Here is a 115,343-nt window from a genome sequence, read left to right on the forward strand (position 1 = left end):
CCACAGGCTTATAGCCGCAGAGGAAACCACCAGCTGAGCTGGTGGTCATGATTCGAGCCCCGCCGGGGCTCGAAGTTCGAGGTCTCGGCTGCCGCCTCGGTTGACTATACTGTTAGAAGTATTTCGACACCATTTTCTTCAATTGCTTTTAAGTCTTCTTCTAATGCATCGTCATCAGTAATAAGAACATCTAAAGCGTTAATAGGACAAATGCTTATAATAGAATCTGTGCCAATTTTGCTGGTAGGGTAAAGTCCATAAACTTTTTTTGCAGACGCAAGAAGAGTGTTATACAGACATAAATTTCTGGTTCGCTGGATGGATAATCCGAAGTCAGCACTGACTCTTGCTGAGGTGATAAAAATTTTATCGAAGCGCAGCCGTTTTAACATCTCAATGGCGAAACCATCATATACGCAGCCGTTTTTGTGTAATTGGCCTCCTAAAAGAAGGATGGTGATGTTTGGATATTGGCGCAGATTATCTGCGATAGAGATGGAATTTGTTACAATGGTACAATTCAAATCATGCGGCAGATTCTGTGTCATAAGATACCCAATGCTTGCGCTAGTGATAAATATTACATCATTATCATTTATACAGGTGACTGCTTTCTTTGCAATGGCAAGATAATTTGGGTCAACTTTGGCAATGCGCTCCTTAGCTGTTAAATCACCAATGTTATATTGAGCCCCGATTGTTTCTCTTAAAATGGCGCCGCCGTGAGTTCTTTTTAGCATACCTTGTTCTTCAAGCAGACGCAGGTCACGTTTGGCAGAATCATAACTTATGCCAAACATATCTTGTATCTCCTGATTTGTGATACTTTTGTTTTTTTGCAGCATTTCCAGTATTTTTTTGTGTCTTTCTTCAATAAACATAATGGTTACCTCCTTTAATGGTTGTTGTATTGTAACTCAGATATTAGCACAATCGTTAACAAATGTCAACATAAAACGTGAATAAAGGTTAAATAACGTGAATAAACGTGGAAAACAAGATGCTTTATTGCTAGATTATGTTGTTGATAGTAGATTCTATCTACGAATTAAAAAAGTTTAGATATTTGAATGTACTCGTTTAACACTTCTTTTTATACTAAAGAAAAAAGAAAGAAGGATGCGGAATAAAGACAAAAGACCATAAGATACTTAGCCATTATTTGATGGCACAATTTAATTATCCGGTAAAAAAGAGCTTAAAGCATGCATTGATATTAGGCAGTGTTGAGCCTGACTATAACCCTTTTACCTATCTGCATGGAAGTTTAAAAACAGAAAAATTCCGCGGACATAATTTTGATAATGCACGAAAATGTATTGTGTGTTTGATTCATAAAATCGAAACAGAAGATATGAGTGAGTTAAAACGATGCTATTTGTTGAGCAAATTGATAAAATGAAAAAACGAAAGAGAAATAAAAATGAATCCGAAAAGAGTATACTGTGAACTGCTTATATGTGTTGTGGTTTTTTGCGTGATAGCAGGGATAGGGGCAGCGGTAAAGTTTGGCGGCAGACTGCCGGAATTAAAGCAACAAATGGAAACCGCTAATCTATCTGCTTTCACGGCAAGTGATTTGGCATTCCTTGGCTGTGTAATAGGAGTGTTTTGGATTCCAGTAATTCCGTAGAAAAGCTTTGTGACTCGTGGGTTTTGAGTACGTCGGTATGAGGCACTGGTATTTTCGGTGCCCATACCGCTACGTACTCAATGAGCGAAAGCACCCACGAGACGCAAAGCTTTTCTGCTGAACTACGGAAACTAAAAAATCCGCCATCCGTTTATTTAATACAAACACAAGCGGTAGCCCTTGCATTTTTTTTCATATTTTGATAAACTGTAAAATTGAGAATAGAACTAACTATATTATTGTGTTTTAGACGCAGAAATGAGGCAGATATGGAATTAATTAGTATACGCGATTTGTATCGCAACCAGGAAAAGTATGTAGAACAGACGGTTACGGTCGGAGGATGGTTAAGAAGCGTCAGAGATTCCAAAACATTTGGATTCTTAGTGGTTCATGATGGAACATTTTTTGAGCCGCTTCAGGTGGTATATTCAGATAAACTTGATAATTTTTCAACAATTTCCAAATTGAATGTAGGAGCAGCCGTGATTGTTACGGGAAAAGTAGTAGCAACACCGGGAACGAAACAGCCATTTGAGATTCAGGCAGATGAGGTTGTTGTAGAAGGTGAGTCTGCACCGGATTATCCATTGCAGAAAAAGAGACACTCCTTTGAGTATCTTCGTACGATTTCCCATCTTCGTCCGAGAACAAATACATTTCAGGCAGTGTTCCGTGTGCGTTCTTTGATTGCGTATGCGATTCATAAATTCTTCCAGGAGAGAGAATTTGTTTATGTACACACGCCATTGATTACCGGGAGTGACTGTGAAGGTGCCGGTGAAATGTTCCGTGTGACGACATTGGATATGGAAAACCTTCCGATGACAGAAGAAGGAAAAGTAGATTACACAAAGGATTTCTTCCGCAAAGAAACTAACCTTACCGTAAGTGGTCAGTTAAATGGTGAAACGTATGCGATGGCGTTTAAAAACATTTATACATTTGGACCGACATTCCGTGCAGAAAATTCAAATACGACACGCCATGCGGCAGAATTTTGGATGATTGAGCCGGAAATTGCATTTGCGGATTTGAAAGATGACATGATGTTAGCTGAGAGCATGTTGAAATATGTTATCCGCTATGTGCTTGAGAATGCACCGGAAGAGATGAAATTCTTCAATCAGTTTGTGGACAAGGGACTGATTGAGCGTCTGCGGGGAGTTGTGGATGCGGACTTTGCACATGTTACTTATACCGAAGCTATCAAACTCTTAGAAGAGCACAATGATAAATTTGAATACAAAGTAAGCTGGGGATGCGATTTGCAGACCGAGCATGAGAGATATCTTACGGAAGAAATTTTCAAACGCCCTGTTTTCGTAACGGATTATCCAAAAGAAATCAAGGCATTTTATATGAAGATGAACGACGATAATAAAACAGTTGCCGCTATGGACTGTCTGGTTCCGGGAATCGGGGAGATTATCGGAGGAAGCCAGCGTGAAGATGATTATGATAAGCTGGTTGAGAGAATGAACGAATGTGGACTGGATAAAAAAGATTATGAATTTTATCTGGATTTGCGTAAATATGGTACGGCACGCCATGCCGGATTTGGTCTCGGATTTGAGAGATGTGTTATGTACTTGACCGGTATGCAAAACATCCGTGACGTCATTCCGTTCCCACGTACTGTAAATAATTGTGACTTATAAAGATTACACTAGGAGGTTAGTAACATGAATTTAATAATTCCACAAGGCTATCAGTCAGCGTTAGATATCCGCGAGACTGAGGTAGCAATTAAAAAAGTAAAGGATTTCTTTGAAAAGGCTTTGGCTGCCAATTTAAATCTGACACGAGTTTCGGCACCGCTTTTTGTTGACCCGGATTCCGGATTGAATGACAACTTAAATGGTGTAGAGCGCCCGGTTTCTTTTGATATTTTGGAGCAGAACGGAAGGGTGGCAGAAATTGTACATTCATTAGCTAAGTGGAAACGTCATGCGTTGGGCCGTTATGGTTTTGCTCATGGAGAGGGACTTTATACAGATATGAATGCGATTCGCCGTGATGAAGAAACCGATAATGTACATTCTTTGTTTGTCGACCAGTGGGACTGGGAGCGCATTATCGACAAAGAAGAACGTAATGTAGATACTTTGAAAACTATTGTAAATAAAGTATATCAGGCATTGATGGAAACAGAAGATTATATGGCAATGCAGTATGACTACATTAAGAAATCCCTGCCTGAGCAGATTACCTTTGTGACAACACAGGAACTTGAGGACCGATATCCGGACAAGACGCCAAAAGAGCGTGAGTACGAGGCAGTAAAAGAATATGGTGCCATTTTCCTGATGCAGATTGGAGATAAGTTAGCTTCCGGAGAGCCGCATGATGGACGTGCACCGGATTATGATGACTGGTCATTAAATGGTGATATTATCGTTTATTACCCGGTTCTTGATATGGCATTTGAAATTTCTTCCATGGGAATCCGTGTGGATGAAAAGGCATTGAAGGAGCAGCTTGAAAAAGCAGGATGCCCGGAGCGCGAAAACCTTCCGTTCCAGAAAGAAATTTTGGAAAAGAAACTTCCGTATACCATCGGTGGTGGAATCGGACAGTCAAGAATTTGTATGTTTTTCCTGAAAAAAGCACATATTGGAGAAGTACAAGCATCGATTTGGCCGGATGATGTGTGGGAAGAAGCATCGAAGAAAGGACTTAATATTTTATAATGGATAATTTTACCTTTTATGCGCCGACTTATTTTGATTTTGGTAAAGGCGCCGAAAAGCATGTTGCTGATTTAATAAAAAAATTTGGTGGACATAAAGTGCTGTTTCACTATGGTGGCGGATCTATTAAAAAAAGCGGACTTTATGATACCGTGATTTCCGTATTAAAGGAAAGTGGTTTGGAATTTTGTGAACTTGGTGGTGTAAAACCAAATCCAAGAAGCGGACTTGTATACGAGGGAATTGAGTTGTGCAAGAAAGAAAAGGTTGACTTTATTCTTGCCGTCGGTGGTGGAAGTACGATTGATTCGTCTAAGGCAATTGCCGCCGGTACTTTGTATGATGGAGATTTCATGGATTTTTACCAGGGCAAGGCATCTGTTGAAAAAGCACTTCCAATCGGAACGGTATTGACGATTGCGGCAGCCGGAAGTGAGGGTTCACCAAATACTGTAATTACCGATGAAAAAACAATGGTGAAAAAGGGAACAAAAAGTGATTTGCTTCGTCCGAAGTTCTCTATTTTGAACCCGGAACTTACCTGCACCCTGCCTCCGTATCAGTCGGCAGCGGGAGCAACGGATATCATGATTCATGTTTGTGAGCGTTATTTTTCCAACACAGAGGAAGTTGAGATTACAGACCGCTTGTGTGAAGCAATTTTAAAAACAATTGTATATGAGGCACCGCGTGTCATTGAAAATCCAAATCATTATGAAGCGCGTGCAAACATTATGTGGGCAGGTATGTTAGCACATAATAATGTTTGCGGTGTCGGTCGTGTGCAGGATTGGGCAAGCCACCATATTGAGCATGAACTGTCAGCTCTTTATGACGTCACTCATGGCGCAGGACTTGCAGTAATTGCACCGCTTTGGATGCGTTATGTCTGTAAGAAAAATCCGGGTAAACTTGCTTTATTTGCAAACCGTATATTTGATGTGCCGATGAATGAGAAACATCCGGAGAAAACCGCACTCAAAGGAATTGAGGCGTTTGAAGCATTTTTGAAAAAAATCGGCATGCCGTCTTCTTTCGCAGAGATTGGTGCAAAAGAAGAGGATATCGAGCTTATGACCGATAAGCTTTTGAAGGGGCGTAAGACCGAAGGAAATTATGTGAAATTGAATCGTGATGATGTGATTGCGATTTATCGGAGTGCATTGTAAAAATTAAGGAGGCAGATATGGACCAGAGAGAATTTCTACGTCAGATGGAAGAGTTGGTAGATTTTGGACGAACGAAAGAAAATTTGCTCACCAAACAAGAAATTGCCGATTATTGCAGTGACTGGAATTTGACAGAGGAACAGATGCCATTTGTCTATGCATACCTTAAAGAACATCGGATTGAGGTAGAAGGATATCGTGCGCCGGTAGAGAAAACGGAAGAAGAGGCTGTCGAAAAAAGCGAAAAGGATTCCAAATATCTGCGCTTATATAAAGAAGAACTGTGTCAGTTAAAGCGGTACGAAGAAGAGGAACTTGTGCGTTTACTCGAACAGTTGCGAAGAGGCGAGGAAGAAGTAATTTCTTCTGTTATCGAAGCGCATCTGCACCGGGTCATGCAGTTGGCGGATAAATACCGCGGCCGTGGTGTGCCGGTGGAAGATTTGATTCAGGAAGGTAATTTGGAATTAACCGCCTGTGTTGCGATGCTCTGTGGAAATGAAGAAGTTGTGGATTATCAAAAAGCCATTGAACATGCAGTGAGAAGCCGGTTGATTGAATTAGTAGATGAAGAACTGGCAGGAACGGACAGCGTGCATGCACTGCTTGGGCGTGTGAACCTTTTGCTGGAGGCAACGAGGACATTAGCGCAGGAATACGGACGTATTGCGACAATTGAAGAACTTTCCGAATTTACCCATATGGATATCGAGGAAATTAATCAGTACGTCGATTTGTCCCACAATGAAATAGAACTGGGAAAAGGTGAAAATGAACGAAAATAAAGAATTTAAACTAGAGGCTCTCGTTGAGCCTCTTTGCTTATGGTATGAAAAGGAAAAACGCAGTATGCCGTGGCGGGATGATGCTACGCCGTATCATGTATGGCTGTCGGAGATTATGCTCCAGCAGACAAGAATAGAAGCGGCAAAAGCATATTATGACCGGTTTACAAAGTGTCTGCCGGATATTCCTTCTCTGGCAGCAGTTTCGGAGGAAGAACTTCTGAAATTGTGGGAAGGACTTGGGTATTATAACCGCGCACGCAATTTAAAGAGGGCAGCTTCTCTTTTGGTGGAGCGGTATGATGGCAGGCTGCCGGCCGATTATGATTTGCTGCTTTCACTGCCGGGAATCGGCAGATATACAGCGGGAGCGATTGCATCCATTGCTTACGGCTTAGCAGAGCCGGCGGTGGATGGCAATGTGCTTCGTGTTACGATGCGGTATTTAAATTGCGATGAAGATATTATGAAGATGTCGGTTCGGACTAAGATGGAAAAACAACTTCGTGCCATTATGCCAAAGGACTGTCCGGGCGAATTTAATCAGGCACTGATGGAACTCGGGGAAGTAATCTGCATTCCAAATGGGAAACCACTCTGTGAAGAATGTCCGCTTTCTCATTTGTGTCTTGCTCACAAAGAAGGGCGTGAGATGGAACTGCCGAAAAAGGCGGAGAAGAAAAAGCGCCGTATCGAGAAAAAGACAGTCCTTGTATTCCGGCAGGGTGACCGGATTGGAATTGTAAGACGACCAAATCAAGGGCTATTAGCCGGTATGTGGGAATTTCCATCAAAAGAAGGACATTTGACGATGCAGCAGGTGAAAGAGTATTTGTCAGAAACCGTATCCTGTGAGGTGACGGTAAAACGATTAAAGAGCGGCAAGCATATTTTCTCCCATGTGGAGTGGCATATGCGCGGTTATGAGATTATTCTTCCGGAAGGAAAACCACAAGATGTAGTGCATGGGCTTTTGCTTTGTGACTTGTCAGAGGTCCAGGAAAAATATCCGATACCGGTTGCTTTTCATATTTTCTTACACCAGATTTGAGTGTGGAATAACGTAAAATAAGGGCTTTGGATGAATTTCCGGCTCTTATTTTTATATTCCGTAAAAACACATGATATAGTGCATACTGCAAAAAAAATACAAAAGAATTACAATATATAGTAGACAATGCATACCTCATTTGGTATAATGATTCCTGTAGGAAAAATTATGAACGTTAGTATTGGTACGGATTGAAAGGAGTTGTACAAAAAGTGAGGGTAATCAAAAGGGATGGCCGAACCGTAGAATATGACCGAAACAAAATATTGATTGCAATACGGAAGGCAAATGCAGAAGTGGATACGTTTGAAAGGGTTAATGATGACATGATTGATGGCATCGTTGCCGGTATCGAGAATATGAAACGTGATACGATGCAGGTGGAAGATATTCAGGATATCATTGAGCAGAAATTAATGGCGGCAGGAAAGTTTGACCTTGCGAAAAAGTATATTATTTATCGTTATACGAGAGAACTGGTTCGTAAAGCCAATACCACAGACGATTCGATTATGAGTCTTCTCCAAAACAGCAACAAAGATGTTATGGAGGAAAATTCAAATAAAAATGCATATGTGGCAAGTACCCAGCGCGATTTGATTGCCGGAGAGGTGTCAAAAGATTTGACAAAGCGTATTCTTCTTCCGGAGAAAATCACAAAAGCGCATGAAGACGGTGTGCTTCATTTCCACGATATGGATTATTTTATTCAGCCGATTTTTAACTGCTGTCTGATTAATATTGGGGATATGCTTGATAATGGTACAGTGATGAACGGAAAACTGATTGAGAGTCCAAAGAGTTTTCAGGTTGCCTGCACGGTTATGACACAGATTATTTCAGCTGTAGCAAGCAGTCAGTACGGCGGTCAGTCGGTAGACACCAGACACCTTGGCAAATATTTGAGAAAGAGTGCGGACAAGTACCGCAAGCATTATACCGAGCGTTATGCAGGGAAAATTGCGCCGGATGTAATTGAAGAATTTGTTAAAGAACGTGTAAATGACGAACTCCGCTCCGGTGTGCAGACAATTCAGTACCAGATTAATACTTTGATGACAACGAATGGACAGTCTCCATTTGTAACACTGTTTTTAAATTTGGATCCAAAGGATGAATACATCAAAGAAAATGCGATGATTATTGAAGAGATTCTTCGTCAGCGCTTAGAGGGAATTAAAAACGAAAAAGGTGTTTATGTGACACCTGCGTTCCCGAAACTGATTTATGTATTAGATGAGCACAATGCATTAAAAGGCGGTGAGTACGATTACATTACAAAACTTGCTGTCCGCTGTTCGGCAAAGAGAATGTATCCGGATTACATATCCGCAAAGAAAATGCGTGAAAATTATGAAGGAAATGTATTTAGCTGCATGGGATGCCGCAGTTTCCTTACACCGTGGAAAGATGAAAACGGTAATTATAAATTTGAGGGACGTTTTAACCAGGGTGTTGTCAGTTTAAACCTTCCGCAGATTGGTATTTTAGCAAAAGGCGATATGGAATATTTTTGGCAGCTTTTGGAAGAAAGATTGTCGCTCTGCTTTGAAGCTTTGATGTGCCGCCACCGTGCGCTTGAGGGTGTAACCAGTGATGTCAGTCCGATTCACTGGCAGTATGGTGCGATTGCACGTCTGCAAAAAGGAGAGAAAATCGATAAATTGTTACATGGCGGTTATTCCACGATTTCTCTTGGATACATCGGTTTGTATGAAGTTACGAAACTGATGACCGGCGAGAGTCAGACAACGGAAAAGGGAAGTCAGTTTGCAAAAGCGCTGATGAACCGTCTGCGCCGTGCAACGGATACATGGAAAGAGGAAACCGGAATCCATTTTGGACTTTATGGAACACCGGCAGAAAGCCTCTGCTACCGTTTCGCTGAAATTGATAAAAAACGCTTTGGTGAGATTGAAGATGTAACGGATAAAGGATATTATACCAATTCTTACCACGTGGATGTGCGCGAGAAAATTGATGCTTTCAGTAAATTTGAATTTGAGGCACAGTTCCAAGTTATTTCTTCCGGCGGTGCGATTTCATATGTAGAGGTGCCAAATATGCAGAACAACCTGCCTGCACTGGAAGAAGTTGTTAAATATATTTATGAGCATATTCAGTATGCTGAATTTAATACAAAATCGGATTATTGTCATGTGTGCGGATATGACGGCGAGATTATTATTAATGATAATCTTGAGTGGGAATGTCCAAACTGCGGAAATAAAGACCATGACAAAATGAACGTAACAAGAAGAACCTGTGGGTATCTGGGTGAGAATTTCTGGAATGTGGGCAAAACCAAGGAGATTAATGCCCGCGTACTCCATCTGTAAAGAGGAGATGAAAGAAAATGAATTACGCAGATATTAAATACTGCGATGTAGCAAATGGTGAAGGTGTGCGTGTATCTTTGTTTGTCAGCGGATGTACGCATCACTGCAAAGAATGTTTTAATAAAGAAGCATGGGATTTCCATTATGGAAAACCTTTTACACAAAAAGAAATCGACCGGATTTTAGAGTATTTAAAACCAAATTATATTGCCGGTTTGTCCCTGCTTGGCGGTGAGCCGATGGAGCCTGTCAATCAGGAGGGGATTCTCCCATTGCTTCGCGCGGTAAAACAGACATATCCGGAGAAAAATATCTGGTGCTATACCGGTTATTTGTTTGACAAAGATGTCTTAGATAAAATGTGTAAAGAGTCGGAAGTGACAAAAGAAATTGTATCCTATCTTGATATTGTGGTTGATGGAGAGTTTATGATTGACAGAAAAAATCTGAAAATCAATTTCCGTGGTTCCGATAATCAGCGTATTATTGATGTAAAAAAGACATTAGATGCCGGAGAAATTGTTCACTGGGAACGTGAGATACAATAAATAGTGAGGAAGAAAATGAATAAAACAACAGTAAAATTTAAAAAATTAGACGAAAGAGCACAGATGCCGCATTACGGAACGGAATTTGCGGCGGGTGCGGATTTGTATGCGTGTCTGGATGCACCGCTTACCATTGCAAAAGGAGCAACGGAATTTGTCCATACCGGGATTGCGATGGAAATTCCTACAGGACTTGTCGGACTTGTGTATGCAAGAAGCGGGCTGGCGTGTAAAAAAGGACTGGCACCGGCCAATAAAGTTGGTGTGGTGGATTCCGATTACCGCGGCGAGATTATGGTAGCGCTTCACAATCATTCAAACGAAGATATAACGATTGAAAGCGGCGAGCGCGTGGCACAGATGGTGATTGCTCCTTATATTTTTGCGGAGTACGAAGAAGTATCCGAGTTAGAGGATACAGTGCGCGGTGAGGGCGGCTTTGGTTCAACCGGTACAAAATAATTAAAAAACGGTGGTTTTGTAAATTTTTAGACGGAACATAATTTACAGAACGCCGTTTTTCTGTTATGATAGTGAATGTTAAGAACTTATACACAAAGAATGGAGGAATGAACGATGGGTATGACGATGACGCAGAAAATTCTTGCGGCCCATGCAGGACTGGAGTCGGTAGTACCGGGTCAGTTGATTGAGGCAGACTTGGATTTGGTACTGGCAAATGATATTACCGGACCGGTAGCGATTCATGAAGTAGAGAAATTGAATAAAAAGACGGTGTTTGATAAGGACAAAATTGCACTTGTACCGGATCATTTTGCACCGAATAAAGATATTAAATCAGCAGAACACTGCAAATGTGTACGCGAATATGCAAAAGCACAGGGAATTACAAATTATTTTGAAGTTGGCGAGATGGGAATTGAGCATGCCCTTTTGCCGGAAAAAGGTTTGATTGTTGCCGGTGAGACATGTATTGGAGCAGATTCCCATACTTGTACATACGGTGCACTGGGTGCTTTTTCCACCGGTGTCGGAAGTACCGACATGGGTGCCGGCATGATTACCGGACAGGCATGGTTTAAAGTACCATCTGCCATTAAGGTAGAATTAAAAGGTGAGTTAAAGCCATGGGTCAGCGGTAAAGATGTAATCCTTCATCTGATTGGATTGATTGGCGTAGATGGTGCGTTGTACCGCTCTCTTGAATTTATGGGCGAGGGTGTAAAGAGCTTGTCTATGGATGATCGTTTCTCCATTGCCAATATGGCAATCGAAGCAGGTGCCAAAAATGGTATTTTCCCGGTTGATGAAAAGACGATTGCATATATGGAAGAACATTCGACAAAGAAATATACAATTTATGAGCCGGATGAAGATGCCGAGTATGATGAGACGATTACGATTGATTTGAATACGTTAGAGCCTACGGTTGCGTTCCCGCATCTGCCGGAAAACACAAAGACTGTAAAAGAAGCCGGCGAAGTAGTCATCGATCAGGTTGTCATTGGTTCCTGTACAAATGGACGAATCGAGGATATGCGTGTTGCCGCAAGCATCTTGAAGGGACGTAAAGTAAAAAAAGGAATCCGCTGCATCGTGATTCCTGCCACACAGGCGATTTACTTACAGGCAATCGAAGAAGGACTTGTGCAGACCTTTATCGAGGCAGGTGCTGTTGTCAGCACACCAACGTGTGGTCCGTGCCTTGGCGGATACATGGGTATCTTAGCAGCAGGTGAGCGTGCGGTATCCACAACAAACCGTAACTTTGTTGGACGTATGGGACATGTGGATTCAGAAGTATATTTGGCAAGTCCGGCAGTTGCCGCAGCAAGTGCCATTACCGGTAGAATCTCAGAGCCATCCGAACTTGGCTTGTAAGAAATGGAGGAAATTGATTGTGAAAGCATTAGGAAAAGTATTTAAATATGGTGACAATGTGGACACGGATGTAATTATCCCTGCCCGTTATCTGAATTCTTCGGATCCGGCAGAACTTGCTACACACTGTATGGAAGATATTGATAAAGATTTTGTAAATCAGGTAAAAAAAGGTGATATCATTGTAGCGGAGAAAAACTTTGGCTGTGGTTCTTCCCGTGAGCATGCGCCAATTGCCATTAAGGCATCGGGGGTAAGTTGTGTAATTGCAGAGACATTTGCTCGTATTTTCTACCGCAACTCCATTAACATCGGACTTCCGATTATTGAGTGTAAAGAGGCATCTGAGCGCATTGAAGCCGGTGATGAAGTGGAAATTGATTTCGACAGTGGTATCATTACAAATAAAACAAAGGGTGAGTCTTACAAAGGCCAGGCATTCCCTGAGTTTATGCAGAAAATCATCAAGGCAGAAGGTTTGATGAATTATATCAATGCCAAAGAGGCATAAAAGAAACTAGATTTTGGCAGGAGACCTTATGCGTATGTGTAAGGTCTCTTGTTGCATAGAAACGAGGGAAAATGATGAAAGTAGCAACCAGACATTTTGTCAGACCTGAATTTATGAACCATCACCAGACTTTATACGCCGGCTATATATCGGAGTGGGTGACGGAAGCTGCGATGATTGGTGTGACTGAAAAGTTAGGAACGAATGAGCACGTTGTACTTGCCGCACTGAAAGAAGTGGTGATAAAAAAAGAAGTCGTAAGTGGTATGATACTGCAATTGGATTATGAGGTATCAAAAATCGGGGTGACAAGTATTGAGATTTTGGTAGAAGGAAAGAATTTTCTGACCGGTGAGAGTCATTTGACCGGGCGTGCTGTTTTTGTGACAGTGGATGAAAATGGAAAGAAACGGCCACATGGGCTGTCATAAGAAATGAGGGGAATGGATGAAGGATTTTAGAAATGAATATAGGCAAAAACTGAGAAGTCCGGAGGAAGCGGTTGCTGTTGTGAAAGACGGTGACTGGATTGATTATACGAGTTGTCTTGGAAAGCCGATTCTTTTAGACCGGGCACTTGCCAAAAGAAGAGACGAACTTCATGATGTGAAAATCCGTGGGAATTTGATGGCGGGACCAATTGCGGTGGCAGAATGCGATGAGACGCAGGAGCATTTTGTGTATCACAGCTGGCACTGCTCGGCGTATGAGAGAAGGCTCTGCGATAAAGGGCTCTGCTATTATATTCCGATGGTTTTTCATAACAATGCTGCTTATTATGAATACTTTTTAGACGTTAATGTTGTTATGGTCAGTGTGGCTCCGATGGATAAACACGGGTATTTTAATTTTTCGGTAAATACCGGTGTTGCCGCACCGATTGCCCGCATGGCAGACATTGTGATTGTGGAAGTAAATGAAAATCTTCCGCAGGTGCGTGGCGGTTATGACGAATGTATTCATATTTCGGATGTGGATTATATTGTGGAAGGGGAGCATGAGCCTTTTGTTAATATGGAAGCACTGGAACCGACGGAAATTGACAGGCAGATTGCCAAATACCTGATTCCGCATATTGTGGATGGAGCGACGTTGCAGCTTGGGATTGGAAGTATGCCAAATGCGTTAGGAGAAATTATTGCAAAATCGGATTTGAAAGATTTGGGGATGCATACGGAACTTTGCTCGGATGCGTATTTGCAAATGTATTTGGCGGGAAAATTGACAAATCGAAAGAAAAAACTGGAGCCGGGCAAAGGTGTATTTGGCTGTGCGATTGGTTCGAATGCACTGTATGAGTGGTTGGATGATAATCCGGGAGTAGCGGCATATCCGCTTGAGTATGTGAACCGCCCAAGTGTGATCGCGCAGATTGATCATATGGTGTCGATTAACAGTTGTGTTGCCGTTGATTTATATGGGCAGGTGGCAGCAGAGAGTTCCGGAGTCAGACAGATTAGCGGAACCGGCGGACAGTTAGATTTTTTGATTGGGGCATCGGCTTCACGTGGTGGCAAGGCATTTATTTGTATGAGCAGTGTGTATGTGGACAAGGATGGACAGACTCATTCACGTGTTCGTCCGCAGTTTAATGGCGATATTATCACTTCGCCGCGCAGCCAGGTTTATTTTCTGGCAACGGAATACGGAGTTGTGAACCTTGAGGGGCGTTCGACCTGGGAACGTGCGGAAGCATTGGTGAGTATTGCACATCCGGCATTCCGCGATTATTTAATAAAAGAAGCGGAGAAAAGGAAAATTTGGAGGCGGAGCAACCGTATCCGCTAAGGGGTTACGCAAATATTCTTTCTTTCGTCACACTTTTGTGCTAGAATGACAATAGAAAAATGTACTGGAGGATATTATGAAGGCGAAGAAAAAAGCATGGATTGTAATTATTGTATTGGCAGTGATTGGGTTTTGCGTCGGTTTTTATTTTGGATATAAGGGAGAAAAAGATAAGCAGGAGCAAACGAACACACAGACAAGAACGCAGGAAAAAGAAATACGGGCACAGGGTGAAATGAAGGACGGAGAGCTAGTCGACTATACAAAAAATAATATGTTGGAACTTGGTAAATATAAGGGGAGAACGGTTACCGTTACGCCGACCGAGACGGAAGTTTATCAGGCGATTTTATTGGAGGCAGAGGACTGGAAGAAAAAGGTGGCCGATGGAGAGCGGGTAGAGAAAGGTGACTGGATTTCTCTGGATTACGAAGGCTATGTCGATGACCAGCCATCCGATGATTTGAGTGAGAGCGGTGCCGTGATTCAAGTTGGTGCAAGAAATTTGTTTAATGCGGCGTTTGAACGCGGATTGATGGGCTTGAAATTAGGAGAGACATATAATCTGAATGTGACATTTGCAGAGGATGATGCAGATCCGGACGTGGCGGGGAAAACGATTACTTTTTCCGTTGAGGTGAATGCGAAGTTTAACGATGCATATGCGAAAAAGATGTCGAAAAACAAATATCCGAACGTAAAAGCGTATTATGAATACGCAAAAGCGAAGGAAGAAAAAGAAAACAGAGAGGGAATCGGTGATACGGTATGGGAGGACTTATTAAAAGAATGTAACGTGAAAAAATATCCGGAAGGTTCCAGAAAACAGGCATATAAAGACCAAAAACGTTCGTATCAGGTGTTTGCCAAAGTAAGTGGGCAATCGTATGAAGAATTTATCGGTGCATTAGGTCAGACTGATGAAGATATTCAGTCGTCAGCTGACGATCAGGTGAAAGCGCGTATGACAGCAAAGACAATTGCCATAAAAGAGGGGCTTGCATTATCGGATGCAGATTATGAGCGCTTTCTTTTGGCGTTTTTAGAGCCGGAAGAAGAAGAGGACAAGACTTTGAAAGCAATGGAGAAAAGATATCTCGAAGAACAGAGCTGTTATCCGAGAGATGATATGCTTATTGAATTAGTAAAAGAGTATCTTGGCAAAAATTCAAAGATGAAATAAAGGCGGGGATTTCTATGGCTGAAAATTATGTAACGAACCAGTATTCTTTTGAGAGCCGTGAATCGTATGAACAGACGAAAAAAGAAGCAGAGCAGATAAAAAAACTGATTCACTCAGCGGATTTGAAAAATCCGAAAATTGCTTTGAAAATTTATAATAAATGCGTGTCGGACAAGATGTTTCATACGATGGCCGGTTATAATTTTTTGATGGAACTGCGGCATTTTATTGGGAAAAGCGGACTCGTGAGTGAGCAGTCTTTAGCGCCAATTCCAATTAAGGAAGAAAATGAGAAAAAGCCGGATGTTATTGCTCAGACATCACGAAAAGAAGCAAAGTGGAAGCGATTGTACGAAGGGCAGCAGTTACTGAATAAGAAACTGAAAATTGCCCTTTTTGCGGCAGTTGTTCTTTTGATTGGTTTTGTTGTAATAAATTTTCGATTTGAATACTCGATTTTCACATATTTTACAAATTATAAGGCTAATATGGAAGAAGAGTTGATTGACAAATATGAAAAATGGGAAGAACGTCTTCAGCAAAAAGAGGACAGTCTGAATCAGTGAAAGGAGTTTATATATGGCAGGAAATACAATTTTAGTCGTAGATGATGAACAGCGTATGAGAAAGCTGGTGCGCGATTTTTTGACAAAGCAGAATTTTCGTGTGTTAGAGGCGGCAGACGGCGAAGAAGCCGTAGATGTTTTTATGGAGAATAAGGACATTGTTCTTGTGATTTTGGACGTTATGATGCCAAAGATGGATGGCTGGGAAACCTGCAGGGAAATCCGCCAGTACTCCAAAGTGCCTATTATTATGCTGACGGCACGTGGCGGGGAAAATGACGAACTGCGTGGCTTTGAACTTGGGGTGGACGAGTATATTGCAAAGCCGTTTAGTCCAAAGATTTTAGTGGCGCGTGTAGAGGCACTGCTTCGCAGAACCAATTCGGCAAATGAGAAAAATCTCGAATATGGCGGAATTGTGTTAAACCGCTCCGCACATGAAGTTATAATTGATGGTGAGAAAGTGGATTTGAGTTACAAGGAATTTGAGCTGCTTTCCTATTTTATGGAAAACAAAGATATTGCCCTTTCACGTGAACGGATTTTGAATCACGTGTGGGACTATGATTATTTTGGTGATGCCAGAACGATTGATACCCATGTGAAGAAACTCCGCAGTAAAATGGGTGAAAAAGGAAAGTACATTAAGACAATCTGGGGTATGGGATATAAATTTGAAGTATAGGAAATGGAGTGATTATCTTGAAGCGTTCCATGAAAACAAGACTGGTAGCGATTTTTGTCGTTACCATTGTCATTATTATCGGTGTTATCAGTCTTGCAAACGTTGTGCTTTTGCCATATTTTTATCAGTCCAATAAGGTAAGCCAGATGCAGGGCGTTTATTCGCGTGTTATCAATATTTGTGAAAATGTGGATTGGGATAAGATGGACAGCGAGCAAAAAGATACAATTTATGATAAGTTAGACCAGCTTTCGAGCAATACCAACATGAGCATTTATCTTGTGCAGATTCGGGTTTACCAAGGGTCTGGTGATATCGCGGAATTAGCGTATGTATATCCGAGCGACAGTGAGCGTTTGCAGCAGGTAACAAAAAACCAACTTGATAAGTACGTAAAATCAATTTATTTTGGGCAAAAGCTAGACGATAACTGTAAAATGATTACACAGACAGCAAATTATTCGATGTATAATGTGTATGACACGAGAGTAGATTCTAATTTTTTGGAACTCACAGGAAAGATGCCCGATAATTACTGGATTTATCTGCGTAGTAATTATCAGAGTATACAGGAAAGTGCCAGTGTATCGAATCAGTTTATGCTGTATGTCGGAATGATTGTGATGATTGCCGGCGTATTTATTATGTATTTTGTCAGCAATCAATATACGAAGCCGATTCTGCGCCTGGCAGCTCATGCAAAAAATATGCAGAAACTTGACTTTTCAACTCGTTATAAAGATAACCGTGATGATGAAATCGGAGTGCTTGGCAACAGTATGAATGCTTTGTCAGACCGCTTGGAGAAAACCATTTCCGAATTAAAGACAGCGAATAATGAATTGCAGCTGGATTTACAGAGGCGTTCGGAGCAGGAGCAGATGCGGCAGGAATTTTTGGCGAATGTTTCGCATGAACTGAAGACGCCGATTGCTTTGATTCAGGGATATGCAGAAGGATTGCAGGAAAATATTAATGATGATGCAGAAAGCCGTGAATTTTACTGTGAAGTCATTGTGGACGAGGCTGACAAGATGAACAAGATGGTAAAAAAACTACTGAGTTTAAATCAGTTAGAGTTTGGAAATGACCAGGTTCATTTTGAACATTTTGACTTGCGAAGTGTAATTCAGTCGATAGTAAATTCCTCTGATATTTTGTTCCGTCAGAAAGAAGTTACGTTGTCATATCATCCGGATGAGGAACCAATTATGGTTTGGGCAGATGAGTATATGATTGAGGAGGTTGTCAGCAATTATGTGAGCAATGCACTTAATCATGTGAAATACGAGAATAAAATTGAAATTAAGACGATTCGGAAAGGTGACCATGTATGCACCAGCGTATTCAATACCGGAGATCCGATTCCGGAGGAAGATATGGATAAAATCTGGTCGAAATTTTACAAAGTGGACAAGGCAAGGACAAGAGAATATGGTGGCAATGGAATTGGTTTATCTATCGTAAAAGCCGTTATGGATGCCCATAATCAGAAGTTTGGTGTGAAAAATTATGACAATGGTGTCGAATTTTGGTTTGAACTTGACGTGAAAAGTGTTGATTGATGGACGGGATATGTGCTATAATAAATAAACTGGATTTAATTGTAAAAGGAGGGGTTTTTTGAGACAGATACGTTTTTTATGTGCCGTTTTGGCTGTGTCCGTTCTATCCCTTACCGGATGTGCGGATATAAAAAATTTGTCTGAGGAGCAGGAAAATGAAATTGCGGAGTACGCAGCAGGTGTTTTGCTCCAAAATTCTGACAAATATCCGTACCGGCTTATCGCAAAAGAAGAAAAAGAGGTTACAGAAACGCCGACACCGATGCCGGCGACACCGACACCAACATCGGCAGCTGCACAGGCATCAGACGCACCACAGGAATCGCAGCCGGAACAGACAGCAGCTACACCGGAAGATTCCAAAAAGGAAGTATCGTTAGATGATTTATATCATCTGAAAGGTGTTTCGATTTTGTATACTTCTTATCGTCTGGCAGATAAATACGGAAGTTCACAGATTCGTGCCGAACAGGGGAAAAAACTACTTGTTGCAGAGTTTTCACTAAAAAATAATTCCGGTGCGAAAAAAAAGGTTAAACTGATTGACAGACGAAAAATCACCTATCAGCTGAATGTGGACGGAACAACTTATTCTCCACAGATTAGTTTATTGGAGAATCAACTGGATTATTTGGAAACTGTGATTGCGAAAGGAAAGTCACAGAAGGCAGTGTTAGTATTTCAGGTAGATAAAAATGCGACAAACGCTTCTACAATTGATTTGTCGATTGAAGAAGGGAATAGTAAAGCATCAGTGAAAATGAAGTAGGAGGCGTTTATGTATCAGGAAAAAAAAGAAGTCATTTTAGTTACCGCAGAACAAGAACGGCGCAAAGTCAGAACCCTTCATACAATGGGGTTGGATGCAGATGCCGGTCAGTTTGATGATATTGATGACATGGAGTAAGGAGGAGAGAGACAATGGCAGTAGAAACAGGAATTTTATTAGAGAGTGGTACCAATGAGCTTGAATTATTGGAGTTTGTGGTTGGTAATCAGCATTATGGAATCAATGTGGCAAAGATTAATGAACTCTGTCCGTATCAAGAGCCAACGATGGTGCCGAATGCACATGAGTACATAGAGGGAATCTTCATGCCGAGAGAACGGCTGATTACCGTAATTGATTTGGCGAAAGCGTTAGGTGTTCAGCCAAGCGCTGACACATCTCATGATATGTATATTATTACGAATTTTAACCGTCTACACACAGCGTTTCATGTTCAGCAGGTGCTTGGTATTCACCGTGTATCATGGAAAGACATCGCAAAACCGGACTCTACCATTAGTGGAAATGGTAAAGGGGTAGCCACCGGCATTACAAAGATTAACGGAAGAATAATTATTGTTCTTGACTTTGAGAAAATTGTTACGGAAGTTAATCCGGAAACGGGACTTAAGCTGTCTGAGATTGAGGCAATGGGTGAGCGCTCCCGTATTGATTACACAATCCTTCTTGCGGAGGATTCACCGCTGCTTCTTGAGATGTTGAAGAAATGCTTAACAAAGGCTGGCTATTCACATTTGATTCCAACAAGCAACGGACTGGAAGCATGGAACACTTTGGACCGCATGATGAAAGATGGTGCGGTGATTGGAAAAGATATTTCACTTGTTATTACGGATATTGAAATGCCACAGATGGATGGACATCATCTGACCAAGAAAATTAAAGAAGACCCTAGATTTGAAGGACTTCCGGTTGTTATTTTTTCATCTTTGGTAAATGATGAGATGAAACGTAAAGGAGAGGCACTTGGTGTAGATGCCCAGCTTTCTAAACCGGAGATTGGCAGATTGGTTCATCAGCTGGACCTTTTGCTTAAATAAGAAGTTTGTGCTTTGGCAAGAGGAGGTGTGACATTTGACCTTATGTAGAAAATGTGGAAAAGAAATTCCGGATGGCGAAGAATTGTGTGAAGACTGTAAAAATGAAGAATCACAGATGGATGAGGCTTATTTGGAAGAATTGATGCAGAGCATGAGTGATGAAGAGAAAGAACCGGAAAATGCAGGTGAACCGGCACCCGTTATGGACGAACAGGTGGAGGAGAAACCGGCAGAAGAAGCTTCTGATGGAGAAGCGGATGTAAATGAACTTTTGACACTGCTTTCGCAGGATTATGAAGATTATGATGAGCCGGATTCCGCAGTGCAGCCGGAGGAGGAGGTTCAAACAGCAGAGCCTATGGATGAAAGTCCGGCTGAGACTTCTCTTTTTCGGGAAGATGATGAGGAAAGCGTATTTGCCGATGATGCAGATGCTTTATCTGTAGATGATATTTATGATGATGCACTTTCTGCTGTGGATTACAGTGAGGCAGATGAGGCACCGGAATTTCCTGAAATTGAGGAAGAATTTGTTCCGCAGATGGATGAAGATGCCGGTGATGATTTTGGTGATTTGGCGCTGGATCCTTTGGTATTGGATGATAGTGAAGCGGCTGGTGTGTCCGGAGAGCCGTTGGCGGTTTCAGATGACACAGAGGAAGATGTACAAGATATAAAGCAGGAGAAAGAGAAAAAAGAGAAAAAAGACGGTTTCTTTAAACGTATTTTTGGTAATATCATTACGGAGCAGTCCGCAGAGGAAGAAGCCAAAGAGCGTGAGAAAGAGCAGGCTGACGCTGAAGAGAAGAAAGCGGCGAAAGAGGAAAAGAAACAGCAGACAGCAGAGGAAAAGGCAGCAAAAGCAGAGCAGGCAAAAGAAGAAAAAGAAAAAAAAGCAGCAGCAAAGGCAGAACAAGCAGCAGCAAAAGCGGCAGAAAAAGAAGAAAAGAAACGATTAAAAGCCGAGCAGGAAGCTAATGAAGTGGTTGGCAGAATTAATCCGGTTGGTGCTGCGATTGTTATGGTATTTTTCGGACTTCTCTGTGTAGCGGTTGTGTTTGGCAGTCAGGCACTTTCTTATACGACATCCGTAAAAAGTGCGGAGAGTTCTTTTGAACAGCGGGATTATAAGAACGCCTATGATTCTTTGGCAGGAGTTTCTGTTTCGGATTCGTCGAAAGAACTCAAACAGAAGGTGCGTATGTGTATGCAGCTCCAGCGTGAGTATGATGCTTATCAGAATTATTATAAGATGAAGATGTATTTGGAATCCTTGGATTCTTTGATTGGCGGAATTCGTCTTTATGATGCAAACAAATCAAAAGCGGAGCAGTATGATATGCTCAGCCAGTACAATGAATTGGAGAGTAAACTCGCAAATCAATTATACAATGAGTTTGGTGTCAGTGAATCACAGGCACGAAATATTATTGCTTCCGAGACACAAAAGGAATACACAGACCGCTTGCAGGCGATTCTTTTGCAGTGGCAGAAGAGAAATGAAGCGGATGAGAGATAATGAAAAGATAGCTGACCGGTTTTTCGGTCGGCTATTCTAATACAATGACAGAGGTGATACAAAACGATGGTAGCAATTGTAGACTACGATGCAGGAAATATTAAAAGCGTTGAGAAGGCGTTACAATATATTGGGGAACATCCGGTGATTACAAGAGATGTGAAAGAAATTAAGAAAGCAGACCATGTAATTGTGCCGGGAGTTGGTGCGTTTGAGGATGCGATGGAAAAGATGAACCGCTATGAACTGGCAAAAGTGCTGCAGGATGTGGCGGCATCCGGTACGCCGATTATGGGCATTTGTCTCGGACTACAGTTGTTTTTTGAGCGAAGCGATGAGTCAGAACATGATGTAAAAGGACTTTCACTTCTCCCCGGTGAAATTGTAAGATTTCCGGAAAAAGAAGGATATAAAATTCCGCATATGGGATGGAACTCTTTGAAAATAAATCCGAATTCAAAACTGTTAAAAGGAATTCCGGAGGATGTGTATGTGTATTTTGTTCATTCGTATTATTTAAAAGCCAAACATATCGAAGATGTAGCCGCTACAACGGATTATATTGTTCCGGTACATGCGGCAGTGGAACATGACAATATTTTTGCAACTCAGTTTCATCCGGAGAAGAGCGGAGATGTTGGGCTGGAAATTTTGAAGAATTTTGTTTCCATATAGAATAAGACGAAGATAGGAGGAATTTCGGTGTTTACGAAAAGAGTAATTCCATGTTTGGATGTAAATGAGGGAAGAGTGGTAAAGGGAGTTAATTTTGTTAATTTGATTGATGCGGGAGACCCGGTTTCAGTTGGTGCTGCTTATGGAAAAGCAGGAGCAGATGAATTGGTTTTTTTAGATATTACAGCATCCAGTGATGCAAGAGAGATAAAGGCGAACATGGTTCGTAAAGTGGCGGAAACCGTGTTTATTCCATTTACGGTAGGCGGCGGAATTCGCACGATTGAGGATTTTCGTATGATTTTGCGCGAGGGTGCGGACAAGGTTGCAGTGAATTCAGCGGCAATTTTAAATCCGACACTTGTATCGGATGCTGCGGATAAATTTGGAAGCCAATGTGTCGTTGTTGCGATTGATGCCAAAAGACGGGCAGACGGCAGTGGATGGACAATCTACAAAAATGGCGGTCGTGTAGATATGGGAAAAGATGCCGTGGAATGGGCAATGGAAGCAGAGCGCTTAGGTGCCGGCGAAATTCTTTTGACCAGCATGGACTGTGATGGAACAAAAGACGGCTATGATGTTGAACTGACACGGACGGTTTCTGAAAATGTTTCAATTCCGGTTATTGCATCCGGCGGCGCAGGAACAAAAGAACATTTTTATGATGCCCTTACGGAAGGAAAAGCGGATGCAGTTTTGGCAGCTTCGCTATTTCACTTTAAAGAACTTGAAATCGTTGAATTGAAAAAATACCTGCAAGAGCGGGGAATCAGTGTACGGTTATAAAAGAGGGAGGTTGTTATGAGTGCTTTGACAGGTGAGTGGGAGCGTGCATTGCACGAAGAATTTTCCAAAGAATATTATAAAAACTTATTCTTTTTTATTCGGAAACAATATAGTGAGACAATTGTATATCCAAAGGCAGATGAAATTTTTACAGCCTTTCATCTTACGCCACTTGAGAAGGTTAAGGTTGTGATTTTGGGACAGGACCCTTACCATAATGAAGGACAGGCGCATGGGCTTTGTTTTTCGGTGAAACCACAGGTGGCAATTCCACCGTCTCTTGAAAATATTTACAAAGAACTGCATGATGATTTAGGCTGCAAAATTCCAAGCCACGGTTGTCTGACTTCGTGGGCAAAACAAGGTGTTCTACTTTTGAATACGGTGCTTACGGTTCAGGCACACAAGCCGATGTCACACCGTGGTGTCGGCTGGGAAGAGTTTACGGATGCGGCAATTGCTAAATTAAATACGCAGGATAGACCAATTGTATTCATTTTATGGGGAAAGCCGGCACAGGAAAAGGCGAAAATGTTGACAAATCCGAAGCACCTTGTGCTGAAAGCACCTCATCCAAGCCCTTTGTCGGCATACCGAGGATTCTTTGGCAGTAAACCTTTTAGCCAGACAAATGATTTTTTGATAAAGAATGGAGAAGCTCCAATTCAGTGGGAGATTCCTGAAAAAATAGAAAATGAATTTTGAATAAGACTCAACTGGATGAGTCTTATTTCATATAGTGAAATATGACTTATTTTATATGGATATCAGTAAATGTTTTCATAGCAAAACGGCCTTTCTAGTGTTTCCTGATTTGAAATTTTCATATCATTAAAAAAATGTAAAAAAATGAAAAAAACTTCTTGATATATGTGATAGGTTTATGTTACACTAATGATAAGTATAGAATTATACTAATCTTGTAACAAATTAAACTAAAAGGATTAAAAGACTGGAGGAATATGATGAGGAGATTAAAGCGAAGTTTTTGGGCAAAAGCAGCAGTTGCTGTGGCGTCAATCGCAATTGCAATCGGGGTAATTGGCGGAATTTCATTTGCGTCAAATAATCAGCCTTTTTTGGGAGATTGCATTGAGTACGGAATTGTTTGTAATTATCTGAATCAGACAGCAGATATGGAGACAAACTTTGCCGTAGGTAAGTACCAGGGGAATGGTCATTGGAACGGAAACACGATTTCTGAGAGCAAAGCAAATGCTTCCGGAGAGGTTCGGATTGGAGAAGTTGTAGGAGAGACGAAATTCCGTGGGACGCCTTATGTAGTAGTAAAGGAAAGTGTGAAAGATGAAGTTAAAGCAATGCTTGCATCTGTTTCAAACTATGCAGAATCTGTTGTGAAAAAGGCAGATTACACAACACCAAAAGATGTTAAGGACATGAACAATTATCATGTAGACATTACAGGAATTGATGAAGAAGTTGTATATGTGGATGCGGATGCTATGGTTGAAAATATCACTGCAGGGAAAATTCAGAATGGTGGTGTTAAGGTCACATTGCGAGCAAATCAGTCCTTAGTATTTAATGTATCATTGAAAGATGATGTTCGCATTCCGGAATATAAGATTACTGTAAAAAATGGAAGTAAAACACACGAGGAAATGGCAGAGTCTGTTGTGTGGAATATGCCTTATGTGACGAATTTGAATTTGAACTCAGATGGTATGAGAGCTACGATAATTGCGCCAAAAGCTTTTGTGAATTTGAGTACTACATCCGAAGGATGGCTGGTATGTGATACTGTTGTCAGCAATTCTGGCGAATGGCATATGATTTCAAAGAAAATCCCGAAAGTGACACCAACGCCAAAAGTGACACCAACACCAACGCCGAAAGTGACAGCGACACCGACACCAAAAGTGACAGCAACACCAACACCAAAGGTAACGGCAACACCAACACCAAAGGTAACGGCAACACCAACACCGAAGGTAACGGCGACACCAACACCAAAGGTAACGGCAACACCAACACCAAAGGTAACGGCGACACCAACACCAAAAGTGACAGCAACACCGACACCGAATGTGACGGCGACACCAACACCAAAGGTAACGGCGACACCGACACCAAAAGTAACGGCGACACCAACACCAAAAGTGACAGCAACACCGACACCGAAGGTGACGGCGACACCAACACCAAAAGTAACGGCGACACCAACACCGAAGGTGACAGCGACACCAACACCAAAAGTGACAGCAACACCGACACCAACACCAACGGCAACGCCGACAGCTACACCGGAAGTAACACCGACAACTACACCGGAAGTAACACCAACGGCTACTCCGGAGGTAACACCAACGGCTACTCCGGATGATGATGCAACACCGACACCGGAAGTGACAGCAACAGCTACTCCAAACTTGTTCGATTTTGATGAAGACACACCGAGAGCAAGTAAAGAGCTGACAGACCCGGATACACCAAAAGCATCAGCAACCAGTAAGAAAACAACTACTTTGTTGGATGAAGATGTACCATTATCTGATTCCGCACCGGAAACAGGAGATACAACAAATCTTTTGTTCCCAATGATTGTTATGGGATTGTCTGTATTAGCAATTTTCGGAGTAATTGTATTTAGAAAGAAAATGAACTAAGTTAAGAAGTAAATGAAAAAGAATCTACAAAATGATTCAAAATATAATAAGGAGTTTGCTAAGGCAGACTCCTTATTTCTTACAAATAAAAAGGAGCCGGCCTTTTGGCAGACTCCTAAATTGTGATTCTTTTTATTTGTTTAAATTCTCATTTGCTGTTGCTAACATCAGTTTGATACGATTTAACTGGTTTACTTCGCTGGCGCCGGGATCATAGTCAACGGCTACAATGTTGGCATCTGGGAATGCCTTTCGAATCTGTTTGATAACACCTTTACCAACGACATGGTTTGGCAGACAGCCAAATGGCTGAGTACAAACGATGTTTGGCACATTGCTGTGAATCAATTCAATCATTTCACCTGTGAGAAACCATCCTTCACCGGTCTGGTTACCGTTAGATACGAAAGGCTCTGCATATTTAGCCAGTACGTGAATCTCAGGTGGTGCCTCAAAACGTTTGCTTTCAGCAAGTGCTTTGCAGTATGGCTTGCGGAACTGATTTAACAGCCAGATAGCAGCATTTCCAAGCCACTTACTGGTTTTCTTAAAGCCAAGATGGTCAGCCTTAAATTCACTATCGTAAGCACTGTACATAAAGAAGTCAAGCATATCCGGACAGACTGCTTCAGCACCTTCAGCCTCCAAGAGTTCAACAACATGATTGTTGGCTGCAGGGAGATATTTAACTAAAATCTCACCAACGATTCCAACACGTGGTTTTTTCTTTGTTTCATCTAATTCTATTTCATCAAATTCCTTCACGATTTGTTTGATATTTTTCTTAAGTTCCGACTGCTTTGGTTTTTTCACAGCCTCAATACAGACTTTTTTCCATTTATCGTGAAGAGCGTTTACGGAACCCGGTACCTTCTCGTAAGGGCGGGTACGGTATACGACGCGCATAAACAAATCACCGTAGATTAAGCTGTGAATAGCGGCTTTTAACAATCGGTAATTGATGTCAAAGCCGGAGTTTGTTTCCACGCCGGCACTTAATGAGATAACCGGAATCTGTTCCATGCCTGCTTTTTTTAGTGCACGGCGGATAAAGCCGATATAGTTTGTTGCACGGCATCCACCACCGGTCTGAGTAATGATTAAAGCAGTTTTATTTAAATCGTACTCGCCGGATAACAATGCTTTCATGAACTGTCCGACTACAAGAAGAGACGGATAGCACGCATCATTATTTACATATTTTAAGCCGTAATCCAATTCGCCTACGCCAGTAGGAAGCTGAACAAGATTGTAACCACAGGCGGCAAGAGCCGGCATTAAAATGTCAAAATGAATTGGTGACATCTGTGGTGCTAAAATCGTGTAATTCTTACGCATTTCCTTTGTAAATTCAACTCGTTTATAGGCTGAATTTTGAGGAGAGGACTTAATTCCCTTGCGTTCGCGGTCTTTCACGGCGGAAATAAGCGAACGGATACGAATTCTTGCGGCACCTAAGTTGTTGACCTCGTCAATTTTAAGAACCGTACAAATTTTATTGGAACTTGTCAAAATATCATTGACCTGGTCGGTTGTTACTGCGTCAAGTCCACATCCAAAAGAGTTAAGCTGAATCATATCCAGATTGTTCTGGGTGCGTACAAAACTGGCAGCGGCATAAAGTCTGGAATGATACATCCACTGATCCATCGCAATCGTTGGCCGGTCAACTTTTCCTAAATGGGAAATGCTGTCCTCAGATAATACCGCAATATCGTAAGATGTAATCAATTCCGGAATACCGTGGTTGATTTCCGGGTCAATATGGTAAGGACGACCGGCTAACACAATACCACGCTTGTTGTTATCTGCCATCCATTTTAATACGCGTTCGCCCTCTAAGCGGATATCATTTCTTGTTTTTTGCAATTCTTCGTATGCCTTGTGGGCAGCTTTTCGAATCTTGCCGGCATCAATATTATTTTCTTTGCTGAGATAGCGTACTAACTCATCGGCAAGAATTTTATCGCTTTCAAAGGAGACGAATGGATTCTGGTAGGTAATCGATTCATCTGCCAATTCTTCTACATTATTTTTGATATTTTCTCCATAAGAAGTGACAATTGGGCAGTTGTAGTGGTTGCCCGCTTCATCAAATTCTTTGCGCTCGTAAGGAACACAAGGGTAAAAAATGTACGAAACGCCCTGGTTTAACAGCCATGAGATATGTCCGTGAGCTAACTTTGCCGGATAACATTCCGATTCGCTTGGAATCGATTCGATACCAAGTGAATAAATGTTTCGGTTGGAAGCCGGTGAAAGAACGACTTCGTAGCCAAGTTCCGTAAAGAAAGTAAACCAGTATGGATAATTCTCATACATATTTAATACGCGTGGAATTCCGACCTTGCCGCGATATGCTTTGTCCGCAGATAATGGTTTATAGTGGTCAAAAAGACGCTTATTTTTATAGGCGTAAAGGTTTGGAATGTCACGGTTTGTCTTTTCTTTGCCAAGACCACGTTCACATCGGTTACCGGACACAAACTGACGGCCACCGGTAAAGCGGTTTATTGTAAGGAGACAATGATTGGTACATCCCTTACATCTTGTCATGGAACTTTCAAATTTTAACTCGATAATGTCCTGTAAAGAGAGCATGGAAGAAGTTTCTCCCTCTTCGTAATGCTCACGGGCAATCAGTGCGGCACCAAAAGCACCCATGATACCGGCAATGTCAGGGCGAATTGCCTGACATCCGGAAACACGCTCAAAACTTCGTAATACCGCATCGTTATAGAAAGTACCACCTTGAACAACTACGTTTTTACCGAGATCTTTCGGGTCTGTTAATTTAATTACCTTTAACAGGGCATTTTTAATAACGGAAATAGCAAGTCCGGCAGAAATATCTGCGACCGTAGCTCCTTCTTTTTGTGCCTGTTTTACTTTAGAATTCATAAATACGGTGCAGCGGGAACCCAAATCAATTGGATTTTCGGCAAACAGAGCCAGTTTTGCAAAATCTTTTACTTCATAATTCAACGAGCGTGCAAACGTCTCGATAAAAGAACCACAGCCGGAAGAGCAGGCTTCATTTAACTGTACCTGGTCTACGGAGTGATTTTTGATTTTAATACATTTCATATCCTGACCGCCGATGTCCAGAATACAATCAACATCCGGGTCAAAGAAAGAAGCAGCGTAATAATGGGAAACGGTTTCAACTTCACCTTCATCTAACATCAAAGCGGATTTAATCAGTGCTTCGCCGTATCCGGTTGAACAGGAACGCACAATTGTGGCACTTTCCGGGAGCAGTTCATAAATTTCCTTAATTGCTTTAATTGTCGTTTTTAGCGGGCTTCCGTTATTGTTATCATAGAATGAGTACAGAAGAGAACCATCCTCACCGACAAGAGCTACTTTAGTTGTTGTTGAACCGGCATCTACGCCAAGAAATACATTTCCTTCGTAAGTGGAGATATCTCCCTTCTTTACGCTGTGTACGTTATGTTTTTCGATAAATTCATTGTAATCAGTTTCATCTTTGAAAAGAGGCTCCATACGAGTCACTTCAAATTCAATTTTAATTTCGCCGGAAAGCTTCTTTAACAAAGCACCGATTGTTGTGGCGCCTTTTCCCTCCGAGTTCATGGCTGCTCCGCTTGCAGCAAAAAGATGGGAATTTTCCGGTGCAATAATGGCATCCCCGGTTAAATTAAGAGTGCGGATGAATGCCTGTTTTAATTCTGTTAAAAAGTGCAGCGGACCGCCGAGAAAAGCAACGTTACCGCGAATCGGTTTTCCGCAGGCAAGACCACTGATTGTCTGGTTTACGACAGCCTGGAAAATGGAAGCGGCAAGATCCGGTTTCGATGCGCCCTCATTTATTAAAGGCTGAATATCAGTCTTTGCAAATACACCACATCGTGCGGCAATCGGATATAAAGCCTGGTAATCTTTTGCATAGGTATTTAATCCGGCAGCGTCTGTTTTTAATAAGGTAGCCATTTGATCGATAAAAGAACCGGTACCGCCGGCACAGATACCGTTCATTCGCTGCTCAATACCATCGGTAAAGTAAATAATTTTTGCATCCTCACCACCAAGTTCAATGGCGACATCGGTCTGAGGAGCATAACTTTTTAAGGAAGTAGCAACGCTCACAACTTCCTGCACAAATGGAATGTCAAGGTGCTTTGAAATGGAAAGACCACCGGAACCGGTAATCATCGGTGCGATGTCACAGTCACCAAGTTCGTTGTAAGCACGTTCCATAATTGCACGTAAGGTTTCCTGGATATTTGCGTAGTGACGCTCATAGGCAGAAAACAGTATGTTATTGTTATCATCCAGCACAGCAATTTTTACTGTGGTTGAACCAATATCGATACCTACTCGTTTCATAAGTACCTCCTAAAGTTTCCTATTAAAATCATTTTTTGTTATCTAATTATCGAAACCTTATTATACGACAAAAAGAATGGTTTTGCAACAAAATTAGAAAGAACAAATGGCATTCTTTTGAATAGGATAATAAAAAAAGGCAGGAATCTGAAAATGAATCAACGCTTTTGTAATGGAATGATACATGTCATTCGCTCCGGCGATAATCTTTACCAGTTGAGCAGACGCTACCGTGTTCCGCTCGCACTTATTCTGCGGGCAAACCCTTATGTGGATGTGTATAATTTAAGACCGGGACAGGAAATCTGTATTCCGATGCCCTGTGGAAGCGGACCGATGGCAGGACGGGGAATTCAGCAGGAAAATGTGGAGACAACCGAACAGGAGACAGACGATGAGGAATACGAAGAGGAACAAACGGCACAGTCAGAGGAAGAAAAAGAGGTGTCTTGTGTCTATCGTGCAGATGGAACAAAAAGCCTTGGAGCGATATTGAATGAGTGCGGTATGACGATGGCAGAGTTTTTTGAAAAGAATAATCCGGAGCAGATTATTATCGCGGCAGATGTCCTTTTTGAAGTGCCAAAGAAGGTTTGACAAAGGTTATTAGAACCTTTATAATGAAAATGGATTAGTCAGACTCGGCGATGCCTTGTTTTCGGGGAATCGCCGTTGTCTTTGAAAGGAAGGTGAACAAGCATGATTTCCATTTATAAAACCATAGAAGATGATATGGTGGTGCTTGATAAAATAGAAGAGGGCTGTTGGATATCAGCCATTCACCCAAATGAGGAAGAATTGTCTTTTTTGCAGGAAGAGACTGGGATTGACTTGGATGATTTACGGGCACCTCTGGATGATGAGGAACGTTCCCGTATCGAATTGGAAGATGGATACAATATGATTTTGGTGGACATTCCTTCGCTTGATGAGAAAGACCGGTATGTCACGATTCCTCTTGGTATTTACATGACAAAGGAGCATATCATTACGATTTGTCTGGAAGAATCACCGGTTTTGAAAGCATTTGTAAACCGTAGAGTACGCGAGTTTTACACATTCAAAAAGACTCGCTTTGTATTCCAGATTTTGTATCGCAATGCTGCTTCCTACCTGCGTTATCTGCGTATTATTGACAGAAAAAGTGACCAGATTGAGGAAAAACTGCATATTTCCCAGAAAAACAGTGAGTTGATTGAACTTTTGGAGCTGGAAAAAAGTCTGGTTTATTTTACCACTTCCCTGCGCTCAAATGAGGTCGTTTTAGAGAAACTTCTGCGGACGGAGCGCGTTAAAAAATATCCGGAAGATGAGGACTTATTGGAAGATGTCATTATCGAGAATAAACAGGCGATTGAAATGGCAAATATATACAGTGGAATTTTAAGTGGAATGATGGATGCGTTTGCGTCTGTTATATCCAATAACTTAAATATTGTAATGAAGTTCTTGGCAACGGTTACGATTGTTTTATCAATCCCGACGATGATTGCCAGTTTCTTTGGAATGAACTTTGATAATATTCCACTTGGACATTCGCCGTTTGGATTTTTTACCATTATTGTTTTAACGCTTATTATTTCCGGCGTTGTGGCGTTGTTGTTCCGCAAAAAAGATTTGTTTTAATAGGGAAAAGACGATTGTTGAATGGAGGTTAAAAAAGAACTATGAGTTTATTAGACCGATTGGAGAGAACACGGTTTGGAAAATTTGGCATTCCGAATCTGATGCGGTATGTCATTGGAGTTAATATTGTCGGAATTCTGATTAGTCTTGTGAATCCGATGTTTTATTATTCGTATCTGAGTTTGGATATTGCAAGTATTCTGCATGGACAGGTTTGGCGTATTTTCACCTTTGTGTTAAGCCCATCCGGACAGTTTGGCGGTACCGGCATGGTTAGTTTATTGTGGTTTGCAATCTGGATTTTTGTGTATTATTCGATTGGAACAAATCTGGAGCGCATGTGGGGAACTTTCCGCTTTAATTTGTTTTATTTTGGCGGACTTTTACTGGTTGTAATTATGACATTTGTTTTTTATCTGTTTTTACAACTTGGGTTAGTGCCAAATGCTGCAACTGCTTATACGGATTATATGCTTTCCGCCAATATTATGGATGATTTGAACCAGACGATGTTTTTAGCGTTTGCCTTTGCTTTCCCGGATGCACAGTTCCTTGTGTATTTTATTATCCCGGTTAAGGCAAAGTGGCTGAGTATTGTATATCTTTTGATGGATGGCTATATGTTTGTCCGCTATCTGATGAGTGGATATTATTATTCGGCAGCGGTGATTTTGGTTCTTTTATTAAACTTTTTTATCTTCTATTTTATGGGGCGTGGTTCTCTTACGCCAAAGCAGGCGTACCATCAGAAGAAGAGAAAGATGGAATATAAGAAAAAAACAGCACCCACACAGGGAAGTGTACCAAGGCATCATTGTGTGATTTGTGGCAGAACGGATGTGGACTCTCCGCAGTTAGAGTTCCGTTACTGCTCCAAATGTGAGGGAAACTATGAGTATTGTTCAGAGCATTTATTTACCCATGAGCATGTGCATCATTAAAAGGAGGAAGGAGTCGGAAAATGGGATTGTTTGGTATTGCGACAAATAGTGTACAAATGTTAGTGTTAGTAGCGGTTTTAACCGTGGCAGTTTTTGCTGTTTTGTATTTTGAAAAATTCCGCTATGAAGTAGAAGGAATTCGGATTTACCGCAAAGACAGTAAAAAGTCATGGACTAATCTACTGCTTGTATTAGCGGCAGCGCTGCTTGTAAAACTGATTTTTGCGGCAGCGTATGAAGGACATGGAACGGATATGACCTGCTTTAGTGCGTGGTCGGATATGATTTTTAAAGATGGATTCTGGAATTTCTATCATTCGGATTCTTTTACGGATTATCCGCCCGGATATATGGCAATGCTGTGGGGCATTGGGGCTCTGCGCAGCATCTTTAATCTGGATGTTGCAACGGGAGCCGGAAGATGTGTTATTAAACTGATTCCGATTTTGTTTGATCTTGGTGCAGGGGCACTGCTTTATAAGATAGCAAAGAGAAAATTTTCTGAAGGTTCTTCTCTTATTTTGTCAGCGACATACGTGCTCAGTCCGGTCGTTGTTCTGGATTCTTCGGCATGGGGACAGGTGGATGGTGTATTTACCTTTTTCCTGTTGCTTGTCTGCTATCTGTGCATGGAAGAAAAGCGTATTTTTGCGTATTTTGCTTTTGTTGCCGGAGTTCTTATCAAACCGCAGATGATTATGTTTGCTCCGCTTTTGATTTGGACAATTATTGAACAGGTTTTCTTAAAAGATTTTTCAAAAGAAAAAATGTTTCGGGATTTAGTAGGCGGCGTTTTATCTCTTGTGGCAATGGTTGTATTTACCCTTCCGTTTGGTGTGGACAAAGTGTTCAGCCAGTATGTGAATACGTTGGGCTCGTATCCGTATGCGACGATTAATGCATACAATTTCTGGGCGCTGTTAGGACAGAACTGGCAGCCGCAGGCAAATTCATTTTTAGGTGTGTCAGCAAGCTCGTGGGGAACACTCGCAATTTTAGTATCCGTTGCACTGAGTGCCGTGATTTTCTTCCGCTTAAAAGATGATAATTCCCGCTATTTTACAAGCATGGCGGTACTTCTTGCCAATATGTTTTTATTCTCAGTGCGTATGCATGAGAGATATTTATTCCCGGCACTTGTACTTATGTTGGCTGCCTTTTTGGTGAAGCCGACCAAACAGTTATTCTTTACTTATGTGGGATTTTCGGCAATTCACTTTTTGAATGTAGGTCATGTTTTGTGGGCGTATGTCGAGGAAAACGAAAATACGGCACCAAACGGACCGTTAATTGGAATTACGGCAGTCCTTACAATTTTAATGTTTGCTTATTTGATTTATGCTTCTTTTTCTGTTTCGGTTATGGAGGATTTAAAAGAGGTATCCGGAGGAAAGAAGAAAAGGAACACCCTTCCATATCTTGTGAAAAATCCGAAGGTGAAAGAGAAAGAACCGGAAGAAGTCTATAAACAACATATTCATGCGACAAGAAGAATGCCTAAATTTACAAAGTGGGATTATATTGTATTGTTTGGAATTCTTGTATTATACAGTGTATTCGCTTTTCGTGATTTGGGTGATACCAAGGCTCCGGAGACTTACTGGCAGCCGGAAAATGGTAATTCCGAGATTGTGTTAGATCTTGGTAAAGCAAAAGATATCGGAATGATTTATACGTTCCTTGGAGCGAAGGAAGACCGTATGATGACGCTTGAAATGTCAGAGGATGGGAAAAACTATGATATGGTCGGCACGGTCAGAGCAACAAGTGTGTTCTGCTGGGATGCATTAAAGACTTGGGACAAAGAATCTCAGGAAGAGGGCGCGGATGATTATAATCTGGCAAAAGATTACCGTTATATCCGCTTAAGTGTTGATGAAGAACAGCTTTCTGATACCTTTATGCTGAATGAATTGGTGATTCTTGACAAAGACGGAAACTGGATGAAACCGGTCAATGCTTCTGAATATAAGAATTTGTTTGATGAGCAGGATTGTTTTGAGCCGCAGAGTGATTTGCCGGAGACTGTCTGGAAAGCTGAAAAAGCTGGAGAAACCGTGACTTTAGATTTGGGTGCAGATAGTTACTTTAGTATGCTGCGCGGCTACTCTACAGAGAAAGCAAATCAGCGGTTTGAAGTGGAAGTGGCAAAATCGGCAAATGATGGTGAGGAGCCACAGTATCAGAAAGTGGGAACGGTAGTCAGTGGTGAGGCTGATGGCTTTAGCAGACTTTCAGAGGAAAATCAGCAAAATGCCGATACTTATTCTTTTGCCAATGATTCGTACCGCTATATCCGCTTGACAACACTTTCGGATAATACAAGTTTGAATGAACTGGTACTGACGGATACGAATGGAAATACGGTGAAAATCCGTGACCATATTGGCGGAGATTCCTTGTTTGATGAACAGGATGGATACCGAAAGGCAATTACCTTTAGGAGCGGCACTTATTTTGATGAAATTTATCATGCGAGAACGGCTTATGAAATTGCGCATGGAATGAGCAATTATGAGTGGACACATCCGCCTCTTGGTAAAGTATTTATCAGTCTTGGTGTGCGCATGTTTGGCATGAATCCGTTTGGCTGGCGAATTATCGGTGTGCTGTTTGGAATCGGGATGATTCCGTTTATGTACTTCTTTGGCAGGCGTTTGTTCAAGAACCGCACGTGGGCGGCCGGTGCGTTGACATTTTTATTTACTTTTGATTTTATGCATTTTACGCAGACAAGAATTGCTACCATTGATGTGTACGGAACATTCTTTATTATAGCAATGTTCTACTTTATGTATCAGTACAGCCAGACAAGTTTTTATGATACAAAATTGTGGAAGACCTTTATCCCGCTTGGCTTAAGTGCAGTGATGATGGGACTTGGCTGTGCATCGAAATGGACGGCAGTATATGCGTCTGCCGGTCTTGCTGTGTTCTTCTTTGCCATTATGGGCTGGCGTATTTTTGAGTACCATCTGGCGAAGAAAAATCCGACGGGCGAAACAGAAGGAATTGCGCATAAGCATATTATTGAAGTATTTAAGAAGAAACTTCTTTTAACCCTTGGTTTCTGTGTGATTTTCTTTGTGTTTGTAGCAGGAACGATTTATGTTGCTTCCTATGTTCCGTTTGAGGACAGTGCAAAGGATAACACCGAGCGCTTCTACGAAGTGACAGATGAGAATTATGAAGGATTTAAATGGGAAAATACATTTGTTTCCGGTCTTGTGGATACACTTCGCGACCACAGTGGAAATCCTGTGGCTGAGACGGTCGGAAAAATGTTGAATAATCAGCATGCTATGTATGAATACCACAGCAAACTGGAAGCTACCCATCCATGGCAGTCAAGCTGGTATGAGTGGCCGACGATGATACGACCGATGTATTATTACTGCCAGACTTTGCGGGATGGTATGAAAGAGGGTATCAGTGCCTTTGGTAACCCGCTTGTATGGTGGGCAGGAATCCCGGCATTGATATTGATTCTTCTGCCATTTGGAAGAAGGCGTTCGAACAGACTTGGAAGCAAAACGTCGCAATGGCTTCAGAGTATCGGCTGTGAATTCTTTGTGTTCCTTGCTTTGTGGAGTGTGTTTGTGAAACAGTCTTCAAGTAATGGAGGCGGTGATTCATGGAAGTTATATGGACCGTTCCTTATTGTGCTTGGCGTGGCGTCGGCTTTGTATATTGCTTACCAGCTTGTGACAAGGGGAGACAAAAAAGCCTTGTTTATGGTATTTGCCTATGCGGTTCAATTATTACCGTGGATTTTAGTGCCGCGCTGTACGTTTTCCTATCACTATTTTCCAAGTGTGCCATTTGTCGCCATGATGATTGTGTACGGTATGGTAAAACTTGTGGATGCGGACAAAAAATGGTTCAAATGGTGTATGGTTTATCTGGCAGTTGCCTTTTTCCTGTTCTTAGTTTTTTATCCGGTACTTTCCGGACAGCCGATCTATGAGCAGATGGCAAGAGATGGACTGCGCTGGCTGGAAGGCTGGCAGCTTGTCAGCTAAACAAACGATAGAAAGAAGGATAAAAACGTGAGAAAACTGATTCAAGAGATTCATAACGGGAAAAATATAAAGGAAAATTTAAAACATTATGCGGACATTGCCGTAAAAACATATGTGGATTATGGAACGCTTGAAATGACTTTTTCTGCGTATTCGCTTTTGGAAGATGAAATACAGGTGTTAGATGCGGATGAGAAGGAGAAAATGCTCTCGCAGGTAAAACAGGCGATTGGCTGTTTGGCGGATGAGTCCTGCGATTTCGCGGTACTTGGTGAAAAAATGAATCATCTGCGGGATGAAATTACGGATAAAATGGATGTTTTAACTGCGTACACGGACCGCATGATTTGTTATGAATATGTGTTAAACCGTATGGAATTAAAATATCTTTCCAAGAAAGAATTGTCAGAGAAACTGGCAGCTTTTGAGGAAGAAGAGTACATGAAAATGTTAGAAGGGTATTTGTTTGGCAGTAAAGATCAAAAGGTGGCGCTTGATAAAATTCGTTTGATTATGGGACAGATTCCGGTTCATATGACAAAGAATAAATTGTTTGAGCGGATTGGTGAAGCACTTACGTTATATCAGGATGGCGATAAATCGGCACTGGATGGCTTTTTGTATATGGTGCGTACGAGCGCGATGCTGTATGAGCCAAAGCAGGAAGAAAATCAGTTTCCAGAGATTTTAGAGGCCCTGCAAACGTTTGAACAGACCGATTTTGAGTCATTAGAGGGCGAGAAATACAATCAATTGGTATCACTTTTGGAAAAGACAGCCAAAGAAATTCATGAAATTACGGACTTTTATTATGAAGTGCAAAATGTTGTGAATGGTGTGTATGCCATGGCACTGATTCTTCCTTACCGCGAGAAAATGAGTCGGATTGAAAAAGCGGGAAGAAACGTTTGGCAGGCATTGGCACAAGGAGAGTTAAAAGAAGAACTGTTAGTGCCGTTAGAGGGCAGCATCGAGGAGTGCGTCGAAAAATCCAGTCATTTGGAATCGATTTTATATGAAATCCGCAGTTCTTATAAGATAGAATTGATGGAAACCGGTCTTGCCGGACAATTCCACGATTTTGTATTAGTGGCAAATCTTTTGTCAGACAGTTTGTTTATTGACTTGTCGGTATCCGGTGAGGAAGAGGAAAAAGCAGACCTTTCCTATGTGAGAAAATGCACAGATGAATTAGTAAATGAACTTTCGGAGAAGTTAAGTCAGGTGTCAAAACCGGTGAAAAAAGCGATTATGGGACTTGTCCTTGAAAAACTGCCATTGACGTTCCAAAATTCGGATGAGGTACTTGATTATATCCGTGTTAATCTGATGGGATGTCAGGACAAGGCTGAAAAATGTGTGGTACTTACGATGTTAGCAGACTTGATTCGCGAGGAGCAGGAGTGGACATGATATGATTTACTGGTATCAGAATTTATATATGGATGAAACCGTAGAAAAAAATCCGAAACGGTGCAAAAAACGGGTGGAAAAGCGGCGCCCATGGAAAAAGAGTTACGTCGTGCTTACCTTGGCGCAGAATGATAAGAATTTGTTTGAGATTATGCAGACGCGCCAGTTGTTTTTCCGCCGCTACCGTCATGTGGATATGTATGTAGTGGCACTGACTTCGGATTATGATGCCGCTGTCGAAATCCTGCAGCAGATTTTAGAAAAAGGATATCGTGAGAATCCGGAATATAACCCAAGGAATGTATTTGCTAAGAAGGAGTTTTATCCGGGCAGAAAGTAACAGAGAAAAGAGGTGTGCCTATGTGGATTTTTTTATTAATACTCAAATGGATTTTCATTATACTTGGCATACTTTTAGGACTTGCTTTACTATTTACGGCTCTTATTTTATGTGTGCCGGTGCGCTACCGGGCAGCAGGGGATAACCATGAAAAAATCCAGTATTCATTTAAGGTGAGCTGGCTTTTGTCTATTGTTGCCGTGAAAAAGAAAAAAGATTCGGAGCAGATTGTTTTCTCTGTGTTTGGTATTCCGATAAAGAGAATGGGAAATGAAAAACCGGTAAAAAAAAACGTGGTGAAATCAGAGAAAGAAAAAGAGCCGGAACCATTACAGGATAACAAAGAAGAAACAGGCGAGCCGGTTTTGGCAGCGCAGGAAGAAAAAAAGGAACAAAGAAAGGACAAGAAGAAGAGAACTTTTTTCAGGACCAAAAAAGCGAAGAAAATGAAAAGCAAAAAACACTTTTCATTTCAAGGGCTATCCAGTATAATGAAGTGTGTGAAACAAAACAAGAAACTTTTGAAACGGTTGTATCGGGAAATAAAAGAGTTAGTTAAGTATCTCGCACCGAAAAAGGTGAGAGGGACATTTGCATTTGGAACCGGCGACCCTTCATCGACGGGGCTTGTTACGGGGCTTATCAGTTTGTTCCCGATTGCTTATCAGGAGGGGGTGCTTGTTACACCGGACTTTGAGGAAAAAAGACTGGATGCTGATTTTTTTGTAAAGGGCAGAATGAGGGTGATTTATTTTTTACGGCTCTTTTTGAGACTGTATCAGGATAAAGAATTGAAACGAATGTGGAAACAGATTCATAGATTAAAAAAGGAGGCTTTTTAAAATGTCAGAAAATAATTTTACCAACACAGTAGAATCCCTGTTTAAGGGGATGGATGCTTTTATCACAACAAAGACCGTAGTGGGAGACGCTGTGCGTTTTGACGATGGAACCATTGTACTTCCGCTTGTGGACGTGAGCTTTGGCGTTGCTGCCGGTGCATTTGCAAACGACACCGAAAAGAAAAACAACGGTGGCGGCGGTATGGGCGGTAAAATCCAGCCAAGTGCCGTGTTAGTAATTAAAGACGGAACGTCCAAACTTGTCAATGTGAAGAACCAGGACGGTATCACAAAGATTCTCGATATGGTACCGGATTTTGTTGACAAATTTGCCGGAAAGAAAAATAAAGAGCAGCCACACGATGCGGGAAAAGATGCGGAATAATCCGTAAGAATTGTGGAAATTTTAAAATTTGTAAAAAAATAAAAATTTTGCTTGCATTATAGTTGGAATTTTGCTAAAATATTCGTGTTGTCGTGTGTGAGAGATATTTTGTTTCATATAGAAGAGACATGCGAAGTTTAAGCAGAAGGAGGTGCTTTTCATGGCTAAATGTGCAGTATGTGGAAAAGGCGTACACTTTGGTAACGCTGTCAGCCACTCTCATAGAAGAAGCAATAAGATTTGGAAATCGAATTTGAAATCTGTTAGAGTAAAGGTGAACGGTGGTACAAAGAAAATGTATGTTTGTACTTCATGCCTTCGTTCTGGTAAAGTGGAAAGAGCGTAGTTGCGGTTTACCCGTACATCATAAAAAAAGAACACATTCTTATACTAGAGTAGGAGAATGTGTTCTTTTTTTAGTCACAGCTTGTGAAGAGATTATAGCCAAGGACAAGACAGGCAATAATAATCAGGATGGCAAGCAGACTGTGCCGCATGAAAAGCATGATGCACATACCGATGCCAATCCAAAACAGAATAAATCCGATTAAGCGTTTCATAAAAGATACCCGCATAGATGTCTTTGTTACTATTCTATGCAGAAAATGGGAAAAGTTTCGCGGTATGTGGATTTGCTTTTTTTTATAGAATAGTGTAAAATAAAAATAATTATGCAGTTATCCGTTAGGGGATACCAGATTGGAGGTTACTATGAAAGGTCAGATGGATACCGAAATGGGCAAAATCTTTGTAGATGAGGATGTATTGGCTAAGTATGCCGGTTCCGCAGCGGTAGAGTGTTTTGGCGTTGTTGGTATGGCATCCGTAAACGTACGCGATGGCTTTGTAAAGTTGTTGAAAAAGGACAACTTGCGTCATGGCGTGAATGTTAGTGTGGCGGATGGCAAGCTGATGATTGAACTTCATATTATTGTGGCATACGAAGTAAGTATTCTTGCGGTTGCACAAAACCTTGTTGATAATGTGAAGTATAAGGTAGAAGAGTATACCGGCATGGAAGTTGGAAAAATTACCGTATGCGTTGAAGGCGTACGCGTGATTAACTAATTTGCCTGTTAAATTGGAGGAGAAAACTGTGATTATAAAAACGATGGATGCCTCTTTTGTAAGAAAGTGTTTTCTTGCCGGGGCAAATGCAATCGATGCAAAGAAGGAAGTAATAAACGATTTGAATGTGTTCCCTGTACCGGATGGTGATACAGGAACCAATATGACGATGACTATTATGTCTGCGGCAAAAGAAGTAGCAGCGTTAGAAAATCCGGATATGAAATCGCTTGGTAAAGCAATTTCCGGTGGCTCTTTACGTGGTGCAAGAGGAAACTCAGGTGTTATTTTGTCGCAATTACTCCGTGGATTCACGAAAGAAGTGTCAAAGGTTGATGAAGTGGATGTCGATGTTTTGACAAAAGCCTTTGAACGTGCTGTAGAATCTGCGTATAAAGCAGTGATGAAACCAAAAGAAGGAACGATTCTTACAGTTGCCCGCGGTGGTGCAGATAAAGCAATTGAGTTAAATGGGCGCACGGATAACATTGCAGAGTTTATGAACAGCGTAATTATGCATATGCGTGATGTGTTAGAACAGACGCCGGAACTTTTGCCGGTGTTAAAAGAGGCCGGTGTTGTGGATTCCGGTGGAGAGGGTCTTGTTACCGTGTTGGAAGGTGCATATACCGCGTTGATTGGCAAGGAAGTGAAAATCGATGTGGAACCGGCTGCCACTCCTGTTAAGAAACCAAGCATGGGAGCAGATGCCGGCGTTGTTGCTGAGGCGGATATTAAATTTGGCTACTGCACCGAGTTTATCATTATGCTTGAAAAGCCATTTGGAAGGAAAGAAGAAATGGAATTTAAGGCATTTTTGGAATCCATTGGTGATTCGATTGTCTGTGTTGCCGATGAGGAAATTGTTAAAATTCATGTGCACACAAACGACCCGGGTCTTGCGATTCAGAAGGCGCTTACCTATGGTTCTCTGACACGCATGAAGATTGATAATATGCGCGAAGAACATCACGAGCGTGTCATCAAAAATGCCAGCGAGATGGCAAAACAGCAGAAACAAGAAGAAAAGAAAGTGGAATTTAAAGAAAATGGTTTTATCAGTGTTTCGGTCGGAGATGGACTTACGGATTTGTTCCATGAACTTGGTGTGGATGAAGTGATTGAAGGCGGTCAGACGATGAATCCGAGTACTGAGGATATTCTTGGTGCGATTGAGAAAATTCCTGCGAAAAACATCTATATTCTGCCAAATAACGGTAATATTATTTTGGCGGCACAGCAGGCAAAGGATTTGACAAAGGATAAGGCGGTTCACGTAATTCCAACGAAAAATATTCCGCAGGGAATTGCAGCAATGATTAACTTTGTGGAAGGATTTACACCGGAGCAGAATGAAGAGGCGATGACAGAAGCACTATCCGAGGTGAAATCCGGACAGGTCACTTATGCGGTAAGAGATACTGTAATTGACGGGAAGGAAATTAAAGCCGGCAATATCATGGGATTGAGCGATAAGACGATTGAGATAGTTGGCACCGATGTAGTGGATACGACAATTGATTTATTAAAAAAGATGATGGATGAAGAATCGGAACTCATTACCATTTATTATGGTGAAGAGGGAACCAAAGAAGATGCAGAAAAAATCGCAAAAGCCATTGAGGGGATTGATGACGAGATGGAAGTCGAGATTCAGTATGGCGGACAGCCGATTTATTACTACTTTGTATCCGTAGAGTAGTGAAATTATAAATACAGATGGAGGATGAATAATGAATATTGTATGTTTGGACTTAGAGGGCGTACTGGTACCTGAAATTTGGATTGCTTTTGCAAAAGCAAGTGGAATCCCGGAGTTAAAAAGAACGACGAGAGACGAACCGGATTATGATAAACTGATGAATTGGCGTCTCGGTATTTTGAAAGAGCATGGACTTGGACTGAAAGAAATTCAGGAAACGATTGCTACGATTGACCCGATTCCGGGAGCAAAAGAATTTCTGGATGAACTGCGCAAAACGACACAGGTTATTATCATCAGTGATACATTTACTCAGTTTGCGGCTCCGCTTATGGAAAAACTGGGATGGCCTACCATTTTCTGCAATTCTCTGGAAGTAGCAGAAAACGGTGAGATTACCGGATTTAAGATGCGAATTGAAAATTCCAAATATACAACAGTGAAAGCACTGCAGTCGATTGGTTATGAAACGATTGCCAGCGGTGACAGCTATAATGATTTGGGAATGATTCAGGCAAGTAAGGCAGGTTTCTTATTTAAGAGTACTGAGCAGATTAAGAAGGATCATCCGGAACTTCCTGCTTTTGAAGAGTATGATGAGTTACTTGCTGCCATAAAAAAAGCATTATAATCAATAGAAAGTGTGACAAAAATGTCAAAACAAATTGGACGTAATGAGCCATGCTGGTGTGGCAGCGGACGCAAATATAAGGTCTGTCACGCCGGTTTTGATGCAAAGATTGAATCTTATCGTGAGAAAGGACACATTGTGCCGCCTCACCACATCATCAAAACACCGGCTCAGATTGAACAAATAAAGGAAAGTTGTAAAATTAACATTGCTATTTTGGATTATCTGGAAGAGCATATTTATGAGGGGATGAATACCAAAGAAATTGATCAAATTGTGTATGATATGACAACTAAAAGAGGCGGAATCCCGGCACCTTTAAATTATGAAGGATTTCCGTATAGTGTCTGTACTTCGGTAAATGACCAGGTATGTCATGGTTTTCCGTCAGAAGATGTCATATTAAAATCGGGCGATATTGTGAATGTCGATTGTTCGACAATCTTAAATGGATATTTTTCAGATTCTTCCCGTATGTTTTGCATCGGTGAGGTGTCACCGGAGAAAAAACGTCTTGTACAGGTAACAAGAGAGTGTGTGAAGAAAGGATTAGAACAGGTCAAGCCATGGGGATTCCTTGGTGATATGGGTCAGGCGGTGCATGATCATGCAGCGGCAAACGGCTACACGGTGGTCCGTGAAATTGGCGGCCACGGTGTCGGACTTGAGTTCCATGAGGAGCCATGGGTTGGTTATCATTCCAAACGAGGCGAAGAGATGCTGTTAGTGCCTGGTATGATATTTACGATTGAGCCTATGGTAAATATGGGAAAAGAAGATATTATAACCGATTCACAAAATGGCTGGGAAGTTTATACAAAAGATCATATGCCATCGGCACAGTGGGAAATTATGGTGCTTGTGACAGAGGAAGGAAATGAGGTATTGTGTTGGTAGTTTACTGATTTCTTAGGAAATCAAGGAAAAGGGAGGTTTTACTATGTTAAATGGGGAAATAGAACAAAAACGAAGTGTTCATTTTTTTGCTATAATGTTAGCACTGAGTTTGTGTATGCATACGGCATTGTGTATTTTCTTTTATTGTATTGGTGTAACAATTTTATACGTGTTTAATATTGCAAGTGTTGTGATCTATTTATTGTTGCTTTATTTGGTTTCTCGTGTGAAGCATATGGAGAGATGGATGCTGGTACCATTTGCCGAAGTGCTTGTACATGTACTTTTGTGTAACCTGTGCTTAGGCTGGGGATATGGCTTTTCTTTATACAGCTTTATGCTTATTCCGGTTATTTACTACATTGCGTGTATTCATATGAAGAGCCGAATCGGTGTGGTCACGTCAAGTGTGCTTGGTATTTTTGATTTGCTTGTGATTGTTCTCTCGGCATCGTCAGCCGGAGAAATTAATAAATTACCGGGTATGTCAAACCATGAGATGCTTGTTATTTTTGCAATTAATGTAGCTATCTGTACCATTTTTCTAATGGCTTATTCTGCGTACTTTGTTGTTGCAATACGCAGTGCGACAAATGTGTTGGAGGAGCGGAATGATGAACTTGATTTTATGGTTCATTACGATGCACTCACAAATATGAGAAATCGCCAGAATATGGATGAAATATTTGAGGAATACGAGTGTTATGAAAAAGATTATTGTGTGGTGCAGATGGATTTGGATAATTTCAAACAGACAAACCGTACGTACGGTCATTCCTGCGGAGATGAGCTTTTGATTAATCTTTCTTATCTAATCCGCCAGGCAGTGAGAAACCGTGGTGAAGTGTGCCGCTGGGGCGGTGATGAAGTGTTACTGCTTCTGAAGATGGATAAAAAAAGCGGGTACCGATTAACGGAAAAAATTCGCAAAGAAATTGCGGACTATGTACTTACTTACCAGCGTCAGCGTGTGTCAGTTACGGCAACGTTTGGATTTGTATACTGCGATGAAAAACAGACAATGAAAGAGCGGATTGCACTTGCAGATTCGCGTTTGAATCAGGGGAAGGAAAAGGGGAAAAATCAGGTCGTGAACTAAAAATGAATTAGTTTTACGAAAAGAAAGGAATTAATACGATGAATGAGTTTCTTGATATTTTCATGGAAGCAGGAGTGGATACATTAAAACTTATCCCGTTTCTTTTTCTTACCTATATTTTAATGGAGTGGCTTGAACACCGCACCGGAAGTCATACACAGGCGGCGATTTTGCGCGCCGGAAAAGCAGGACCGGTATTTGGTGGAATTTTAGGTATTGTGCCACAGTGTGGCTTTTCGGCAGCAGCATCAAATCTGTATTCCGGTGGTTTGATTACGGCGGGCGCTTTGGTGGCTGTCTTTTTGTCTACTTCTGACGAAATGCTTCCGATTTTTATTTCTGAGGCAGTACCTGCATGGACAATCATTAAGATTTTGGCGGTTAAAATGGTAATGGGAATCCTTTTTGGCTTCCTTTTGGACTTTTTGTATCACAGTATCTGGGGCAGAAAAATGAGATACCGGAACATCCATACAATGTGTGAGAGTGAACACTGTAAATGTGATGATGAGGGGATTTTTTTCTCGGCGCTGCGTCACACAATTCACATTACCATTTTTTTGTTTTTGGTAACACTTGTTCTGGAAGCTGTTATTGATGGTGTGGGTGAAGATGCTTTAGCCGGATTTCTTATGGACCGTCCGGTTCTCGGCGAGATTTTGGCGGGGGCAATTGGCATGGTTCCAAACTGTGCGTCGTCCGTAGTCATTACTCAGCTCTATTTACAGAAAGTCATTGGCGCCGGCCCGATGATGGCAGGATTATTTACCAATGCCGGTGTCGGCGCACTTGTTTTGTGCCGCATGAACCGCAAACACGTAAAACAAAACGTCGGTATTTTGTGTTATTTATATGTGGCGGGGGTTGTTGGAGGAATTTTGATTGATTTGCTTGGAATCAATTTTTAATACTTGTTATTAGAGTTTTTAACTGTGGATAAGATAGTGGTAATGTTATTGAAGTTCGTTGTTAGAAAAATCAGACCGGGTTTCAACCTGAGGGACGTTGAAATCCGGTCTGATTTTTCTAATAAAGCAACAATTAAAACATTTCCATATCGTGTTTACTTGACATAAAGCCCCATCTTGCTTTATACTAGGAGATTATGAGGGGAAGTTTACCCTTTTATGAAACGAAATGGAGATGAGAGAGAGAATGAACTACCATATTGCAGTGATTCCCGGAGACGGAATCGGACCTGAAATTGTGGCAGAAGCTAAAAAGGTATTGAATAAAGTGGCAGATACATATGGGCACACATTTGAATACGAAGAATTGTTGATGGGCGGCTGTTCCATTGACGCATACGGCGAGCCTTTGACAGATGAAACCTTAGAGCGTGCAAGAAAAAGTGATTCGATTTTGCTTGGTGCGGTCGGTGGACGAGTCGGAGTGGACAGCTGGTATGAATTGCCACCGGAAAAAAGACCGGAAGCAGGTCTTTTGAAAATTCGTAAGGGACTTGGCTTATTCTGTAATCTTCGTCCGGCAATTCTGTTTGAAGAATTGAGCGGCGCTTGTCCGTTGAAGGAAGAAATTGTAGAAGGTGGTTTTGATTTTATCTTTGCCCGTGAGTTGACGGGTGGTCTTTACTTCGGTGAACGCTATACCAAAGAAATTGATGGCGTGCGCACCGCAGTGGACACTTTAAAATATGATGAAAATGAGATTCGCAGAATTGCCATTCAGGCGTTTGAGATTGCGATGAAGAGAAATAAAAAAGTCTGCAGTGTTGATAAAGCAAACGTATTGGATTCTTCCAGACTTTGGAGCAAAGTTGTCGAGGAAGTCAGTAAAGGTTATCCGGAAGTGACATTGACAAATATGCTAGTTGACAACTGTGCAATGCAGATTGTAAGAGATCCAAAACAGTTTGATGTCATTTTGACAGAGAATATGTTTGGCGATATTTTGTCGGATGAGGCAAGTATGGTAACCGGTTCTTTAGGAATGCTTTCTTCGGCAAGTTTAGGTGAGGGAACCTTTGGCATGTACGAGCCAAGCCACGGCTCTGCGCCGGATATCGCAGGACAAAATAAGGCAAATCCGATTGCGACGATTTTATCGGCAGCTATGTTACTGCGTTATTCCTTTGGACTTTCCAAAGAAGCAGATGCGGTTGAAAATGCCGTCAAGACTGTACTCAAAAAAGGAATGCGTACGATTGATATTATGGATGAAGGTAAGACTCTGCTTGGTACAAAAGAAATGGGCGATGCCATTGCCGCAGAGATTGAATAGGAGGACGACAAGATGAAAAGTGATTCAGTAAAAAAAGGAATGCAGACAGCACCACAGCGTTCTTTGTTTAATGCGCTTGGTTTGACAAAAGAAGAGCTGGAAAAGCCGCTTGTAGCTATTGTCAGCTCTTATAATGAAATTGTTCCGGGTCATATGAATCTGGACAAAATTGTAGAGGCAGCAAAACTTGGTGTCGCTATGGCAGGTGGTACACCAATTGTATTCCCGGCAATTGCCGTTTGTGATGGTATTGCGATGGGACATGTGGGAATGAAATATTCTTTGGTAACCCGTGACTTGATTGCGGATTCAACCGAGTGTATGGCACTTGCACATGCTTTTGATGCGATGGTAATGGTGCCAAACTGTGATAAAAACGTACCGGGTCTTTTGATGGCTGCGGCACGTGTGAATATTCCAACCGTATTTGTCAGCGGTGGTCCAATGTTAGCCGGCCATGTGCAGGGACAGAGAACTTCTCTTTCAAGTATGTTTGAGGCAGTTGGTGCTCATGCGGCAGGCAAAATGACCGAAGAGCAGGTGGATGATTATGTCAGCCATGCCTGCCCGACCTGTGGTTCCTGCTCCGGTATGTATACAGCAAACTCCATGAACTGTCTGACCGAGGCAATTGGTATGGGACTTCAGGGCAATGGTACAATTCCGGCTGTATATTCCGACCGAATCAAACTGGCAAAACATGCCGGTATGCAGGTTATGGAAATGTATAAGAAAAATATCCGTCCACGTGACATTATGTGTGAGAAAGCATTTTTAAATGCGATGACAGTTGATATGGCGCTTGGATGTTCGACCAATACGATGCTTCATCTGCCGGCAATTGCTCATGAAGCAGGCGTAAAACTGAATCTTGATATTGCCAATGAAATCAGTGCAAAGACACCTAACCTTTGTCATCTGGCACCGGCAGGTCACACCTATATGGAACAGTTGAATGAGGCAGGCGGTGTTTATGCGGTAATGAATGAGCTGAATAAGAAGGGACTTCTTTATACAGACCTTATGACTGTGACCGGAAAGACGGTAGGTGAGAACATTGAACATGTAGTAAACCGCAATCCGGAAGTGATTCGTCCAATTGATAATCCATACAGTGAAACTGGTGGCATCGCCGTTTTGAAGGGTAACTTGGCACCGGATTCCGGCGTTGTAAAACGTTCTGCCGTAGTACCGGAAATGATGGTTCATGAAGGTCCGGCGCGTGTCTTTGACTGCGAGGAAGATGCAATTGCTGCTATCAAGGGCGGTAAAATTGTTGCAGGAGATGTTGTTGTTATCCGCTATGAGGGACCAAAGGGTGGTCCAGGTATGAGAGAGATGCTCAATCCAACTTCTGCAATTGCCGGTATGGGACTTGGCTCTTCCGTTGCTTTGATTACGGATGGACGTTTCTCGGGAGCTTCCCGTGGTGCTTCGATTGGACATGTTTCACCGGAAGCAGCGGTTGGTGGTCCGATTGCTCTTGTAGAAGAAGGAGACATCATTAAGATTAACATTCCGGAAAATACTTTGATGGTAGATATTTCGGATGAAGAGATGGAAAAGAGACGCAAAAACTGGCAGCCAAGGGAGCCGAAAGTGACAAGCGGCTACTTACGCCGTTATGCCAATATGGTAACAAGTGGCAGCACAGGAGCGATTTTGAAATAATACGATGCGTGTGAGAATAGGGAAACAGACGAAAAGAAAGAGGTGCAAGGTATGCAAATAAATGGGTCACAGATTATGATTGAATGTCTGCTTGAGCAGGGTGTAGATACCATCTTTGGTTATCCGGGAGGTTCTATTTTAAACGTGTACGATGAATTATATCGTTATCAGGATAGAATCCGTCACGTGCTTACCTCTCATGAGCAGGGAGCTTCCCATGCGGCAGACGGTTATGCCAGAGCAACAGGAAAAGTTGGCGTGTGTATGGCAACGAGCGGACCGGGAGCAACGAACTTAGTTACCGGTATTGCAACGGCATATATGGATTCTGTACCGATGGTTGCGATTACCTGTAATGTTACACTTCCGATGCTTGGAAAAGATTCCTTCCAGGAGGTTGATATTGCCGGTGTCACAATGCCGATTACGAAACATAGTTTTATTGTAAAAGATGTAAAGGATTTGGCTGCGGTTATGCGCCGTGCCTTTAAGATTGCACAGACCGGTCGTCCGGGTCCTGTTTTGGTGGATGTAACAAAGGATGTAACGGCTGCAGTGACCGATTTTACACCGCAGACACCGGAATTGATTCAGAGACAGGTTGACACGATTGATGAAAAAGATATCGAAAGCGTAGTCAATGCAATTAAAAAATCGCAGAGACCAATGATTTTTGTCGGTGGTGGTGCCGTAATTTCCGGCGCAGAGAAAGAATTAAAAGAATTTGTCTATAAGGTAGACGCTCCGGTAACGGATACTTTGATGGGAAAAGGTGCATTTGACGGCACAGACCCATATTATACAGGAATGCTTGGTATGCATGGTACAAAGACAGCAAACTTAAGTGTAACCGAATGTGACTTATTGATTGTATTAGGTGCCAGATTTTCAGACCGTGTTACGGGAAATGCAAAGAAATTTGCAAACCGTGCAGAAATTGTTCATATTGATATTGATCCGGCTGAAATTAATAAAAATATTCCGGTGGATTATTCCATTATCGGTGATTTAAAGGCAGTTTTGGAAATCTTAAACCGCAAATTGGAGCAGCACTATCATAAGGCTTGGGTTGATAAGGTTATGGCGAGAAAAGAAGCTTTGCCGCTTTCTTATCACACGGATGCTCTTACAGGACCTTATGTGATTGAGCGAATCAGTGAACTTACCGATAACGAAGCGATTATTACGACTGATGTCGGCCAGCACCAGATGTGGGCGGCACAGTATTATAAATACCGCTCTCCGAGACATTTTATTACGTCCGGTGGAATGGGTACGATGGGATATGGTCTTGGTGCCTGTATCGGTGCGAAAGTCGGAGTGCCTGACACACCGGTTATTAACATCGCAGGAGACGGATGTTTCCGCATGAACATGAATGAGATTGCGACAGCAACAAGATATAATATTCCGATTATTGAAATAGTATTTAATAACCATGCACTTGGCATGGTAAGACAGTGGCAGACCTTGTTTTATGGTAAGAGATATTCTCAGACCATTTTGGAAGATAAAGTAGACTATTGCAAAGTATCAGAAGCAATGGGCGCAAAAGCAATCCGTGTAACGAAAAAAGAGGAGATTGACGATGCGATTAAGACTGCATTGTCAGCAGAGGTACCGGTTGTGATTGAAGTCGTAATCAACCAGGATGACAAGGTATGGCCAATGGTTGCTCCGGGAGCAGCGATTGAAGATTCTTTTGATGAGAAAGACCAGGAGAATCGCATTCAGAATTAATTAACAGTTATGTAAGGAGGATATAACAGTGGCTAGAGTGTATAACTTTTCAGCAGGACCGGCCGTATTGCCGGAAGAGGTATTAAAAGAGGCAGCAGATGAGATGCTTGATTATCAGGGAACAGGAATGTCCGTTATGGAGATGAGCCATCGTTCCGCAGCATATGATAAAATTATCAAAGATGCTGAGCAGGATTTGAGAGATTTGATGGAAATTCCGGACAATTACAAAGTATTGTTCCTTCAGGGCGGCGCTTCCCAGCAGTTTGCCATGATTCCTATGAATCTTATGAAAAACGGCGTGGCTGATTACATCGTAACCGGCCAGTGGGCAAAGAAAGCTTATAATGAGGCTTGCAAATATGGAAAAGCAGTTAAAATTGCTTCTTCTGAGGATGAGACATTTTCCTATATTCCGGATTGTTCCGACCTTCCGATTGATGAGGATGCAGATTATGTTTATATTTGTGAGAACAATACCATTTATGGTACAAAATATAAAACACTGCCAAATACCAAAGGAAAGACATTGGTAGCAGATGTGTCTTCCTGCTTTTTGTCAGAACCTGTAGATGTCAGCAAATACGGCGTTATCTACGGTGGTGTTCAGAAGAACATCGGACCTGCCGGTGTTGTTATTGTAATTATCCGTGAGGATTTGATTCCGGATGAAGTGGATGAGAAAGTTCCTACGATGCTTCAGTACAAGATTCATGCCGATGCACAGTCTCTTTACAATACACCGCCTGCTTACGGTATTTACATTTGCGGCAAAGTATTTAAATGGATTAAGAAAATGGGCGGCTTGAAAGAGATGCAGAAGAGAAACATCGAAAAAGCAAAAGTTTTGTATGATTTCTTAGATTCTTCCAAACTGTTCAAAGGAACCGTACGCAAAGAAGACCGTTCTTTGATGAATGTACCATTTGTAACAGGAGATAAAGATTTGGATGCAAAATTTGTTGCAGAAGCAAAAGCAGCTGGATTTGAAAACTTGAAAGGACACCGTACCGTTGGTGGTATGCGTGCCAGCATTTACAATGCAATGCCAAAAGAGGGTGTTGAGAAATTGGTTGAGTTTATGAAGAAGTTTGAGGAGGAGAATGCATAATGAGTATCAAAGTAAACTGCTTAAATCCGATTGCAGCCTGCGGTCTGGATATGTTGGGAGATAACTACGAGATTACGGAAAATACAAATGAAGCAGAAGCCATTTTGGTTCGCAGTGCCGGTATGCACGACATGGATTTGCCGGAATCTCTGTTGGCTGTAGCCCGTGCAGGTGCCGGTGTAAATAACATTCCGCTTGATGCATGCGCAGAGAAAGGTATTGTTGTCTTTAATACACCGGGTGCAAATGCAAATGGTGTAAAAGAGTTAGTCATTGCTTCTCTTTTGTTGGCTGCCCGTGATATCACAGGTGGTATCAAATGGTGTCAGGATAACAAAGACGATGAGAATATTGCAAAATCCGGAGAAAAAGCAAAGAAAGCATTCGCCGGAACAGAAATTAAAGGAAAGAAACTGGGTATTATCGGTCTTGGTGCAATTGGTGTATTAGTTGCCAATGCGGCAAATCGTCTCGGTATGGATGTTTACGGATGTGACCCTTATTTGTCTGTTGAGCATGCCCTTAACATGTCCCGTGATGTAACGATGGTAAAAACAAATGAGGAATTGTATGAGATGTGTGATTACCTTACCGTACATGTTCCGCTTTTGGATTCCACCAAAGGAATGTTTAACAAAGAGGCATTTGACAAGATGAAAGACGGTGTTGTTCTTCTTAACTTCTCCCGTGATACACTGGTGAACGAAGACGACATCAAGGTGGCACTGGAGTCCGGAAAAGTAGCAAAATACGTTGTTGATTTCCCAAATCCGACAACAGTAAAGCTGCCAAATACAACCGTAACACCTCATCTTGGTGCTTCCACACAGGAGTCTGAGGACAACTGTGCGAAAATGGCAGTCAGTGAGATTCGTGACTTCATGGAAAATGGTAACATCAAAAATTCTGTGAACTATCCAAACTGCGATGCCGGTGTATGCCAGACAGCTGGACGTATCACGATTGCGCATAAGAACGTACCGAATATGTTGAGCCAGTTTACGACATTGTTCTCCAAAGATGGTGTCAATATCGAAAACATGGTAAATAAGAGCCGTGGAAACTTTGCGTATACAATCCTTGATATCTGCTCTGATTCAACCGATGAAGTAGTAAAGGAATTAGAGGCACTTGACGGTGTTATCCGCGTTCGTGTGATTAAATAAAAAGTGCCGGAAATATCAAAAATAGTGCATGACATATCATGGGAATATCTCCTTCTTTTTGCTACAATTTAAGTAGATAAAAAAGAAGGAGGTATTTTTATATGTTTCAGAAAAAAACAAAAAGAGTTCTTTCGCTTGCAACAGCATTTGCACTTATTTGTACCGGAATATCACTTCCTGACAGCAATGTGGCAAAGGCAGCAAAAAAGGCAAAACTCAAAACAAAGAAAATATCATTAAAGGTAGGAAAGAAAAAGAAAATTGCAATTTCCGGAAAAGTAAAGAAAGCAAAGTACACGTTTAAGAGTAGTAAAAAAGCAGTTGCTTCGGTTAGTAAATCCGGTGTTGTAACAGCAAAGAAAAAGGGTAATGCGGTAATTACGGTAAAAGAGAAAAAGAAGAAAAAGACAAAAGTAATTGGAAAGGTGAAAGTGACGGTTAAGGCAGTGAAAGCAGTTGCGCCTTCAAAGCCACAGACAAAACCAAATACGGCAGCACCGTCGACACCGCAGGCGACAAATGCTGCGCCAACGGCTACACCTTTAAAACCGACGGCTACACCAACAAGTGTACCAACGCCAACGCCGGACCCGAATATTTTTAAAATGGAAGGTGACCAAGTGAAACCAACGGATGCAGATACAAGAGCTACTTATACACTAAACAGTGATGGCAGTGTAACAGTAGAGGCAGGATGGAAATATTATGCAATAGCTTTTGAGAGTCCATTAAATCTTAATAAGGTTAAGAGTGTGGAAATTGAAGGAAGTGCATCCAAAGGATTCCGTCTGAGTTTTGGTAATAAAGAGGGAGAATACTTTATTGACCATAACAATCTGGACAGCTGGGTATATCCAAATGCATTCAGCGATAAGATTACCATTGATTTAACGGAGCAAAATCCGTCCGGAAAAGCAGATTGGTTATTCCTTGGAACAAAAGATAAAGACGAAGTTACTTTTAATATTAAATCTATTTCATTTAAATTAGGAGCAGAAAACTTGGAAAATGTAAACACAGACGGCTTGACTGAAGCGATAAAAGAAGTAGGAAATAATAACCCGATTGCGGCGCAGCGATTTATGGCGGATCCGTATGCAATTGAATATAATGGACGCGTTTATGTATATGGTACAAATGACAGCCAGTCCATGAGAATTGGTGAAGATGGCAAGATTCCAAATAACAATTATTCCAATATCAATACGTTAAACTGTTATTCTTCTGCTGATATGGTAAACTGGCGTGATGAAGGAATTATTCAGGTCGCCGGCAAAAAAGGTCCGGCAACTTGGTCAAAGAATAGCTGGGCACCTGCGGTATGCTATAAAAACATTGACGGCAAAGACAAATTCTTTATTTACTTTGCTGACAACGGAAGCGGAATTGGTGTGTTGGAGGGAGATAGCCCGACTGGTCCATGGCGTGACCCAATTGGCAAGCAGTTAATCAGTAGAAATACTCCAAACTGCGGCGGAAGTGAAGTGCCATGGTTATTTGACCCGGCTGTATTTGTCGATGATGATGGACAGGGATATTTGTATTTTGGTGGAATTGGTGAAGCAACTGACCGTGAACATCCAAAATGTATTCGTGTCGTAAAACTTGGAGATGACATGATAAGTCTTAAAGAGGATCCGGTTGTTATCGATGCACCGGCACCATTTGAGGATTCCGGAATTAATAAATTTAACGGTAAATATTATTATAGCTATTGTACAAACTGGGATGGTGCCAAGAAACGGCCGACGACAAATGAACTTGGTATAGCGAATATTGCTTACATGGTTTCGGATTCACCGATGGGACCATGGTCCGAGGCAAAGGTTGTTTTGAAAAACCCAACATCTTATTTTACCGGTTTGCCAAGTAATGATAAAAATAATAATCACCACTGCATGCTTCAAGTAGGAGATAAAATTTATATGTTCTATCATTCACAGAAGCTGGCAGCCGATTTGGGAATTACACAGGGGTATCGTACCACTGGTGTGGATTTGGTAACCATGGATGAAAATGGTGATTTGACTTCTTCTATGACAAATGAGGGAGTGTCTCAGGTTGGAAGTTTTAACCCATATGATGTAGTGGAAGCAGAGACTTTTGCATGGTCAGATGGAACATCAACGATTGCTGGACCTGAGAAAAATGATGGAAGAAATAATCGTGTTCTTTCTTCCATTGACAAAGGTGATTATGTTGGATTAGAAGGTGTTGATTTTGGCAGTGATGGTGCAAAATCAGTAATGATGAGCATTGCCAGTGCAACAAATGATGCAGCAGAGGGAACAATCTCTGTTTATATTGACAAAATTGCAAGTAACAAAAAAGTTGGTGAAATCACAGTAAATGCGAATAAGGATTATCAGTATTTTAAGACCAAACTTACTAAAACCGTAATAGGAAAGCATAAAGTTTTCTTTAAGTTTAGTGTAAAGGGTATTTTAGTGGATACTTGGATGTTCTCGAAAGAGGAAGAGCCACAGGAACCGTAAAATAGAAGCATAGATATTTTTATAAACTGCGAGTTGGAAAAAGAGAACGTTTTCAATTCGCAGTTTTTCTTTGCCGAAAAGGGTTAGTTGTGATATAGTATTAGTAATCAAATACAAAAGGGAAATATAGCGTTAGGAGAGGATGATTGGTATGAAAGAGAGAAAAAATGTTTTTGCGAAAGAAACAGTCACCGTTTGCGATAAATGTTCCGGACATATGATGTATAAGGGCGGTGGCTGTTATGTCTGCGAGTCCTGTGGGGAAGAGTACCTCACAGATTTTGGAAAGGTGAAGCGTTTTATTAACACATATGGTCCGAGCAATGCAATTACGATTTCGAGAGAGACCGGTGTGAGCCGGCATAAAATACAGGAATTTCTGCGGGACGGGCGAGTGGAAGTCGTGGAGGATCCAACGAATAAGGTTGCTTTCTGCTTATCCTGTGGTGTGCCAATCCGAAGTGGCAAATACTGTAATCTCTGCCAGAGCCGCATGGCAGGAAAAGCATCCGGTGAAAAAGGTGTTTATAATGCGGTGGCAGACGGTGCTATTGACAAGCAGAAAGGCCAGATGAGATTTAAATAAGACAAAGGATGAGAATACGATGAAGATGACTTATGATGAGGCGAGACAGTATATCAAAGAGGCGTCAAAAGCCGGTATACGTCCGGGACTTTCCTGCATGCGGGAATTATGCAGGCGTTTGGGGAATCCGCAGGATGACTTGAAGATTATCCACATTGCAGGAACCAATGGAAAAGGTTCTACGGCGGCGTATTTAAGCAGTATTTTTGGAGTAAACGGCTATCTGACCGGACGTTATGTATCGCCAACGGTATTTTGTTATGAGGAATGTATTCAGTATGAAGATATGGATGGTGTCCATTACATTGATAAGGATTTGCTTACGGAGCTGATTGGCGAAGTGGCTGAGGCAGCAGAGGCGATGGTGAAAGATGGGTGGCAGCATCCGACCACATTTGAATTGGAGACGGCAGTCTCCTTTTTGGCGTTTTGCAGATGGCAGTGCCGGGTGGTTATTTTAGAGGCCGGTATGGGGGGGCGTGAGGATGCCACAAATGTGGTTTCTCATGTGCTTGCCTCGGTTATTACGCCGGTTGGTCTTGACCATATGGCGTGGTTAGGTGATACGATTGCAGAAATTGCCGGAGAGAAAGCCGGTATCATCAAAGCAAAAGGAAAGGTCATCAGTTTTCAGACAGAACCTGCAGCAAGGGCTGTGATTACTTCTGTGTGCCGGAAAAAGCAGGCAGAATTAACGGAAGTGTCAGAAGAGGATATGAGCCTTCTTTCGATGGATGAAAATGGATGTGTCTTTTCCTACTGTGGAGAAAATTACCGCACCGGAATGACCGGTATTTATCAGATGAAAAATGCCAGTTTGGCAATTGGCGTCTGCAGGAGTCTCAAAGAAGAATTTCCACTCGAGCCGGAGCGGATTATGGTAGGTGTAAAAGAGGCGTACTGGCGCGGACGGCTGGAGCGGGTATGTACAGACCCGTTGATTTATGTGGATGGTGCTCACAACGAAAGCGGAGCAAGAGCATTAGCTGATTCATTAAAAGAGTTATTAAAGGGCAGAAAGATACATGGCGTGATGGGTGTCTTTCGTGATAAGGAATATGAAAAAATTGTTTCGATTATGAGTCCGCTCTTAACCGATATCGTGGCGGTGCCTGCACCGGGGACAAGGGGTCTGCCTGCAGCCGATTTAAAGGCGGTATGGGAGAGAGAAAAGGATGTGCCGGCAGAATCCGCAGACTCTGTGGAAAAGGGCTTAAAAAAGGCAATTATAAAGTGTGAGAGCGGGGATGCTATTGTGATGTTTGGCTCATTATCCCTATTAGGAGAGCTTCGCTGGAAGAACTAGCAGTAAATTAGAAAAGAGATGGAAATTATGGCAAAAAAAGAAAAAGAAGTAAAAACGAATGCGATGCGTATTTTGGAAAAACTTAAAATACCGTTTGAGGTAAAGACATATGAGTGCGATGAGTTTGTGGATGGCATGCACATTGCGGACCGATTAGGACAGCCGTATGCACAGTCGTTTAAGACGCTTGTTATGCAGGGAAAAAGCAAAGAATATTATGTCTTTGTTCTGCCGGTAGACAAAGAGGTCGATTTAAAAAAGGCGGCACATGTTGTCGGGGAAAAATCGCTTGCGATGGTTCACGTTAAAGACATTCAGGCAGTTACCGGTTATATCAGGGGCGGCTGTACATCCATTGGCATGAAAAAGAAATATCGTACCGTTATTCATGAATCTGCGAAAGAATGGGATACAGTAATTGTCAGTGGGGGAAGACTTGGTTCCCAGATTCTTCTTTCACCGGATGATTTGGTGAAGGCAGTGGACGGTGAAATGGCAGATATTGTTTTTCATGAGAACAAGTAAAAATATTGGCTGCTGCCCTTGTTAAAAGACGGTTTCGTGTGGTACAATGGGAAAGGTTATGGAGTGAATGGCAAGGAGATTGAGAGGTGCCGGTTATGGATCATAAGAAAATAGAAAAGGCAGTACAGTTATTTTTGGAAGGCATTGGCGAAGATTGTACGAGAGAGGGGTTAGCAGAGACACCAAAGCGGATTGCAAACATGTGTGAGCAGTTATTTGGCGGCTATGAACAGGATGCAGAAAAACATTTGTCACGTACATTTCATGCGGATACCGGAAACATGGTAGTGGAAAAAGATATTACATTTTATTCGGTGTGTGAACATCATTTTCTTCCTTTTTATGGCAAAGTCCATATTGGGTATATACCGGATGGTAAAGTAGTCGGACTTAGTAAGTTAGCAAGAACGGTAGAAGTATTTGCCAGACGTGCCCAAATACAGGAACAGCTGACGGAGCAGATTGCAGATGCCGTTATGCAGTCGCTGCAGCCAAAAGGCGTTATGGTTATGATTGAGGCAGAGCATATGTGTATGACGATGCGCGGGGTGCAAAAGCCCGGTACACAGACAATGACGTATGCGTTAAAAGGAGAATTTGAAAAAGATAAAAACCTGGCACAGATGTTTATGCAGATGATTGCCGGATAGAGAGAGGATGAAAGAAGATGAAAATAGGAAACCGTGAGTTCCCTTTGGGGGAGAAATCATATGTGATGGGCATTTTAAATGTGACACCGGACTCTTTTTCAGATGGTGGAAAATATAACGATATAGAGCGTGCACTTAAGCAGGCGGACAAAATGGTAGAAGAAGGAGCGGATATCTTAGATGTCGGCGGTGAATCGACAAGACCCGGTCATGTTCAGATTGGCGATGAAGAAGAAATCCGCCGTGTTGTGCCGGTTATTGAAGCATTGAAAAAAAGGTTTGATGTGCCGGTTTCAATTGACACCTATAAAAGTGCAGTTGCAAAGGCGGCACTTTCTGCCGGGGCAGATTTGTTAAATGATATCTGGGGATTTCGTTATGATGAGCGCTGTGCCAAACTGGCAGCTGAGTATGATGTCTGTGTCTGCTTAATGCACAACCGTGAGACGATGGAATATAACGACTTTATGGATGACGTAAAAAAAGATTTGGAAATCTCTCTTTCTCTTGCTGAGAAGTATGGAGTAAAGAAAGAGAAAATCATGCTTGACCCAGGGGTTGGTTTCGCAAAGACAAGAGAGCAGAATTTGACCATTATCAACCGCTTGGAAGAAATTAGAGCGATGGGATATCCGGTATTGCTTGGTACATCGAGAAAAAGTGTGATTGGACTTACATTGGATTTGCCGGTTGATGAGCGCGAAGAGGGAACGATTGCCACAAGTGTAATCGGAGCGATGAAAGGCTGTGAGTTCTTCCGTGTGCATGATGTGCAGAAAAATGTACGTGCTCTTCGCATGACAGATGCCATCAGAAGGGAGAACTAGTCATGGATGTAATTAAAATCCGCGATTTAGAAATCTATGGACACCATGGTGTCATGAAAGAGGAAAATGTACTTGGACAGAAGTTTTTGGTTTCTCTTGCTCTTTATACGGATACGAGGGCAGCAGGGGAAAGTGATAATTTGGCGGATTCGGTAAATTATGCAGAAGTTTCTTATCTTGTTAAAGAGCAGATGGAAAAGGAAACGTACCGTCTGATTGAGGCAGCAGCGGAGCAGCTGGCAAAAAAGATTTTGCTAAAGTTTCCCCTTGTAAAAAAAGTGGAAGTAGAGATTAAGAAACCATGGGCACCGATTTTACTTCCTCTGGATACGGTGAGTGTAAACATTACGCGCGGATGGGAAACGGCATATTTGTCGATTGGATCCAATATGGGAGATCGAAAAGCTTATTTAGAGGCGGCGATTGAAGAATTAAAAAAAGTAGAGACAATCCGTGAGATAAAGGTTTCAGAAATCATTGAAACGGAGCCATATGGTTATACGGCTCAGGATAAATTTTTAAATGCGGCAATTGGGTTTGAGACACTTTTGACGCCGGATGCATTACTTTCTGTCTGTCATGAAATTGAGAAGAAGGGAAAACGTGAGAGAAAGATTCACTGGGGACCAAGAACGATTGATTTGGATATTCTTTTGTATGGAGACTGTGTCATGCACACAGAGACGCTTACGATACCACATTCGGAAATGCATAAAAGACAGTTTGTTTTAGAGCCGCTTTCTGAGATTGCTCCGTATGTAAAACATCCGGTGCTTGGTAAGAGTGTCAGTATGCTGTTAGAGGATTTGGAGGAACATAAATGATTGATTTACAAGTTTCAAGAAAGCAGATTGATGAGATTGACAGCCAGATTGTCAAACTGTTTGAAGAACGCATGAAAGTTGCCAATGAGGTCGCCAAATATAAGATGGAGACCGGAAAAGCGGTATTTGACAAAGAACGCGAGGAACAGAAGTTAGACAGTCTTTCGAAAATATGTCATGGTAAATTCAATGAGCGTGCGGTTCGTGAGCTGTTCAGTCAGATTATGTCCATCAGCCGCAAATACCAGTATGGTGTTCTGTCGCATACGGATGATATCACGGATTTTGAAAAAACAGAAAAAGCGTTTGATAAAGAACAGGCAAAAGTATATTATTTTGGCGTGCCGGGCACCCATACACAGCAGGCGATGGAAGACGTGTTTGGTGAGGCAGTACAGGGGATCAGCTGTCAGAGTTTTCAGGGCGTAATGGAAGCTGTTGAAAACGGGCAGGCAGATTACGGTGTCCTGCCAATTGAAAATTCTTCGACGGGCGGTATCAGCACGAATTATGATTTATTGTTGAATTATAAAAACGCCATTGTCGGCGAATACGTGATGAAAATTGACCAGTGCCTTTTAGCACTTCCCGGTACAAAGTTAGAAGATATTCGGACGGTATTTTCCCATCCGCAGGGATTGTTGCAGAGCCGTAAATTTATGAAGGAACATCCTCTCTTTGAAGGTGTGGAATATGGTTCAACGGCAGCAGCAGCCAAGAAGGTGGCGCAGGATAAAGATAAGACGCAGGCGGCGATTGCAAGCCGGCGTGCAGCCAAAGAATATGGACTTGAAATTGTTGCCGATTCCATTCAGCAGGAGAAGAACAACTGTACGAGATTTATTATTATCGGACCAAAAGAAGTTTACACAAAAGAGAGCAATAAACTCGCACTGTGCATTGAACTACCGCATCAGAGTGGTACACTGTACCGAATTTTGTCCCATTTTCTTTATAACGATTTGAACATGACACAAATTGAGTCGCGTCCGATTCCGGGACGAAACTGGGAATACCGCTTCTTTGTTGATGTGGAGGGAAACTTAGACGATGCGGCTGTGCAGAATGCACTTCGCGGTGTGAAAGAGGAATCTGCCTTTATGCGTGTGCTTGGCAACTTTGAGGCATAAAAGACACACTTTCGTCAAAAAGAACACACAATTCATACAAAAAGCGAACAAAAACCGCACACATTTTCATATTATGATAAGAGCAACAAAGACGAAAGGATGTGTGCGAATATGAAAAAATTTGCTAAAATATTAGCAGCTGCTGTGTTATTTGGAACAGCCGCTGGAACCGCTTTTCAGGGAGCGGAAATGATTGGAAAGAATGTGTTAGTTAGCCAGAATGAGACGGTGAAAGATAGTGCCTCTGCGAAACTGGCAACGACTACGGTGACGACAAACCAGAGTACATCGACATCCGATGTTTCATCGATTTCGGAGCAGGTGCTTCCGTCGATTGTGGCAATTGATGTTACGGCACAGACTACAACCAATACGCCGTTTGGCGCACAGACGAGTGAAGGAACCGGAAGTGCATCCGGTATTATCATTGCTCAAAAAGATAACAAAATGTACATTGCGACAAACAATCATGTTGTCGAAGGAGCCACTTCAGTTACCATTATTTTTAACGATGGGAGCAAAGTGAGTGCTACTGTAAAAGGAACGGATTCATCAACGGATTTAGCTGTTGTAGAAGTGGATATGAGTAAATTGTCGGATTCGACAAAGAAGAATATAAAAATTGCTACGATTGGCGACAGTAAAAAGACGAAAGTCGGCGAACAGGCAATTGCAATTGGCAATGCCCTTGGCTATGGAACGAGTGTTACGGTCGGTTATATTAGTGCAAAGGACCGTGAGATTGACGCCGAAGACAGCGCAAGTGTAAAATTGATTCAGACAGACGCAGCAATTAATCCGGGAAACAGCGGCGGTGCATTAGTAAATAGCAAAGGCGAAGTGATTGCTATCAATTCCTCAAAATTTGCTTCTGAGGAAGTAGAGGGAATGGGATTTGCGATTCCGATGGCAACTGCAGAGCCAATCTTAGAAGAGTTAATGAATCAAAAAGAAGTGGCAGCAAACAATCAGGCTTATCTGGGTATTACCGGCCGTGATGTGACAAGCGAATACGAGCAGGCATATGGAATTCCGCAGGGAATTTACATTTCAGAAGTTTCAGCTGGTTCACCGGCAGAGAAAGCAGGATTGCAGAAAGGATATATTATTACCAAATTAAATGGAACGACCGTGAAAACACTTTCCCAGTTGCAGGAAAAACTTTCAAAGTGTGAGGCAGGAACACAGGGTAAAGTCACTGTAAAAATTGCTTCCGGTTCATCCTATCAGGAAAAGACATTTTCTGTTACGTTTGGTAAAAAACAGAACTAATGGAGGAACAATATGTTTGATTATGAACGTCTGGAGGCACTTTCCATCGAAGGAGAGGCTCCACAGTCAGAACCGGAGAGACAGTATTATTTTATGAAAAAGTGCAGGCAGTGGGCAGAGGAAGAGAAAGAGCGAATCGGACATCCTCTTACCATGTCAATTCAGACGCTAGGCTGTCAGATGAATGCAAAGGACTCGGAGAAGATGACAGCAATTCTTGAATATATTGGATACAAAGAAGTAGAGGAACCGGTTGCGGATTTTGTTTTATACAATACGTGTACTGTTCGTGAAAATGCCAACTTAAAAATCTATGGACGGCTTGGTTATCTCAAAAACCATAAAAAGAAAAATCCGTCAATGAGGATTGCTCTCTGCGGATGTATGATGCAGGAAGCGGATGAGGTAGAGCGGATTCGCAAGAGTTATTCGTTTGTTGATTTAGTGTTTGGTACACATAACATTTATAAACTGGCAGAGTTATTGTATACACAGGTGCAGTCAGCACGTCCGGTGATGGATGTGTGGAAGGAGGCCAAAGAGATTGTGGAAGATTTGCCGGGAAAACGTAAATATCCATTTAAGACCGGTGTCAATATTATGTATGGCTGTAATAACTTTTGCAGTTACTGCATCGTACCATATGTGCGCGGGCGGGAGAGAAGCAGAGAGCCGGAGGATATTATTTCCGAAATCAAAGGTCTTGTAGCCGACGGCGTGGTAGAGGTAATGTTACTTGGACAAAATGTAAATTCTTATGGAAAGACTTTGGAAAATCCGGTCACGTTTGCTAATCTATTGCGTCAAGTAAATGAAATTGAAGGACTTAAGAGAATCCGGTTTATGACATCGCATCCGAAGGATTTGTCGGATGAGCTGATTGAGGCGATGGCGGAATGTGATAAAGTATGTACCCATCTGCATTTGCCATTGCAGTCGGGAAGTACGGAAATCTTAAAGAAAATGAACCGTAAGTACACGAAAGAATCCTATCTTTCTTTGGTGGAGAGGATTCGGGAAAAGAATCCAAAACTATCGCTTACGACGGATATTATTGTTGGATTTCCGGGAGAGACAGAAGAAGATTTTGAAGACACATTAGATGTAGTAAGAAAAGTTCGCTATGACAGTGCCTACACCTTTATTTATTCAAAGCGCACCGGTACGCCGGCAGCTGCAATGGAAAATCAAGTGCCGGAAGAAGTAGTGAAAGAACGGTTTGACAGATTGCTGCATGAAGTGCAGGGGATTTCCACAGAGATTACAAAGAGTATCGAGGGAGAGACGGTTCCGGTTCTGGTAGAAGAGATAAATACACAGAACGAAGAACTTTTAACCGGACGCTTATCCAATAATGCGGTCGTTCATTTTCCGGGCGATGTTTCCTTGATTGGAGAAATCTTACCGGTAAAATTAGTAGAAAGCAAAGGCTTTTATTATATGGGAGAAATCGTGAAATAAAAAAAGAAACTGCAATTCATTTCCTAAAAGGGGGGATGAGTCTGCAGTTTCTTTTTTTGTTAAACTGTTTTTGGCTCCGGATAATCTTCTCCAAAAGTTTCTACTGTTACTTTTTCCATAATAACCGGTGTGAGAGGCATATCGCTCCAGTCAGTAGCAACTTCGGCTAATTTATCTACAACATCCATGCCCTCAATAATTTTACCAAAAGCGGCATAAGAGCCATCAAGATGAGAGGCTTTCTTATGCATAATAAAAAACTGGCTTCCGGCGGAGTCCGGATGCTGGGAGCGTGCCATGGAGATGACACCCGGGTCATGGCTTAATGAGTTGTCATAGCCATTTAAAGAGAATTCTCCGGGGATGCTGTAACCGGGACCGCCGGTTCCGTTTCCATCCGGGTCACCGCCCTGAATCATAAAACCACTAATGATGCGGTGAAAGGTGAGTCCGTCATAAAATCCTTTGTTTACCAAAGAAATAAAATTGTTTACTGTGTTCTCTGCAACTTCCGGATAAAGTTCAAGCTTCATAACATCGCCGTCATTCATCACGATTGTTACAATGGGATTCTTTTCTGCCATAATGATAGTTCCTTTCCTATTCAAATTCCAGCGGTTAAAACCGCTTTTTTTATTGTAAAAGATTTTTGCGGCAGATGCAAGTCTTTCGACAAACAATGATAGTGAGAAATGTAGAAACTCTACTGTCTTGATTGGATTGTGTCTAACGATGTCAGATGAAAGAATGATTTGGCTGACAATAATGGGAAAAGGGAGCGGCCGTTTGACAAGCTTTGCAGAGTCTATCGTCTATAATGAGCCTACACAAACGGAAAGGGGATGAAGATGCCAATGAGAGTGAAGTTATACTTAGATGTATTCTTTCTGATTAACACAGGGATGAATCTGGTGGTTTTTCTGACACAGAGTTTATTGATGCAAAAAACCATTCGGTTGTGGCGCCTTATCCTTGCGTCAATATTAGGAGCTGTGATGGCGTGTCTTTTGGTATTGTTTCATGTGCACAGAAATCTCCTGTTGCTTGTTTTGTCCTATTTTTTTGTTAGTGTTTTTCTTGTCCGGTTTGCTTTTGGTAAAATGACGACTGCAAGAACGGTGATGCACCTTTTACTTTATTATGCATGTGCTTTTATTCTGGCGGGGCTTTTGCTTCAGGTACAAAAAAGTTTTCATTACCCGCTTACCGGGGCATCGATGTTAGGATTTATGCTTTTTGTTCTCTTTCTTTTTCGGTATTTTATGCCAAAACTAAAAAAAGAAAAAGAACGGGTGTCATATCTTTACCGGCTGCGGATATATGACCGGGGAAATAAAATCGAAGGAATGGCACTTTTGGATACCGGAAATGGACTTTACGATGCAATCAGCAAAAAGCCGGTTATGCTCGGCAGTAAGAAATTTTTGGAAAAATTGTGGAAGGGAAAAGACCCTCCGTTGATGCGGATGATTCCCTACCATTCTGTAGGAAAAAAGATGGGAATGCTTTGTGCTTTTCGGGCACAACGACTGGAAATTGAATGTGGGGGAGACTGGCAGTTTGTGGAAGATGCGTGGGTGGCGGTCTGCGAAGAATGTGTTTCTGTGGATGGAGAATATGAAATGATACTGCATCCCGATATGTTGAATAATGAAAAAGGAAAGGAGAAATCATAGTATGCTGCTTAAGATTTCGATGCCGGGACAGTTTCAGTTCCGGATGATTCAGGATTGGAAAAGTGTATTTTTTCACCGTGGAGGTGATATTCATTATATTGGAGGGGCAGAGATTCTGCCACCGCCGTTAGAGCCGGGAGAGGAGGCAGCCTGCATTGAGAAATTGGGGGGAGAGCAGAACGACAAAGCGAGAAATACACTGGTAGAACATAACCTTCGCCTTGTTGTGTACATAGCGAAAAAATTTGATAATACAGGTGTCGGCGTGGAGGATTTAATCTCGATTGGAACAATTGGTCTGATGAAGGCAATTAATACCTTTAACCCGACGAAAAACATCAAACTTGCAACCTATGCGTCACGCTGTATTGAGAATGAAATTCTTATGTATCTGCGTAGAAATAATAAAACGAAATTAGAGGTATCCATTGATGAACCTTTAAATGTTGACTGGGATGGAAACGAACTGCTGCTCTCGGACATTTTGGGAACAAGTGAAGATATTATTTACAAAGACATTGAAAAAGAAGTTGATAGAAGTTTACTGCGTAAAGCATTGGAAACATTATCTGAACGAGAACAAACGATTATCCGTCTTAGATTTGGAATCGACGATAAACTCGGACAGGAACTCACACAGAAAGAAGTCGCAGACCTCTTAGGCATCTCCCAAAGCTATATCTCACGATTAGAGAAAAAAATAATGAAGCGGTTAAAGAAAGAAATCTTGCGCTTAGAGGGACGTTAAAAATAAGGTGCTTTCAATAAAAAAGAAGTTACAAATCAGCGAGAAACTTTATTCGCGAAAGCGAATCTTTTGTTTCGAGTCGATTTGTAACTTTTTTTATAGTAACTATCTTATTTGTTATCATCCTCATACAAGAAGTGATCGAATGCTGCGACGGTGCTGCTTTCCTCACCGTTTGAGGTTGCATACAGTCCGATGGTGTTTCCGACAAAGCCACCGGCTACATCAGTAGACAGAATTCTTGCATCTACTTTATCCGCAAGTATTTTCTCAGATTTGCCATCGACAGAATAAGCAAAGGTTAAATCCTGTTCATTTTCCGTGATGCGAAGTGTGAGGTCAGGATAAAGGGCATCCAGTATTTCTTCTTTTAAGACAGTGACCTTATCACGTTCTGTCTTAACAAGAGAGAGAACAGTGGCGTCTCCTTTTTTGCCGGCCAAGAGCTGGTAGTTAAATGACTGGCTCTGGTAAATGGCAATTCCTGCCTGCTCGTTTTCTACAGCAGGAGAAAACGAAAGTTTTGTTTCTGCTGTAAAATCAAAACTAAGCTGGCGCTGACACACATAGGAAGGAGTTCCTTTTGAGGATAACGTATCAGCATCCGGTTTCATTTCTAAATATCCCGGACGATTCGTAAGAGAATAGTTTTCCTCTTTCGGATTGCGTAAGTACATAAAATGAAGTGGAAGCGTATCGGTGTCAAAATCTTCTTTTGCAGGAATTTCTTTCGCTTCATAAGCAGGAAGATTAGGCATTGGGAAAGTATCTTCCAAAATACCTTTTCCCGGATTGATTACAGGCCATCCATCTTCCCAGATAAATGGTACTAAGTAAGTTTCACGTCCTAAATTCCTATAGTAGCCGCCTCGTGGACGGGAGGCCAAGCATACCATCCACCACTCACCATTCTGGGTCTCAACGATATCCGGATGTCCGACATTTACAATCGGATAGTGGTAGCCAAGATGACGGTGTGTGAAAATTGGATTTGCCTTATGACCGGTAAAAGGCTCTGTCAGGCTTTTACTGCGGGCAATCGAAACTGCATGGTTGTGTCCGGTTCCGGCCTCGGATATCAAAAGATAGTAATAGCCGTCTTTCTTGTAGATATGTGGTCCCTCCGGCCATTCCACACCGCGGAGAGCACCATGCCATGCCGGGTAACTTTCGCCGACAAGTTTCATCGTATTTAAATCTAATTCCTGAATATAAATTTCATTATCACCGAAATAGCGGGAGCCTTCTCTGCGGTTCTGTGTACCACAGTAGTAGCATTTGCCATCATCATCAAAGAAGAGAGATGGGTCAATGCCGGCAGAATCCAAAGGATATGGATCCGACCAAGGACCGGCAGGGTCCGTTGCAGTGACAATAAAATTATTGATATCATTCGTTGGTGTTACGTTTGTTGTAATCATGTAAAAGGTTCCATCGTGGTAGCGCAGTGTCGGTGCAAAGATACCCTCACTTGTTTCTGCATTTACCAAAGGAAGCTGTTCTTTTCTTTCTAATATGTTACCAATCTGATTCCAGTGTACTAAATCACGGCTGTGAAAGATTGGAACACCGGGGAAATAAGCAAAAGTTGAAGTTACCAAATAATAATCATCGTTTACACGGCAAATCGATGGATCCGGGTAGAAGCCCGGAAGTATCGGATTCATGCCTGTTTTTTTGTTGTCCATAAAAACCTCCAAGTTATGAAATATGTATACCTGCATTCTACTATATGGATTCTCTCTTGTAAATACAAAACATTTTTCAAGGGAAAACCAATCATTTTTTAGCAAAAATACATAAAAAAATCTATCAAAAACTATGGACATGTTACAAAAATGGTGATATACTTTATAACAAACTGTATACATATTATACAAAAAAACATTATGTGTTTTGCTCCCATGGCTTATTTCACTGGCAGAATGCATAAAAAGAGAAACAACGAAAGGAGATTGCGACAGCTATGTCAAAGTTGATGAAGAAAAAAGGCTTACGGACATTCTTGATTGTAGTACTGGTGATTATCGCTTTTGTACTATTTTTCAAGTTAAAAGGTTCTTCCGTAAGTGACAACTCCGACAAGTACGCAGGTGTGGATTTTGACACTATGAGCAGCGAATATCAGCGTGAAGGCCAGTACAGTGATTATGTGGCTAAGCGCACGGACGCCAATACACCAAGTGGTTCCTATGATATTCCGGTTGCCGGTTTCGTGAAGAAAGAGACAACCAAAAACGTCACTGTACATAATGATCTTGGTCCGGAGAATGAAAAATCAGAATCGGTGTTGATTCCGGAAGGAGAAAGCGCAGTGTATTCTGTTAATGTGGAAGAGGAGGGTTATTACAACTTGAACCTTGAGTACTATCCTTCCACAGGAGACAAGGACGACCGAGGAATTGCAATTGAGACCAAGGTAGAACTTTACAATGAAAAAACGGGTAAATACGAAACTCCATTTAATGGTGCCGAGGGTGTTGACTTCGAACGTGTCTACACGGATGATGGCAAACCAAGCAAGGATAACCAGGGAAATGAGATTCGTCCTTCCCAGATTGAGGATCCGACACGCGGATGGATTTCTTCCTATTTTGAAGACCCAACCGGATATGAGATGGATCCGTATTACTTCTATTTAAAGAAGGGTGTCAATAAGATTCGCTTAACTGGTGTCAACGAACGTTTGATTATGCGTAAGTTCACAGTAGGTAATATGAAGAAGATTCCTACCTATGCAGAGTACGCAGCAGAGAACAAAGGAAAGACAAATAACGTTGACAAATCTTACGTTCAGAAGATTCAGGGTGAAAAGTCGGACAGACGTTCATCACCATCTTTATATGCTACTTATGACCGTACATCGGGAGATACCGAATACGAGGATGAAAAAGGAAATGTTACCAAGCATAATACAGACAAACAGGTTTTGAATGTAATTGGTGGTACACAGTGGAAAGTTGCCGGTGACTGGCTGGAATGGACTACGAAAGTAGAAAAAGAAGGCGATTATGTAATCGGTATTAAAGGACGTCAGGGATATAACCGTGGTTATATCGCAAACCGTTCTTTGTACATTGACGGAGAGGTTCCTTTTAAAGAGGTAGCTAGTCTGCAATTTACTTACAGCAATGTTTGGGAAATGCTTTGCTTACAGAATGATAAAGGCGAGGCATACAAATTCCACCTCACTGCTGGAGAACATAAAATTCGTTTGAAAATTACACTTGGTGAGCTTGGTGAGTATCTCTCCCAGTTGTCTGAAAGTGTATACCGTATGAATCAGTATTATCGTCAGATTCTTGTATTGACAGGTACAGAGCCGGATGAGTTCCGTGATTACCAGATTGAAAAGGTATATCCGGATATCATTAAGGCAATGGGCGATGAGTCCAAAATCTTATATCGCTTAGTTGATGAAGTTACTGCATATACCGGTGAACGTGGTGGTGAAATCGCCGTAGCACAGACACTGGCTGCACAGATGGAAGAGTTTGTTGACCGTCCGGATAAAATTCCTCAGACGTTGTCGAACTTCAAAGAGAATGTATCTTCTCTTGGTACATCAATTAACAACTTAAGTGCAACGGCGATGGATATTGACTATATTGTTCTTGCCGGCGACAAATCTTCAATTGAAGAAGTAAACGAAGGAAGTTTTGACCGAATTGTACATGAGTGTACATTGTTTATTAACTCCTTCCGTTCCGATTCCTCTGCACTTGGTAATGTGTATGATTCGGATGATCCGGATGTTATCGATGTATGGATTACTGCCGGACGTGACCAGAGTAATATTTTGAAGAACATGGTAGACCAGCAGTTTACTCCGACTTCAAAAGAAAAATATGGAAAAGAAATTAAAGTAAATGTTAAATTGATTGATGCTGCAGCGTCAGCAAATACAGTTACAAACTCTGCCGGTGCGGTAAATGCGATGCTTCCTGCCGTTATGTCAGGTAATGGTCCGGATGTAGCGCTTTGTATTTCGCAGACAGAGCCTGTCAACTACGCACTTCGTGGTGCGACTGTGGATTTGACCCAGTTCTCGGACTATAAAGATGTACTTTCTGAGTACCAGGCAAGTTCTTATGAGTCTTACTGGTTGAAAGATAAGTCCGGACATAAAGGTTTGTATGGTCTGCCGGAGACAGAAAACTACAACGTATTGTTCTATCGTACCGATATTATGGAAGAACTTGGTATTGATGCGACACAGATTAATACATGGGATGATGTAATCAAAGTACTTCCGAAACTGCAGAAGAACAGCATGTCGTTTGCAATTCCTTCGGTAGAGCGTAAGATTAACAACGCATCCAACCCTGACCTTGCAAACTACTATGCCCAGCTTGTTCAGCGCGGTGGTTCCTTGTACCGTGATGACGGTATTGAGACAACAATTGGTAGTACAGAAGGTATTCAGGCATTTGAATTCTATACCAAATTATTTACCAACTACAAACTGGTTAAACAGTACGATTTCGCAAACCGTTTCCGAAGCGGTGAGATGCCAATCGGTGTAGCAGATTACAGTACATTTAATACATTGTCTGTATTTGCTCCTGAGATTAAAGGTCTTTGGAACTTCGGTATGGTTCCTGGTGTGAAACAGGAAGATGGCTCAATCAACCGTTCCGTTCAGTCATGGGGTACTGCTTCTATGATGCTTAAAGGTGCGGAACAACGTGGCAAGAAAGAAATCGCATGGGATTTCTTGAAATGGTGGGCAAGTGCTGATACACAGGCTACCTACGCAAGAGAGCTTGAGGCTGTTATGGGTGCTGCGGCACGTTATGCAACAGCAAACAAAGAAACCTTTAAGACATTGTCTTGGAGTAGCAAAGAGTCCACTGTACTGGATGAACAGCACAAATGGGCATTTGGTATTCCGCAGGTTGCCGGCGGATATTACACAGAGCGTCATATCACGAACGCAATCCGTAAAGTCATGAATAACAACGAGGACCCTCGAGAGACGATTCTTGATTATGTTATTACGATAAATAAGGAGTTATCAAACAAACGTGAAGAGTTTGGGTTGAAGACTCTGGAACAAGAAGAAAAAGAAACAAAACAAAAATAAGAGAGGAGTGAAAAAATGAATTTTCTGGGAAAATACATGCAGATTAAAAAGCGCAATGCTAAAATCGCATGGAAGAAAGCTAAGATGTCAAAGACATGTTACCTTTTCCTTCTGCCGTATTTGATTGTGTTTACTGCATTCTACATTTTGCCCGTGCTGATGTCAGTATTTTACAGTTTCACGTACTATAACGTACTGGAACCGGCAAGATTCGTTGGTGTAGATAACTACATTAACCTGCTTCTTGCAGATGATGTATTCTTGATTGCGGTTAAAAATACATTCTTGCTGGCAGCAATTACCGGACCGCTTGGTTATATCATGGCATTTTTGTTCGCTTGGTTTATCAACGAGCTGCCACGTTATATCCGTGCTTTTGCCGTAGTTGTATTCTATGCACCGACAATTTCAGGTCAGGCATACTTGGTATGGTCTATCTTATTTAGTGGTGATGCATATGGATATGTAAATTCATTTTTGATTAAATTTGGTTTTATCAGTGAGCCGATTCTGTGGCTCACGGATACTGCCTACATGATGAATGTTATTATTATCGTCGTATTGTGGATGAGTCTTGGTCAGGGATTCCTTTCCTTCGTAGCCGGACTTCAAGGTATTGATAATTCGCAGTTTGAAGCGGGTTATGTGGACGGTGTTAAAAACCGCTGGCAGGAACTTTGGTACATCACACTGCCTGGTATGAAACCTATGCTTCTGTTTGGTGCCGTAATGGCAATCACACAGACATTCGGTGTCGCCGACCAGACGATGGCGCTTTGTGGTTTCCCTAGTACGGACTACGCGGCGCGTACCGTAGTTACCCATCTGATTGACTATGGTACTACACGATTTGAGATGGGTTATGCTTCCGCAATTGCAACAATTTTGTTCGCCGTGATGCTGTTGTTGAATAAGGCAATTCAGTCACTGCTTAGCAAAGTTGGAACTTGATAGGAGGTATAGCAAAGATGAAATTAATTAAATTAAAACGAAGAAAACCAAACCGCTCAGTCGGTGGTGATATCGGTATTTACATTTTGCTGATTTTGTTTGGTATCTTCTTTGTACTTCCGTTGGTATATTCCATCAGTAGTGCATTTAAACCGCTGGATGAGATTTATCTGTATCCACCGAGATTTTTCGTGAAGAACCCAACATTTAATAACTTCCAGGATTTGCTTGTTGTTATGTCAAGCTCCTATGTACCATTTACCCGTTATGTCTTTAACACGGTATTTATTACATTGCTTGGTACGGTAGGTCATTTGATTATTGGTTCAATGGCTGCTTATGTTTTGGCAAAGTATGAGTTCCCGGGAAGCAAAAAGATTTTCAAGATTATTCAGGCTGCAATCATGTTCAATGCTTATGTATTGCAGATTCCTACTTATATCATTATGAGTAAGCTTGGATGGATTGATACGTACTTAGCACTGATGGTGCCGGCGTTCGCACTGCCGATGGGATTGTTCCTTATGAAACAGTTTATGGAGCAGATTCCGGATGCATTGATTGAAGCGGCTAAGATTGATGGTGCGAAAGAGGGAAGAATCTTCCTTCAGATTGTCATGCCTAACGTAAAACCGGCATGGTTGACAGTAACAATTTTCTCTGTACAAAACCTTTGGAACATGAAAGGTCAGGTATATATCTACTCGGAAGAATATAAGATGCTGCCATATGCATTGCAGCAGATTATGGCCGGTGGTGTTGCCCGTGCCGGTGTAGGTTCCGCTGCGACAATGGTCGTTATGATGGTGCCGATTTTAATCTTTATTTTGGCAGAGAGTAACATTCTGGAAACAATGGCTAGTTCCGGAATTAAAGACTGATAAGGAGGAAAGAAAATGAGAAAAATGAAACGACTTACTTCGGTATTTGCGTTATTACTCGTTGCATCCCTCCTTGTAAGCAACGCGGAGGTCCTCGCGAACAGTTCTGATGGCAAACATTATACATATACTTATGATTGCTGGGATGTTGACCGTGAGTCTCCGGATGCTTATTCGGTTGAGCGAGTAATTTCCGGTTCTGATTTTAAAGATTGTGGCAACTTTTCTGAGCCACAAGGTCTTTTCTCGACTGGAAATAAGATGTATGTTGCAGATACAGGAAATAATCGTATTTGTGAATTTACATATGAAAACAATGAGTTTACTTATGTAAAAGAGGTAACCGGTTATAAAGATGCTGAGGGAAAAGATGTAAAATTGAATGGTCCTCAGGATGTATTTGTAACAGATGATGGACAAATGTACATTGCCGATACCGGTAATAACAAAATTGTTCACTTGGATGCAGACGGCAATATGGTAAAAGTAATTGGTCGTCCAAATGATAAAACCTATACGGATGCAAAATTTCTCCCACAAAAGTTAGTTGTGGATGGTGCAAAACGTATTTTTGCTCAGGTTCAGAACGTAAACAAAGGTTTCCTTGAGTTTGATGACGCCGGAGACTTTACGGGATTTGTCGGAGCCAGTGAAGTAACTTATGATTTCTTTACTTATTTGTGGAAAATGGTTGCTACAAAAGAGCAGCGTGCACAGATGGATTTGTTCGTTCCGACAGAGTATTCGAACCTTTGTCTGGATTCCGAAGACTTCATTTATGCAACAATCAGTACATTTGATGGAGCTGTAGAGTCGGCTGAACCGATTCGTAAATTGAATGCAAAGGGAACTGATATTTTGGTACGTAACGGTTACAATGATCCATATGGTGATTTGCGTTACACCGAAAAAGGCGAGATGAAAGGACCTTCCAAGTTTGTAGATATCTGCTGCTTGTCAAATGATGTTTATTATGCACTGGATAATACAAAAGGCCGTATCTTTGCTTATGATTTCCAGGGTAATATGCTGTATGCCTTTGGCGGACATGGTTATAAAGCCGGATTGTTTATGAATCCTTCGGCAATTGAAGATCTTGGAGATTCTCTCTTGGTTACAGATCAGAAGTTAGGAACGATTACCCAGTTTACTTTGACTGATTATGGTAAAATGATTAACGATGGCCTGGCTGAGTACAAGAAAGGTAATTATGATGAATCCGCTAATATCTGGCGTGAAGTCCTGAAGCATAATGGTAACTACGACCAGGCATATATTGGAATCGGCCGTGCACTTCTTCGTGAGAAGAATTATAAAGAGGCAATGAATTACTTTGAATTAAAACTTGATGCCAAGAATTATTCTAAAGCATTTAAGCTTTACCGAGAGGTTTGGTTTGAGGAGAACATTGGTACGATCTTGATTATTATTGCAATCCTCATTCTCCTTGGATTTGGTGTTGGATTTGTGAAGAAAGCCAGAAGGGAGGTTGAAAAAGGATGAAAATAAAAGAAAGACTGACCAATAAAGATGCATGGATTCGTTACCGCGATTCTCTGCGTTATGCCCTTCATTGTATCGTAAGACCTTTTGATGGTTTTTGGGATTTGACACATGAAAAGAGAGGGTCTATGGCGGCAGCCAATACAATTGTTATTCTGGTCCTTTTGACAAACCTGATTAAATTAGGTGCAACCAGTTTCGTGTTTAATCCGGTAAACTGGGATAATGTAAACCTGATTTTAGAGATTGCAACATTCCTTGTACCATTTATTGTGTATGTTGTTGCAAACTGGTGTCTTACCACCTTGTTTGATGGTAAAGGTACATTAAAAGATATATGGATGGGTACCGCTTATGCAATGACACCATATGTAATTATTCAGTTGATACTGATTCCTATGAGTAACGTTGTTACTGAAGAAGAGGGTGCATTTTACACTGTGTTCAGCAACTTCTCCATGATTTGGTGTGGATTGCTGATTATCGCATCTGTAATGATGATTCATGACTTCATGCTGGGTAAAGCATTTTTATCTTTGATTTTCTCAGCGGTAGGTATGTTGATTATTGTATTTTTGCTTGTACTGTTCTTCAGTTTGATTAGTGATGGTTTCTCCTATTTCTATTCGATTTACAAAGAAACCATTTTCCGAATGTATTGATGAAAGGAGGAAATGACAGAATGAAAAACAAGTTGTATTTGCTCCTGATTACAGTTATGGCATGTTTCGCTCTTAGTGCCTGCGGTGATTCCGATGAGGGGACTAAGGAGATGAAAACTTATGAATATGATAACAGCGGAGATGTAGTAATTGAAAATGATTCATTGAAACTCTCAGTGAGTGGTTCTTCCACACAGCTTGAGGTTACAGACAAGGCAACCGGAAAGGTATATCGCTCCAATCCGACTGCTGAGGATGTAGAGAAGTATGCAAATGCCGATGGACATTACAAAGATGTGTTAAGCTCAACTTTGAACCTTACTTACTCCAACAGTACTGACACGAAGAAAGAGATTGATAACTACTCTCAGTGTATTCGGGACAATAAGTTTTATAAAATCGAGAAAGTAAACGATAACGAAATTAAAGTAAGTTATTCCGTAGGTGATTTTGAAAAAACCTACACTTGTCCGGTCGCAATCAAAGAGTCCAGAATGAAGAAGTATCTGGATAAGATGTCGAGATCGGCACAGAAGTCAGCACTCAGAAGTTATGTTTATTTTAACTATGAGGAACTTAGTAAGTCGGATGATTCTACCGACAAGCAGCTGTTGACAAAAGGTGAAAAAATTTTCCCTGACTTGAAGGATGAGCCAATTTATTATTTGGATGAGTCGGTTACCGATTCCCGTCTTCAGCAGTTGGAAGACAAATTCGTAGAAGCAGGATATACTTTGGAGGACCGTACAAAAGATATGGGCAATTACAAAGTATCCCGTAACGAAGGGAAACCAATTTTCGATATTAGTGTTCACTATGTATTGGAAGATAACCAGCTGGTTGTAAAAGTACCGATGAAGGAAATCTCCTATAACGAAGATTATCCGATTGTTAAACTTCAGGTTCTTCCATATATGGGAGCATCAAATGTTGATGAAAAAGGTTACATGATTGTTCCGGAAGGAACCGGTGGAAAAATTAACTTCAACAATGGTAAGACCGGACAGCAGAGATATCAGAGTGATGTTTACGGCTGGGATTATGGTCAGGCACGAACAACGATTGTCGATGAGACAAAATCCAATTTCCCACTGCTTGCCATTGCAAATGAGACTACCCAGAGTTCATTCCTTTGTGTTGCTGAAGAGGGAAGTTCTTACGCAACCGTTCAGGCGGATATTTCCGGAAAGAACAATGGATATAACTATAGTACATTCATTTACAGTCTGATTCACGGCGAAAACATGGATGTATCCACAAAATCGGATACAACCGTTCGTGTTTATGAAGACGGGCTGCCAAATGAAACACTTTCCCAGAGATACATTTTCTCTGATAAAACCGATTATTCGGATTTGGCAAAAGAGTACCGCGGATATCTTCAGAAGAAATATCCAAGTCTTGGTAAAGTTGACAGTGATAAACAGGCATTGGCTGTTGAGATGATTGGTGCCGTAGATGATACCGAGCATATCCTTGGTTATCCGGTTGTTCGCTCTCAGTCATTGACTTCTTACACACAGGCCAAATCGATTTTGGAAGATTTGCAGAAAGCCGGCATTGGCAATATTAATGCGAAGTATACCGGATGGTTTAATACCGGTGTGAAACAGACATCTGCTGCTAAAGTAAAAACAGTAGGACGTTTGGGAAGTTCTTCAGATTTGGAAGATTTGACTGCTTATGCAAATAAGACAAATGGTATGCAGCTTTATCTGAATGGTACATTTAACTATGTATACAAAGACAAATGGTTTGACGGATTCAGTTCCACAAGAAATGCAGCGAAGTTTGTCAGCCGTGAAGAGTGTGAGCTTTATAACTGGGATCCAATTACTTACCAGGCAAATGATGATTACACCGATTATCATAATTACGATAGTTATTACTTGGTAAAACCGTCGTATGCAATGGATTCGGTTGACACTTATGTAGAAAAAGTAAATGGTTACGGCAGCAAGAATATCGGTATGGAAGATATCGGTAATACACTTGCCGGTGACTACAATCCAAAAGACAGAGTATCGCGTGAAGCAGCTTTGAATCTTCAGGTTAAGAAATTACAGTCACTGAAACAGGGCGGAAACAAGGTTATGATTACAAGTGGTAACCAGTATGCAGTACCTTACGCAGACTTCGTTACAGACATGAACTTAGATGCCCGTGCCGTAAACATCATTGATGAGCAGGTTCCATTCTATACCATGGCATTGCATGGTTTAATAAATTACTCCGGCGGTGCAATTAACTTGGCAGATGATGAGAAGGAGAATATCCTGAAGTCCGCTGAGTCCGGTGCCGGATTATACTTCACTTACATTGCTGAAAAGACAAGTGTTTTACAGGATGGTAAGTACACAAGATACTATGCTTGTAACTACGATGACTGGAAGAAAGATACTTTGAGTCTGTATAACAAGTTTAATGAAACATTCGAAGGAACATACGATAAAGCAATTGATAAGCATGAAAAAATTGCAGAGGGCGTATATAAGACAACCTTCGAAGGCGGAAAAGCAGTTGTTGTAAACTACAACTATAGCAACTATCAATATAATGGCCAGGAAATCGCGGCCAGAGATTTCGCAGCTGTGAAGGGAGGTGAAGAATAAATGGCTCGCAAGAATAAAAAGAAAAAGACATTAGCATTTAAAAATGCGGTTGCAGGCTATTTATTTATTGCACCATTCATCATCGGTTTTATCCTGTTCTTGGTTGTGCCGTTAGTACAGTCGTTAAGAATGAGTTTCAGTACGGTAGAACTTGAAGGTGGATTGTCCATGACATGGGCGGGACTTGAAAATTATCGTCAGGCATTTTTGGTAGATGAGAAGTTTGTACCAAACCTCATTTCTGAGTTGGTAAAAATGCTGACAAACGTTCCGGCAACATTGATTTTCAGTTTCTTTATTGCGTTACTTTTGAATCAGTCTTTCAAAGGAAGAGGTGCGGTTCGTGCGATATTCTTCCTGCCGGTTATTCTTTCATCCGGTGTTATTGTTGGTTTGGAAAGTGGAAATACACTTTTGGCTGACATGAAAGATGCGATTGAAGCAACAAACAATAATACAAGTATTACAGGTGTACTTGAGAGTATCCTGATTACATCAGACTCAAGTCCGATGTCACAGATGTTTAGTTATGTATTTGATATTATTAATAGTGTATATGATATTGCGATTGCATCTGGTATCCAGATTATCATTTTCCTTTCTGCATTGCAGACGATTTCGCCAAGTATGTTCGAGGCGGCAAAAATCGAGGGATGTACAGCCTGGGAAAGTTTCTGGAAGATTACACTTCCAATGGTAAGTTCCATGATTTTGGTAAATATCGTATATACGGTAATTGACTTCTTCTTGAAGACAGACAACACAGTTATGGAGCGTATCGATGCAATCGGTATCGGTGGACGAATGGACTATGGTCAGGCGTCGGCGATGGCGTGGGTATATTTCCTTTGTGTAATTGTTGCGTTGGGTATTGTTTCGTTGATTATTTCTAGGAGGGTATATTATTATGAGTAAAATGAGTAAGTTTCAAGCCTTCAGGGAACGTAATAGAAAATCCAACGGCTATCTGTTGCGCAAGGTATCCTTTAATGTAGCTTACAAAATCGTGCGTTTTGTATTGTTGTTTGGATTGTGTTTCTTGATTTTGCAGCCACTCTTAAATAAGATTTCCATTAGTTTCATGGAAGAGCGTGATTTGTACGATTCGACAATCAACGTAATTCCACGTCACTTCACATTGGATAACTTTAAGATTGCCGCCGATTTGATGGATTATTGGGCTGCTTTAGGTAACACATTATGGATTTCTTTATTGGTAAGTGTTTTGCAGATTATATCCTGTACATTAGTTGGATATGGTTTTGCGAGATACAAATTCCCATTGAAGAACCTTTGGTTTGCAATGGTGGTACTTGTTATCGTTATTCCACCTTCAACCATTCAGTCTTCCCTGTATTTGAATTTCCGTTATTTTGATATTCTCGGAATATTCAGCCTGATAACGGGGCAGCCACTGAACTTATTGGATTCCTTTGCACCATACGCATTTATGTGTCTTGGATGTATGGGATTGAAAAATGGTTTGTACATTTACATGCTTCGTCAGTTCTTCCGTGGTATTCCGAAGGAATTGGAAGAAGCTGCTTATGTAGATGGATGTGGTAAGGTTAAAACATTCGTGCGTATTATGCTGCCGGATGCAAAACCAATGATTACATCATGTTTCCTGTTCTCCTTTGTATGGCAGTGGACGGATAGTTTTTATTCAGGAATGTTTCTTCCAAACTATTCGATTCTGGCAAACAAAGTGGCTCGTTTGTCTGAGGTGCTGAACTCTTATGTGAAAGCAACCACAGGTCTTGATAAAGCGTCGACCGCTTATGCATCCGCCATGATTGGTACAGGTACATTGTTGGTAATTATTCCTTTGATTATTGTATATTTATTTGCACAGAAAGGCTTCGTAGAAAGTTTGAGTCAGTCTGGTATCAAGATGTAACAAAGATAATTTGCCCTATTTGGCATCTGCCTGTTCTGGCAGGTGCCGTCGGGCAGTAATGACTTAGGTTATCACCGGGATTTTCCGGTATAACAATATATTAAATAAGGAGGCAAAACAAAATGAAAGCAAGCATGCAGAAGCTGATTGCGATGGGTCTTTGTGTTGTTCTTGCAGTAGGTTCTCTTACTGGATGTGGCGGCTCCTCCAATGATGCAGGCAGTGCATCAGGCGATGGCGCAAAAACATCATCTTCTTCAAACAAGAAAACATTTAGTGACCTTGGTGGCATGGATATCACGGTAGGTGACTGGTATACTTCCAAAGATACCCTTGCAGACAGAACCGACGAGTTTGGTAAAAAGCAGAATGAGTACTGGAAGAGTATTCAGGAGAAGTACAATTTCAAAATTACTCGTGATTCTGTTTATTCCTATACAGATGCAAAATCAGATTATGTAAATGACGTTATGGCAAGTAGTCCAAAATACGAAATTTACTATCTGTATCAGGAATTTGTTTCTGAGCCTTTGATGAAAGGCTTGATGTATGATTTGTCAACTCTTCCGGAGTTCAATTTCGATGAAGAAAAATGGAATCCAACAGTTAAAGAGTTGATGAGCATTGGTGATGGTATCTGGGGTATGAGCCCAGACAGTGAGCCACGTGGTGGTATTTTCTACAATAAACGTCTCTTCAAGGAAGCTGGTATTCCGGAAGATGAGCCATATGATTTGCAGAAAAACAATCAGTGGACATGGGACAAGTTCGAAGAGTATTGTAAGAAACTTACAAAGGATACCGATGGTGATGGTAAAACAGACCAGTATGCTATGGCAAGTTTCTCAAAATACTATCTGCCAATGTGTGCAGCTAACAACAATGCAACATTTGTATCTCGTGACAAAGACGGTAAATATGTTGATGCAATTACATCCAAAGAGTTCAAAGATGCTATGAACTGGGGTGTTGACTTGATTAAGAAAGGTTATATTAAGCCAAAACCATCAGAAAACGTAGCATGGGATTGGTATAAAGCTGCATTCCGTGATGGCGAAGCTGCTATGCAGACTGCTGAGGTTTATGAGATTAGTGCGTTTGCTGATATGGAAGATGACTGGGGATTCGTAATGTTCCCATACAACCAGGATCAGAAGGGTGCTACAAATAAGACAGTACCAAACGACAACATCGTTGTTATGCCAAGCTGCTTCGATCAGGAAAAAGCTGAGAAGATTGCATTTGCTTACGATTTGTACACAGAGCCTGTTGAAGGATATACTCCTCATGATCAGATTCTTGAGCAGTATTACCCACAGTTCAGAGATGACCGTGCAGTAGATGAAACAATCGCTATGATGTTGGAAGAGAAGCATAAATCTACTTCTTATCTGCCAATGATTAGTGAAATCGACTATGGTGATTTCTGTTATCCTGTATATGCAAATGCAACAACACCTGCTAAGAAGATTGAAGAGCTTTCAACCAAATGGGATACGAAGATTAGCAAAGTTAATGCTGAGTATGAGAAGTTTGCAAAAGAGCATACAAAATAATAACAAAAAGAAACAGGTAATTTAGTTTCATGGGGCTGTTCAGAATAAGCGAAAGCTTTGTTTTGTACAGCCCTTTCTTAAAATCTGAAGATTGAAAATTAGGGATTGAAAAACCATTTATATATAGATTATAATAATAAAGTCATAAGGCTATGCTATAACTTGAATTGTTGTAGCATTTATGGTAACTTATTAAAGACAATTGATTTAAAACTTGATGAATAAGAGGAGAAACAGATGGATTATAGCAGATGCTGGCTGGATTATCAGCCCGTAGATACAATTGAAAAAGAATGGCTGGCATATTTTCAATCCTGTGAGGGAGAAATCGTAGAAAGTGCTATTAGTGAATACAAACTTGCTATGGAAAATATGGCAGGAAAAGTTCCTCAGTTAGTAAAAAAAGAAGAGGCAGGCGTGGTATTTTCCGTGGATTCTTCTATAAAAGAGGGAAAAGACGGATATATTATCACAAAAGAGGAGAGCCGGTATCAGATTACCGGGAAGTCAGAGAGCGGACTGTTATATGGTGTGTTCCATTTTCTTCGTTTAATTCGGACCAAACAGATGAATTGTTTTCCGGTTCAGAATACACCGGAAATGCCGCTTCGCATGATGAATCACTGGGATAACATGGATGGCAGCATCGAGAGAGGTTATTCGGGGGAATCTTTTTTCTACAAGGATTACGAAATTTTATGGAATGACCGCATTGTACAGTATGTTAGAATGATGGCATCTGTTGGTATTAATGCGATTGTAATCAATAATGTTAATGTTCATGAGAATGAGACTTATTTGATCACGGACCGTTATTTGCAGCAAGTAAAACAATATGCCGACTTGTTTGCAAAATATGGAATTAAATTGTATACAAGTGTAAATTTTGCCGCACCGATGGAATTAGATAATTTTACAGACTGTGACCCACTAAATCCTTTAGTGGCAGACTGGTGGAAAAAAACGGTGTCACATGTGTATGAGGTGATTCCAAACTTTGGCGGATTTTTGGTAAAGGCAGATTCTGAGGGAAGACCGGGACCATTTACGTATGGAAGAACACATGCAGATGGAGCTAATATGTTAGGTAAGGCACTTGCTCCGTATGGCGGAATTTTAGTATGGCGCTGCTTCGTATATAATTGCGGGCAGGACTGGCGTGATAAAAAGACAGATCGTGCCAGAGCGGCATATGACAACTTTATAGAATTAGATGGAAACTTTGATGACAATGTTATTTTACAGATAAAAAACGGACCGATGGATTTCCAGGTGCGTGAGCCGGTTTCACCGTTGTTTGGCGGCTTGAAAAAGACCAACATGATTTTGGAAGTGGAGATTGCACAGGAATACACCGGACAGCAGATTGATTTGTGTTATCTGCTCCCGATGTGGCGTGAAATTCTTGACTTTGATACGTATGCTGCTGGCGAAGGTTCAACCGTGCAGAAAATTGTAGATGGCTCTGTTTATGGACAGCATTTGTGTGGTATGGCAGCTGTTATTAATACCGGTAATGACTATAATTGGACCGGAAATGATTTAGCGGCAGCAAACACTTACGGCTATGGAAGATTGGCGATGAATCCGTCCGAAGATTCGGCGGTTATTGCAAAAGAATGGGCAGAACTTACCCTTCCTAAATCGCTTTCCGACGGCGTCGTTTCGATGCTTATGAAGTCCTGGTCCACATATGAAAAGTATACGTCTCCGCTAGGTATTGGCTGGATGGTGACACCGCATTATCATTACGGACCGGATATTGACGGATATGAGTATGACCGCTGGGGAACTTATCACAGAGCGGATAGAAATGGTCTGGGTGTTGACCGTACACCAAATGGTACCGGCTATACAACTCAGTATAATGAGCCATGGTGCACAAAGTATGCAGATAAAAAACAGTGTCCACAGGAGCTTTTGTTATTTTTCCATTATGTCCGCTATGATGAAGTGTTAGCTTCAGGAAAAACACTGATTCAGCATATATATGACACGCATTTTGAGGGTGTTAATGAAGTGGAAGAAATGATTGCTGGTTGGAAGGCATGGAAAGAGGAGATGGCAGAGGATGTCTACGAGAGAGTCCTTTCCCGCATGGAGAGACAGCTTTCTAATGCAATCGAATGGAGAGACCGCGTAAATACATATTTTTACCGGAAGAGTGGAGTGAAAGATGCACTTTCCCGAAAAATATATGAATAGGATGATTTAGACAAGGTCATTCGTAACATAATAAGAAAATATAATAATAAGAAAAGAGGTTATTGATTATGGACATGACATTAAGATGGTATGGAGAAGGAAACGACAGTGTGACACTGGATCAGATTCGCCAGATTCCCGGCGTGACCGGTGTAATTACAGCACTTCATGATATTCCTGCAGGAGAAGCATGGACGTATGAAGACGTCATGAAAAGAAAGCAGGAAGTAGAAGCAAAAGGTTTGAGGTTAGTTGGTGTGGAAAGTATCAACGTACACGAGGATATTAAAATTGGTCTTCCAACAAGAGATGAATTGATTGAAAACTACTGCAAATCGTTAGAGGCTATTGGAAAAGCAGATATTCATCTTGTATGTTATAACTTTATGCCGGTCTTTGACTGGACACGTACGGATTTGGCTATGCCTTTGGAGGATGGTTCTACAGCACTTGCTTATGATTCATCTATTATTGACGGTATTGATGCCAGCGAGATGTTTGACCGTATTGAAAAGGCAAGTGGCGGCTTTGTAATGCCTGGCTGGGAGCCGAACCGCCGTGATGAGATTATGGATTTGTTTGAGAAATACAAAGACGTTGATGCAGACAAACTGCGTGAAAATTATAAATATTTCTTGGATGGTATTATTCCTACCTGTGAAAAATACAAAATTAAAATGGCAGTTCACCCGGACGATCCGGCTTGGGATGTATTCGGACTTCCACGTATTGTAACATGCGAAGAGGATCTTTTAAAAATTGCCGATATGAATCCAAGTATTTACAATGGATTTACACTTTGTACCGGTTCTCTTGGAAGTAATTTGAACAATGATCTGCCAAAGATTATCCGCAATCCGAAAATTGCAGAGAGAATTCACTTTGCTCACCTGAGAAATATTAAGTATGAGAACAAAGATTTGTTCCATGAAGTATCTCATTTGTCAAGCGATGGAAATCTTGATATGTATGAAATTGTAAAAGCATTGATTGATACCGGATTTGACGGATGTATTCGTCCGGATCATGGACGTATGATTTGGGACGAGCAGGCAAGACCGGGATACGGTTTGTATGACCGTGCTCTTGGTGTCGCTTATCTGAATGGTTTGTGGGAAGCAATTCATAAAAATAAATAAGAGGTGACTAGGCATGAAATTATTAGATTTACAAAATGGCGAGACAAACGTCTGGGAGGAGAAAGGATATCTTCTTCCCAAGTATGACAGAGAAGAGTTAAAGAAAAAAACAAAGGAAAACCCGACATGGGTTCACTTTGGTGCCGGTAATATTTTTCGTGCATTTCCGGCTGCAAAATTACAGGATTTGCTGAATTTAGGAGAATATGACCGCGGTGTTGTTGTGGCAGAGAGTTTTGATCATGAGATTATTACAAAGGCATACAAGCCGTATGATGGTTTGAGTTTGTCGGTTGTGTTAAAAGCTGAGGGAACCATTGAGAAACACGTGGTTGGAAGCGTAACGGAATCGTTAGTTGCTGACCCGGTGGCACCAAAAGATTTTGCACGTCTTACTGAGATTTTTGAAAATCCTTCCCTTCAGATGGTGACATTTACCATTACGGAAAAAGGATATTCATTAGTCAATGGTAAAGGAGAAAAACTGCCGGGTGTAGAAGATGGATTCTTAGCAGGTCCGGGAAATCAGAGTCATCTGATGGGACGTATTGCCTCTCTGTGCTACGCACGTTTTGTTAAAAATGGTACACCGCTTGCCCTTGTCAGCACCGATAACTGTTCTCACAATGGGGACAAGTTAAAGGCCGGCGTTATGGCATATGTAGATGCTTGGAAACAGGCCGGAAAAGTGAATGATGATTTTGTTTCTTATATGGAAGAAAAGGTATCCTTCCCATGGTCAATGATTGATAAAATCACGCCAAGACCGGACGGAAAAGTAAAAGAAATGCTTGAAAAAGATGGTTTTGAGGATACCGACTTGATTATTACAAGCCGCAATACGTATACAGCTCCGTTCGTAAATTCAGAGGAAACCGGTTATCTTGTTATTGAAGATAACTTCCCGAATGGACGTCCACCATTAGAAAAAGCTGGCATTGTATTTACAGACCGTGAAACGGTGGATAAAGTAGAAAAAATGAAAGTTTGTACCTGCTTGAATCCGTTGCATACAGCACTTGCTATTTATGGATGTATGTTAGGCCATACTTCCATTCATGATGAGATGGAAGACAAAGAACTTTCTCGGTTGATTCAGAAGATGTGTTATGAGGAAGCAATGCCGGTTGTTGTAAATCCAGGTGTTATTGATCCGAAAGAATTTGCAAACGCAGTATTGACAAAGCGTCTGCCAAATCCATTTATGCCGGATACGCCACAGAGAATTGCCTGTGATACGTCACAAAAACTCCCAATCCGCTTTGGCGAGACAATTAAGTTCTATGAGAACAGAGAAGACTTAGATACAAAGAGCCTTACGTTAATTCCACTTGTATTAGCAGGCTGGTGCCGCTATCTGATGGGAATTGATGACGAAGGAAACGCTTTTGAACAGAGTCCTGACCCACGTTTGGATGAAGTGAAAGCTCATGTCGCTGGAATTTCCTTTGGTGACACGGATGTACATGATAAATTGCAGCCGATTTTGAGCGATGCATCGATTTTTGCCGTAGACCTCTATTCGGTTTCTCTTGGTGAGAAAGTGGAGAAGATGTTTGTGGAATTGATTGCCGGAAAAGGTGCAATCCGCGGCACATTAAAGAAGTATGTAGACTAAAATAACGTATCGCTTTAAGATATGAAAAAGAAGTTCAATTTGTGAGAGATTTTAACATGGGGTGTTATCACATCTTAAATCAAATTGAACTTCTTTATTTTATGCCTCTAAGTGATTTTTCATAATTTTCAGGGCGTTTTTTTCCAGTCGTGAGACCTGTGCCTGAGAAATATGGATTTCGTTTGCCACTTCCATTTGTGTTTTACCTTCCAGATAGCGGAGTTTTATAATGTGGTTTTCCCGTTCCGGCAGATGGCTCAACGCGTCTTTTAAGGAGAGATGTTCGACCCAGTTGGATTCCTTGTTTTTTTTGTCACTGATTTGATCCATGACATACAACGTATCCCCGCCTTCAGAGTAAACCGGTTCATACAGGGAGACCGGACTTTGGATGGCATCCAGTGCAAAAACAATGTCTTTTGGTGGAACATCAATCATTTTTGAAATTTCTTCTAAGGTTGGTTCTGTTTCTTGTTTTTTCATCAGTGCTTCTTTTGCATAAATAGCTTTGTAGGCAGTGTCGCGGAGAGAGCGGCTCACACGAATCGCATTGTTGTCGCGAAGATAGCGCCGTACCTCGCCAATAATCATCGGTACTGCATAGGTTGAAAATTTTACATTCTGTGTAACGTCAAAATTATCAATTGCCTTCATTAAACCAATGCATCCAATTTGAAATAAATCGTCTACATTTTCGGTACTGTTATTAAACCTTTGGATGATGCTTAACACGAGACGGAGATTGCCGTGGATGTAAGTTTCACGTGCCTTTTTATCACCCTTTTTTATTTTATCGAACAGTGTCTTTTTTTCTTCATTTGACAGAAGTGGGAGTTTGCTTGTATTAATGCCGCAGATTTCAACCTTGTAGTGTGCCATGGTATGTCCTCCATTTTGTCCATTGATTTCCTTTCTTTTATCATGAACAGATGAAGCACAAATTATGCGTTTGTTACATATAATATTTTAGAAAGAGAAGGAGATTTTTATGCGGATTTGTGATTTGAGGGAGAAGGAAGTTATTAATATTTGTGATGGCGAGAGACTTGGTTTTGTAGAAGACGTCGAGTTTGATTTGTGCACCGGAAAAATTACACATATTATTATTCCGGGCCCATGCAAATTTTTTGGTGTGCTGGGTAGAGAAGAAGAATACGTCATTGAAATATGTCATATCTGTAAAATCGGAACAGATTTGATTCTTGTGGAGGTAAATAAGGAGCGCGTTACAAACAAATGTGGAAACTAGTCTTTACTTCATGTGAAAAATTCGATATACTTACAGTAGTGAAAAGAAGGAGAGAAGACTATGAAATGTCCATTTTGTGCAGAAGAAAATACGAAGGTAATTGATTCAAGACCGGCCGATGACAATAATTCGATTCGTCGCCGTCGCCAGTGTGAAAAATGTGGGAAGCGTTTTACAACTTATGAGAAGTTGGAGACGATTCCTCTTGTTATCATAAAGAAAGACCGGATGAGAGAGCCGTATGACCGTTCAAAAATTGAACGCGGTGTATTCCGCTCATGTATAAAGCGTCCAATTTCGGTTGACCAGATTAATGAATTGGTAGATTCTGTGGAAAGTGCAGTTTTTAATCTCGGAGAAAAGGAAGTTGAGAGCAAAAAAATCGGAGAAATTCTGATGGACAAGCTTCAGCAGTTAGACCCGGTTGCCTATGTTCGTTTTGCCTCAGTATATCGCGAGTTTAAGGATGTAAATACCTTTATGGATGAAATTAAAAAATTGTTGGAAAAGCAGCAAAAGAATTAAAAAAGACTTGCGTCCTTCTGACCTGTGTGTTATAATGTGCTTGGTTCGTTCCTCAGGTTAGGAGGAATTTATGTTTAGTCAATCGTTTGGCGCGGATGTCTATGGTACAAAAGCCAGAGTAATCCGCATTGAGGCAGATGTCAGTGATGGTCTGCCCGTTTTTGATATGGTGGGATTTTTAGCCTCTGCCGTGAAGGAGGCGAGAGAGCGCGTGCGGATTGCTGTGCGCCAGATGGGGATTCGTTTTCCCGCAAAACGCATTACGGTGAATCTGTCGCCTGCGAATGTAAGAAAGGAAGGCACAACATTTGACCTTCCCATTGCAATTTGTCTGTTGACCGCATTCGGTCATTTATCCAAAGAATGTATCAAAGATACGATGTTTATCGGGGAACTTGGTTTAGATGGTTCCGTACAGAGTGTAAATGGTGTATTAGCTATGGTTTTAGAAGGAAAGAAGCAGGGACTTCGACAGTTTCTTGTGCCAAAAGGAAATGTAAAAGAAGCTGCCGTATTAGAAGGAATTTCTCTTTATGGGGTGGAAAGCCTTTCAGAAACGCTGCGTTTTTTACGAGGAGAAATTTCCCTGAAGAAAGTGTATATTCCTTTTGAAAAGTGGGATGAGTCACAGGAAGAAGGACTTGATTTTTCTGATATTAAAGGACAGGAAATGATGAAGCGTGCGGCAGAAATTGCGGTGAGTGGAAGACATAATCTTTTGATGATTGGACCACCGGGAAGTGGGAAGACGATGCTTGCGAAAAGACTTCCAACGATTCTGCCACCGATGACGTTAGAAGAAAGTGTGGAAGTGACGAGATTGTACAGTGTGTGCGGACTTTTAGGAGAACATGCGTCTGTACTGAAAAAGCGGCCGTTTCGTGCTCCCCACCATACAACGACGGCAGCGGCACTTACCGGAGGCGGCAGAATTCCAATGCCGGGAGAGATTACATTGGCTTCAAAAGGAATTCTGTTTTTAGATGAACTTCCGGAATTTTCAAGGAGTGCGCTAGAGGTGCTCAGACAGCCTTTAGAAGAACAGAAAGTAACAATTGCACGTGTTGGGAGCAGTTATGAGTATCCATCGGACTGCTCGTTTGTGGCGGCGATGAACCCATGCCGGTGCGGTTATTATCCAAACCGAGATAAATGTCGATGCACGACAGCAGATATCAAGCGCTATTTAGCAAAAATCAGTGAGCCGTTGTTAGACCGGATGGATTTATGTGTAGAAACAGGACTGCCGGAATTTTCCCTGTATGAGAAAAAAGGAGAGACAAGTAAGCAGATAAGAGAGAGGGTGAAGAGGACTCACAGGATACAAAAGAAACGCTATCGAAAAGAAAACTTTTCCTATAATAGTGAGTTGACACCACAGGCAATGAAAAAATACTGTATCATGGGTACAGCGGAGAAAGAATTGTTAGAATTCTTATTTCACGAGGAACAGATGAGCGTGAGGCGGCTTTGCCGGATTGTACGTGTGTCGAGGACAATTGCGGATTTAGAGGAAAGTGATACGATTTTAGAAAGCCATATAACCGAGGCAGTTCGTTTTCGCAGTGTGGACCGCAAATACTGGGGGGTGGAGACGATATGACAAAGGAAGAAGAAATATATCTGTTTTGGCTGACTTCCCTTTCCGGACTTGGTTTGCCTTTTGTACAGAGGTTCTTTGAGCGGTATAAAAGCATAGATAAGGCGCGTTCTCTTTCTGAAACGGATATTAAAAAAGCAGAGTGGATGAAACCACGTGAAAAGAATTACTTTGCCAAAGCATATAAGCAGGAAGGCTGGCAGCATGAGTGGGAGCTGTTGGCGAAGAATCATATATCATTTTATTCCTATTTTCATGAATCTTATCCGGAGCGGCTAAAGCACATTGATTCCCCGCCAAAGAGGCTTTTTGTAAAAGGGAAACTGCCGGATGCATCAAAACTTTCTATAGCGGTTGTCGGGGCGAGAAATTGTACGCCGTACGGACGGGATATGGCACGGATGTTTAGTTATCGTCTGGCTGCGGCAGGCGTTTTTGTGATTAGCGGGATGGCTCTTGGAATTGATGGATGGGGGCACCAGGGGGCATTGGAAGCCGGGGGTGAAACTTATGCTGTTTTAGGTTCCGGTGTGATGCGGTGTTATCCTTCGTGTCATCAGAATTTGTATGAAAGTATTGTAAGGCATGGAGGAGTGATTTCAGAATTTCCGGTGTATGCTCGTGCCAAGCCTGTCTTTTTTCCTATGAGAAATCGTATTATCAGCGGTCTGTCGGATGGAATTCTAGTTGTGGAAGCCAGAGAAAAGAGCGGATCTTTGATTACAGCAGATGCGGCACTTGAGCAGGGAAAAGATGTATTTGTTATCCCCGGACGGATTGGAGATGAATTAAGTGTCGGTTGTAACCGGCTGATTCGTATGGGAGCAGTGCCGGTTTTGACACCGGATGATATACTGGATTATTATGGAGTTAAGACGTCTGACGGCTCGCAAAATGTGAATGAGACAGAGCAGAAAATCCTTGCTTTTCTCGGTGGAAAAACGATGCATATGGATGAGATTTCAGCAGGGTTATCTCTGCCAATGACACAGTTATTAAAGTGCATGATTGTACTTCAGAAAAAAGGATATGTCATCGAGGTCGGCAGAAATTTTTTTATGAAAAAAATATAAATATTGCTTGAAAGCCCGATTAAAATGGTGTATGCTAGAGTTTGTGAAAATTTTTGGAAGAATATGATTCATTAAATAGAGAGCATTTATCATTAGCAATGGAGGGTAATATGGCAAAGAATCTTATTATTGTAGAGTCTCCGGCAAAGTCGAAGACGATTAAAAAGTTTTTAGGGAAAAATTACGAAGTCGTAGCATCCAACGGTCATGTCAGAGATATGCCAAAGAGCCAGATGGGTGTTGATTTCGAAAATGATTTTGAGCCGAAATATATTACAATCAGAGGAAAAGGTGAGCTATTGGCTTCTCTGCGAAAAGAAGTCAAGAAGGCAGATAAAATTTATCTCGCAACTGACCCCGACCGTGAGGGAGAGGCAATTTCCTGGCATTTATGTCATGCTTTGAAGTTAGACCCGAAAAAAACAAGCCGGATTACCTTTAATGAAATTACAAAAAATGCGGTTCGCCAGTCGTTAAAGCAGTCGCGGGAAATTGATATGGATTTAGTGGATGCCCAGCAGGCAAGACGTGTTTTGGACCGTTTGGTTGGTTATTCGATCAGCCCGTTATTGTGGCAGAAAGTAAAAAGAGGTTTGAGTGCCGGCCGTGTGCAGTCGGTAACACTGCGTCTGATTGCTGACAGGGAAAGTGAAATTGATGCCTTTATTCCGAAAGAATACTGGTCGATGGAAGCAAAATTGTCAGTGCCGGGTGTAAAAAAGCCATTGGTGGCTAAATATTATGGTAATCCGGGCAAATGTGAAATTGCTTCCGGTGAAGAGGCAGAAAAAATCCGCAAAGAAATTGAAAAAGAAGATTTTAAAGTAAGCAGTATTAAGAAGGGTGAGCGCACCAAGAAGCCACCTCTTCCTTTTACAACGTCTACGTTGCAGCAGGAGTGTGCAAAACACTTGAATTTTCCAACGAGAAAGACAATGCAGATTGCCCAGCAGTTATATGAAGGTGTGCAGGTAAAGGGACATGGAACGATTGGTCTGATTACGTATCTGCGTACGGATTCGGTCCGTATCTCGGAAGAAGCGGATTTAGCTTGTAAAGATTATATTCGTGAAACATATGGAGAAGAAAATATTATTGAAAAGGCAGCAGTGTCAAAAACAAAGGGCAAGATTCAGGATGCGCACGAAGCAATCCGTCCGACATATGTGGATTTGACACCGGTTCAGGTAAAGGAATCTTTAACGAGAGACCAGTTCCGTTTGTATCAGCTGATTTGGAAGCGCTTTGTGGCAAGCCGTATGCACTCAGCAAAATACGATACGATTTCAGTTCGTATTATGGCAGGAAAACATCAATTTGCAAGTTCCGGTTCCAAACTTGTGTTTCCGGGTTTTTTGTCGGTGTACCAGCAGGATGATGATAAAGAAGAGCCAAATGCTGTGCTTGCTAAAGTAACAAAGGATTCTGTGCTGTCTTTAAGTGAATTACTGCCGGAACAGCATTTTACGCAGCCGCCGGCGCATTTTACCGAGGCTTCTTTAGTAAAAACTCTTGAAGAGTTAGGAATTGGACGCCCAAGTACCTATGCGCCAACAATTTCAACATTGATTTCACGCCGCTATGTGGCAAAGGAACAGAAGAATTTGTATTTGTCAGATTTGGGAGATATTGTAAATCAGATTATGGTGAGTGCATTTCCTAGTATTGTGGATGTAAACTTTACAGCAACGATGGAAGCTTTGCTAGATGGTGTTGCCGAGGGTAATGTGGAATGGAAGACCATTGTGAGAAACTTCTATCCGGATTTGGAAAAGGCTGTTTCACATGCAGAAAAAGCACTCGAAAAGATTAAAATAGAAGATGAAGTAACCGATGTCGTGTGTGAATTATGTGGACGCAATATGGTAATTAAGTACGGACCGCACGGAAAGTTTTTGGCGTGCCCCGGATTTCCGGAGTGCAGAAATACCAAACCATATTATGAAAAAATCGGTGTGAAGTGCCCGAAATGCGGCGGCGAGATTGTCATTAAAAAGACCCAGAAAGGCCGTCGTTATTATGGCTGCGAGAACAATCCGGAGTGTGATGTGATGACTTGGCAGAAGCCGTCGAATGAACGCTGTCCAAAGTGTGGCGGCATGATGTTGGAAAAAGGCAGTAAGTTAGTCTGTGCCGATAACACATGCGGTTATATTGAAAAGAAAGAGAAATAAAAAACAGACGACATAATGCTTGTCAATAAGGTGAAATTGTGATAATATTGTTCCATGGGGGACAAGCAATATGAGTATTCAATTATTGGATAAGACTCGAAAAATAAACCGTCTCCTCAACGACAAACATTCATCTAAGGTGGCATTTGCGGATATTTGTTTTGTGCTGGGACAGATGCTTTTAGCAAATGCGTACATAATCAGCAGTAAGGGAAAGTTGTTGGGAACTTATGTGAATGATGACGGGATGATTCCGAGTTTTCAGAGTAAACGGGGCAGTTATATCGAGACGATGTTAAATGAACGTTTCCTTAATGTGCTGTCAACAAAAGAAAATGTGAATCTGGAGACTCTTGGTTTTTCCAAAGAAGAAAGACAGGGAGTTGAGGCACTGATTACACCGATTAGTATTGGTGGCGAGAGGCTGGGAACGTTGTTTCTGTGCCGGTGTCAGAAAGCATTTTCGATTGAGGACATTATTTTAAGTGAATATAGCACGACTGTGGTAGGGCTTGAAATTATGAGGTCCATTCAAGAGGAATCAGATATTGAGCAGCATAAGAAGAGCAATTTCTCTTCTGCCTTGACGACGCTTACGCCACTTGAGCAGAAAGCGGTCAGTTACGTATTCCATGCAATGGGGGGAGAGGATGGTACCCTTGTGACGAGCAAGCTTGCCGGAAAAATTGGCATTACAAGGACTGTTATTGTCAATGCTTTGCGAAAATTAGAGAGCGCTGGCTTAATCAAGACAAAGTCATCCGGAGTGAAAGGAACGCACATTAGGGTTTTGAATGATATTGTCTATACCGAGTTTAACAGTTATTATCGTGAGAAATGGAATTCGTAAACGCAAAGGGAATTGTGATGGGAAGTCATAATGCCGTTTGCGTTTTTCTAGAAATAAAGAAATAAGAAAGGAAGTGCTACGATGGTTTTATCCAATGCATACAATTACATCAATGTGTTAGATAAGGCAGCGGATGCGAGCTGGACAAGAAATGATGTGCTGGCAAATAATATCGCAAATGCAGACACGCCGGGTTACAAAAGAAAAGATGTACAGTTTGAGACATATTTGTCGAATGCGGTGGCAGGAACAGATTCATTAGATGAGACGGTGGCAAATCTTGATTTGAATGATTTAAATGCAACGGTGTATAATGAACAGCCGGGGCTTAGTTATCGGAGTGACGGAAACAACGTAGATGTATCGACAGAAAACGTGGAACTGGCAAAAAACCAGATTAAGTATTATACGTTGATGAATTCTATTAGTCAGGAATTTTCACGGATGAAATCAGCGTTAAAGACTTCATAAATCAATTAAGGAGGAATGACTATGTCAGTATTTGGGGCTTTGGATGTGAGCGCTACCGGTATGACGGCGCAGCAGCTTCGAATGGATACAATTTCGGAAAATATTGCCAATGTAAACACGACTCGTGGAAAAGATGGCAAACCATATAAGAGGAAGACAGTTCTTTTTGAGGAGAAAAGTTATCCGAGTTTTAGTGAAAGTCTTAGCATGGCAAACCGTCATAATATTGGAAAAGGTGTTAAGGCAAGTAAAATAGTGGAAGATAATTCCGAAGGAAGTAAAGTATATGACCCTTCCCATCCGGATGCGGATGAAGATGGATACGTGACGTATCCGAATGTAAATACCGTGACCGAGATGACAAATATGATTGATGCGACAAGGGCTTTTGAAGCAAATGTTACGGTAATGAATTCGACAAAAGGGATGGCTCTTAAGGCACTTGATATTGGACAGAGTTAATTGTGAATGGAGGAAACCTAAATGGATATTGCTAGTTTGTCTGCAATTAGTGGCATTGAAAATATCAGTAAATACGCAGATAATAGTTTACAGACGGAAAAATCAAAAGGAAGCGGCACAGCAAGCTTTGACAGTTTGTTAAATTCAGCGATGAATTTAGTGCAACAGACGGAAGATTATTCCAATGCAGCAGAAGTAGAAGAAGTAAAGTATGCAATGGGACAGAGCGACAGTCTTCATGATTTGATGGTTGCTCAGCAGAAAGCAAATGTATCACTGCAATATACGGTAGCAGTAAAAAACACAGCAGTAGAAGCATATCGTTCGATTATGAATATGCAGATTTAACTGACAAAGGCGTTGAGGAGCGATAGAAAACAATGATGGAACAATTGATTGCACTCAAGGACAAAATTCTTGAGTTTTGGAATAAGTATACGTCAAAACAGAAAACAATTATAATTTGTGTAGCATGCGCAATTTTGGTTGCGATTGTTTTGCTTGCTTATTTTATGACCCGCCCGGTGTATACCGACGTTGCTACGTTAAGTGGTGAAACTGCTACGACGTTTGATACGGCACTGCAGGGGGCTGGACTTGATTATGTAAAAGAATCGGATAACAACGGAAATACAACATTTAAGGTGGAGCAGTCACAGTATTCAGATGCCGTTTTGCTGATGGGGGAAAATCAGATTACGGATGATGAAATGACATGGGAAAAAGCACTTCAGTCAGACATGACGACATCTTCAGATGAAAAGCAGACTAAAGCAACACTGGCTTTGCAGTCATCGATTCGCAAAGGACTTTTGAATTTTGATGGCGTGGAAGATGCGACTGTTTATATCAACCGCCCGAAAGATGATGGCACGATTTATGCGGACAAGCAGGATACTTCGGTGAGCGTATCATTTAAAATGGCGGGCAACAAAACCATGGACAGCGATACCGCAGATGCGATTGCTTATTATCTTGCCAATGCAGTAGGAAGCACCAAACCGGATCATATTGTCCTCACCGATACAAAAGGAAATCTTTTGTTTAACGGACAGCAGGATGCCGGACTTGGCGGAACAATCAGCAGTACCGAAGATTACCGTGATAAACTGAAAAATAACTTCGCTAAATATGTGCGTGACCTTTTGACAAAAGCAGGTTATGACGATGTTGAAGTTTCTAAGAATAATATTGTGTTCGACATGAACAAATTAACGGAACTGGTTACTACATATACAACAAATGAGGGACAGGATCAGGGCTTGTATGGCAGTTCCTACGAGTATAAATCAACAGGAGCCTCCTCTTCCGGCGGCGTGCCTGGAACCGATTCGAATGGTGATGTTACTGACACGATGATTACCGATAACGGAGATAGTTCATCGGAAACGATATTAAATAAATATGACTATCTGCCGAATAAAACCGTTCAGAATATTGAACATGAAATTGGTGCGGTAAAGAAAGATGAGTCCTCTATTGCAATTGTACTGACACATTACCGCGTGGTAAAAGAAGAGACTTTAGAGTCACAGGGTGCTCTTGATAATATGACATTTGATGAGTATGTGGATGCAAACAGTGATGTGACGGAACAGCAGGTACCAACCGATTTGCCGCAGCTTGTAGCTGCCGCTACCGGTATTACTGAAAATAACATTCAGATTCGTGTAGTGGAAAAACCGGTATTTGAGGCAAAAGAAGCAAGTTCATTTGGAGATAATGTAACAAATTACCTGATGGTGATTCTTACGGTTTTGATTGCAGGTTTGTTAATCTTTGTTATTATTAAAGGTACTTCACCGGTTGAGGTTACCGAGATGGAGCCGGAGCTTTCCGTGGAAGATTTGCTTGCTACAACGCAGGATAATGCGCAGACGTTGGAAGAAATCGAACTGGAAGACAAATCTGACACCCGCATCATGATAGAAAAATTTGTAGACGAAAATCCGGAAGCGGTAGCTTTGCTTTTGCGTAACTGGATTAATGAAGATTGGGGGGCAATGTAATGGCAGGAAATTCAGCATCATCCTATAGTGAGATGGATGGGATTCAGAAGGCGGCAATTCTCCTCATTACGTTAGGACCGGAGAAGGCGGCTGTCGTATTTAAACATTTAAAAGAAGATGAGATTGAACAGCTCACACTGGAAATTGCCAATACCAGAAGTGTGACACCGGCTCAAAAAGAACAGGTTTTGAATGAGTTCTATGAGGTATGTCTTGCCCAGCAGTACATTGCCGAGGGGGGTATTGGATATGCAAAAGACTTGTTGCAGAAAGCTCTTGGTGAGAACAAAGCACAGGAAGTTCTTGGCAAGCTGACGGCGTCGTTACAGGTTCGTCCGTTCGAGTTTATCCGCAAGACAGAAGCTTCTCAGATTTTGAACTTTATTCAGGACGAGCATCCGCAGACGATTGCGTTGATTTTGTCGTATTTGTCCCCACAGCAGGCGGCCGGCATTATCAGTTCTCTTACACCGGATAAGCAGACAGATGTGGCAAAACGTATTGCGATGATGGATCGTACTTCACCGGATGTCATCAAAGAAGTGGAAAATATATTAGAGCAGAAACTGGCATCACTTGTCAGTCAGGATTACACGATTGTCGGTGGTGTGGATTCGGTGGTCGAAGTATTGAATACAGTAGACCGTGGTACCGAGAAACACATTATGGAAAACTTGGAAATCGAGGAACCGGAACTCGCCGACGAGATCCGAAAAAAGATGTTTGTGTTCGAGGATATTCTTATGCTGGACGACCGCTCGATTCAGCGTGTGCTTAGAGAAGTGGAGAACAGCGAACTTGCTGTTGCACTTAAGAATGCAAACGAAGAGGTACAGAATGTAATCTTTAACAACATGTCCACAAGACTTGTTGATATGATTAAAGAAGATATGGAATACATGGGACCGGTTCGATTGAAAGACGTCGAAGAGGCTCAGCAGAAGATTGTAAATATTATCCGTAAACTGGAGGATTCTGCTGAAATTGTAATTTCCCGTGGTGGAGGTGACGAGATCATTGTCTAATCTCATCAAATATCCCTATGTGAATATGCAGGGGAAAGAAGCAAAAGTGATTTGTTATGAATCGGAGGAAGAGAAGTTTCAGCCGCTTGATGCAAAAAAGAAAGTGGTAATGAAGACCTTTGAGGAGGTTGCTAAAGAAGAAAGAGAGAGAGCACAGGAGGAGACCGGTGATGAATCTTTTCAGGAAGGACTTCCGGTAACCAATTACGATGAGGTAATTGAAGAGAAAATACAGAAAGCCGAAGAAGAGGCAGCGGCAGCTATTGCCGAGGCAAAACAACAGGCAAATGAGATTGTCGAACAGGCAAATAATCGGAAAAATCAGATTTTGGAAGAAGGCAGACAGGAAGGAATTACCAGAGGGTATGAGGAAGGTCTTTTGCAGGCGCAGGAGGAGATTCAGGCGCAGAAAGATGAACTTTCCGGTCAGCAGTTAAAAAAAGAGCAGGAATATCAGCAGATGTTAGCGGAAACCGAAGGACGCTATGTTGATGTTTTATGCAATCTGATTCGTAAATTATCCGGTGTGATTTTGACAGACAGAAAAGATGTTATTTTACATTTGATTCGCAGTGGAATTGCGGATATGGAACCGGCAAAACACTATATTATCCGTGTAGCATCGGATGACCTTTTGTATGTGGAAGGGGAAAAGGATGCTTTGATGGAAAAGGCTGGAATTACCGGTACAATAGAGGTGCAGGAAGAAAAAAGCCTTTCCGAAGGAGATTGTATTATAGAGACAGATAATCAGATGATTGACTGCGGTTTTCGGACGCAGCTTGATAATATGGTTCGTACACTACGCATGCTTGTGTAAATATGTACTCGCGCAAAGAAGGTAGAACTATGCCACTCATTAATTTTGAAAAATACAATGTGCTCATGGACAAAAGTTACACCAGTCAGTTAGGAAAAGTTGCTAAAGTGGTTGGTCTTACGATTGAGTCCATCGGGCCAAGTGCAAAATTGAATGATTTGTGTTTGATTCGTTCAAACAACCGAACAGAACCCGTAAAAGCGGAAGTAGTTGGCTTTCGTGATGACAGGGTTCTTTTGATGCCATATGATGATGTCGAAGGTGTCGGACTTGGAAGCTGGGTGGAAAATACCGGAGCACCTTTGCAGGTTGCAGTTGGCGAGGAACTTCTTGGCTGCACATTAAATGGTGTAGGAGAACCGATGACAGAACTTGAGTTATCGGAAAATTGTCCGCGGTATTCAGTAGAAGCGACGCCACCTGACCCGCTTACCAGAGAGATGATAGCGGATGTTCTGCCGCTTGGTGTAAAAGCGGTAGACGGCTTGATTACTGTTGGAAAGGGACAGAGAATTGGTATTTTTGCCGGTAGTGGTGTCGGGAAAAGCACGCTGATGGGGATGTTTGCGAGAAATACGAAAGCAGATATTAATGTGATTGCACTGATTGGAGAGCGCGGACGTGAGGTTCGTGAATTTATTGAGCGGGATTTAGGCGAAGAAGGTATGAAACGCTCGGTTGTGGTCGTAGCAACCTCGGATAAACCGGCTTTGATTCGTAATAAGGCGGCGAAGACGGCGACGGCGGTTGCGGAATATTTCCGGGATCAGGGGAAAGATGTTTTGCTTATGATGGATAACCTGACCCGTTTTTCCATGGCACAGAGAGAAATCGGACTGGCTTCCGGAGAACCACCGGTTTCGCGCGGGTATCCGCCAAGTGTATATGCGGAAATGCCGAAATTGTTAGAGCGTGCCGGAAATTCAGATAAAGGTTCCATTACCGGATTGTATGCGGTTTTGGTTGATGGTGATGATTTTAACGAGCCAATTGCTGATACGGCGCGAGGTATTTTGGACGGACATATTGTTTTGTCACGTTCCATGGCACAGAGAAATCATTATCCTGCAATTGATGTTTTAGCGAGTATATCCCGTGTTATGAGTGCTGTGGCGTCCAAAGAGCATAAGGAATTAGCCGGAAAGATGAAAAATATACTGGCAGTTTACCGGGATGCAGAAGATTTGATAAATATCGGTGCTTACCGCCCCGGTTCCAATAAGGAGATTGACTTCGCAATAGAAAAAATTGATGCCGTCAACGAATTTCTTCGTCAAGGAACCGATGAAAAATTTTTGTTTGATGACATTATTCAGATGATGCGGGATATTTTTGAAGAGGATTCCGTAGAGGAAGGATAGAAAGGGTGAACGATGGCACGATTTATTTTTTCCATGCAGAACATTTTGAACATGAAAGAAAAGCTTGAAGAGCAGGCAAAAAATAATTTTGCGCAGGCGAACCGTTCCCTTCAGGAGGCACTGCTTATGCAAAAACAGTGTGAAAACAGACTGGAAGCAGGAAAGCAGGCGTTGAAAGAAGCAATGCTTGAAAATTTGAAAGTCGGGCAGATAAAGAGAGAGGAAGATGACGTTGAGATTCTTCGAATGTATTTGCGACAGCAGATATTAGTCGTAAAGCAAAAAGAAAAAGAAGTTGAGGTGGCAAGAGAACATCTCAATGAAGCAATGAAGGAAAGAAAGACCTTTGAAAAGTTAAAAGAAAAGGCTTTTGAAAAATTTGTAGCGGAAGAAAATCAAAAAGAGCAAAAAGAAGTGGATGAGCTTGTGAGCTACCGCTATGGTGTAGAGAAATTAGAGTGAAAGGAGATTTGTCATGGCAAAAAAGGACAAGAATAAGGAAAATAAGGTTTCGACAGATGAAAGTACAGGAAGTAAAATTGTTACAATGCTAATTGTACTTGTCATTGTTGTGATATGGCTTGCTATCTTTGGCGTGCTGATTAAACTGGATGTGGGGAACTTTGGAAGTGAAGTGTTGTATCCGGTTTTGAAAGATGTTCCTGTTGTAAATATGATTTTGCCGGAACCGGCGCAGAACCAGGATGCATCGACAAGTAAAGAATATGATAATCTGACTGAGGCAAACGCGAGAATTAAAGAACTTGAGAGCCAGCTCGCAGCAAATAAAAATGCCGGCAGTGCCAACCAGAGTGAAGTGTCCGATCTGCAAGCAGAAATTAACCGATTAAAGAAATTTGAGCAGGAACAAAGTGTGTTTGCAAAACGTGTGCAGGAGTTTGATAAAAACGTCGTTTATAACGATAAGGCACCGGATACGGAAGAGTACAAAAAATACTATGAAGAAATAGAGCCGGATAATGCAGAAAAAATTTATAAGGAAGTCTGCAAGGATTATGAGTATTCACAGGAAATCAAGGATCAGGCGGATGCATACGGCAAAATGGAACCTGCCAGCGCAGCAGCAATTTTGTCCGAGATGACCAATGATTTAACTCTGGTTGCGAAGATACTTGACAGTATGCAGACTTCGAAAAGTGCTTTGATTTTGCAGAATATGACACCGACGACGGCAGCTCAGATTACAACGAAGATGACGGCGATGAAAAAGAAATAAAAACTAAAGAAAAGACAGGTAAATGCCGATATAAAATCTGTAGTAGATTTTTAAGAAGAAAGGAGGGAAATGAAATGACGATGCAGGGAATTTCAAATGTTCTGCCAAAGGTCGAAACTGCAGTTACTGAAAAAAGTGAAAAGGCAAAAGATACCTTGTTTGAGGCTGTAATGAGCAGTCAAGGAAATAAGCAGCAGACAAAAAAATCCATGGATGATTTTGTGCCGGATGGCAAAGTAGATGATGGCATGGCGAGAAAAGAGTTAGCGGCAAACCGTTATCAGAAATCAAAAGCCATTAATACAAAATCCGACACAGCGGCTTCAAACGATACGCAGGATTCACTGATGGTAAAACAGATGACGGATGATGAACCGGATATTGATGAAGTTACCGTTGTTCTTGCTTCGCAGGTGACAGTTTTATTACAAGATTTACTTGGTCTGACAAATGAAGAATTACAGGGTATCCTAAATTCATTGGATTTGCAGCCGGAATCACTCATTCTTTGTGATAGCGAGAATGGTATTATGGCAGTGAATGCAGATGCGCTTAAACAGTTGATTCTCGGTGTTCATGGCATAGAAGATGCGAGTGCATTTTTAACCAATGATGCGTTGAATACAGAACTTTCAGAAGTGACAGATGCACTTGCTGATTTTGTGTGTGATACGCTCGGTGTGACGAAGGAAGAGCTTGCTTCTCTTAAGGCAGAGGCTATGTCGGAACTGTTAAAGCAGGCAGTGGATACATTGCAGGCGGCAAGTCAAACGGACACTATGGCTGCAGGCAAAGATGCGTTAAACCAGACAGGAACAGTGGAGAATACCGTGACCGCAATAGTAGAAGATACAAATTCTTCAAATTTGCAAAAAGATACACAGCAGGATATGTCCATGAGTGATGACAGTGAGATGTCGCAGGACGATGATTCATTGGTTCCTACTCATACTACGATGGCGGAAACATTTACAGACCGTCTTTCGGAAGCACTTGAAAAATCAAGTGGCATGAAGGGGCAGAATGTAACACAGACGATGAATCAGATTGTGGAGCAGGTTGTTCGACAGATTCGCATCCGTGTAATGCCGGAAACGACCAGTATGGAACTTCGTTTAAATCCGGCAAGCTTAGGCCGTGTTAATATCACGGTGGCAGCAAGTGCAGGAGTTGCGACAGCAACGATGGTTGTAGAAAACCAGATGGCAAAAGAAGCACTTGAAAGTCAGATGATTCACTTAAAAGAAGCTTTTAACGAGCAGGGACTTAAAGTGGATGAGGTAGAAGTGACAGTCGCTGAGTTCGGACTGAAAAAAGACGGCGAAGGACAAGAGCAGACCGGTTCTAAACAGAGCGGAAACCGCAAATTCCGTCCGGATAAAAGTTTTTCGGATGAGGAAAAGAATGAAGATTTGACGACAGCGTCTGAACGGCGTGACGTTAATAGTATGGTCGATTATACGGCTTAGAAAGGAAGTGAGAAGATGGCAGTAAGCAGTACAAGTGATTTGACGACAGCGTTGGAAGATTTAACGTATGGAACAACTGAGCGTAAAGTTAATCAAAGAGGTTCAAGTGAACTTGGTAAAGATGAGTTTTTAAAACTTCTTGTGACTCAGCTTCAGAATCAGGATCCGTTAAATCCACAGGATGATACACAATTTATTTCTCAGTTAGCACAGTTCTCTGCACTTGAACAGATGACTAATATGAGTTCTACGATGTCAAATACAAGTGCGTACAGTTTGGTTGGGAAAGAAGTTATTGTACAGACAACTGATTCTGCGGGAACTTACAAAGAAGTACGCGGAACGGTAGATTGTGTCGAAATGAAGAATGGCAAGGCTATGTTGGTTGTTGATGGAAATTCGTATGACTTAGACGATTTGGTACAGGTAATGGATAGTTATTATGCTATTAAAGAGTATTTGCCAAGCGTTACAGCACAAACGAAGACATATGATCTTTCAAACCCATCCCTTATTGATGTTTCTATTGATTTAGGAAGTAAAGGATATGAGGCAAGCAGTGTGGCAGTTGTGCTAAACGGCCAGTACATAGATTCCAAGTATCTAAAGTACGATAATGGAACGGTAACCATTTCCCCGGAAGCTTTCAGTGAATTAGAGCCGGGTGATTATTATTTAGGCTTTTACTTTGATGATCCGCTTAAAACAACAGTCAAAGATAAGGTATGTATCAAAGTAGTACGAAGTGGTATTCCAAACGGAGATAAGGATTCTTCGGATGCGAATAAAGACACCGAAAAAGCTGAAGAAACAGAGAAGACAGAGGCTGAATAAGTGTGACAAGGAGGTCGGGTGCTATGAATGTAACGAATGGTTTTACATCCATGGAACAGATTCGTCACCGGATGCAGACAACAGATTCACAGAGACAGGTAAAAAAACAGACCGTGCAGACAAATACAGCATCGTTTGATGAAATCTTATTTTCCAAACATGCGTCAAAGCGGTTAGAAACCAGGCAGATTGATATGTCGGCAGATCAGAAAGAAAGACTGTTAGAGGCAACCTGTAAGGCGAAAGAAAAAGGGATGAAAGAGTCCTTAGTCATGGTTGACAATTTTGCGTTTATTGTGAATGTGAAGAATAATCTGGTGATTACTGCGGTAAATGACACAAAAAATGCTGTATTTACCAATATCGATGGAGCGATAATTAACTAAAAACAAATATATGCTGGCCCTTAACAGGAAGCATACATGCTCTTGACTGACAGAGAGAGCATAACGAAAGTAAAATTGGAGGGTGATTCATTATGATGAGATCATTGTATTCCGGTGTATCCGGATTGAAAGTTCATCAGACAAAGATGGACGTAATTGGTAATAACATTTCAAACGTAAATACGGTTGGTTTCCGTGGAAGTACAGTAAACTTTACCGATGTATTTTATCAGACAACACAGAATGCATCCGGTCCGAACGCAACAACTGGCACAGCAGGAACGAACGCAGTACAGATTGGTCTTGGATCTAACGTGGCAGCAATTAGCGTGGATTTAAGTGGTACCGGAGCAACGCAGCGTACCGATCGCGGCATGGATCTTATGATTAACGGTGATGCATTTTTGATTGTAAGAAGCAATGGAAATACATATTTCACAAAATCCGGGGCGCTGGATATTGATGCAAATGGTACTTTATATTGCACAACAAATGGTGCTTCTGTTCTTGGATGGGGTGTTGATGAAAATGGAGAAATCCGCAAAGATACCGTATCTACCTTGAATTTGATGGGTGGCGAGAATGCTTATTCTGACCCAAATGCGACAACGAAAGTTTCCCTTTCCGGAAATGTAGACCAAAAAGACCCTTTAGTTGCTTATAGTGCAGATGGAGCCGGTTACCCAATGGCAGTCAGCTTTTATGATAATTTAGGTAATTTGTGTACAGCAAAACTCAGTATTATCCAGACGAGTGCGGATGCGCCAAATACATACAGCGTTCGTCTTCATGATGTTCTTGGTGCAGATGGTAAATCTATTTTGAAAAAGAAAGATGATGCGACAGGTAATTACATTTCTACCGAGCAGGTGATTAATTTTAACGAGATAGATCTTGGGGGCACAAATTATACAGTAGATCCAAGTAGTGGTGATATTTCGTTTCCTGCTGATACGGACTGGCCGGTACTTACCTTTAATCCGGTGACCGGTGCATTTACCAGTGTAAGCAGTGCTGATGGCAAGGTGCTGAAATTAAACTTAAGTGATACCGGAAATTCGTATCCAACCAGTGGTGTGGATGTTAACTTCTCGGATTTGACGATGTATGCGAGCAATAAAACCTGTAAAGTAAAACCAAACCGTGGTGACAGCAATAACAACGGGGATGGAGCCGGTAATGCGGCAGGAACTTTAAATGGTTTCTCAATTCAGACTGATGGTATGATTTATGGTGTATACAGTAACGGTGACAAAAAATTGTTAGGACAGATCGCAGTGGCAACATTTGCTAATCCATCCGGCTTAGAGGCGGTTGGTAACAGCATGTATGCAGCAACCTTGAACTCCGGTGATTTTGATGGAATTGGTGTGGATATTTCAGAAGTTGGTAAATTCTCAGTCGGAGCTTTGGAAATGTCCGATGTTGATCTGGCAACCGAGTTTACCAATATGATTACGACACAACGTGGTTTTCAGGCAAACTCCCGTGTTATTACTACATCTGATACAATGCTTGAGGAACTCATTAATCTGAAACGATAATGATTAGGCATATTGACCCATCCGCATGAATTATGCGGATGGGACAGTGTGCTTTTTACAAGTAAGGAGGGGTTTATGATTGATGTGACAAGAATGAATGGTTCATTACTTACCATTAATAACCATTTGATTGAAATGGTAGAGGAAACACCGGATACGGTGATAACTTTAACAACGGGAAAAAAAATAATTGTAAAAGAAAGTAGACAAGAAGTGAAAAATCTAGTAAAATTATACGAGAAAGAAATAACATGTAACAGTTAGGTGGTGTCATTTTGGATATAGCTACAATTATAGGCCTCGTAGGATGTGCGGGAGCCGTAGTATATGGTATTGTTTCCGGTGACTTAGGATTTGCTGCATTGGAAAACTTTTGGGATTATCCGTCCTTTTTGATTGTTATTGTTGGATGTTTGATGTGTATGCTGACGATGTCCGGCAACATTGGAGAACTTATAAACTGCTTAAAGTCATTCCTTTTGACAATCAAAGTACAGGAATCCAGCGAGGGGGAGACGATACATAAAATTATTGATTTGGCAAACGTAGCTCGTAAAGAAGGGCTTTTGCAGTTAGAAGAGGCAGCCGGTGACATAGATGATGATTTCCTGAAGAAGGGAATTATGTTGATTGTTGATGGCACGGATCAGGAATTGGTATCAAGTATTCTAGAGACAGAACTTGATTGCATTGAGCAGAGACATAGCAAAGTTTACAGCTTCTGGGATAACTTGGCCGCTATGGGTCCTGCATGGGGAATGATTGGTACTTTGATTGGATTGATTAACATGTTAAAACATTTGGATGATCCAAGTTCAATTGGACCGAACATGGCGGTTGCGTTGGTTACTACTTTGTATGGTTCGCTGATTGCCAATTGGATCAGTATCCCGATTGCAACAAAACTGCGTGCGAAAAACCAGAAAGAAATTATTATGAAGGAAGTTATCTGCGAAGGAATTCTTTCTATTCAGGCAGGTGAAAATCCACGTGTGATTGAGGAAAAACTGAAATCTTTCCTTGCACCTAGTGAGAGAGAAGAAGTTCTTGGTGGTGGTAATAAAGGCAGCGGACAAGGTGGTGACGCTTAATGGCCCGAAAGAAAAAGAAGGCGGAACAGGAGGGTATTAGCGCCGGATGGATTAATACCTTTGCCGACCTGATGAATCTTTTGCTTTGTTTTTTCGTCCTTTTGTTTTCAATGTCGACTGTCGATGCTGATAAGTACGAACAGTTAGTAACATCCATGACGGAGCGGATTAATATCTTTGATGGTGGCGGTGCTGCTGTTGGGGAAGGTGCATTTGTATCAAGTGGAACCGATCAACTCGTTTCGATTTCGGAGTATTTTAACGAATATGAAAATTCCGGAGAGGACAATCAGAAATCGGAAGAACAGGTTGACAAGCAGGATGGTAACAAATCTGAGCAGGGCAACCAGTCAACCGGAGAAAAGCCGATGAATGATAAAGCGAAAGCAGAAGAGGGATTTTTAAAAAAACAACAGCAGGAACAAAAGGAAAAGGCAGAAAAATTGTACAAAGAACTCACACAGGATGCAGAACATCAGAACGTGGAAGACCAGATTAACATTAATATGGATAAAAAATATCAATTTGTTCAAATTTCATTAAATGGTGCACTGCTTTTTGAATCCGGCGATATTGAGTTTAAGAAAAACATGGTGCCTTTGATGAGCAAAGTCGGAGATATTTTGAAGCGATATGCAGACCATCGGATCAAAATTGAAGGACACACGGATAATGTTCCAATTTCCGGCAGATACAAGAACAATATGATGCTTTCAACAGCACGTGCGAATACGGTGTTTGAATATTTGGTAAATAAAAAACATATGAAGCCAAAGGAGACGGAAATTGAGATTTCCGGTATGGGTGAGTATGAGCCGGTGGCATCCAATAAAACAAGAAAAGGACGCGCTCAGAACCGGCGTGTTGAGATTAAGATTTATACAAGTAAGTAAATGGAGGAATTTCTTATGAAGAAGAATATATTGACCATTATTGTTATGGCGGTATCAATTGTGAATCTTGTATTGGGGATTGTACTTGTCTTTTCTATTGTACCTGCCTCAAATAAGACAGCTGCTCTGGTTGATAAAGTGGCATCGGTGATTGATTTAAATATTGATGACCCAAATTCCGAAGAGCAGGACTATACAATTGATGATTTGGTGGCTTATACGAAAACTTATGATTCGGCAGTAAATATTAACCTAAAAAAAGATGCCGGTGACGACAGCAACCATTATGCGCAGCTTGCCGGTTTTACAATTTCTTTTAACAGCAAAGCCGATGATTATAAAAAGGTGAGTGAATCGATTCAGACCAATGATATTTATGTAGATGATATTGTGAAAGAAACACTTGGAAGTTATACAGCTACAACATTAGACTTGGTAAAGGTTCGTTCTGAAATTGTGAAGAAAATTCAGGCAAAATACAATACAAAGGCAGTTGTTGAGATTTCGTTAAAAGATCCATTGATTGCCTGATTGTAAGAATCGAAAAAAAGACTTTAGTTTATGAAGGAAATATGATATAATAAACAACAGTGTGAGAAAAGAGGTGAGAACAAATGGGTGACGTATTGTCGCAGAATGAGATAGATAATTTGTTATCCGCGCTTAATAGTGGTGAATTTGACCCAGATGAGGCGGGTGAGACGGATGATCGACAGATTAAGGATTATGATTTTGCGAGACCATCCAAGTTCTCAAAAGAGCATCTGCGAACGCTTGAATTTATTTTTGAGCATTATGCCAGACTTCTTTCCACAAATCTGCCAGTATATCTTCGTAAGAACGTACAGGTTGAAGTGATGCATTCGGAGGCGGTTACTTATCAGGAGTTTTCCAATTCCTTGTCAAATCCGGTTATACTAGGTGTTGTAAATTTTGCGCCACTTGATGGTAACATTATTATGGAAGTGTCAACGGAAATTGGGTTTGCTGTTGTTGACCGAATGCTTGGAGGCGGTGGAAAGCCGTTGGAGAAAAATCGCGAATTTACGGAAATAGAATTGACAATTATTGAACGCATTATGGTAGTTTGCACAAACCTTTTAGTGGAACCGTGGCATACTGTTCAAGTGTTGGAGCCGATGCTTGAGAGGATTGAGACAAACTCGCAGTTTGCTCAGTTTGTTACACCAAATGAGATGACATCGATTGTTACGATGAGCATTAAAATTGGTGAAGTAGAGGGACTTATGAATGTTTGTATTCCATATGCGGTATTAGAGCCGGTGATTGATAAGGTGAACACTAAATACTGGTACTCCACTTCTGTAGCAACCGGAGACGGTACATATAGAGATTACCTGGAAGAATCATTACAGAGAGCTCAGATTCCGGTTCGTGCGATTATGGGACGAAGCGCGATATCGGTGAATGACTTCATTCATTTGCAGCCGGGGGATATTATAAAAGTAAACACGAGGCTGGAAGATGAATTGGATGTTTATGTTGGCAACATAAAGAAATTTTCTGCAATCCCGGGAGCTTATGAAGATTCCTATGCAGTAAAAATAAAATCAATTTACAGAGAGGAGTAGTGCAATGGACGGAATGTTATCGCAGGAAGAGATTAATGCGTTATTAGGCAATGTGGATGCGGATAGCACTTCAGAAGAAGCAGCATCGGATGCCGTACAGACATCAAGCGATATTTCGAAAGCCGAGAAGCTGACTCCGGAAGAATCGGATGCGTTAGGTGAAATTTCAAATATAAGTATGGGGACGGCGGCAACGACGTTGTCGATTTTGGTTAATAACCGGGTTGATATTACAACTCCTACTGTTTCCTACACGACACTAGAGGAATTGTCTGCACAGTGCGAGGCTCCGGTTGTTTTCATTTACATATCTTATAAGACGGGCTTACAAGGTAAAAATTTATTAATATTGAAAGAAAGGGATGTAAAGGTAATTACTGACCTTATGATGGGCGGTGACGGAACCAACGTCGATGACACCGAATTAAGTGATTTACATTTGAGTGCTATTTGTGAAGCGATGAATCAGATGATGGGTTCGGCAGCGACATCGATGTCATCCATGATTAATGAAAAGGTGGATATTAGTCCGCCGACTGCTACGAGAGTTGATTTTGGAGAGGGATTAGATGGGGCTGGTCTTGGTGATTTGTCCGGGCAGTTATTTGCACAGGTTTCTTTCCGAATGGAAATTGGTGATTTGGTTGACAGTGAGATTATGCAGTTGTACCCAATCGAATTTGCCAGATTGATTTATCAGCAGTTTGTTGGTAAGACAGGTGGTGATTCGGCTGAGAACGCTCCTGCAAGCCAGGCAGTTGCCGTAGAACCGGCACCGCAGCCGGTACCGGAACCAACACCGCAGCCACAGGCACAGCCGGCAGCACCGGCGCCACAGCCAGTGCCACAAAATTTTGCAAATCCACAACAACAACCTATGGCAGGAATGCAGCAGCCAATGTATGCTGTTCCGCCACAGGATATTAATATACAGCCGGCACAGTTCCAAAATTTTGCTCAGGCACCTCAGCTTGACGGGATTGCACCGGAAAACATTGATTTGATTATGGATGTTCCATTGGAAGTTACCGTGGAACTTGGAAGAACCAGCAAATCGATAAAAGATATACTGGATTTTGCACCGGGAACAATCATTGAATTGGATAAGTTGGCAGGGGAGCCAATTGATGTTCTTGTAAATGGAAAATTTGTTGCCAAGGGCGAGGTTGTTGTAATTGAGGAAAGTTTCGGTATTCGTGTAACCGAGATTATTAAAGAATAAAATGGAGGAAAGTTATAATGGCAAAGAGTGTATTAATTTGTGATGACGCAGCATTTATGAGAGTCATGATCAAAGATATTTTGACAAAGAATGGATATGATGTCGCAGGGGAAGCAGAGAATGGACTCAAAGCTGTCGAGAAATACAACGAAACAAAACCGGACCTTGTAATGATGGATATCACAATGCCGGAGATGGATGGTATTCAGGCTCTGAAAAAGATTAAAGAAGCTGATGCGAATGCTACGGTTATTATGTGTTCTGCTATGGGTCAGCAGGCGATGGTTATCGAATCCATTCAGTCTGGTGCAAAGGATTTTATTGTAAAACCTTTCCAGGCAGATCGTGTATTAGAGGCTGTTAAGAAGGCTATTGGCTAATGCTTGAGAATATTTTACAGTTGACCGCTGTTGTTGTTGTCTTTGTCCTTGTCCTTGCCGGGACGTATTATGTGACAAAATGGATTGCAAAATCCGGGATGATACAGAGCCAGTCACGTAATATTAAGGTAATTGAGACATTTAAGATTACGAATGGGAAATACATTCAGATTATTCAGTTAGGCAAGAAATATTATTCCATTGGTGTTACAAAGGATCAGATTACCTTTTTAACACCATTGGATGAGACTCAACTGGATTTTTCGGAAGAAGTTCGTAACGGCCAGAAAGTTTCGTTTAAAGAACTGCTTGACAAGTTGAACAAAAACAAGAAAGAAAATTAGAAAAGGTTGGTATTTATGAAGACACAGAAGAAAGCACATCAGGTATCTGTACGAGTTGTAATTCTGTTAGCCATGCTTTGTATATTAACCTTTTTTTGTAGTGCCACAATTTATGTGCATGCGGCACCGGTTAGTTCAAAATCAGATATAAGCGAAGCAAGTGGCAGTTCCAAAGGAGAAGTGCAGGATCCGGACTCTCCGCAGGATTTTCAATTTAATATTACTTCCAATGCCGGAAGTTCCAGCTTGTCGGCAAGTATGAAGATGATTTTGGTGTTGACATTATTGTCGTTAGCACCGTTTTTGCTTGTTATGGTAACTTCCTTTACAAGAATTATTGTCGTTCTTCATTTTGTTCGTTCGGCATTGGGAACGCAGACTTCACCACCTAATCAGGTATTGATTGGAATTGCGTTGTTTTTAACCCTTTTTATTATGGCACCTGTTATGACACAGATAAATAAAGATTGTATTCAGCCATATGATAAGGGGAAACTTACTCAGGAAGAAGCATTAAATGCCGGACTCAAACCAATCCGCAAATTTATGTTTGAGCAGACGAACCGGAAGGATATCCGCTTATTTATGGAAATTGAGAAGAAGAGTAATGATGTTTCCATTGAAAAAGAAGATGAGATACCGACTCTTGTTCTGATACCGGCGTTTATGATAAGTGAATTACGAATTGCGTTTATTATCGGCTTTTTGATATACTTGCCGTTTATCGTAATTGATATGGTAGTGGCATCGACACTTATGTCGATGGGCATGATGATGCTGCCGCCGACGACGATTTCGATGCCGTTTAAGATATTATTGTTTGTCTTAGCAGATGGCTGGAATCTCGTGATTGGACAGTTGGTCAAAACCTTTTACTGACAGGGGGCGATTAGATGACAGATGCAGATGTACTTGATGTGACAGTAGATATGATTTGGTGTATCATTAAATGTAGTGCTCCGTTGTTGTTAGTTTCCCTGATTGTTGGACTGGTAATTAGTATTTTTCAGACAGTTACTTCCATTCAAGAGCAGACTTTAACCTTTGTTCCGAAACTATTGGCAATATTCATTACAATGCTTATATGTGGTGGATGGATTATGAACAATTGCGTGGAACTTTTTACAAAACTGTGTGAAAAATTTGCTCTTTATGCAGGAGGCTGAGAATGACATTTACGCTCGAACACCTGGAGTTTTATCTCTTGATTTTGATGAGAGTTTCCGGGTTTATTATGACAGCACCATTTTTTAGTTATTCGTCTGTGCCAATGCGGATTCGTGCGGCAATGAGCGTTTTTATGTCCTTAGTGGTGATTCAGGTCACTCCGGTTGTCGATTTGACATATTCCGGGGTGTTTGGATATTCTGCACTTGTATTGAAAGAATCTATGATTGGTGTGGTTCTTGGATTGATGTGCAGTATGTGTTTTTACATTATTAACCTAGCGGGACAGTTGATGGATATGGAAATGGGGTTATCCATGGCAAATATGTTTGACCCGATGGTAAATATGCAGTTTTCCGTAACCGGAAGTTTGTACAATTATCTGCTTATGCTCATGTTAGTTGTTACCAATATGCATTATTACATCATTCGGGCAATTGTGGATTCTTTTTCCTATTTCAATGTTGGGAAAGCGGTGTTTGACACCGTTTCACTGAAAAACATCGTAGTTGATTTTATTGCGAATTATTTTATCATTGCGGTGCGTATTGTACTGCCGGTTTTCTGTTGTATGCTGTTGATTAATGTTGTACTTGGTGTACTTGCTAAGGCAGCACCACAGATGAATATGTTTGTGGTTGGTATGCAGATTAAGGTGCTGGCAGGACTGGCTGTTTTGGTAATTGTGATACAGAGTTTTCCGATGGTTTCAGATTACATTTTTGGTGAAATGAAGGACGTAATCACACAGGTGATTCATTTGTTTACACCGAAGTGAAAAGTCGGATGAGTTGGCAGGTGATTATTTGGTATATTCCTATAACCTTCAGCTTTTTGCCAAAGACGGTGAGGGCGGTGAAAAAACAGAACCCGCGACACCCAAAAAGCTGGATAAGGCACGAGAAGAAGGACAGGCTCCAAAGAGCCAGGATTTGAACACGGCAGTTTTATTGCTTGTATTATTTGGATGCTTAAAAGTGTTCGGCAGTTTTATGATGAAGCGGTTGTATGACATGTTTCAGTTTTATTATGGAAATATCAACGACTATGCAACGGATGTATTTACCGTTAAGCGTGCTGATGGTTTGCTTCAGTTTGGCCTCAAGGAGATTACCATTACGTTACTGCCGATGTTAGCACTTGCGATGATTGGCGCATTTGTTGTAAATGTTGTTCAGGTTAAATGGAAAGTTACATTAAAGCCGTTACAGCCAAAACCGAATAAAATTAATCCAATTAGCGGTTTTAAGCGGATGTTTTCAAAAGATAAAATATTTGAATTGATTAAGGCGGTTGTTAAAGTAGGAATTTTGTTCTACGTGGTATATCAGGCGCTAAAAGATGAATGGGGCATGATTGTCAACATTTATCAGCTTGATATCTGGTCAGCGGTTAGCCTGATTGTTAGTACCGTGTTAAATATTGCCTTTCAGATTACGGCTGTTTTCTTTGTCATTGCTTTTGCGGACTGGATGTACCAGAAACGCAAGTTTAACAATGACATGAAAATGACGAAACAGGAAGTTAAAGACGAATATAAAAATACGGAAGGAAATCCACAGATTAAAGGCCAGATTCGAAGAAAGATGCAAGAGGCGTCAAGACGACGTATGATGCAGGAACTGCCGGAGGCGGATGTAGTTATCACAAACCCGACTCACTTAGCGGTTGCGCTGAAATACGATAAGGAAGTAGCTGAGGCACCAATTGTTGTGGCAAAGGGTGCGGATTATCTGGCGGGCCGTATTCGTGAAGTAGCAAAGGAAAATAAGATTGAAATTGTAGAAAATAAGCCTTTGGCGAGAATGTTGTATCACAATGTAGAATTAGGAGAGCAGATTCCGCCGGAATTGTACCAGATGGTTGCAGAGATTTTAGCTTATGTATATGGATTACAAGGTAAAGTAAGTTGATTTTGATAGAAAAAACGTAAAGGAGGAAAAGCAATGCGTCGCGAAGATATGGTGTTAGGTGCATTTATCTTAGTGCCTATTTTGTGCTTAATTATTCCGGTTCCGCTCTTTTTGCTGGACTTGTTATTTGCATTAAATATTGCACTTTCGATGATTATTTTGTTTAATGCATTGTTTTCTAAAGAGCCTCTTGATATGTCGGCATTTCCGACGTTGCTGCTTTTGACGACGTTATTTCGATTGTCGTTGAATGTCAGTTCTACAAGAAATATTTTGCTGAAGGCAGATGCCGGTAATGTAGTTGATACATTTGGTAACTTTGTCGGTGGTGGTAACTTAGTTGTTGGTGCTATTGTGTTCTTTGTATTGGTTATCATGCAGTTACTCGTTATCAACAAAGGTTCCGAGCGTGTGTCAGAAGTAACAGCGCGTTTTACACTGGATGCGATGCCCGGTAAACAGATGGCAATTGATGCTGATTTGAATACAGGTGCCATAACGGATGAGGAGGCAAAAGAACGCCGCGAAAAGATTCAACAGGAATCGGCTTTCTTTGGTTCCATGGATGGTGCTACAAAGTACGTCAAGGGAGATGCGACGGCGGGCTTAGTAATTACGGTTTTGAACTTCGTTGGTGGTATTGCGATTGGTGTTCTGATGAATGGCATGGACATTAATGCAGCGGTTCAGAGATATTCGATTTTGACAATTGGTGATGGTCTGGTAAGCCAGATTCCATCCCTTATGATTTCATTATCCACCGGTATTTTGGTAACGAAAGGTTCCAAAGAAGCGGATGTTGGCAATATTTTGAGAAGGCAGCTTTTTTCTACGCCGAAAGTACTTAATATTGTTGGTATTGCCTTGATTGGCTTAGGTTTGTTTACGCCACTGAACATGTTGGTATTTTGTGCCTATGGAATTATGTTTTTACTGACGGCAAGAATGATAGCAAATCAATTGGAGATGACAGAGACAGACGAGGCAGTTTCGGAA

General features: G+C 41.5%; 108 protein-coding genes (1 of these 108 running past the window's edge). 102 read left to right on the top strand and 6 right to left on the bottom strand.

What is annotated here, in order from left to right; all coding sequences use genetic code 11:
- Nucleotides 1-104: 104 nt before the first annotated feature.
- A complete protein-coding gene (locus tag DW005_RS00005) occupies nt 105-881 on the bottom strand; it encodes a DeoR/GlpR family DNA-binding transcription regulator (protein WP_117477661.1) in 777 nt (258 codons plus the stop codon).
- Between the two features lie 281 nt (nt 882-1,162).
- On the opposite strand from DW005_RS00005, the gene DW005_RS00010 reads away from it, so the two are divergent.
- The 26 genes from DW005_RS00010 to DW005_RS00130 all read left to right on the top strand — a co-directional run bounded on the left by DW005_RS00010 (nt 1,163) and on the right by DW005_RS00130 (nt 25,798).
- Entirely contained in the window at nt 1,163-1,402 is a 240-nt protein-coding gene (locus DW005_RS00010; protein ID WP_147324403.1) for a hypothetical protein, read from the top strand.
- A gap of 21 nt (nt 1,403-1,423) precedes the next feature.
- The gene (locus DW005_RS00015; RefSeq protein WP_117477663.1) at nt 1,424-1,633 is read left to right on the top strand and encodes a hypothetical protein; all 210 of its coding nucleotides are present in this window, start codon (nt 1,424-1,426) and stop codon (nt 1,631-1,633) included.
- Between the two features lie 269 nt (nt 1,634-1,902).
- The gene (gene asnS, locus DW005_RS00020) at nt 1,903-3,294 is read left to right on the top strand and encodes an asparagine--tRNA ligase (RefSeq protein WP_117477664.1); all 1,392 of its coding nucleotides are present in this window, start codon (nt 1,903-1,905) and stop codon (nt 3,292-3,294) included.
- Between the two features lie 24 nt (nt 3,295-3,318).
- Nucleotides 3,319-4,326: an aspartate--ammonia ligase gene (gene asnA, locus DW005_RS00025; RefSeq protein WP_117477665.1), complete on the top strand. Its 1,008-nt coding sequence runs from the start codon at nt 3,319-3,321 to the stop codon at nt 4,324-4,326.
- A complete protein-coding gene (locus tag DW005_RS00030; protein WP_117477666.1) occupies nt 4,326-5,495 on the top strand; it encodes an iron-containing alcohol dehydrogenase in 1,170 nt (389 codons plus the stop codon). Before asnA ends, DW005_RS00030 begins: the two co-directional genes overlap by 1 nt.
- Nucleotides 5,496-5,512: 17 nt before the next feature.
- Nucleotides 5,513-6,280, top strand: a complete 768-nt coding sequence (locus DW005_RS00035) for a sigma-70 domain-containing protein (RefSeq protein ID WP_022378094.1) — start codon at nt 5,513-5,515, stop codon at nt 6,278-6,280.
- On the top strand, nt 6,267-7,331 hold the full coding sequence (mutY, locus tag DW005_RS00040; RefSeq protein ID WP_117477667.1) for an A/G-specific adenine glycosylase: 1,065 nt from the start codon (nt 6,267-6,269) through the stop codon (nt 7,329-7,331). The genes DW005_RS00035 and mutY overlap by 14 nt, the downstream gene beginning before the upstream one ends.
- 212 nt (nt 7,332-7,543) lie before the next feature.
- Nucleotides 7,544-9,670, top strand: a complete 2,127-nt coding sequence (gene nrdD, locus DW005_RS00045; protein ID WP_022378092.1) for an anaerobic ribonucleoside-triphosphate reductase — start codon at nt 7,544-7,546, stop codon at nt 9,668-9,670.
- A gap of 17 nt (nt 9,671-9,687) precedes the next feature.
- Entirely contained in the window at nt 9,688-10,218 is a 531-nt protein-coding gene (gene nrdG, locus DW005_RS00050) for an anaerobic ribonucleoside-triphosphate reductase activating protein (protein ID WP_117477668.1), read from the top strand.
- 15 nt (nt 10,219-10,233) lie between these two features.
- Complete coding sequence (gene dut / locus DW005_RS00055) at nt 10,234-10,680, top strand: dUTP diphosphatase (RefSeq protein ID WP_117477669.1); 447 nt, start codon at nt 10,234-10,236, stop codon at nt 10,678-10,680.
- 114 nt (nt 10,681-10,794) lie between these two features.
- Nucleotides 10,795-12,060, top strand: a complete 1,266-nt coding sequence (gene leuC / locus DW005_RS00060) for a 3-isopropylmalate dehydratase large subunit (RefSeq protein WP_022378089.1) — start codon at nt 10,795-10,797, stop codon at nt 12,058-12,060.
- A gap of 19 nt (nt 12,061-12,079) precedes the next feature.
- Nucleotides 12,080-12,571, top strand: a complete 492-nt coding sequence (gene leuD, locus DW005_RS00065) for a 3-isopropylmalate dehydratase small subunit (protein ID WP_022378088.1) — start codon at nt 12,080-12,082, stop codon at nt 12,569-12,571.
- A 71-nt stretch (nt 12,572-12,642) separates the two neighbouring features.
- Nucleotides 12,643-13,002 (top strand): hypothetical protein, encoded by a 360-nt coding sequence (locus DW005_RS00070; RefSeq protein WP_147324404.1) that lies wholly within the window; start codon nt 12,643-12,645, stop codon nt 13,000-13,002.
- A gap of 16 nt (nt 13,003-13,018) precedes the next feature.
- A complete protein-coding gene (locus DW005_RS00075) occupies nt 13,019-14,359 on the top strand; it encodes an acetyl-CoA hydrolase/transferase C-terminal domain-containing protein (RefSeq protein ID WP_022378086.1) in 1,341 nt (446 codons plus the stop codon).
- Nucleotides 14,360-14,435: 76 nt separating this feature from the next.
- Complete coding sequence (locus tag DW005_RS00080; RefSeq protein WP_117477670.1) at nt 14,436-15,542, top strand: FKBP-type peptidyl-prolyl cis-trans isomerase; 1,107 nt, start codon at nt 14,436-14,438, stop codon at nt 15,540-15,542.
- 14 nt (nt 15,543-15,556) lie between these two features.
- Nucleotides 15,557-16,108 (top strand): hypothetical protein, encoded by a 552-nt coding sequence (locus DW005_RS00085; protein ID WP_022378084.1) that lies wholly within the window; start codon nt 15,557-15,559, stop codon nt 16,106-16,108.
- Nucleotides 16,109-16,121: 13 nt separating this feature from the next.
- Nucleotides 16,122-16,793 (top strand): response regulator transcription factor, encoded by a 672-nt coding sequence (locus DW005_RS00090; RefSeq protein ID WP_022378083.1) that lies wholly within the window; start codon nt 16,122-16,124, stop codon nt 16,791-16,793.
- A 17-nt stretch (nt 16,794-16,810) separates the two neighbouring features.
- On the top strand, nt 16,811-18,358 hold the full coding sequence (locus tag DW005_RS00095) for a HAMP domain-containing sensor histidine kinase (RefSeq protein WP_242989327.1): 1,548 nt from the start codon (nt 16,811-16,813) through the stop codon (nt 18,356-18,358).
- 58 nt (nt 18,359-18,416) lie between these two features.
- Nucleotides 18,417-19,127, top strand: a complete 711-nt coding sequence (locus DW005_RS00100) for a DUF4352 domain-containing protein (protein WP_117477671.1) — start codon at nt 18,417-18,419, stop codon at nt 19,125-19,127.
- A gap of 9 nt (nt 19,128-19,136) precedes the next feature.
- Entirely contained in the window at nt 19,137-19,265 is a 129-nt protein-coding gene (locus DW005_RS14320) for a hypothetical protein (RefSeq protein ID WP_278286492.1), read from the top strand.
- 14 nt (nt 19,266-19,279) lie between these two features.
- On the top strand, nt 19,280-20,188 hold the full coding sequence (locus DW005_RS00105; protein WP_022378079.1) for a chemotaxis protein: 909 nt from the start codon (nt 19,280-19,282) through the stop codon (nt 20,186-20,188).
- A gap of 34 nt (nt 20,189-20,222) precedes the next feature.
- Entirely contained in the window at nt 20,223-21,707 is a 1,485-nt protein-coding gene (locus tag DW005_RS00110) for a hypothetical protein (RefSeq protein WP_117477672.1), read from the top strand.
- A gap of 66 nt (nt 21,708-21,773) precedes the next feature.
- A complete protein-coding gene (hisH, locus tag DW005_RS00115; protein ID WP_117477673.1) occupies nt 21,774-22,382 on the top strand; it encodes an imidazole glycerol phosphate synthase subunit HisH in 609 nt (202 codons plus the stop codon).
- Nucleotides 22,383-22,409: 27 nt separating this feature from the next.
- Nucleotides 22,410-23,171, top strand: coding sequence for an imidazole glycerol phosphate synthase subunit HisF (gene hisF, locus DW005_RS00120; RefSeq protein WP_117477674.1), 762 nt, complete (start codon nt 22,410-22,412; stop codon nt 23,169-23,171).
- A 15-nt stretch (nt 23,172-23,186) separates the two neighbouring features.
- On the top strand, nt 23,187-23,876 hold the full coding sequence (locus tag DW005_RS00125; RefSeq protein ID WP_117477675.1) for a uracil-DNA glycosylase: 690 nt from the start codon (nt 23,187-23,189) through the stop codon (nt 23,874-23,876).
- A 260-nt stretch (nt 23,877-24,136) separates the two neighbouring features.
- Nucleotides 24,137-25,798 carry a collagen-binding domain-containing protein gene (locus tag DW005_RS00130; protein ID WP_181974887.1) on the top strand — a complete coding sequence of 554 codons (1,662 nt, stop codon included), beginning with the start codon at nt 24,137-24,139 and terminating at the stop codon, nt 25,796-25,798.
- Nucleotides 25,799-25,930: 132 nt separating this feature from the next.
- Here DW005_RS00130 and DW005_RS00135 read toward each other — a convergent pair whose 3' ends face one another.
- Nucleotides 25,931-30,148 (bottom strand): 2-hydroxyacyl-CoA dehydratase, encoded by a 4,218-nt coding sequence (locus tag DW005_RS00135; protein ID WP_117477677.1) that lies wholly within the window; start codon nt 30,146-30,148, stop codon nt 25,931-25,933.
- 153 nt (nt 30,149-30,301) lie between these two features.
- On the opposite strand from DW005_RS00135, the gene DW005_RS00140 reads away from it, so the two are divergent.
- The 9 genes from DW005_RS00140 (at nt 30,302) to rpmB (ending at nt 40,063) form a co-directional block, all read left to right on the top strand.
- Nucleotides 30,302-30,745, top strand: coding sequence for a LysM domain-containing protein (locus DW005_RS00140; protein WP_117477678.1), 444 nt, complete (start codon nt 30,302-30,304; stop codon nt 30,743-30,745).
- Between the two features lie 102 nt (nt 30,746-30,847).
- Complete coding sequence (locus DW005_RS00145; protein WP_022378071.1) at nt 30,848-31,774, top strand: magnesium transporter CorA family protein; 927 nt, start codon at nt 30,848-30,850, stop codon at nt 31,772-31,774.
- A gap of 41 nt (nt 31,775-31,815) precedes the next feature.
- The gene (locus tag DW005_RS00150) at nt 31,816-32,715 is read left to right on the top strand and encodes a hypothetical protein (protein ID WP_117477679.1); all 900 of its coding nucleotides are present in this window, start codon (nt 31,816-31,818) and stop codon (nt 32,713-32,715) included.
- Nucleotides 32,716-32,735: 20 nt separating this feature from the next.
- On the top strand, nt 32,736-36,737 hold the full coding sequence (locus tag DW005_RS00155) for a glycosyltransferase family 39 protein (RefSeq protein ID WP_117477680.1): 4,002 nt from the start codon (nt 32,736-32,738) through the stop codon (nt 36,735-36,737).
- A 27-nt stretch (nt 36,738-36,764) separates the two neighbouring features.
- Nucleotides 36,765-38,150: a hypothetical protein gene (locus tag DW005_RS00160; RefSeq protein WP_117477681.1), complete on the top strand. Its 1,386-nt coding sequence runs from the start codon at nt 36,765-36,767 to the stop codon at nt 38,148-38,150.
- Between the two features lies 1 nt (nt 38,151).
- Nucleotides 38,152-38,490 carry a hypothetical protein gene (locus DW005_RS00165; protein ID WP_117477682.1) on the top strand — a complete coding sequence of 113 codons (339 nt, stop codon included), beginning with the start codon at nt 38,152-38,154 and terminating at the stop codon, nt 38,488-38,490.
- A 20-nt stretch (nt 38,491-38,510) separates the two neighbouring features.
- Complete coding sequence (locus tag DW005_RS00170) at nt 38,511-39,332, top strand: DUF2953 domain-containing protein (RefSeq protein WP_117477683.1); 822 nt, start codon at nt 38,511-38,513, stop codon at nt 39,330-39,332.
- Between the two features lies 1 nt (nt 39,333).
- Nucleotides 39,334-39,717 carry a GerW family sporulation protein gene (locus DW005_RS00175; RefSeq protein WP_022378065.1) on the top strand — a complete coding sequence of 128 codons (384 nt, stop codon included), beginning with the start codon at nt 39,334-39,336 and terminating at the stop codon, nt 39,715-39,717.
- Nucleotides 39,718-39,877: 160 nt separating this feature from the next.
- Entirely contained in the window at nt 39,878-40,063 is a 186-nt protein-coding gene (gene rpmB, locus DW005_RS00180) for a 50S ribosomal protein L28 (RefSeq protein ID WP_022056941.1), read from the top strand.
- A gap of 70 nt (nt 40,064-40,133) precedes the next feature.
- Here the strand turns inward: rpmB and DW005_RS13700 are convergent, their stop codons facing one another.
- Nucleotides 40,134-40,277 carry a hypothetical protein gene (locus DW005_RS13700; RefSeq protein ID WP_181974888.1) on the bottom strand — a complete coding sequence of 48 codons (144 nt, stop codon included), beginning with the start codon at nt 40,275-40,277 and terminating at the stop codon, nt 40,134-40,136.
- A 151-nt stretch (nt 40,278-40,428) separates the two neighbouring features.
- Between DW005_RS13700 and DW005_RS00185 the strand changes: the two genes are divergently transcribed.
- The 21 genes from DW005_RS00185 to miaB all read left to right on the top strand — a co-directional run bounded on the left by DW005_RS00185 (nt 40,429) and on the right by miaB (nt 64,119).
- Nucleotides 40,429-40,785, top strand: coding sequence for an Asp23/Gls24 family envelope stress response protein (locus DW005_RS00185; protein ID WP_022378063.1), 357 nt, complete (start codon nt 40,429-40,431; stop codon nt 40,783-40,785).
- Nucleotides 40,786-40,813: 28 nt separating this feature from the next.
- Entirely contained in the window at nt 40,814-42,487 is a 1,674-nt protein-coding gene (locus DW005_RS00190) for a DAK2 domain-containing protein (RefSeq protein WP_022378062.1), read from the top strand.
- 31 nt (nt 42,488-42,518) lie between these two features.
- Entirely contained in the window at nt 42,519-43,118 is a 600-nt protein-coding gene (gene thrH / locus DW005_RS00195; RefSeq protein ID WP_022378061.1) for a bifunctional phosphoserine phosphatase/homoserine phosphotransferase ThrH, read from the top strand.
- A gap of 21 nt (nt 43,119-43,139) precedes the next feature.
- Nucleotides 43,140-44,015, top strand: coding sequence for a methionyl aminopeptidase (locus DW005_RS00200; protein WP_117477684.1), 876 nt, complete (start codon nt 43,140-43,142; stop codon nt 44,013-44,015).
- A 43-nt stretch (nt 44,016-44,058) separates the two neighbouring features.
- Complete coding sequence (locus DW005_RS00205) at nt 44,059-45,114, top strand: GGDEF domain-containing protein (protein WP_117477685.1); 1,056 nt, start codon at nt 44,059-44,061, stop codon at nt 45,112-45,114.
- Nucleotides 45,115-45,152: 38 nt separating this feature from the next.
- Nucleotides 45,153-46,022, top strand: a complete 870-nt coding sequence (locus DW005_RS00210) for a putative manganese transporter (protein ID WP_117477686.1) — start codon at nt 45,153-45,155, stop codon at nt 46,020-46,022.
- A 247-nt stretch (nt 46,023-46,269) separates the two neighbouring features.
- On the top strand, nt 46,270-47,355 hold the full coding sequence (leuB, locus tag DW005_RS00215; protein WP_117477829.1) for a 3-isopropylmalate dehydrogenase: 1,086 nt from the start codon (nt 46,270-46,272) through the stop codon (nt 47,353-47,355).
- Nucleotides 47,356-47,367: 12 nt separating this feature from the next.
- On the top strand, nt 47,368-49,026 hold the full coding sequence (gene ilvD / locus DW005_RS00220; RefSeq protein ID WP_117477687.1) for a dihydroxy-acid dehydratase: 1,659 nt from the start codon (nt 47,368-47,370) through the stop codon (nt 49,024-49,026).
- 51 nt (nt 49,027-49,077) lie between these two features.
- Complete coding sequence (ilvB, locus tag DW005_RS00225) at nt 49,078-50,766, top strand: biosynthetic-type acetolactate synthase large subunit (RefSeq protein ID WP_117477688.1); 1,689 nt, start codon at nt 49,078-49,080, stop codon at nt 50,764-50,766.
- 28 nt (nt 50,767-50,794) lie between these two features.
- Complete coding sequence (gene serC / locus DW005_RS00230) at nt 50,795-51,877, top strand: 3-phosphoserine/phosphohydroxythreonine transaminase (RefSeq protein WP_117477689.1); 1,083 nt, start codon at nt 50,795-50,797, stop codon at nt 51,875-51,877.
- Nucleotides 51,877-53,043 carry a phosphoglycerate dehydrogenase gene (locus tag DW005_RS00235; protein WP_117477690.1) on the top strand — a complete coding sequence of 389 codons (1,167 nt, stop codon included), beginning with the start codon at nt 51,877-51,879 and terminating at the stop codon, nt 53,041-53,043. The genes serC and DW005_RS00235 overlap by 1 nt, the downstream gene beginning before the upstream one ends.
- Nucleotides 53,044-53,144: 101 nt before the next feature.
- Nucleotides 53,145-55,538: a glycoside hydrolase family 43 protein gene (locus tag DW005_RS00240; RefSeq protein WP_117477691.1), complete on the top strand. Its 2,394-nt coding sequence runs from the start codon at nt 53,145-53,147 to the stop codon at nt 55,536-55,538.
- 151 nt (nt 55,539-55,689) lie between these two features.
- Nucleotides 55,690-56,124, top strand: coding sequence for a hypothetical protein (locus tag DW005_RS00245; RefSeq protein ID WP_117477692.1), 435 nt, complete (start codon nt 55,690-55,692; stop codon nt 56,122-56,124).
- Between the two features lie 19 nt (nt 56,125-56,143).
- Nucleotides 56,144-57,430 carry a folylpolyglutamate synthase/dihydrofolate synthase family protein gene (locus DW005_RS00250; RefSeq protein WP_117477693.1) on the top strand — a complete coding sequence of 429 codons (1,287 nt, stop codon included), beginning with the start codon at nt 56,144-56,146 and terminating at the stop codon, nt 57,428-57,430.
- A gap of 27 nt (nt 57,431-57,457) precedes the next feature.
- Nucleotides 57,458-57,955, top strand: a complete 498-nt coding sequence (gene ybaK / locus DW005_RS00255; protein WP_117477694.1) for a Cys-tRNA(Pro) deacylase — start codon at nt 57,458-57,460, stop codon at nt 57,953-57,955.
- Between the two features lie 95 nt (nt 57,956-58,050).
- On the top strand, nt 58,051-58,605 hold the full coding sequence (folE, locus tag DW005_RS00260; RefSeq protein ID WP_022378048.1) for a GTP cyclohydrolase I FolE: 555 nt from the start codon (nt 58,051-58,053) through the stop codon (nt 58,603-58,605).
- Nucleotides 58,606-58,622: 17 nt separating this feature from the next.
- Nucleotides 58,623-59,432, top strand: a complete 810-nt coding sequence (gene folP, locus DW005_RS00265) for a dihydropteroate synthase (protein WP_117477695.1) — start codon at nt 58,623-58,625, stop codon at nt 59,430-59,432.
- 2 nt (nt 59,433-59,434) lie between these two features.
- Nucleotides 59,435-60,256, top strand: coding sequence for a 2-amino-4-hydroxy-6-hydroxymethyldihydropteridine diphosphokinase (gene folK, locus DW005_RS00270; RefSeq protein WP_117477696.1), 822 nt, complete (start codon nt 59,435-59,437; stop codon nt 60,254-60,256).
- Nucleotides 60,253-61,386 carry a prephenate dehydratase gene (gene pheA, locus DW005_RS00275; RefSeq protein WP_117477697.1) on the top strand — a complete coding sequence of 378 codons (1,134 nt, stop codon included), beginning with the start codon at nt 60,253-60,255 and terminating at the stop codon, nt 61,384-61,386. The genes folK and pheA overlap by 4 nt, the downstream gene beginning before the upstream one ends.
- Nucleotides 61,387-61,497: 111 nt before the next feature.
- Complete coding sequence (locus DW005_RS00280) at nt 61,498-62,658, top strand: trypsin-like peptidase domain-containing protein (protein ID WP_181974889.1); 1,161 nt, start codon at nt 61,498-61,500, stop codon at nt 62,656-62,658.
- Nucleotides 62,659-62,670: 12 nt separating this feature from the next.
- Nucleotides 62,671-64,119 carry a tRNA (N6-isopentenyl adenosine(37)-C2)-methylthiotransferase MiaB gene (gene miaB / locus DW005_RS00285; RefSeq protein WP_117477699.1) on the top strand — a complete coding sequence of 483 codons (1,449 nt, stop codon included), beginning with the start codon at nt 62,671-62,673 and terminating at the stop codon, nt 64,117-64,119.
- Between the two features lie 59 nt (nt 64,120-64,178).
- Here miaB and DW005_RS00290 read toward each other — a convergent pair whose 3' ends face one another.
- Nucleotides 64,179-64,703 carry a peptidylprolyl isomerase gene (locus tag DW005_RS00290; RefSeq protein WP_022378042.1) on the bottom strand — a complete coding sequence of 175 codons (525 nt, stop codon included), beginning with the start codon at nt 64,701-64,703 and terminating at the stop codon, nt 64,179-64,181.
- 270 nt (nt 64,704-64,973) lie between these two features.
- Between DW005_RS00290 and DW005_RS00295 the strand changes: the two genes are divergently transcribed.
- Nucleotides 64,974-65,795, top strand: a complete 822-nt coding sequence (locus tag DW005_RS00295) for a sigma-E processing peptidase SpoIIGA (RefSeq protein WP_181974890.1) — start codon at nt 64,974-64,976, stop codon at nt 65,793-65,795.
- A 1-nt stretch (nt 65,796) separates the two neighbouring features.
- Entirely contained in the window at nt 65,797-66,543 is a 747-nt protein-coding gene (sigE, locus tag DW005_RS00300) for an RNA polymerase sporulation sigma factor SigE (protein WP_022378040.1), read from the top strand.
- A 110-nt stretch (nt 66,544-66,653) separates the two neighbouring features.
- Here sigE and DW005_RS00305 read toward each other — a convergent pair whose 3' ends face one another.
- On the bottom strand, nt 66,654-68,231 hold the full coding sequence (locus DW005_RS00305; RefSeq protein WP_117477701.1) for a glycoside hydrolase family 43 protein: 1,578 nt from the start codon (nt 68,229-68,231) through the stop codon (nt 66,654-66,656).
- Nucleotides 68,232-68,509: 278 nt separating this feature from the next.
- On the opposite strand from DW005_RS00305, the gene DW005_RS00310 reads away from it, so the two are divergent.
- From DW005_RS00310 to DW005_RS00365, 12 genes are all read left to right on the top strand, one after another.
- Nucleotides 68,510-71,629, top strand: coding sequence for an extracellular solute-binding protein (locus DW005_RS00310; RefSeq protein WP_117477702.1), 3,120 nt, complete (start codon nt 68,510-68,512; stop codon nt 71,627-71,629).
- 15 nt (nt 71,630-71,644) lie between these two features.
- On the top strand, nt 71,645-72,580 hold the full coding sequence (locus DW005_RS00315; RefSeq protein ID WP_022378037.1) for a sugar ABC transporter permease: 936 nt from the start codon (nt 71,645-71,647) through the stop codon (nt 72,578-72,580).
- A 17-nt stretch (nt 72,581-72,597) separates the two neighbouring features.
- Complete coding sequence (locus tag DW005_RS00320) at nt 72,598-73,461, top strand: carbohydrate ABC transporter permease (RefSeq protein ID WP_117477703.1); 864 nt, start codon at nt 72,598-72,600, stop codon at nt 73,459-73,461.
- A gap of 15 nt (nt 73,462-73,476) precedes the next feature.
- Complete coding sequence (locus DW005_RS00325) at nt 73,477-74,964, top strand: SMP-30/gluconolactonase/LRE family protein (RefSeq protein ID WP_117477704.1); 1,488 nt, start codon at nt 73,477-73,479, stop codon at nt 74,962-74,964.
- Nucleotides 74,961-75,626, top strand: coding sequence for a YIP1 family protein (locus DW005_RS00330; protein WP_022378034.1), 666 nt, complete (start codon nt 74,961-74,963; stop codon nt 75,624-75,626). Before DW005_RS00325 ends, DW005_RS00330 begins: the two co-directional genes overlap by 4 nt.
- A 20-nt stretch (nt 75,627-75,646) precedes the next feature.
- On the top strand, nt 75,647-78,238 hold the full coding sequence (locus DW005_RS00335) for a DUF5696 domain-containing protein (protein ID WP_117477705.1): 2,592 nt from the start codon (nt 75,647-75,649) through the stop codon (nt 78,236-78,238).
- Nucleotides 78,239-79,153 carry a sugar ABC transporter permease gene (locus DW005_RS00340; protein WP_117477706.1) on the top strand — a complete coding sequence of 305 codons (915 nt, stop codon included), beginning with the start codon at nt 78,239-78,241 and terminating at the stop codon, nt 79,151-79,153.
- Nucleotides 79,146-80,138: a carbohydrate ABC transporter permease gene (locus DW005_RS00345; RefSeq protein WP_117477707.1), complete on the top strand. Its 993-nt coding sequence runs from the start codon at nt 79,146-79,148 to the stop codon at nt 80,136-80,138. Before DW005_RS00340 ends, DW005_RS00345 begins: the two co-directional genes overlap by 8 nt.
- A 122-nt stretch (nt 80,139-80,260) precedes the next feature.
- Nucleotides 80,261-81,694 (top strand): extracellular solute-binding protein, encoded by a 1,434-nt coding sequence (locus DW005_RS00350; RefSeq protein WP_117477708.1) that lies wholly within the window; start codon nt 80,261-80,263, stop codon nt 81,692-81,694.
- Between the two features lie 237 nt (nt 81,695-81,931).
- Nucleotides 81,932-83,899: an alpha-glucuronidase family glycosyl hydrolase gene (locus DW005_RS00355; RefSeq protein ID WP_117477709.1), complete on the top strand. Its 1,968-nt coding sequence runs from the start codon at nt 81,932-81,934 to the stop codon at nt 83,897-83,899.
- Nucleotides 83,900-83,967: 68 nt separating this feature from the next.
- Complete coding sequence (gene uxuA, locus DW005_RS00360; protein WP_117477710.1) at nt 83,968-85,038, top strand: mannonate dehydratase; 1,071 nt, start codon at nt 83,968-83,970, stop codon at nt 85,036-85,038.
- A gap of 13 nt (nt 85,039-85,051) precedes the next feature.
- On the top strand, nt 85,052-86,656 hold the full coding sequence (locus DW005_RS00365; protein ID WP_117477711.1) for a mannitol dehydrogenase family protein: 1,605 nt from the start codon (nt 85,052-85,054) through the stop codon (nt 86,654-86,656).
- Nucleotides 86,657-86,755: 99 nt separating this feature from the next.
- Here DW005_RS00365 and sigG read toward each other — a convergent pair whose 3' ends face one another.
- Entirely contained in the window at nt 86,756-87,535 is a 780-nt protein-coding gene (gene sigG, locus DW005_RS00370; RefSeq protein ID WP_117477712.1) for an RNA polymerase sporulation sigma factor SigG, read from the bottom strand.
- A 109-nt stretch (nt 87,536-87,644) separates the two neighbouring features.
- Here sigG and DW005_RS00375 point away from each other — a divergent pair, with 109 nt between their 5' ends.
- From DW005_RS00375 to flhA, 32 genes are all read left to right on the top strand, one after another.
- Nucleotides 87,645-87,905, top strand: coding sequence for a YlmC/YmxH family sporulation protein (locus tag DW005_RS00375; protein ID WP_117477713.1), 261 nt, complete (start codon nt 87,645-87,647; stop codon nt 87,903-87,905).
- Nucleotides 87,906-87,965: 60 nt separating this feature from the next.
- Nucleotides 87,966-88,430, top strand: coding sequence for a transcriptional regulator NrdR (gene nrdR, locus DW005_RS00380; protein WP_117477714.1), 465 nt, complete (start codon nt 87,966-87,968; stop codon nt 88,428-88,430).
- A gap of 70 nt (nt 88,431-88,500) precedes the next feature.
- Nucleotides 88,501-90,033 (top strand): YifB family Mg chelatase-like AAA ATPase, encoded by a 1,533-nt coding sequence (locus tag DW005_RS00385; RefSeq protein ID WP_117477715.1) that lies wholly within the window; start codon nt 88,501-88,503, stop codon nt 90,031-90,033.
- Entirely contained in the window at nt 90,030-91,103 is a 1,074-nt protein-coding gene (gene dprA / locus DW005_RS00390) for a DNA-processing protein DprA (protein ID WP_117477716.1), read from the top strand. Before DW005_RS00385 ends, dprA begins: the two co-directional genes overlap by 4 nt.
- Before the next feature lie 110 nt (nt 91,104-91,213).
- Entirely contained in the window at nt 91,214-93,277 is a 2,064-nt protein-coding gene (topA, locus tag DW005_RS00395; protein ID WP_022378022.1) for a type I DNA topoisomerase, read from the top strand.
- A 70-nt stretch (nt 93,278-93,347) separates the two neighbouring features.
- A complete protein-coding gene (codY, locus tag DW005_RS00400) occupies nt 93,348-94,127 on the top strand; it encodes a GTP-sensing pleiotropic transcriptional regulator CodY (RefSeq protein ID WP_117477717.1) in 780 nt (259 codons plus the stop codon).
- Between the two features lie 81 nt (nt 94,128-94,208).
- Complete coding sequence (flgB, locus tag DW005_RS00405; RefSeq protein ID WP_022378020.1) at nt 94,209-94,598, top strand: flagellar basal body rod protein FlgB; 390 nt, start codon at nt 94,209-94,211, stop codon at nt 94,596-94,598.
- A gap of 21 nt (nt 94,599-94,619) precedes the next feature.
- Entirely contained in the window at nt 94,620-95,060 is a 441-nt protein-coding gene (flgC, locus tag DW005_RS00410) for a flagellar basal body rod protein FlgC (RefSeq protein ID WP_022378019.1), read from the top strand.
- Between the two features lie 21 nt (nt 95,061-95,081).
- On the top strand, nt 95,082-95,408 hold the full coding sequence (fliE, locus tag DW005_RS00415; RefSeq protein WP_117477718.1) for a flagellar hook-basal body complex protein FliE: 327 nt from the start codon (nt 95,082-95,084) through the stop codon (nt 95,406-95,408).
- A 32-nt stretch (nt 95,409-95,440) separates the two neighbouring features.
- Entirely contained in the window at nt 95,441-97,069 is a 1,629-nt protein-coding gene (locus DW005_RS00420; protein ID WP_117477719.1) for a flagellar M-ring protein FliF C-terminal domain-containing protein, read from the top strand.
- Nucleotides 97,069-98,094, top strand: coding sequence for a flagellar motor switch protein FliG (gene fliG, locus DW005_RS00425; protein ID WP_117477720.1), 1,026 nt, complete (start codon nt 97,069-97,071; stop codon nt 98,092-98,094). The genes DW005_RS00420 and fliG overlap by 1 nt, the downstream gene beginning before the upstream one ends.
- Complete coding sequence (locus DW005_RS00430; protein ID WP_117477721.1) at nt 98,087-98,914, top strand: FliH/SctL family protein; 828 nt, start codon at nt 98,087-98,089, stop codon at nt 98,912-98,914. Before fliG ends, DW005_RS00430 begins: the two co-directional genes overlap by 8 nt.
- Nucleotides 98,915-98,943: 29 nt before the next feature.
- The gene (fliI, locus tag DW005_RS00435) at nt 98,944-100,275 is read left to right on the top strand and encodes a flagellar protein export ATPase FliI (RefSeq protein ID WP_117477722.1); all 1,332 of its coding nucleotides are present in this window, start codon (nt 98,944-98,946) and stop codon (nt 100,273-100,275) included.
- 12 nt (nt 100,276-100,287) lie between these two features.
- Nucleotides 100,288-100,737 (top strand): flagellar export protein FliJ, encoded by a 450-nt coding sequence (gene fliJ / locus DW005_RS00440; RefSeq protein WP_117477723.1) that lies wholly within the window; start codon nt 100,288-100,290, stop codon nt 100,735-100,737.
- A 13-nt stretch (nt 100,738-100,750) separates the two neighbouring features.
- On the top strand, nt 100,751-101,512 hold the full coding sequence (locus DW005_RS00445) for a hypothetical protein (protein ID WP_117477724.1): 762 nt from the start codon (nt 100,751-100,753) through the stop codon (nt 101,510-101,512).
- 74 nt (nt 101,513-101,586) lie between these two features.
- The gene (locus tag DW005_RS00450) at nt 101,587-102,981 is read left to right on the top strand and encodes a flagellar hook-length control protein FliK (RefSeq protein WP_117477725.1); all 1,395 of its coding nucleotides are present in this window, start codon (nt 101,587-101,589) and stop codon (nt 102,979-102,981) included.
- Nucleotides 102,982-102,996: 15 nt separating this feature from the next.
- Nucleotides 102,997-103,815: a flagellar hook capping FlgD N-terminal domain-containing protein gene (locus tag DW005_RS00455; protein ID WP_117477726.1), complete on the top strand. Its 819-nt coding sequence runs from the start codon at nt 102,997-102,999 to the stop codon at nt 103,813-103,815.
- Nucleotides 103,816-103,838: 23 nt separating this feature from the next.
- Nucleotides 103,839-104,201 (top strand): TIGR02530 family flagellar biosynthesis protein, encoded by a 363-nt coding sequence (locus tag DW005_RS00460; protein WP_117477727.1) that lies wholly within the window; start codon nt 103,839-103,841, stop codon nt 104,199-104,201.
- A gap of 92 nt (nt 104,202-104,293) precedes the next feature.
- Nucleotides 104,294-105,745 (top strand): flagellar hook-basal body complex protein, encoded by a 1,452-nt coding sequence (locus DW005_RS00465; protein WP_117477728.1) that lies wholly within the window; start codon nt 104,294-104,296, stop codon nt 105,743-105,745.
- 48 nt (nt 105,746-105,793) lie between these two features.
- Nucleotides 105,794-106,009 carry a flagellar FlbD family protein gene (locus tag DW005_RS00470; RefSeq protein WP_347461284.1) on the top strand — a complete coding sequence of 72 codons (216 nt, stop codon included), beginning with the start codon at nt 105,794-105,796 and terminating at the stop codon, nt 106,007-106,009.
- 11 nt (nt 106,010-106,020) lie between these two features.
- Nucleotides 106,021-106,836, top strand: coding sequence for a motility protein A (locus tag DW005_RS00475; protein WP_117477729.1), 816 nt, complete (start codon nt 106,021-106,023; stop codon nt 106,834-106,836).
- Nucleotides 106,836-107,729, top strand: coding sequence for a flagellar motor protein MotB (locus DW005_RS00480; protein WP_022378005.1), 894 nt, complete (start codon nt 106,836-106,838; stop codon nt 107,727-107,729). The genes DW005_RS00475 and DW005_RS00480 overlap by 1 nt, the downstream gene beginning before the upstream one ends.
- Nucleotides 107,730-107,744: 15 nt before the next feature.
- Entirely contained in the window at nt 107,745-108,260 is a 516-nt protein-coding gene (locus DW005_RS00485) for a hypothetical protein (protein ID WP_022378004.1), read from the top strand.
- Between the two features lie 83 nt (nt 108,261-108,343).
- Nucleotides 108,344-109,321, top strand: coding sequence for a flagellar motor switch protein FliM (gene fliM / locus DW005_RS00490; RefSeq protein WP_117477730.1), 978 nt, complete (start codon nt 108,344-108,346; stop codon nt 109,319-109,321).
- 4 nt (nt 109,322-109,325) lie between these two features.
- Nucleotides 109,326-110,543, top strand: a complete 1,218-nt coding sequence (gene fliY / locus DW005_RS00495) for a flagellar motor switch phosphatase FliY (RefSeq protein ID WP_117477731.1) — start codon at nt 109,326-109,328, stop codon at nt 110,541-110,543.
- A 17-nt stretch (nt 110,544-110,560) separates the two neighbouring features.
- Nucleotides 110,561-110,923 (top strand): response regulator, encoded by a 363-nt coding sequence (locus tag DW005_RS00500; RefSeq protein WP_022378001.1) that lies wholly within the window; start codon nt 110,561-110,563, stop codon nt 110,921-110,923.
- Nucleotides 110,923-111,267, top strand: coding sequence for a flagellar biosynthetic protein FliO (locus DW005_RS00505; RefSeq protein WP_117477732.1), 345 nt, complete (start codon nt 110,923-110,925; stop codon nt 111,265-111,267). The genes DW005_RS00500 and DW005_RS00505 overlap by 1 nt, the downstream gene beginning before the upstream one ends.
- A gap of 15 nt (nt 111,268-111,282) precedes the next feature.
- The gene (gene fliP, locus DW005_RS00510; protein ID WP_117477733.1) at nt 111,283-112,146 is read left to right on the top strand and encodes a flagellar type III secretion system pore protein FliP; all 864 of its coding nucleotides are present in this window, start codon (nt 111,283-111,285) and stop codon (nt 112,144-112,146) included.
- Between the two features lie 14 nt (nt 112,147-112,160).
- A complete protein-coding gene (gene fliQ / locus DW005_RS00515; protein ID WP_022377998.1) occupies nt 112,161-112,433 on the top strand; it encodes a flagellar biosynthesis protein FliQ in 273 nt (90 codons plus the stop codon).
- Nucleotides 112,434-112,435: 2 nt separating this feature from the next.
- Nucleotides 112,436-113,212, top strand: a complete 777-nt coding sequence (fliR, locus tag DW005_RS00520) for a flagellar biosynthetic protein FliR (protein WP_022377997.1) — start codon at nt 112,436-112,438, stop codon at nt 113,210-113,212.
- Nucleotides 113,213-113,240: 28 nt separating this feature from the next.
- The gene (gene flhB, locus DW005_RS00525; protein ID WP_117477734.1) at nt 113,241-114,347 is read left to right on the top strand and encodes a flagellar biosynthesis protein FlhB; all 1,107 of its coding nucleotides are present in this window, start codon (nt 113,241-113,243) and stop codon (nt 114,345-114,347) included.
- Between the two features lie 33 nt (nt 114,348-114,380).
- Nucleotides 114,381-115,343, top strand: the beginning of a protein-coding gene (gene flhA, locus DW005_RS00530; protein WP_022377995.1) for a flagellar biosynthesis protein FlhA. It continues 1,074 nt past the right edge of the window; 963 of the gene's 2,037 nt are visible here — the first part of the coding sequence; its start codon is at nt 114,381-114,383; its stop codon lies beyond the right edge, outside the window.

The sequence above is a fragment of the Clostridium sp. AF36-4 genome (genome assembly GCF_003435975.1).
Taxonomy (GTDB): domain Bacteria; phylum Bacillota; class Clostridia; order Lachnospirales; family Lachnospiraceae; genus Eubacterium_F.

What these genes read in the sequence shown, in the direction of transcription:
- DW005_RS00005 (WP_117477661.1), bottom strand. Translation starts at nt 881, where the DNA reads ATGTTTATTGAAGAAAGACACAAAAAAATACTGGAAATGCTGCAAAAA.
- DW005_RS00015 (WP_117477663.1), top strand. Translation starts at nt 1,424, where the DNA reads ATGAATCCGAAAAGAGTATACTGTGAACTGCTTATATGTGTTGTGGTT.
- asnS (WP_117477664.1), top strand. Translation starts at nt 1,903, where the DNA reads ATGGAATTAATTAGTATACGCGATTTGTATCGCAACCAGGAAAAGTAT.
- asnA (WP_117477665.1), top strand. Translation starts at nt 3,319, where the DNA reads ATGAATTTAATAATTCCACAAGGCTATCAGTCAGCGTTAGATATCCGC.
- DW005_RS00030 (WP_117477666.1), top strand. Translation starts at nt 4,326, where the DNA reads ATGGATAATTTTACCTTTTATGCGCCGACTTATTTTGATTTTGGTAAA.
- DW005_RS00035 (WP_022378094.1), top strand. Translation starts at nt 5,513, where the DNA reads ATGGACCAGAGAGAATTTCTACGTCAGATGGAAGAGTTGGTAGATTTT.
- mutY (WP_117477667.1), top strand. Translation starts at nt 6,267, where the DNA reads ATGAACGAAAATAAAGAATTTAAACTAGAGGCTCTCGTTGAGCCTCTT.
- nrdG (WP_117477668.1), top strand. Translation starts at nt 9,688, where the DNA reads ATGAATTACGCAGATATTAAATACTGCGATGTAGCAAATGGTGAAGGT.
- dut (WP_117477669.1), top strand. Translation starts at nt 10,234, where the DNA reads ATGAATAAAACAACAGTAAAATTTAAAAAATTAGACGAAAGAGCACAG.
- leuC (WP_022378089.1), top strand. Translation starts at nt 10,795, where the DNA reads ATGGGTATGACGATGACGCAGAAAATTCTTGCGGCCCATGCAGGACTG.
- DW005_RS00070 (WP_147324404.1), top strand. Translation starts at nt 12,643, where the DNA reads ATGATGAAAGTAGCAACCAGACATTTTGTCAGACCTGAATTTATGAAC.
- DW005_RS00075 (WP_022378086.1), top strand. Translation starts at nt 13,019, where the DNA reads ATGAAGGATTTTAGAAATGAATATAGGCAAAAACTGAGAAGTCCGGAG.
- DW005_RS00080 (WP_117477670.1), top strand. Translation starts at nt 14,436, where the DNA reads ATGAAGGCGAAGAAAAAAGCATGGATTGTAATTATTGTATTGGCAGTG.
- DW005_RS00085 (WP_022378084.1), top strand. Translation starts at nt 15,557, where the DNA reads ATGGCTGAAAATTATGTAACGAACCAGTATTCTTTTGAGAGCCGTGAA.
- DW005_RS00090 (WP_022378083.1), top strand. Translation starts at nt 16,122, where the DNA reads ATGGCAGGAAATACAATTTTAGTCGTAGATGATGAACAGCGTATGAGA.
- DW005_RS14320 (WP_278286492.1), top strand. Translation starts at nt 19,137, where the DNA reads ATGTATCAGGAAAAAAAAGAAGTCATTTTAGTTACCGCAGAACAAGAA.
- DW005_RS00105 (WP_022378079.1), top strand. Translation starts at nt 19,280, where the DNA reads ATGGCAGTAGAAACAGGAATTTTATTAGAGAGTGGTACCAATGAGCTT.
- hisH (WP_117477673.1), top strand. Translation starts at nt 21,774, where the DNA reads ATGGTAGCAATTGTAGACTACGATGCAGGAAATATTAAAAGCGTTGAG.
- DW005_RS00125 (WP_117477675.1), top strand. Translation starts at nt 23,187, where the DNA reads ATGAGTGCTTTGACAGGTGAGTGGGAGCGTGCATTGCACGAAGAATTT.
- DW005_RS00130 (WP_181974887.1), top strand. Translation starts at nt 24,137, where the DNA reads ATGAGGAGATTAAAGCGAAGTTTTTGGGCAAAAGCAGCAGTTGCTGTG.
- DW005_RS00135 (WP_117477677.1), bottom strand. Translation starts at nt 30,148, where the DNA reads ATGAAACGAGTAGGTATCGATATTGGTTCAACCACAGTAAAAATTGCT.
- DW005_RS00140 (WP_117477678.1), top strand. Translation starts at nt 30,302, where the DNA reads ATGAATCAACGCTTTTGTAATGGAATGATACATGTCATTCGCTCCGGC.
- DW005_RS00145 (WP_022378071.1), top strand. Translation starts at nt 30,848, where the DNA reads ATGATTTCCATTTATAAAACCATAGAAGATGATATGGTGGTGCTTGAT.
- DW005_RS00150 (WP_117477679.1), top strand. Translation starts at nt 31,816, where the DNA reads ATGAGTTTATTAGACCGATTGGAGAGAACACGGTTTGGAAAATTTGGC.
- DW005_RS00155 (WP_117477680.1), top strand. Translation starts at nt 32,736, where the DNA reads ATGGGATTGTTTGGTATTGCGACAAATAGTGTACAAATGTTAGTGTTA.
- DW005_RS00165 (WP_117477682.1), top strand. Translation starts at nt 38,152, where the DNA reads ATGATTTACTGGTATCAGAATTTATATATGGATGAAACCGTAGAAAAA.
- DW005_RS00170 (WP_117477683.1), top strand. Translation starts at nt 38,511, where the DNA reads ATGTGGATTTTTTTATTAATACTCAAATGGATTTTCATTATACTTGGC.
- DW005_RS00175 (WP_022378065.1), top strand. Translation starts at nt 39,334, where the DNA reads ATGTCAGAAAATAATTTTACCAACACAGTAGAATCCCTGTTTAAGGGG.
- rpmB (WP_022056941.1), top strand. Translation starts at nt 39,878, where the DNA reads ATGGCTAAATGTGCAGTATGTGGAAAAGGCGTACACTTTGGTAACGCT.
- DW005_RS13700 (WP_181974888.1), bottom strand. Translation starts at nt 40,277, where the DNA reads ATGAAACGCTTAATCGGATTTATTCTGTTTTGGATTGGCATCGGTATG.
- DW005_RS00185 (WP_022378063.1), top strand. Translation starts at nt 40,429, where the DNA reads ATGAAAGGTCAGATGGATACCGAAATGGGCAAAATCTTTGTAGATGAG.
- thrH (WP_022378061.1), top strand. Translation starts at nt 42,519, where the DNA reads ATGAATATTGTATGTTTGGACTTAGAGGGCGTACTGGTACCTGAAATT.
- DW005_RS00200 (WP_117477684.1), top strand. Translation starts at nt 43,140, where the DNA reads ATGTCAAAACAAATTGGACGTAATGAGCCATGCTGGTGTGGCAGCGGA.
- DW005_RS00205 (WP_117477685.1), top strand. Translation starts at nt 44,059, where the DNA reads ATGTTAAATGGGGAAATAGAACAAAAACGAAGTGTTCATTTTTTTGCT.
- DW005_RS00210 (WP_117477686.1), top strand. Translation starts at nt 45,153, where the DNA reads ATGAATGAGTTTCTTGATATTTTCATGGAAGCAGGAGTGGATACATTA.
- leuB (WP_117477829.1), top strand. Translation starts at nt 46,270, where the DNA reads ATGAACTACCATATTGCAGTGATTCCCGGAGACGGAATCGGACCTGAA.
- ilvD (WP_117477687.1), top strand. Translation starts at nt 47,368, where the DNA reads ATGAAAAGTGATTCAGTAAAAAAAGGAATGCAGACAGCACCACAGCGT.
- ilvB (WP_117477688.1), top strand. Translation starts at nt 49,078, where the DNA reads ATGCAAATAAATGGGTCACAGATTATGATTGAATGTCTGCTTGAGCAG.
- DW005_RS00235 (WP_117477690.1), top strand. Translation starts at nt 51,877, where the DNA reads ATGAGTATCAAAGTAAACTGCTTAAATCCGATTGCAGCCTGCGGTCTG.
- DW005_RS00240 (WP_117477691.1), top strand. Translation starts at nt 53,145, where the DNA reads ATGTTTCAGAAAAAAACAAAAAGAGTTCTTTCGCTTGCAACAGCATTT.
- DW005_RS00245 (WP_117477692.1), top strand. Translation starts at nt 55,690, where the DNA reads ATGAAAGAGAGAAAAAATGTTTTTGCGAAAGAAACAGTCACCGTTTGC.
- DW005_RS00250 (WP_117477693.1), top strand. Translation starts at nt 56,144, where the DNA reads ATGAAGATGACTTATGATGAGGCGAGACAGTATATCAAAGAGGCGTCA.
- ybaK (WP_117477694.1), top strand. Translation starts at nt 57,458, where the DNA reads ATGGCAAAAAAAGAAAAAGAAGTAAAAACGAATGCGATGCGTATTTTG.
- folE (WP_022378048.1), top strand. Translation starts at nt 58,051, where the DNA reads ATGGATCATAAGAAAATAGAAAAGGCAGTACAGTTATTTTTGGAAGGC.
- folP (WP_117477695.1), top strand. Translation starts at nt 58,623, where the DNA reads ATGAAAATAGGAAACCGTGAGTTCCCTTTGGGGGAGAAATCATATGTG.
- folK (WP_117477696.1), top strand. Translation starts at nt 59,435, where the DNA reads ATGGATGTAATTAAAATCCGCGATTTAGAAATCTATGGACACCATGGT.
- pheA (WP_117477697.1), top strand. Translation starts at nt 60,253, where the DNA reads ATGATTGATTTACAAGTTTCAAGAAAGCAGATTGATGAGATTGACAGC.
- DW005_RS00280 (WP_181974889.1), top strand. Translation starts at nt 61,498, where the DNA reads ATGAAAAAATTTGCTAAAATATTAGCAGCTGCTGTGTTATTTGGAACA.
- miaB (WP_117477699.1), top strand. Translation starts at nt 62,671, where the DNA reads ATGTTTGATTATGAACGTCTGGAGGCACTTTCCATCGAAGGAGAGGCT.
- DW005_RS00290 (WP_022378042.1), bottom strand. Translation starts at nt 64,703, where the DNA reads ATGGCAGAAAAGAATCCCATTGTAACAATCGTGATGAATGACGGCGAT.
- DW005_RS00295 (WP_181974890.1), top strand. Translation starts at nt 64,974, where the DNA reads ATGAGAGTGAAGTTATACTTAGATGTATTCTTTCTGATTAACACAGGG.
- sigE (WP_022378040.1), top strand. Translation starts at nt 65,797, where the DNA reads ATGCTGCTTAAGATTTCGATGCCGGGACAGTTTCAGTTCCGGATGATT.
- DW005_RS00305 (WP_117477701.1), bottom strand. Translation starts at nt 68,231, where the DNA reads ATGGACAACAAAAAAACAGGCATGAATCCGATACTTCCGGGCTTCTAC.
- DW005_RS00310 (WP_117477702.1), top strand. Translation starts at nt 68,510, where the DNA reads ATGTCAAAGTTGATGAAGAAAAAAGGCTTACGGACATTCTTGATTGTA.
- DW005_RS00315 (WP_022378037.1), top strand. Translation starts at nt 71,645, where the DNA reads ATGAATTTTCTGGGAAAATACATGCAGATTAAAAAGCGCAATGCTAAA.
- DW005_RS00320 (WP_117477703.1), top strand. Translation starts at nt 72,598, where the DNA reads ATGAAATTAATTAAATTAAAACGAAGAAAACCAAACCGCTCAGTCGGT.
- DW005_RS00325 (WP_117477704.1), top strand. Translation starts at nt 73,477, where the DNA reads ATGAGAAAAATGAAACGACTTACTTCGGTATTTGCGTTATTACTCGTT.
- DW005_RS00330 (WP_022378034.1), top strand. Translation starts at nt 74,961, where the DNA reads ATGAAAATAAAAGAAAGACTGACCAATAAAGATGCATGGATTCGTTAC.
- DW005_RS00335 (WP_117477705.1), top strand. Translation starts at nt 75,647, where the DNA reads ATGAAAAACAAGTTGTATTTGCTCCTGATTACAGTTATGGCATGTTTC.
- DW005_RS00340 (WP_117477706.1), top strand. Translation starts at nt 78,239, where the DNA reads ATGGCTCGCAAGAATAAAAAGAAAAAGACATTAGCATTTAAAAATGCG.
- DW005_RS00345 (WP_117477707.1), top strand. Translation starts at nt 79,146, where the DNA reads ATGAGTAAAATGAGTAAGTTTCAAGCCTTCAGGGAACGTAATAGAAAA.
- DW005_RS00350 (WP_117477708.1), top strand. Translation starts at nt 80,261, where the DNA reads ATGAAAGCAAGCATGCAGAAGCTGATTGCGATGGGTCTTTGTGTTGTT.
- DW005_RS00355 (WP_117477709.1), top strand. Translation starts at nt 81,932, where the DNA reads ATGGATTATAGCAGATGCTGGCTGGATTATCAGCCCGTAGATACAATT.
- uxuA (WP_117477710.1), top strand. Translation starts at nt 83,968, where the DNA reads ATGGACATGACATTAAGATGGTATGGAGAAGGAAACGACAGTGTGACA.
- DW005_RS00365 (WP_117477711.1), top strand. Translation starts at nt 85,052, where the DNA reads ATGAAATTATTAGATTTACAAAATGGCGAGACAAACGTCTGGGAGGAG.
- sigG (WP_117477712.1), bottom strand. Translation starts at nt 87,535, where the DNA reads ATGGCACACTACAAGGTTGAAATCTGCGGCATTAATACAAGCAAACTC.
- DW005_RS00375 (WP_117477713.1), top strand. Translation starts at nt 87,645, where the DNA reads ATGCGGATTTGTGATTTGAGGGAGAAGGAAGTTATTAATATTTGTGAT.
- nrdR (WP_117477714.1), top strand. Translation starts at nt 87,966, where the DNA reads ATGAAATGTCCATTTTGTGCAGAAGAAAATACGAAGGTAATTGATTCA.
- DW005_RS00385 (WP_117477715.1), top strand. Translation starts at nt 88,501, where the DNA reads ATGTTTAGTCAATCGTTTGGCGCGGATGTCTATGGTACAAAAGCCAGA.
- dprA (WP_117477716.1), top strand. Translation starts at nt 90,030, where the DNA reads ATGACAAAGGAAGAAGAAATATATCTGTTTTGGCTGACTTCCCTTTCC.
- topA (WP_022378022.1), top strand. Translation starts at nt 91,214, where the DNA reads ATGGCAAAGAATCTTATTATTGTAGAGTCTCCGGCAAAGTCGAAGACG.
- codY (WP_117477717.1), top strand. Translation starts at nt 93,348, where the DNA reads ATGAGTATTCAATTATTGGATAAGACTCGAAAAATAAACCGTCTCCTC.
- flgB (WP_022378020.1), top strand. Translation starts at nt 94,209, where the DNA reads ATGGTTTTATCCAATGCATACAATTACATCAATGTGTTAGATAAGGCA.
- flgC (WP_022378019.1), top strand. Translation starts at nt 94,620, where the DNA reads ATGTCAGTATTTGGGGCTTTGGATGTGAGCGCTACCGGTATGACGGCG.
- fliE (WP_117477718.1), top strand. Translation starts at nt 95,082, where the DNA reads ATGGATATTGCTAGTTTGTCTGCAATTAGTGGCATTGAAAATATCAGT.
- DW005_RS00420 (WP_117477719.1), top strand. Translation starts at nt 95,441, where the DNA reads ATGATGGAACAATTGATTGCACTCAAGGACAAAATTCTTGAGTTTTGG.
- fliG (WP_117477720.1), top strand. Translation starts at nt 97,069, where the DNA reads ATGGCAGGAAATTCAGCATCATCCTATAGTGAGATGGATGGGATTCAG.
- fliI (WP_117477722.1), top strand. Translation starts at nt 98,944, where the DNA reads ATGCCACTCATTAATTTTGAAAAATACAATGTGCTCATGGACAAAAGT.
- fliJ (WP_117477723.1), top strand. Translation starts at nt 100,288, where the DNA reads ATGGCACGATTTATTTTTTCCATGCAGAACATTTTGAACATGAAAGAA.
- DW005_RS00445 (WP_117477724.1), top strand. Translation starts at nt 100,751, where the DNA reads ATGGCAAAAAAGGACAAGAATAAGGAAAATAAGGTTTCGACAGATGAA.
- DW005_RS00450 (WP_117477725.1), top strand. Translation starts at nt 101,587, where the DNA reads ATGACGATGCAGGGAATTTCAAATGTTCTGCCAAAGGTCGAAACTGCA.
- DW005_RS00455 (WP_117477726.1), top strand. Translation starts at nt 102,997, where the DNA reads ATGGCAGTAAGCAGTACAAGTGATTTGACGACAGCGTTGGAAGATTTA.
- DW005_RS00460 (WP_117477727.1), top strand. Translation starts at nt 103,839, where the DNA reads ATGAATGTAACGAATGGTTTTACATCCATGGAACAGATTCGTCACCGG.
- DW005_RS00465 (WP_117477728.1), top strand. Translation starts at nt 104,294, where the DNA reads ATGATGAGATCATTGTATTCCGGTGTATCCGGATTGAAAGTTCATCAG.
- DW005_RS00480 (WP_022378005.1), top strand. Translation starts at nt 106,836, where the DNA reads ATGGCCCGAAAGAAAAAGAAGGCGGAACAGGAGGGTATTAGCGCCGGA.
- DW005_RS00485 (WP_022378004.1), top strand. Translation starts at nt 107,745, where the DNA reads ATGAAGAAGAATATATTGACCATTATTGTTATGGCGGTATCAATTGTG.
- fliM (WP_117477730.1), top strand. Translation starts at nt 108,344, where the DNA reads ATGGGTGACGTATTGTCGCAGAATGAGATAGATAATTTGTTATCCGCG.
- fliY (WP_117477731.1), top strand. Translation starts at nt 109,326, where the DNA reads ATGGACGGAATGTTATCGCAGGAAGAGATTAATGCGTTATTAGGCAAT.
- DW005_RS00500 (WP_022378001.1), top strand. Translation starts at nt 110,561, where the DNA reads ATGGCAAAGAGTGTATTAATTTGTGATGACGCAGCATTTATGAGAGTC.
- DW005_RS00505 (WP_117477732.1), top strand. Translation starts at nt 110,923, where the DNA reads ATGCTTGAGAATATTTTACAGTTGACCGCTGTTGTTGTTGTCTTTGTC.
- fliP (WP_117477733.1), top strand. Translation starts at nt 111,283, where the DNA reads ATGAAGACACAGAAGAAAGCACATCAGGTATCTGTACGAGTTGTAATT.
- fliQ (WP_022377998.1), top strand. Translation starts at nt 112,161, where the DNA reads ATGACAGATGCAGATGTACTTGATGTGACAGTAGATATGATTTGGTGT.
- fliR (WP_022377997.1), top strand. Translation starts at nt 112,436, where the DNA reads ATGACATTTACGCTCGAACACCTGGAGTTTTATCTCTTGATTTTGATG.